The 115,343-nt window shown below is 42.1% G+C and carries 98 protein-coding genes, 2 tRNA genes, 2 pseudogenes and 1 riboswitch (1 of these 103 only partly in view); of the genes and pseudogenes, 25 read left to right on the top strand and 77 right to left on the bottom strand.

Going from position 1 to position 115,343, the window contains the following annotated elements; genetic code table 11:
• Positions 1-34: 34 nt before the first annotated feature.
• From AB4160_RS03570 to pnp, 7 genes are all read right to left on the bottom strand, one after another.
• Positions 35-862, bottom strand: a complete 828-nt coding sequence (locus AB4160_RS03570) for an outer membrane protein OmpK (protein WP_102439551.1) — start codon at positions 860-862, stop codon at positions 35-37.
• Between the two features lie 349 nt (positions 863-1,211).
• A complete protein-coding gene (locus AB4160_RS03565; protein ID WP_372003650.1) occupies positions 1,212-1,463 on the bottom strand; it encodes a hypothetical protein in 252 nt (83 codons plus the stop codon).
• A 64-nt stretch (positions 1,464-1,527) separates the two neighbouring features.
• On the bottom strand, positions 1,528-2,790 hold the full coding sequence (locus tag AB4160_RS03560) for a NupC/NupG family nucleoside CNT transporter (protein ID WP_102439553.1): 1,263 nt from the start codon (positions 2,788-2,790) through the stop codon (positions 1,528-1,530).
• A gap of 184 nt (positions 2,791-2,974) precedes the next feature.
• Positions 2,975-3,736: a TatD family hydrolase gene (locus AB4160_RS03555; protein ID WP_303445776.1), complete on the bottom strand. Its 762-nt coding sequence runs from the start codon at positions 3,734-3,736 to the stop codon at positions 2,975-2,977.
• Positions 3,737-3,908: 172 nt separating this feature from the next.
• Positions 3,909-5,492 carry a peptide chain release factor 3 gene (prfC, locus tag AB4160_RS03550; protein WP_076542871.1) on the bottom strand — a complete coding sequence of 528 codons (1,584 nt, stop codon included), beginning with the start codon at positions 5,490-5,492 and terminating at the stop codon, positions 3,909-3,911.
• A 164-nt stretch (positions 5,493-5,656) separates the two neighbouring features.
• Positions 5,657-6,562, bottom strand: coding sequence for a lipoprotein NlpI (gene nlpI, locus AB4160_RS03545; RefSeq protein ID WP_372003649.1), 906 nt, complete (start codon positions 6,560-6,562; stop codon positions 5,657-5,659).
• A gap of 163 nt (positions 6,563-6,725) precedes the next feature.
• Positions 6,726-8,828: a polyribonucleotide nucleotidyltransferase gene (gene pnp, locus AB4160_RS03540; RefSeq protein WP_102439556.1), complete on the bottom strand. Its 2,103-nt coding sequence runs from the start codon at positions 8,826-8,828 to the stop codon at positions 6,726-6,728.
• A gap of 365 nt (positions 8,829-9,193) precedes the next feature.
• On the opposite strand from pnp, the gene AB4160_RS03535 reads away from it, so the two are divergent.
• Positions 9,194-11,230, top strand: a complete 2,037-nt coding sequence (locus AB4160_RS03535; protein WP_372003647.1) for a putative bifunctional diguanylate cyclase/phosphodiesterase — start codon at positions 9,194-9,196, stop codon at positions 11,228-11,230.
• 113 nt (positions 11,231-11,343) lie between these two features.
• Here AB4160_RS03535 and rpsO read toward each other — a convergent pair whose 3' ends face one another.
• The 14 genes from rpsO to rlmE all read right to left on the bottom strand — a co-directional run bounded on the left by rpsO (position 11,344) and on the right by rlmE (position 24,697).
• A complete protein-coding gene (gene rpsO / locus AB4160_RS03530) occupies positions 11,344-11,613 on the bottom strand; it encodes a 30S ribosomal protein S15 (protein WP_076542867.1) in 270 nt (89 codons plus the stop codon).
• 177 nt (positions 11,614-11,790) lie between these two features.
• On the bottom strand, positions 11,791-12,735 hold the full coding sequence (truB, locus tag AB4160_RS03525) for a tRNA pseudouridine(55) synthase TruB (RefSeq protein WP_102520105.1): 945 nt from the start codon (positions 12,733-12,735) through the stop codon (positions 11,791-11,793).
• A complete protein-coding gene (gene rbfA, locus AB4160_RS03520; RefSeq protein ID WP_102439559.1) occupies positions 12,735-13,160 on the bottom strand; it encodes a 30S ribosome-binding factor RbfA in 426 nt (141 codons plus the stop codon). Before rbfA ends, truB begins: the two co-directional genes overlap by 1 nt.
• Before the next feature lie 59 nt (positions 13,161-13,219).
• Complete coding sequence (infB, locus tag AB4160_RS03515; protein WP_102477160.1) at positions 13,220-15,850, bottom strand: translation initiation factor IF-2; 2,631 nt, start codon at positions 15,848-15,850, stop codon at positions 13,220-13,222.
• Positions 15,851-15,875: 25 nt separating this feature from the next.
• On the bottom strand, positions 15,876-17,375 hold the full coding sequence (gene nusA / locus AB4160_RS03510; protein WP_076542863.1) for a transcription termination factor NusA: 1,500 nt from the start codon (positions 17,373-17,375) through the stop codon (positions 15,876-15,878).
• 29 nt (positions 17,376-17,404) lie between these two features.
• Complete coding sequence (gene rimP, locus AB4160_RS03505; RefSeq protein WP_076542862.1) at positions 17,405-17,860, bottom strand: ribosome maturation factor RimP; 456 nt, start codon at positions 17,858-17,860, stop codon at positions 17,405-17,407.
• 170 nt (positions 17,861-18,030) lie between these two features.
• A tRNA-Met gene (locus tag AB4160_RS03500) sits at positions 18,031-18,107 on the bottom strand.
• A gap of 74 nt (positions 18,108-18,181) precedes the next feature.
• A tRNA-Leu gene (locus tag AB4160_RS03495) sits at positions 18,182-18,267 on the bottom strand.
• Between the two features lie 124 nt (positions 18,268-18,391).
• A complete protein-coding gene (gene secG, locus AB4160_RS03490; protein ID WP_076542859.1) occupies positions 18,392-18,715 on the bottom strand; it encodes a preprotein translocase subunit SecG in 324 nt (107 codons plus the stop codon).
• A 4-nt stretch (positions 18,716-18,719) separates the two neighbouring features.
• Positions 18,720-19,502, bottom strand: a complete 783-nt coding sequence (gene tpiA / locus AB4160_RS03485) for a triose-phosphate isomerase (protein WP_076542857.1) — start codon at positions 19,500-19,502, stop codon at positions 18,720-18,722.
• 151 nt (positions 19,503-19,653) lie between these two features.
• On the bottom strand, positions 19,654-20,997 hold the full coding sequence (glmM, locus tag AB4160_RS03480; protein WP_303460041.1) for a phosphoglucosamine mutase: 1,344 nt from the start codon (positions 20,995-20,997) through the stop codon (positions 19,654-19,656).
• 79 nt (positions 20,998-21,076) lie between these two features.
• Complete coding sequence (gene folP, locus AB4160_RS03475) at positions 21,077-21,916, bottom strand: dihydropteroate synthase (protein ID WP_372003645.1); 840 nt, start codon at positions 21,914-21,916, stop codon at positions 21,077-21,079.
• A gap of 135 nt (positions 21,917-22,051) precedes the next feature.
• Positions 22,052-24,013, bottom strand: a complete 1,962-nt coding sequence (ftsH, locus tag AB4160_RS03470) for an ATP-dependent zinc metalloprotease FtsH (protein ID WP_241901040.1) — start codon at positions 24,011-24,013, stop codon at positions 22,052-22,054.
• A 54-nt stretch (positions 24,014-24,067) separates the two neighbouring features.
• Positions 24,068-24,697: a 23S rRNA (uridine(2552)-2'-O)-methyltransferase RlmE gene (gene rlmE, locus AB4160_RS03465; protein WP_055023704.1), complete on the bottom strand. Its 630-nt coding sequence runs from the start codon at positions 24,695-24,697 to the stop codon at positions 24,068-24,070.
• A 90-nt stretch (positions 24,698-24,787) separates the two neighbouring features.
• Between rlmE and yhbY the strand changes: the two genes are divergently transcribed.
• Entirely contained in the window at positions 24,788-25,087 is a 300-nt protein-coding gene (yhbY, locus tag AB4160_RS03460; protein ID WP_076542846.1) for a ribosome assembly RNA-binding protein YhbY, read from the top strand.
• A 132-nt stretch (positions 25,088-25,219) separates the two neighbouring features.
• Here the strand turns inward: yhbY and greA are convergent, their stop codons facing one another.
• The 9 genes from greA to dnaK all read right to left on the bottom strand — a co-directional run bounded on the left by greA (position 25,220) and on the right by dnaK (position 37,625).
• Positions 25,220-25,696: a transcription elongation factor GreA gene (greA, locus tag AB4160_RS03455; protein WP_076542843.1), complete on the bottom strand. Its 477-nt coding sequence runs from the start codon at positions 25,694-25,696 to the stop codon at positions 25,220-25,222.
• A 277-nt stretch (positions 25,697-25,973) separates the two neighbouring features.
• Positions 25,974-29,198, bottom strand: coding sequence for a carbamoyl-phosphate synthase large subunit (gene carB, locus AB4160_RS03450; RefSeq protein WP_102437919.1), 3,225 nt, complete (start codon positions 29,196-29,198; stop codon positions 25,974-25,976).
• 27 nt (positions 29,199-29,225) lie between these two features.
• On the bottom strand, positions 29,226-30,383 hold the full coding sequence (carA, locus tag AB4160_RS03445) for a glutamine-hydrolyzing carbamoyl-phosphate synthase small subunit (RefSeq protein ID WP_102437921.1): 1,158 nt from the start codon (positions 30,381-30,383) through the stop codon (positions 29,226-29,228).
• A gap of 182 nt (positions 30,384-30,565) precedes the next feature.
• Entirely contained in the window at positions 30,566-31,378 is an 813-nt protein-coding gene (dapB, locus tag AB4160_RS03440) for a 4-hydroxy-tetrahydrodipicolinate reductase (RefSeq protein ID WP_102477157.1), read from the bottom strand.
• A 52-nt stretch (positions 31,379-31,430) separates the two neighbouring features.
• Positions 31,431-32,045, bottom strand: coding sequence for an FKBP-type peptidyl-prolyl cis-trans isomerase (locus tag AB4160_RS03435; RefSeq protein WP_303445770.1), 615 nt, complete (start codon positions 32,043-32,045; stop codon positions 31,431-31,433).
• A gap of 107 nt (positions 32,046-32,152) precedes the next feature.
• Positions 32,153-32,944 (bottom strand): M48 family metallopeptidase, encoded by a 792-nt coding sequence (locus AB4160_RS03430; protein ID WP_372003642.1) that lies wholly within the window; start codon positions 32,942-32,944, stop codon positions 32,153-32,155.
• A 124-nt stretch (positions 32,945-33,068) separates the two neighbouring features.
• Positions 33,069-34,304, bottom strand: a complete 1,236-nt coding sequence (locus AB4160_RS03425; protein ID WP_372003640.1) for a DEAD/DEAH box helicase — start codon at positions 34,302-34,304, stop codon at positions 33,069-33,071.
• Between the two features lie 182 nt (positions 34,305-34,486).
• Positions 34,487-35,617, bottom strand: coding sequence for a molecular chaperone DnaJ (gene dnaJ / locus AB4160_RS03420; RefSeq protein ID WP_372003638.1), 1,131 nt, complete (start codon positions 35,615-35,617; stop codon positions 34,487-34,489).
• 88 nt (positions 35,618-35,705) lie between these two features.
• Positions 35,706-37,625: a molecular chaperone DnaK gene (gene dnaK, locus AB4160_RS03415; RefSeq protein ID WP_372003636.1), complete on the bottom strand. Its 1,920-nt coding sequence runs from the start codon at positions 37,623-37,625 to the stop codon at positions 35,706-35,708.
• 290 nt (positions 37,626-37,915) lie between these two features.
• Here dnaK and AB4160_RS03410 point away from each other — a divergent pair, with 290 nt between their 5' ends.
• Together AB4160_RS03410 and AB4160_RS03405 are read left to right on the top strand one after the other, a co-directional pair.
• On the top strand, positions 37,916-38,839 hold the full coding sequence (locus AB4160_RS03410) for a DMT family transporter (RefSeq protein WP_372003634.1): 924 nt from the start codon (positions 37,916-37,918) through the stop codon (positions 38,837-38,839).
• Between the two features lie 146 nt (positions 38,840-38,985).
• The gene (locus AB4160_RS03405) at positions 38,986-39,315 is read left to right on the top strand and encodes a hypothetical protein (RefSeq protein ID WP_241904024.1); all 330 of its coding nucleotides are present in this window, start codon (positions 38,986-38,988) and stop codon (positions 39,313-39,315) included.
• 183 nt (positions 39,316-39,498) lie between these two features.
• Here AB4160_RS03405 and AB4160_RS03400 read toward each other — a convergent pair whose 3' ends face one another.
• The 4 genes from AB4160_RS03400 to AB4160_RS03385 all read right to left on the bottom strand — a co-directional run bounded on the left by AB4160_RS03400 (position 39,499) and on the right by AB4160_RS03385 (position 45,802).
• Positions 39,499-40,767, bottom strand: a complete 1,269-nt coding sequence (locus AB4160_RS03400; RefSeq protein WP_102477152.1) for a glutamate-5-semialdehyde dehydrogenase — start codon at positions 40,765-40,767, stop codon at positions 39,499-39,501.
• 16 nt (positions 40,768-40,783) lie between these two features.
• Positions 40,784-41,896: a glutamate 5-kinase gene (proB, locus tag AB4160_RS03395; protein WP_372003632.1), complete on the bottom strand. Its 1,113-nt coding sequence runs from the start codon at positions 41,894-41,896 to the stop codon at positions 40,784-40,786.
• A 244-nt stretch (positions 41,897-42,140) separates the two neighbouring features.
• The gene (locus tag AB4160_RS03390; RefSeq protein ID WP_076542805.1) at positions 42,141-43,430 is read right to left on the bottom strand and encodes an NCS2 family permease; all 1,290 of its coding nucleotides are present in this window, start codon (positions 43,428-43,430) and stop codon (positions 42,141-42,143) included.
• An 830-nt stretch (positions 43,431-44,260) separates the two neighbouring features.
• Positions 44,261-45,802 (bottom strand): leucyl aminopeptidase family protein, encoded by a 1,542-nt coding sequence (locus AB4160_RS03385; protein ID WP_372003630.1) that lies wholly within the window; start codon positions 45,800-45,802, stop codon positions 44,261-44,263.
• Positions 45,803-46,049: 247 nt separating this feature from the next.
• On the opposite strand from AB4160_RS03385, the gene AB4160_RS03380 reads away from it, so the two are divergent.
• Positions 46,050-47,510, top strand: a complete 1,461-nt coding sequence (locus AB4160_RS03380) for an aminoacyl-histidine dipeptidase (protein WP_102477149.1) — start codon at positions 46,050-46,052, stop codon at positions 47,508-47,510.
• Between the two features lie 93 nt (positions 47,511-47,603).
• Here the strand turns inward: AB4160_RS03380 and dinB are convergent, their stop codons facing one another.
• The gene (gene dinB / locus AB4160_RS03375) at positions 47,604-48,680 is read right to left on the bottom strand and encodes a DNA polymerase IV (protein ID WP_102437949.1); all 1,077 of its coding nucleotides are present in this window, start codon (positions 48,678-48,680) and stop codon (positions 47,604-47,606) included.
• 282 nt (positions 48,681-48,962) lie between these two features.
• Between dinB and AB4160_RS03370 the strand changes: the two genes are divergently transcribed.
• A complete protein-coding gene (locus AB4160_RS03370) occupies positions 48,963-50,873 on the top strand; it encodes a methyl-accepting chemotaxis protein (protein WP_372003628.1) in 1,911 nt (636 codons plus the stop codon).
• An 81-nt stretch (positions 50,874-50,954) separates the two neighbouring features.
• Here AB4160_RS03370 and bfr (AB4160_RS03365) read toward each other — a convergent pair whose 3' ends face one another.
• The 15 genes and pseudogenes from bfr (AB4160_RS03365) to AB4160_RS03295 form a co-directional block, all read right to left on the bottom strand.
• Positions 50,955-51,422 carry a bacterioferritin gene (bfr, locus tag AB4160_RS03365; protein ID WP_102437953.1) on the bottom strand — a complete coding sequence of 156 codons (468 nt, stop codon included), beginning with the start codon at positions 51,420-51,422 and terminating at the stop codon, positions 50,955-50,957.
• A gap of 12 nt (positions 51,423-51,434) precedes the next feature.
• On the bottom strand, positions 51,435-51,905 hold the full coding sequence (gene bfr, locus AB4160_RS03360) for a bacterioferritin (protein WP_102520116.1): 471 nt from the start codon (positions 51,903-51,905) through the stop codon (positions 51,435-51,437).
• A gap of 324 nt (positions 51,906-52,229) precedes the next feature.
• Positions 52,230-52,451, bottom strand: a complete 222-nt coding sequence (gene nqrM, locus AB4160_RS03355; RefSeq protein WP_076542875.1) for a (Na+)-NQR maturation NqrM — start codon at positions 52,449-52,451, stop codon at positions 52,230-52,232.
• 47 nt (positions 52,452-52,498) lie between these two features.
• Positions 52,499-53,512, bottom strand: a complete 1,014-nt coding sequence (locus AB4160_RS03350) for an FAD:protein FMN transferase (RefSeq protein WP_372003626.1) — start codon at positions 53,510-53,512, stop codon at positions 52,499-52,501.
• Between the two features lie 201 nt (positions 53,513-53,713).
• Positions 53,714-54,961 carry an NADH:ubiquinone reductase (Na(+)-transporting) subunit F gene (gene nqrF, locus AB4160_RS03345; RefSeq protein ID WP_076542782.1) on the bottom strand — a complete coding sequence of 416 codons (1,248 nt, stop codon included), beginning with the start codon at positions 54,959-54,961 and terminating at the stop codon, positions 53,714-53,716.
• Between the two features lie 44 nt (positions 54,962-55,005).
• The gene (nqrE, locus tag AB4160_RS03340; protein WP_076542779.1) at positions 55,006-55,614 is read right to left on the bottom strand and encodes an NADH:ubiquinone reductase (Na(+)-transporting) subunit E; all 609 of its coding nucleotides are present in this window, start codon (positions 55,612-55,614) and stop codon (positions 55,006-55,008) included.
• A 5-nt stretch (positions 55,615-55,619) separates the two neighbouring features.
• A complete protein-coding gene (locus AB4160_RS03335) occupies positions 55,620-56,252 on the bottom strand; it encodes an NADH:ubiquinone reductase (Na(+)-transporting) subunit D (RefSeq protein ID WP_076542777.1) in 633 nt (210 codons plus the stop codon).
• Positions 56,252-57,046, bottom strand: a complete 795-nt coding sequence (locus AB4160_RS03330; RefSeq protein WP_102437960.1) for a Na(+)-translocating NADH-quinone reductase subunit C — start codon at positions 57,044-57,046, stop codon at positions 56,252-56,254. The genes AB4160_RS03335 and AB4160_RS03330 overlap by 1 nt, the downstream gene beginning before the upstream one ends.
• On the bottom strand, positions 57,036-58,235 hold the full coding sequence (locus AB4160_RS03325; protein WP_102437961.1) for an NADH:ubiquinone reductase (Na(+)-transporting) subunit B: 1,200 nt from the start codon (positions 58,233-58,235) through the stop codon (positions 57,036-57,038). The genes AB4160_RS03330 and AB4160_RS03325 overlap by 11 nt, the downstream gene beginning before the upstream one ends.
• Positions 58,235-59,569: a Na(+)-translocating NADH-quinone reductase subunit A gene (locus AB4160_RS03320; protein ID WP_102437983.1), complete on the bottom strand. Its 1,335-nt coding sequence runs from the start codon at positions 59,567-59,569 to the stop codon at positions 58,235-58,237. Before AB4160_RS03320 ends, AB4160_RS03325 begins: the two co-directional genes overlap by 1 nt.
• Before the next feature lie 427 nt (positions 59,570-59,996).
• Complete coding sequence (locus tag AB4160_RS03315) at positions 59,997-62,072, bottom strand: TonB-dependent receptor (RefSeq protein ID WP_372003624.1); 2,076 nt, start codon at positions 62,070-62,072, stop codon at positions 59,997-59,999.
• A gap of 196 nt (positions 62,073-62,268) precedes the next feature.
• Positions 62,269-62,778 (bottom strand): S-ribosylhomocysteine lyase, encoded by a 510-nt coding sequence (gene luxS, locus AB4160_RS03310; RefSeq protein WP_102437963.1) that lies wholly within the window; start codon positions 62,776-62,778, stop codon positions 62,269-62,271.
• A 265-nt stretch (positions 62,779-63,043) separates the two neighbouring features.
• Positions 63,044-63,343 carry a BolA family transcriptional regulator gene (locus AB4160_RS03305; RefSeq protein WP_102437964.1) on the bottom strand — a complete coding sequence of 100 codons (300 nt, stop codon included), beginning with the start codon at positions 63,341-63,343 and terminating at the stop codon, positions 63,044-63,046.
• Between the two features lie 148 nt (positions 63,344-63,491).
• Positions 63,492-63,842: pseudogene (locus tag AB4160_RS03300) on the bottom strand (alpha-ketoglutarate-dependent dioxygenase AlkB family protein); the annotation flags it as partial.
• 21 nt (positions 63,843-63,863) lie between these two features.
• Positions 63,864-64,148 (bottom strand): hypothetical protein, encoded by a 285-nt coding sequence (locus AB4160_RS03295; protein WP_372003622.1) that lies wholly within the window; start codon positions 64,146-64,148, stop codon positions 63,864-63,866.
• Between the two features lie 336 nt (positions 64,149-64,484).
• Between AB4160_RS03295 and AB4160_RS03290 the strand changes: the two genes are divergently transcribed.
• The gene (locus AB4160_RS03290) at positions 64,485-66,176 is read left to right on the top strand and encodes a diguanylate cyclase (RefSeq protein ID WP_372003620.1); all 1,692 of its coding nucleotides are present in this window, start codon (positions 64,485-64,487) and stop codon (positions 66,174-66,176) included.
• On the opposite strand, the gene AB4160_RS03285 is transcribed toward AB4160_RS03290, so the two are convergent.
• A complete protein-coding gene (locus tag AB4160_RS03285; protein ID WP_102437967.1) occupies positions 66,153-66,509 on the bottom strand; it encodes a winged helix-turn-helix domain-containing protein in 357 nt (118 codons plus the stop codon). The genes AB4160_RS03290 and AB4160_RS03285 overlap by 24 nt on opposite strands.
• A gap of 160 nt (positions 66,510-66,669) precedes the next feature.
• Between AB4160_RS03285 and AB4160_RS03280 the strand changes: the two genes are divergently transcribed.
• Positions 66,670-67,422 (top strand): PH domain-containing protein, encoded by a 753-nt coding sequence (locus AB4160_RS03280; RefSeq protein WP_102437968.1) that lies wholly within the window; start codon positions 66,670-66,672, stop codon positions 67,420-67,422.
• The gene (locus tag AB4160_RS03275; RefSeq protein WP_372003618.1) at positions 67,415-69,094 is read left to right on the top strand and encodes a PH domain-containing protein; all 1,680 of its coding nucleotides are present in this window, start codon (positions 67,415-67,417) and stop codon (positions 69,092-69,094) included. The genes AB4160_RS03280 and AB4160_RS03275 overlap by 8 nt, the downstream gene beginning before the upstream one ends.
• A gap of 96 nt (positions 69,095-69,190) precedes the next feature.
• Here the strand turns inward: AB4160_RS03275 and AB4160_RS03270 are convergent, their stop codons facing one another.
• On the bottom strand, positions 69,191-69,622 hold the full coding sequence (locus tag AB4160_RS03270; protein WP_102437970.1) for a universal stress protein: 432 nt from the start codon (positions 69,620-69,622) through the stop codon (positions 69,191-69,193).
• A 382-nt stretch (positions 69,623-70,004) separates the two neighbouring features.
• On the opposite strand from AB4160_RS03270, the gene AB4160_RS03265 reads away from it, so the two are divergent.
• The 3 genes from AB4160_RS03265 (at position 70,005) to AB4160_RS03255 (ending at position 72,955) form a co-directional block, all read left to right on the top strand.
• Positions 70,005-71,429, top strand: a complete 1,425-nt coding sequence (locus AB4160_RS03265; RefSeq protein ID WP_372003616.1) for a coniferyl aldehyde dehydrogenase — start codon at positions 70,005-70,007, stop codon at positions 71,427-71,429.
• Between the two features lie 153 nt (positions 71,430-71,582).
• Positions 71,583-72,194 (top strand): TetR/AcrR family transcriptional regulator, encoded by a 612-nt coding sequence (locus AB4160_RS03260; protein ID WP_102477138.1) that lies wholly within the window; start codon positions 71,583-71,585, stop codon positions 72,192-72,194.
• 275 nt (positions 72,195-72,469) lie between these two features.
• Positions 72,470-72,955, top strand: coding sequence for a VOC family protein (locus AB4160_RS03255; RefSeq protein ID WP_372003615.1), 486 nt, complete (start codon positions 72,470-72,472; stop codon positions 72,953-72,955).
• A 266-nt stretch (positions 72,956-73,221) separates the two neighbouring features.
• On the opposite strand, the gene AB4160_RS03250 is transcribed toward AB4160_RS03255, so the two are convergent.
• The 6 genes from AB4160_RS03250 to AB4160_RS03225 form a co-directional block, all read right to left on the bottom strand.
• Complete coding sequence (locus AB4160_RS03250) at positions 73,222-74,568, bottom strand: S41 family peptidase (RefSeq protein WP_102531955.1); 1,347 nt, start codon at positions 74,566-74,568, stop codon at positions 73,222-73,224.
• 915 nt (positions 74,569-75,483) lie between these two features.
• The gene (locus AB4160_RS03245) at positions 75,484-75,870 is read right to left on the bottom strand and encodes a ribosome recycling factor family protein (protein ID WP_102438627.1); all 387 of its coding nucleotides are present in this window, start codon (positions 75,868-75,870) and stop codon (positions 75,484-75,486) included.
• A gap of 240 nt (positions 75,871-76,110) precedes the next feature.
• Complete coding sequence (locus AB4160_RS03240) at positions 76,111-77,316, bottom strand: OFA family MFS transporter (protein WP_102438629.1); 1,206 nt, start codon at positions 77,314-77,316, stop codon at positions 76,111-76,113.
• 274 nt (positions 77,317-77,590) lie between these two features.
• A complete protein-coding gene (locus AB4160_RS03235; protein ID WP_372003613.1) occupies positions 77,591-78,361 on the bottom strand; it encodes a LytR/AlgR family response regulator transcription factor in 771 nt (256 codons plus the stop codon).
• A gap of 18 nt (positions 78,362-78,379) precedes the next feature.
• Positions 78,380-80,026: a LytS/YhcK type 5TM receptor domain-containing protein gene (locus AB4160_RS03230; RefSeq protein ID WP_198589937.1), complete on the bottom strand. Its 1,647-nt coding sequence runs from the start codon at positions 80,024-80,026 to the stop codon at positions 78,380-78,382.
• A 140-nt stretch (positions 80,027-80,166) separates the two neighbouring features.
• Positions 80,167-80,550 carry an MAPEG family protein gene (locus tag AB4160_RS03225; RefSeq protein WP_372003611.1) on the bottom strand — a complete coding sequence of 128 codons (384 nt, stop codon included), beginning with the start codon at positions 80,548-80,550 and terminating at the stop codon, positions 80,167-80,169.
• An 810-nt stretch (positions 80,551-81,360) separates the two neighbouring features.
• Between AB4160_RS03225 and AB4160_RS03220 the strand changes: the two genes are divergently transcribed.
• A complete protein-coding gene (locus AB4160_RS03220) occupies positions 81,361-82,794 on the top strand; it encodes a hypothetical protein (protein ID WP_303502561.1) in 1,434 nt (477 codons plus the stop codon).
• 150 nt (positions 82,795-82,944) lie between these two features.
• On the opposite strand, the gene AB4160_RS03215 is transcribed toward AB4160_RS03220, so the two are convergent.
• From AB4160_RS03215 to AB4160_RS03195, 5 genes and pseudogenes are all read right to left on the bottom strand, one after another.
• The gene (locus tag AB4160_RS03215; RefSeq protein ID WP_372003609.1) at positions 82,945-84,273 is read right to left on the bottom strand and encodes a PAS domain-containing sensor histidine kinase; all 1,329 of its coding nucleotides are present in this window, start codon (positions 84,271-84,273) and stop codon (positions 82,945-82,947) included.
• Between the two features lie 63 nt (positions 84,274-84,336).
• Positions 84,337-85,680 carry a sigma-54-dependent transcriptional regulator gene (locus tag AB4160_RS03210; RefSeq protein WP_372003607.1) on the bottom strand — a complete coding sequence of 448 codons (1,344 nt, stop codon included), beginning with the start codon at positions 85,678-85,680 and terminating at the stop codon, positions 84,337-84,339.
• Positions 85,681-85,725: 45 nt separating this feature from the next.
• Positions 85,726-86,460: pseudogene (locus AB4160_RS03205) on the bottom strand (efflux transporter periplasmic adaptor subunit); the annotation flags it as partial.
• A gap of 257 nt (positions 86,461-86,717) precedes the next feature.
• Entirely contained in the window at positions 86,718-87,566 is an 849-nt protein-coding gene (locus AB4160_RS03200) for a cobalamin-binding protein (RefSeq protein ID WP_102438638.1), read from the bottom strand.
• Between the two features lie 97 nt (positions 87,567-87,663).
• Positions 87,664-88,701, bottom strand: a complete 1,038-nt coding sequence (locus AB4160_RS03195; RefSeq protein ID WP_102438640.1) for a DUF2235 domain-containing protein — start codon at positions 88,699-88,701, stop codon at positions 87,664-87,666.
• 153 nt (positions 88,702-88,854) lie between these two features.
• On the opposite strand from AB4160_RS03195, the gene AB4160_RS03190 reads away from it, so the two are divergent.
• From AB4160_RS03190 to AB4160_RS03140, 11 genes are all read left to right on the top strand, one after another.
• The gene (locus tag AB4160_RS03190) at positions 88,855-89,397 is read left to right on the top strand and encodes a hydrolase (RefSeq protein WP_102476310.1); all 543 of its coding nucleotides are present in this window, start codon (positions 88,855-88,857) and stop codon (positions 89,395-89,397) included.
• A 376-nt stretch (positions 89,398-89,773) separates the two neighbouring features.
• The gene (locus AB4160_RS03185; RefSeq protein WP_076541642.1) at positions 89,774-90,058 is read left to right on the top strand and encodes a J domain-containing protein; all 285 of its coding nucleotides are present in this window, start codon (positions 89,774-89,776) and stop codon (positions 90,056-90,058) included.
• 7 nt (positions 90,059-90,065) lie between these two features.
• Positions 90,066-90,599 carry a hypothetical protein gene (locus AB4160_RS03180; protein ID WP_076541640.1) on the top strand — a complete coding sequence of 178 codons (534 nt, stop codon included), beginning with the start codon at positions 90,066-90,068 and terminating at the stop codon, positions 90,597-90,599.
• Positions 90,599-91,357, top strand: a complete 759-nt coding sequence (locus AB4160_RS03175) for a hypothetical protein (protein ID WP_076541638.1) — start codon at positions 90,599-90,601, stop codon at positions 91,355-91,357. Before AB4160_RS03180 ends, AB4160_RS03175 begins: the two co-directional genes overlap by 1 nt.
• A 12-nt stretch (positions 91,358-91,369) precedes the next feature.
• Positions 91,370-92,269: a hypothetical protein gene (locus AB4160_RS03170; protein ID WP_102438645.1), complete on the top strand. Its 900-nt coding sequence runs from the start codon at positions 91,370-91,372 to the stop codon at positions 92,267-92,269.
• Positions 92,270-92,409: 140 nt separating this feature from the next.
• Positions 92,410-93,753 (top strand): ABC1 kinase family protein, encoded by a 1,344-nt coding sequence (locus AB4160_RS03165; protein WP_372003605.1) that lies wholly within the window; start codon positions 92,410-92,412, stop codon positions 93,751-93,753.
• A gap of 124 nt (positions 93,754-93,877) precedes the next feature.
• Positions 93,878-94,261, top strand: a complete 384-nt coding sequence (locus AB4160_RS03160) for a VOC family protein (RefSeq protein ID WP_102438649.1) — start codon at positions 93,878-93,880, stop codon at positions 94,259-94,261.
• 356 nt (positions 94,262-94,617) lie between these two features.
• Positions 94,618-95,385 carry a subclass B1 metallo-beta-lactamase gene (bla, locus tag AB4160_RS03155; protein ID WP_102438651.1) on the top strand — a complete coding sequence of 256 codons (768 nt, stop codon included), beginning with the start codon at positions 94,618-94,620 and terminating at the stop codon, positions 95,383-95,385.
• 25 nt (positions 95,386-95,410) lie between these two features.
• Positions 95,411-97,174 carry a pseudouridine synthase gene (locus AB4160_RS03150; protein ID WP_372003603.1) on the top strand — a complete coding sequence of 588 codons (1,764 nt, stop codon included), beginning with the start codon at positions 95,411-95,413 and terminating at the stop codon, positions 97,172-97,174.
• A gap of 274 nt (positions 97,175-97,448) precedes the next feature.
• Positions 97,449-97,868, top strand: coding sequence for a DUF4339 domain-containing protein (locus AB4160_RS03145; protein WP_102438656.1), 420 nt, complete (start codon positions 97,449-97,451; stop codon positions 97,866-97,868).
• A gap of 73 nt (positions 97,869-97,941) precedes the next feature.
• Positions 97,942-98,964, top strand: a complete 1,023-nt coding sequence (locus tag AB4160_RS03140; protein WP_102476307.1) for a DUF4339 domain-containing protein — start codon at positions 97,942-97,944, stop codon at positions 98,962-98,964.
• Between the two features lie 252 nt (positions 98,965-99,216).
• Here AB4160_RS03140 and ybaK read toward each other — a convergent pair whose 3' ends face one another.
• The 12 genes from ybaK to AB4160_RS03080 all read right to left on the bottom strand — a co-directional run bounded on the left by ybaK (position 99,217) and on the right by AB4160_RS03080 (position 109,455).
• Positions 99,217-99,687: a Cys-tRNA(Pro) deacylase gene (gene ybaK / locus AB4160_RS03135; RefSeq protein WP_102520138.1), complete on the bottom strand. Its 471-nt coding sequence runs from the start codon at positions 99,685-99,687 to the stop codon at positions 99,217-99,219.
• Between the two features lie 48 nt (positions 99,688-99,735).
• Positions 99,736-100,155, bottom strand: coding sequence for a VOC family protein (locus tag AB4160_RS03130; protein ID WP_102438662.1), 420 nt, complete (start codon positions 100,153-100,155; stop codon positions 99,736-99,738).
• Between the two features lies 1 nt (position 100,156).
• Positions 100,157-100,882, bottom strand: coding sequence for a Type 1 glutamine amidotransferase-like domain-containing protein (locus AB4160_RS03125; RefSeq protein WP_303411596.1), 726 nt, complete (start codon positions 100,880-100,882; stop codon positions 100,157-100,159).
• Positions 100,883-100,945: 63 nt separating this feature from the next.
• Entirely contained in the window at positions 100,946-101,185 is a 240-nt protein-coding gene (locus AB4160_RS03120) for a hypothetical protein (RefSeq protein WP_198589317.1), read from the bottom strand.
• Positions 101,186-101,275: 90 nt separating this feature from the next.
• The gene (gene cobO, locus AB4160_RS03115) at positions 101,276-101,923 is read right to left on the bottom strand and encodes a cob(I)yrinic acid a,c-diamide adenosyltransferase (RefSeq protein ID WP_372003600.1); all 648 of its coding nucleotides are present in this window, start codon (positions 101,921-101,923) and stop codon (positions 101,276-101,278) included.
• Entirely contained in the window at positions 101,920-103,440 is a 1,521-nt protein-coding gene (locus AB4160_RS03110; RefSeq protein ID WP_372003664.1) for a cobyric acid synthase, read from the bottom strand. Before AB4160_RS03110 ends, cobO begins: the two co-directional genes overlap by 4 nt.
• A gap of 212 nt (positions 103,441-103,652) precedes the next feature.
• Positions 103,653-104,204 carry a bifunctional adenosylcobinamide kinase/adenosylcobinamide-phosphate guanylyltransferase gene (gene cobU / locus AB4160_RS03105; protein WP_102438667.1) on the bottom strand — a complete coding sequence of 184 codons (552 nt, stop codon included), beginning with the start codon at positions 104,202-104,204 and terminating at the stop codon, positions 103,653-103,655.
• A gap of 53 nt (positions 104,205-104,257) precedes the next feature.
• Positions 104,258-105,106: an adenosylcobinamide-GDP ribazoletransferase gene (locus tag AB4160_RS03100; RefSeq protein WP_102476302.1), complete on the bottom strand. Its 849-nt coding sequence runs from the start codon at positions 105,104-105,106 to the stop codon at positions 104,258-104,260.
• A 100-nt stretch (positions 105,107-105,206) separates the two neighbouring features.
• Positions 105,207-106,274, bottom strand: coding sequence for a nicotinate-nucleotide--dimethylbenzimidazole phosphoribosyltransferase (gene cobT / locus AB4160_RS03095; RefSeq protein WP_372003598.1), 1,068 nt, complete (start codon positions 106,272-106,274; stop codon positions 105,207-105,209).
• 24 nt (positions 106,275-106,298) lie between these two features.
• On the bottom strand, positions 106,299-107,441 hold the full coding sequence (locus AB4160_RS03090; RefSeq protein ID WP_102531044.1) for an iron ABC transporter permease: 1,143 nt from the start codon (positions 107,439-107,441) through the stop codon (positions 106,299-106,301).
• Entirely contained in the window at positions 107,438-108,334 is an 897-nt protein-coding gene (locus tag AB4160_RS03085) for an ABC transporter ATP-binding protein (RefSeq protein ID WP_372003595.1), read from the bottom strand. Before AB4160_RS03085 ends, AB4160_RS03090 begins: the two co-directional genes overlap by 4 nt.
• Positions 108,335-108,442: 108 nt before the next feature.
• A riboswitch (cobalamin riboswitch) is annotated at positions 108,443-108,615 on the bottom strand.
• A 138-nt stretch (positions 108,616-108,753) separates the two neighbouring features.
• A complete protein-coding gene (locus tag AB4160_RS03080; protein ID WP_372003593.1) occupies positions 108,754-109,455 on the bottom strand; it encodes a histidine phosphatase family protein in 702 nt (233 codons plus the stop codon).
• 297 nt (positions 109,456-109,752) lie between these two features.
• On the opposite strand from AB4160_RS03080, the gene metH reads away from it, so the two are divergent.
• A complete protein-coding gene (gene metH, locus AB4160_RS03075; RefSeq protein ID WP_372003591.1) occupies positions 109,753-113,469 on the top strand; it encodes a methionine synthase in 3,717 nt (1,238 codons plus the stop codon).
• Positions 113,470-113,911: 442 nt separating this feature from the next.
• Here the strand turns inward: metH and AB4160_RS03070 are convergent, their stop codons facing one another.
• Together AB4160_RS03070 and secA2 are read right to left on the bottom strand one after the other, a co-directional pair.
• Positions 113,912-114,964, bottom strand: coding sequence for a hypothetical protein (locus AB4160_RS03070; RefSeq protein ID WP_372003589.1), 1,053 nt, complete (start codon positions 114,962-114,964; stop codon positions 113,912-113,914).
• A gap of 126 nt (positions 114,965-115,090) precedes the next feature.
• Positions 115,091-115,343, bottom strand: the 3' end of a protein-coding gene (secA2, locus tag AB4160_RS03065) for an accessory Sec system translocase SecA2 (RefSeq protein ID WP_372003663.1). The gene runs 2,060 nt beyond the window's last position; the window shows 253 of its 2,313 coding nt (coding positions 2,061-2,313); its start codon lies beyond the right edge, outside the window; the stop codon is at positions 115,091-115,093.

Raw genomic sequence — 115,343 nt, 5'->3', positions numbered from 1 at the left:
CCACACAAGTGTGGCTCTATACTTTCAAGCAATCTTAGAACTTGTAAGTTGCTGTAAGGTAGTGAGCGAAACCAGTAGTTTCTAGACCTACGATACCAGCACCATCTTCAAGAAGGTATACATCTTTATATGCTTTTAGGCCGTAACCTAGAGCGTAGTTGTCTGAATGCCAATGTAAACCGAAGTATGCTGCGCCACCGTTGCTAGACATAGGTACGAACTCATTGCCGTAATCATCGTCTGCACCGAACTGGTAATCAACGTAACCTTGGAAAGATACGAAAGTACCGTTATCAAAGTTCATTACTGGCTTGAACCAGTTCATAGAGAATTGGTAACCATTCCAATCTTTACCATTCATGTCGTAGTGAGCGTATATGTTCATGCCAGTTTTACCTAACCATGGAACCATAACATCAGCACCTAAACCCCAGAAAGATGCATTCACGTCTTCTGCGATTGGTCCGCCACCCCAGTTAAATAAAGTAGAGAAGTAAACTTCTTGGATAGGACCAACTGAAAGGTCTAAACCAGTAATTGCATCAAGAGAAAAACGAGGTGCAAACTTCATGAACATACGGTTTTCACCGTAACCTTTATCACCAGAATCTTGAGTAAATAAGTTGAAAACATCAACGTAACCGTATAAATCAACAACACCAGCACGGCCGCCAAATTCCATTTCTAAGTAATCGTGACCACTTTCACCACCACTTGGTAATTCGTCAAAAGCATACATTGCATTGAACTGCATCCAACTGTAATCACCAGAACGTAAATCGGTGCGGTCAGCAGCCATAGCAGGTGCAGACATTGCAGCGATCGTAGTTGCAGCTAAAGCTAAAGTTTTAACGTTTTTCATTATCAACCCCATTGATATATTTAGTACCACCTTCGTGGGTGGCGATTTTTATAAAACGTTCGCATTGTACCTATTCTAGCTAAAAGCTCAATACAAAAAAGACAAAATACGAATACTTAATCCCAAAATGTGAACAATGTCGCTACCTTTAACTAACAACCAATAATTAAATAATCTATAAAACTATTAATAGGCCCAATATCGTTATATAAAACCTTAGCAAGCAACATACCATAAACAGCTGTAGCAAAAGTTGATTAAGTAAAATTCACGGAGAATGGCTGTTTTTAAAGACAAAAAAAGCCGTTATTACTAAATGATAACGACCTTTTTATTGGTAATGTTTAAATCATGGTAGTGATAACATCGCTAAAAATTGACCCGTAAATGTTGCACCCAAGAAGTTAACAAGCGAGCTAGCAATAACGGCACGTATATTAAGCTCAGCAAGCTCATGGTGACCACTAGGCACCATTGAACCAGCTAATCCAGCTAATCCAGCTAATCCAGCTAATAGCATAGCCATAGCCATAGCCATAGCGGATAAGTGAGCAGCGCCACATAATGCCAATGCAAGGATAACCACTATTTTTAGATACAAAAAAGGCCGTTATTAATAAATAATAACGGCCTTTTGACTAACCAAGCTTAACTCATAGCAGATATTAAATCGCTAAGAATAGGCCCGCTAGCGTTGCGCTCATTAAGTTAGCAAGTGAACCGGCAATAACAGCACGGATACCAAGCTTAGCAAGGTCATGACGACGACTAGGCGCCATTGAACCTAAACCACCTAATAGAATAGCAATAGATGATAAGTTAGCGAATCCACATAATGCGAATGAAATGATAGCTTTAGTTCTATCAGACATCATCATGCCAGTCTCAGCAACTACCTTGAAACCTTCTGCAGACGCATCAAGTAAGTAAGGAGCAAAGTTAAGATAAGCAACGAATTCGTTTACAACAATCTTTTGACCGATGAAAGAACCAGCAACAAGTGCTTCGTTCCAAGGTACACCGATTAAGAATGCTAAAGGCATGAAAATGTAACCAAGAATAAGTTCTAAAGTAATACCTTCAAGACCAAACCAACCAGTTACACCACCGATGATACCGTTGACCATTGCAATTAAACCAACGAAGGCAATTAACATTGCACCCACGTTTAGTGCTAAATGCATACCAGATGAAGCACCGCCAGCAGCAGCGTCTAATACGTTAGCTGGTTTATCAGGATCTTCAGGAAGATCTGACATGTCATTTTTAGCTTCTTCAGTTTCAGGATGCATTAGTTTAGCCATCATCAAACCACCAGGAGCCGCCATGAATGATGCAGCAACTAAGTATTCAATTGGTACACCCATTTGCGCGTAACCGGCTAATACTGAACCCGCGATTGATGCTAAACCACCAACCATGATTGCGAATAATTCAGAGTTAGTCATAGTCGCAATAAATGGACGAACAACTAGTGGCGCTTCAGTTTGACCAACGAAAATATTCGCTGTCGCTGACATAGACTCAGTACGGCTAGTACCTAATGCTTTTTGCAAGCCACCACCGATGAGACGGATGATCCACTGCATAATGCCTAAGTAGTAAAGCACTGCGATTAATGAAGAGAAGAACACGATAACGGGTAAAACATTTACCGCGAAAATAAAGCCAACTTTGAATTGAGCTAAATCGCCAAATACGAAGTTAATGCCCGATTGTGCATAACTAATTACACTAGATACGGCATCTGACATACCTTGTAAGATATCTTTCCCCACTGGTACGTATAAAACGAAACCTGCAAAGAATGCTTGAATAGCTAAAGCACCACCAACAGTACGCACATTAATTGCTTTTCTGTTATTTGATAGTGCATAACCGATTGCTAGTATGGTAACCACACCTACTAGACTCATTAGTATATCCATTAATCACGACCCTTTTTTAATTTGTTAACGATATGTATAATTGTTGTTAACTCACCTATTTTCAGTTAGTGATTATAACTGACGAGCGGATGAAAATCGTGGATTAGTTCATAGTTTTAGAGTTTAATTTCAGGATCTTATCCCACAGCAACGCCCATCAACCACGGTGTTTAAAAAAAAAGAATTACAGCTCAAACAGTTGTCGAGCATTTAACCCCAACTGTTCCATAATTAAAACAGTGGTTTTTTTTTGTAATTTTGCTATCTGTTCAACAAAACTTATTATCTGAAGCGGAGTATTTCGTTTATCTGGTGAATTATAGGGCGCCATGCTGGGAGAGTCGGTTTCTATTAGGAAGTGTTTAATATCAACTTCTGTAACCGTTTTTTGTAACTTTTTGGCGCTAGGGTTCATGATTAACCCACCTATTCCCAGTTTATAGCCCAGTTCAATATAAGATTTTGCCAACTCTGGGGCGCCATAAAAGCCATGAATAACCCCACCTTTAGGGTTAGGGTATTTTTTCAACATGGCTAATAGTTGTGGATGAGCTTTTACGGCATGTAAAATCACCGGTAATTGCCAATCAATTGCTGATGCTAATTGAGCCTCGAGTAAATCCAACTGTGATTTAGACCAATGTCGAAGCTTATCTAAACCACATTCCCCCAGGGCAACAAACCTTGGATTAGGCCTATGTTTAGCGATGAGATTATTTAACGCCGCCACTGCTTGAGAAATGTCAGCAGGTACATACCAAGGGTGGATACCTAAGGCAAAATAGCAGTCAAACTCGCTGGTAACCTCTAGCTGTTTAGCCCAAGATGACTCACTCACCCCTGGAATAATGACGTTGTCGATCCCGTTTGCGCGCATCTTTGCAAACAAAGCAGCTCTATCGTGGTCAAAATCCACAAGATCAAGGTGGGCATGGGTATCTATCATCACTTCCCTCAAACAAATAACTTTACTGCAAATCACAGCTAATGCAGCAAACCTGCTTAGCACTTTTTACGTTACTCATCTTGCCACTATAGAATAAAATTAGCCTCAAGCTTAAATCACAGCCAATAAAAAAGGCGGTTAGACCGCCTTTTAACATCAAACACCCCAGTGATTAGTTTTCGCGAGTTTTAGCGAACTCTACATCAGGGTAACGTTCCATGGATAAATTCAGATTTACCATAGTCGGTGCAATATAAGTTAGGTTATTACCACCATCTAAGGCTAAATTGCTGCTGCACTTACGACGGAACTCTTCGAGTTTACGCTCATCTTTACAGTAAACCCAGCGGGCGGTTGAAACACTAATGCCTTCATAAATCGCTTCGACGTTATATTCACTCTTAAGGCGTCCAACAACCACTTCAAACTGCAGTACGCCAACTGCACCCACAATTAAGTCGTTGGTATCTAGCGGTCTAAAGACTTGAACAGCGCCTTCTTCGGCAAGCTGTACGAGACCTTTAAGCAATTGCTTTTGCTTTAACGGATCTTTTAAGCGAATACGGCGGAACATTTCAGGGGCAAAGTTAGGAATACCAGTAAACTTAACTTTTTCACCTTGGCTGAAAGTATCACCAATTTGAATGGTGCCATGGTTATGTAAACCGATAATATCACCTGGGTAGGCTTCTTCAACTTGCTCACGATCACCAGCAACGAAGGTTAACGCATCAGAAATACGCACATCTTTACCGACACGTACATGATGCATTTTCATGCCTTTCTCGTACTTACCAGACACAATACGCATAAATGCGACGCGGTCACGATGCTTAGGATCCATGTTCGCTTGGATTTTGAAGATAAAGCCAGAGAACTTTTCTTCTTCAGCATGAATATCACGTACTTCAGTGGCGCGAGGTTGAGGCTTAGGTGCCCACTCAGTTAAACCGTCAAGTATATGATCAACACCAAAGTTACCTAATGCGGTACCAAAATAGACAGGTGAAAGTTTACCGGCTAGAAACGCCTCTAAATCGAACTCATGTGATGCACCGATCACAAGTTCTAATTCTTCACGTAATAACTCAGCAAGTTCAGCACCAATTGCTACATCAAGTTCAGGATTATCAAGGCCTTTCACTGTACGCACTTCTTGAATTTTATGCCCTAAACCTGACTGGTATAAAATTGCTTCGTCGCGATGGATATGATAAACCCCTTTAAACGACTTACCACAGCCAATCGGCCAAGTGATTGGCGCACATGCGATTTTTAGCTCAGTTTCAACTTCGTCCATCACTTCCATAGGATCGCGAATATCACGGTCACATTTATTCATGAATGTCACGATTGGTGTGTCACGTAAACGGGTAACTTCCATTAGTTTACGGGTTCGGTCTTCGACACCTTTGGCCGCGTCGATCACCATAAGACATGAGTCAACAGCGGTTAAGGTACGGTAAGTATCTTCAGAGAAGTCTTCGTGACCTGGAGTATCAAGTAGGTTTACTAGGCAATCACTGTAAGGAAATTGCATTACCGAAGTAGTAATAGAAATACCACGGTCTTTTTCCATTTCCATCCAGTCAGATTTTGCATGCTGTTTAGAGCCACGACCTTTAACGGTACCTGCAGTTTGAATTGCTTGTCCGAATAAAAGTACTTTCTCAGTAATAGTGGTCTTACCGGCATCAGGATGCGAAATAATCGCGAAGGTACGACGTTTATCGACCTCTACTGTTTGAACTGACATGGTTTACTTGCCCTAGCATAATAAAAAGGCGCAAATTATAGCGTTTCCCATCTAGGTTGGCTAGGTAAACTCACTTAAACCCAAATGGTGATGGTTTAAAAAACTCAAAAACCCAAAAGGCTAATGCCGATGCATTAGCCTTTGTGCTGAGCTAACAATTATTATTAATTAGCAACTGTAGATTGTTCAAGTATTTGCAGCGCTTGGGCTAGCTCTATTCTGGCATAACGATGTTCAACAAAATCATAAATATTTGTTGCCAAGCTTAAGCGATAATAATCCGCTGCCAGTTGATAATCTTTTTGCTCCACCGCTTTTTTAGCTAGGTAGAAATAGGCTTCACACAGACGCTCAGCATACTCCTGAGGTTGAGTCAGGTTGACTTTAGCTGCATCAAAAACTTGCTCTTTAGTCAGCTTACCAAGGTAATAATCAATGATGACTGAAGACCACGCCTGATCGTTAAGCGATTGGCGGTTAGTTAATAGCTCGGCTTGCGCTGCTTGCTGATCTGTCGGCACTTGCACTAGGTATAACCACAAAGCACGATAACCATCAGCAGGTGCTTGGGCCAAAAATGTGCGCATATCTTCAGTGGCTAACTCATAGCGTTTACCGTAATACAAAGCAATACCACGGTTGAGATAAGCATAATCGTATTGGGGGGATAACTCTAAGACCCCATCAAAAGACTCATAAGCAGGTTCAAACTCGCCTTCTTGGGTGTAATAAATCCCTAAGAAATTATATGCATCAGCAAGATTAGGTTGTAATTTTATCGCTTGGTGAAAATCAATTTTAGCTAGTAGTCGTAGGCCAACACTATCGTAGATAACACCACGGTCATAATGAAAGCGTGCTCGTTGCTCAGTGGTTAATTCCATAGAGGCTAAAATGTCATTGAGCTTAGCTAAAGTGACTTCTAACTTGTAATCAGGCACTTTGGGAGAAACCATCACTTTGCCTGACGCTGCGCTATTATCATTGCCTGAAAGTGAAGCACAACCTGACAATAACATACTGGCACCGACACATAATGCTACCACAGTGGTCCGTAATTTATGTTCCATTTAAATACCTTATCAGGTTCTATAGTTAGTTTGCATCATATCAACCAATAGCGCCAAGGGCTACGCAGTTAAAGATAAATTTATCATTGGCTAAATTTTGCCAATAAAAAAGGAGAGCCTTAGCTCTCCTTTATCGATTAGATTAACTGAGTTAATCTAACAACTATTCTGCAGCAGGTTCTGCTTTAGTAACAGCTTCTTTGATAGAAAGTCTTACACGACCTTGACGGTCAACTTCCATCACTTTAACGTCAACTTCTTGGTTCATCTCAAGGTGGTCAGAAACGTTAGCAACACGCTCTTCACTGATTTGAGAAATATGAACTAAGCCATCTTTACCAGGTAAGATGTTAACGAATGCGCCAAAATCAACGATACGGATAACTTTACCTTTGTAGATACGGCCGACTTCAACTTCAGCAGTAATCTCTTCGATGCGACGGATAGCTTCTTTAGTTGCTTCACCATTTGAAGAAGCAATTTTAACAGTACCGTTGTCATCTAATTCAATTGTTGTACCGGTTTCTTCAGTAAGTGCACGAATAGTTGCACCACCTTTACCGATAACGTCACGAATTTTTTCAGGATTAATCTTGATAGTCGTAATACGTGGAGCGTGATCAGAGATATCTTCACGTGCGCCACCAATTGCTTGGTCCATCACGTTAAGAATATGAACACGAGCGCCGTATGCTTGTTGCAGAGCGATATCCATGATCTCTTGAGTGATACCTTCAATCTTGATATCCATCTGCAGAGCAGTAATACCATCACGGGTACCAGCTACTTTAAAGTCCATGTCACCTAAGTGATCTTCATCACCTAAAATGTCAGAAAGAACAACAAAGTCGTCGCCTTCTTTAACTAGACCCATTGCGATACCAGCAACTGAACTCTTGATTGGTACACCCGCATCCATTAATGCTAATGAAGTACCACAAACAGAAGCCATAGAGCTTGAGCCGTTTGATTCAGTAATTTCTGAAACAACGCGGATGCTGTATGGGAATTCTTCAGCTGAAGGCATAACGGCATTCATACCACGCCAAGCTAGCTTACCGTGACCGATTTCGCGACGCTTAGGTGAACCTACCATGCCAGTTTCACCAACTGAGTATGGAGGGAAGTTGTAATGAAGCATGAAGCGGTTAGTACGCTCGCCCATGATGCTATCAATTTTCTGTGCATCACGTTCTGTACCTAAAGTACAAGTAACTAACGCTTGAGTTTCACCACGAGTGAATAATGAGCTACCGTGAGTACGTGGAAGTACACCAGCAAGTACATTCAATGCGCGAATCATATCTGGTTCACGACCGTCGATACGTGGCTTGCCACTGATAATACGACCACGAACAATGTTCTTCTCTAAGCTACCAAGTAAGTTATCAACTTCACGTTGATCAACATCTGCGTTTTCAGCAACTAATGCCGCTTTTGCTGCTGCTTTAACAACACCAACTTGCGCATAACGATCTTGCTTAACTTCAATTTGGTAAGCTTCAGTCATGCCAACTTCAGCTAAATCTTTAATTTTAGCAACTAAGTCTTGATCTTGAACAGGAGCAGTCCAATCCCAAGTAGGCTTGCCCGCTTCAGCTTTAAACTCAGCAATCGCATCAACCACAACTTGTTGTTGATCGTGACCGTAAGTTACCGCGCCTAGCATGATTTCTTCAGCAAGTGACTTAGCTTCAGATTCAACCATCAATACAGCGCTTTTAGTACCTGCAACAACAAGATTTAAGTCGCTTTCAGCAACTTGATCTACTGATGGGTTAAGTAAGTATTCACCGTTGATATAACCAACACGTGCAGCACCTAATGGTCCATTGAATGGAATACCAGAAATAGCCAGCGCTGCTGAAGTACCAATCATAGCCACAATGTCTGGCTCAATTTGTTGGTCTACAGAAACAACAGTAATAATGACTTGGACTTCGTTTTTAAAACCGTTAGGAAATAAAGGACGAATTGGACGGTCGATTAAACGAGCAATAAGCGTTTCGTCTTCATTTGGACGACCTTCACGCTTAAAGAAACCACCAGGGATCTTACCAGCAGCGTAAGTCTTCTCTTGGTAGTTAACTGTTAGTGGGAAGAAATCACGGCTTAAATCCGCAACTTTTTTACCAACTACAGTAACAAGGACAGTTGTATCGCCCATGCTCGCTAGTACTGCAGCATCAGCTTGACGTGCAATAACACCTGTTTCTAAGGTGACAGTATGTTGACCATACTCAAAACTCTTTACAATTGGATTCACGTGACCCATTCCTTAATTATTGACCTTTAAATTACGCGCACAAGTATACTTCAATTTTTTATAATAGTTAAAGGTCATCGCCATATCAGTCTAAAAAATAATTTATATTTTGCCTTTTAAGGTCGATATGGTTATATGAATTCTTATCTCATGGCAATATAAAATGATAATAACAATGCCCTGGCCGAAAAATAGGCTTTAATCCTTGGGCTAAACGCTATACTTAATGACTTTTTGAACAAATTTATCTACAGTGAAAGGTAGAAAATACCTAACAATAACAAGCAGGTTTTTTAGGTAATTTAAGATTTTGTTAGCCCGCCAACAAAAGTAAGCTCAACGTTATTGCAAATGGAAATAAAATAATGCCGCCACAGTTTAAGTCTTTGACATGGAAGCAAACAAATTTAGTGGTGTTCACAGCATTATTTTTTGCTATTGCTATTTTTATTGTCGAGCTTGCACTGGTTGTTATTACCACCAAACAGCAAATCCAGGCCTCCCAGCAAGAACTCGTCAATTCTGTTGAACAAACCATATCTAATGTGGTGTGGGCTTTAGATGACAAACAGACCCAGCAAAACTTAGAAGGTATTGTAAAAATTGATGATATTCGTTCTGCTATCATCACCTTAGATGACAATTCCTTGTATGTTGAAGCAAGTCATCAGGCCAAACGATATCCAACTTACTATGACAGTTTGAGTTACTTGCTCTTTGATGAGTTAAAGGAAATCTCACGACCTTTGTATCGACCGCACTATTTTGAGGGCGATAAAAAACAGCAACAAATTGGCACCTTATCTATCCATTACGATATTCAAGCAATGACCAATAATTTGTTTAACCGACTTCAGTTAAGTTTTATCGCCACCTTAGCCAGAGCCTTATTGCTCACTTTAGTGCTCACGATTGTGTTTCACCGATTCCTCACTCAGCCAATCGCGCAGATCAGCGAAGCCATTGATAACATTGATCCTGAATTACCGGATGAAAACCTCATTCCCATAACCTGTGCCCATAAAGATGACGAGCTTGGACTTGTCTCCACAAAATTAAATCAAATCTTATTGCAGTTCAGTCAGGCTCAAAACAAATTACGAAAAATGGCCACCCGAGATCCTCTCACTAATTTGCCCAATAGAACCCTATTACTTGAAACATTAAGTGTCACCATACAACGTGCGCGCGTTCACAAACGCCAATTCGCACTGTTATTTATTGACCTCGATAGATTTAAAAATGTAAATGACTCTTTAGGGCATACTATCGGTGATCAATTCCTTGTAAGAATAGCCCGAATTTTAGAATCGGGCATCGCTGATAAAGGCAGCGTGGCCCGCCTAGGAGGTGATGAGTTTGTTATCGTTGCAGATGATATAAAAACCCCGCAACACGCCGCTGATTTCGTTGAACAGCTGTTAAAGCAACTCAATATGCCAATACAGCTGAATGAGCATACGATTCACCCTGCGGCCTCGATTGGTATTGCGATATACCCTGAAGATGGCCAAGGCGCTGAGGATCTTATCCGGCACACCGATATTGCCATGTATAGCGCTAAAGCTGCGGGTTCAAACCAGTGGGCCTTTTTCAAGCAGCAAATGACCGAACATGCCGCACTTAGATTAAAAACCGAGGCCTCTTTACACAATGCGCTTAAGCGAAATGAATTTAGGCTTTATTTTCAGCCCAAATTAGATCTTAAAACTAATGAAATTGTCGGCTGTGAAGCCTTAATCCGCTGGCAAAAAGACGGCAAACTTGTGCCACCCATGGCGTTTATTCCTATCGCTGAAGAAACTGGCATTATCATTCCCATCGGCAGATGGGTTATTGAACAAAGTTGTAAGCTGCTCCGTGAGTGGGAGAAAAAATACAATCGCGTCATTCCCATTGCGGTAAATGTCGCTTCACAGCAGTTTGCTGATGCAAGCTTGGTATCCGATATCAAACAATTGGCGCTACGTTATCAAATTCGCCCCGAGTTATTGGAAATCGAAATAACCGAAACATCACTGATGAATGATATCACTCAAGCCATCGCTAAACTCGAACAACTTAAAAGTGCCGGTTTTGGTATTGCCGTGGATGATTTTGGTACCGGCTATTCATCTTTGTCTTATTTACGCCGTTTGCCTATTACCACAATGAAAATCGACCGCTGCTTTGTCTCTGACTTACCCCATGATGGCGCCATCGCCTCCACTATTCTAATGCTAGGGCAACAGCTAAATCTGGATATTGTTGCAGAAGGGATTGAAAACCAAGCGCAGCTGGCATGGCTACAACAACATCATTGCCAAGTTGGTCAGGGGTTTCTATTTAGTAAACCTTTACCACAAGACGAGTTTGAAGCGCGCTATTTTGGTGAGCAGCAGGTAAAGGTAGAGCAGGCGTAAACAAGAATGCTAGTTAAACTACATTTATTTTAGCCAATAAAAAAGGAGGCATAGCCTCCTTTTTTACGGTTTGATCTACTTACCGCAAGCAATAAGCAAATTAAACGTCGTTATTAACGACGTAAACCTAACTTCTGGATTAGAGCAGTATAACGAGCTACGTCAGTACGCTTAAGGTAAGCAGTAAGCTTACGACGTGCGCTAACCATACGTAGTAGACCACGACGTGAATGGTGATCATGGATGTGCTCTTTGAAATGACCTTGTAGATGGTTAATCTGTGCAGTCAATAAAGCTACTTGTACTTCAGTTGAACCAGTGTCGTTTTCACAACGTGCGAATTCAGCTACGATTTTAGCTTTTTGTTCATTACTTAGTGACATAAATATCTCCAGAAAAAATTAAATTATCTCAAGCCGATCACTAACTCAGCCTGAGGGCGCGATATATTAACCGAAAGCGCAGCTTACCGCAATAAAAAATCTGCATATCCGACTGCGGCAATCTTGCCACAGTAAAATATACAGATTGATATAGATTAAACTAACAAGTTAGAGCCACTACTCTTGACTGTGGTCAACCACTAATCTTTTGGGTGCGAGTAAGCCATCATCATTTTTAAAGCCAATGCCAATAAACTTTCTTGACTCACCTAAAGTGATCCGTAGAAGTTGATCATCTAGCACACCTTCAGCCTGAACAGGTTGGCCTTGTAAAATATACTGAGCACTGGTCTCAGGTAAATTTACTTCAGCAAAGTTCGCGACCGCGGTATCCATTGGTAATAGTAATGGGTCTAATACATCACTTGAAGGTATTTCAGACTTTTCAGCCTCATCTACCATCGCCATCAATTGCTCTAAGGTCACCATTTTTTCATATGGATAGTCAGCAACTTGAGTACGTCTAAGCATAATGACATGAGCCCCACAGCCTAGCATTTCCCCTAAATCATCAACGATGGTGCGAATATAAGTACCTTTAGAACAATGAATGTCTAAGGTTAACTCATCACCTTCTAAGCCGACGTATAGCAACTCAAACACATTAATTGGTCGGGCTTCACGGGGGACTTCAATGCCTTCACGTGCATATTTGTATAAAGGCTGACCTTGATACTTTAATGCCGAATACATAGAAGGAACTTGCATGGTTTTACCACGAAAGTGTTCAAGTGACACTTCAAGCTTTTCTTGGGTAAAATTGACAGGTCTTATCTGCACAACTTCACCGTCAGAATCACTGGTATCAGTTCTTTCACCTAACTTGGCCGTCACTAAATAACGCTTATCAGCATCAAGTAAATGTTGAGAAAACTTGGTTGCTTCACCTAAACAAATAGGTAGCATCCCGGTTGCCAATGGATCCAAAGCGCCAGTATGGCCGGCTTTGTTAGCTTGGTAGAGACGTTTGACACGTTGCAAAGCATGGTTAGAACTGATGCCAGTTCCTTTATCTAATAGCACTATGCCATCAATAAAACGCCCTTTGCGACGACGAGCCATTAGTCTTTTCCTTCTGTATTTTCTTCAGCGTCAGTTGATTCTTCAGAACCAAACTTTTCTTGCTTTGCCTTATCACTCGTAATCACTTGGCTTACTAAGTTAGACATACGCATACCTTCAACTAATGAACTGTCATAGACAAAACGTAGTTCAGGCATAACACGTAGCTTCATGCGGCCAGCAATTAGTGTTCTGATGTAAGGAGCTGCTGCAGCAAGTGCTTCGACTTTTTGATCGACTAATTCACGATCTTCTTCAAAGAAGGTCACAAATACTTTTGCATAGCTTAAATCTCGTGACACATCAACATCGTTTACTGTAACAAAACCGATGCGAGGGTCTTTCATATCGCGCTGTAACACCATAGCAAGCTCTTGTTGCAGCTGCTGCGCGATTCGACGAGTACGACTAAATTCTTTTGCCATAATATTGTTACCATAGCCTTATATAAATAAAAAAGGCGGCTTACGCCGCCCTTTCTGTGTTACAGCGTTCGGGCCACTTCGACCGTCTCGAAGACTTCAATCTGATCGCCCACTCGGACGTCATTGTAGTTCTTCACACCGATACCACATTCCATGCCGTTACGAACATCAGCAACGTCATCTTTAAAGCGTCGTAATGATTCTAGCTCACCTTCGTATATAACCACGTTGTCACGTAGTACACGGATAGGAGCGCTACGCTTGATGGTACCTTCGGTAACCATACAACCGGCAATTGCACCAATCTTAGGCGACTTAAATACATCACGAACTTCTGCCAGACCAATGATTTGTTGCTTGAATTCAGGAGCAAGCATGCCCGTCATCGCCGCTTTAACTTCATCAATCAAGTCGTAGATAACGCTGTAGTAGCGTAAATCAACACTTTCAGAATCGATAGTCTTACGCGCTTGTGCATCTGCACGCACGTTGAAACCAACCATGATGGCATTTGAAGCTGCAGCTAGCGTAGCATCAGTTTCAGTTAATGCACCAACGCCACGAGCGATGATATTAACTTTAACTTCATCAGTAGACAGTTTAGCTAATGATTCACAAATTGCTTCAAGTGAGCCTTGAACGTCTGCTTTAAGAACGATGTTAAGTTCTTGCACTTCGCCTTCGGTCATGTTCGCGAACATGTTTTCAAGCTTAGATTTTTGCTGACGTGCTAGTTTAACATCACGGAATTTACCTTGACGATAAAGTGCAACTTCACGTGCTTTACGCTCATCACGAACAACTGTTGCTTCATCACCAGCTGAAGGTACACCTGAAAGACCTAAGATCTCTACAGGGATTGATGGACCAGCTTCAGTAATTGCTTTACCGTTCTCGTCTTTCATTGCACGGATTTTACCGTACTCAAGACCACATAGAACGATATCGCCTTGGCGTAAAGTACCTTCTTGAACAAGTACAGTAGCAACTGGGCCACGACCTTTATCCAATTTAGATTCAATAACAACACCAGCAGCCATACCTGAACGGTCAGCTTTAAGCTCTAATACTTCAGACTGAAGTAAAATGCCTTCAAGTAATTCGTCAATACCGGTACCCGCTTTAGCCGAAACGTTTACGAACATGTGTTCGCCGCCCCAATCTTCAGACATAACACCGTGTTGAGCTAATTCACTCTTAACACGCTCTGGGTCAGCTTCTGGCTTATCCATTTTGTTCACTGCAACGATTAACGGCACGTTACCAGCTTTAGCATGTTGAATCGCTTCGATAGTTTGCGGCATAGCACCATCGTCTGCAGCCACAACCAAAATAACAATATCAGTTGCTTTAGCACCACGAGCACGCATTGACGTAAACGCCGCGTGACCAGGAGTATCTAAGAAAGTGATCATGCCATTTTCAGTTTCTACATGGTATGCACCAATATGCTGGGTAATACCACCGGCTTCACCGTCAGCAACTTTGGCACGACGAATGTAATCAAGTAATGAAGTCTTACCGTGGTCAACGTGACCCATGATGGTAACGACTGGAGCACGAGTCTCTAGTACCACATTTTCTTCATCACGATCACCAAGTACTTGATGCTCTAATTCGTTTTCACGAAGAAGAATAACCTTATGACCCATTTCTTCAGCAACCATTTGTGCTGTTTCTTGGTCTAAGATTTGGTTAATGGTAACCATAGAGCCCATTTTCATCATCTGCTTGATGATTTCAGTGGCTTTAAGAGACATACGTTGAGCAAGTTCAGCAACAGATACTGTTTCACCGATACGTACTTCGCCTTTAACCACAGCAACAGGTTTGTTGAAACCATGTGCCATAGATTCAGGAGCAGTGCTCTTGTTACGTGCAGCATTGCTACGGTTATCACGACCGCCTTTGCCACCACGTTTCTTGTTAGCATTCTTGTTACGTGCACGACGGCCACGTTTTTCATCGTTAGCATCTGAAGTATCTTCAGCAGCACGCGCCGCTTTAGAGGTAGTCACATGGTGATCACCGTTCTTTTCAGCTTCAATACGTTGACGCTCTTCTTCAGCCCAACGCTTTGAGTTTTCTTCAGCTAACTTGCGAGCAGTTTCAGCAGCTAATGCCGCTTCTTCTTCTTGCTTTTTCTTTAATGTCGCTTCTTGAACCGCTTTAAGGCGATCAGCTTCTACTTGCGCAGCAGCAGACTCAGGATCTTCAGCTTTAGCTGCTTTGGCTTTAGCCGCTTCAGCTTCTTTCTTCGCTTTAGCTTCTGCATCTTTTTTCGCTTTCGCTTCTGCGTCCGCTTTAGCCTTAGCTTCTGCAGCAGCTTTCGCCGCAGCTTCTGCTTCTTGCTGCTTTTGCGCTGCTAGTTCAGCTTCTTTCGCTGCATCGCTATCGTCACGTTTAACAAAAGTACGTTTTTTACGTACTTCAACTTTAACGTCTTTAGATTGCCCGCCACCGGCATTAACACTGAGTGTTGAAACGGTTTTGCGTTGTAATGTCATTTTTTGCGGCGCTTGATCGCCACCGTGTTGCTTTTTCAAGTGATCAAGCAATGTTTGCTTTTCAGCTTCTGAAACTGAATCAGCTTTGGTTTTCTTGATCCCTGCGTCGGCAAACTGTTCAATCAGTCTGTCTACATTTTTGCCCACTTCCGCGGCCAATTTATCTATACTTGTATCTGCCATCAATTAAATCCCCCTGTTGATCGACTTATGCTTCTTCGCCAAACCAACAGATATTACGGGCAGCCATGATGAGCTCACCTGCTTTTTCTTCTGTCAATTCTTCAATATCAATTAAATCGTCAATGCCTTGTTCCGCTAAGTCTTCTAAGGTAATTACACCCTTACTTGCAAGAACATATGCTAAATGCTTTTCTAAACCATCTAACGCTAATAAATCTGCAGCCGGTTCAGCACCATCAAGTGCTTCTTCTGACGCTAATGCTCTAGTTGAAATCGCCGCTTTTGCACGTTCGCGTAGCGCAGTTACGATGTCTTCGTCAAAACCATCAATGTCTAATAATTCTGTTTCAGGTACGTAAACAATTTCTTCTAAAGACGTAAAGCCTTCTTCTGCAAGTACTGTTGCAAAATCTTCGTCAACTTCAAGTGTTTCAACAAATAAGTTAACGATTTTAGCGCTTTCAGCCTGATGCTTCTTGTTAAGGTCTTCAACAGTCATTACGTTTAATTCCCAGCCTGTTAACTGAGTCGCTAAACGTACGTTTTGACCATTACGACCAATCGCTTGTGCTAGGCTGTCTGCTTCAACAGCAATGTCCATTGAGTGGTTGTCTTCATCAACAATAATTGAAGCAACATCAGCAGGTGCCATTGCGTTAATAACGTATTGTGCTGGATTGTCATCCCACATAACGATATCAACACGCTCACCACTTAACTCATTTGAAACAGCTTGAACACGTGCGCCACGCATACCAACACAAGCACCGATAGGATCGATACGTTTGTCATTGGTTTTCACGGCGATTTTAGCGCGAGCGCCTGGGTCACGTGCTGCACCCATGATTTCAATCACTTCATCTAAGATTTCAGGTACTTCTACTCTGAATAACTCAATGATCATTTCAGGCTTGCTACGCGTTAAAAATAACTGCGCACCGCGAGCTTCTGGGCGAACTGCATAAAGTAAAGCACGTACACGGTCACCAGGACGGAATGATTCACGGCTAATGATGTCTTCTTTGTAAATAACACCATCAGCATTATTACCTAGATCAACAACAACGCTTTCACGGGTGCTTTTCTTAACGACACCAGTAACAATCTCGCCTTCACGTTCAATGAACTGTTCAACGATTTGAGCGCGTTCAGCTTCACGTACTTTTTGTACGATAACTTGCTTCGCGGTTTGCGTCGTAATACGGTCAAACACAACTGAATCGATTTCATCTTCGATGAACTCACCAGGTTGAATTTCTGGATTTTCATATCGCGCAGCTTCAAGTGTGATTTCGCTGTAAGGGTTTTCTAAAGCTTCACCTTGATCATCGACAACCATCCAACGACGGAAAGTGTCGTAGTGGCCAGTTTTACGGTCGATAGCAACGCGAACTTCAATTTCGCCTTCATACTTTTTCTTAGTTGCAGTGGCTAGAGCAATTTCTAGCGCTTCGAATATTTTTTCACGCGGGACGGCTTTTTCATTTGATACCGCCTCTGCGACTAGCAGAATCTCTTTATTCATTATGTCTTGCCTCGTTCACCTTGAAACTATCAAAACTTCGCAATAATGTTGCCTTTGCGTACATTATCTAAAGCCACTATCAAATCTTCACCATCTACGTTTATCGTTAGCATTTGCCCTTCGATTGCCGTGATGACACCTTTTAAATTACGACTACCCGCTACTGGCATCGTCAATTGTACTTTTGCATCTTCGCCAATATATGCAGCGTATTGCGCTGCAGTAAATAAAGGTCTATCAACCCCAGGCGAAGAAACTTCTAATGTGTATTCTGTCGAGATTGGGTCTTCAACATCTAGAACAGCACTAACTTGACGGCTGGCTTCGGCACAATCTTCGATATTGACACCACTTTCACCATCAATAAATACACGTAATATTGAATGACGCCCAGCATGGACAAACTCAATACCCCAAAGTTGAAAACCAATAGCCTCAACAGGTACTGTCAGCATTTCTGTCAGTTTAGTTTCTAATGTTGCCAAAAATGACCCCCAAAAACGAAAAAAAGGGCATAAGCCCCAAAAAAGTCCGTATAATCACGGAGTTACCAAGCTCCATATAACAAAAAACCCCGTAATGACGAGGTCTTAATATAGAACCTTTTAATTGAAGAATGTTTTACGCAATTTCGTAAAATCAATCGACAATAAGCTGGTTGCGGGGGCCGGATTTGAACCGACGACCTTCGGGTTATGAGCCCGACGAGCTACCAAACTGCTCCACCCCGCGTCAACTTGCGCAATTATATTAACTTACGTCTTCTCTTGCAATGATTAATCCAATTAACTTTGATTAATCAAATTTGGTGCGGATGGTGGGACTTGAACCCACACGAGCATAGCTCACCACCCCCTCAAGATGGCGCGTCTACCAATTCCGCCACATCCGCATATGTAACTGTTACTATTTTCTATTAGCTAATCTGAGGTTAAGTTTGAGAGAGGGAAACTTAACTTAGCTAATAGAGACAAGACTTAATCGAAGCAAAAAACTATGTTGCCTCAATTTGTTGTTTAGTCTGGAATCTTTGTTTCAGTTTGAGTAGGAGCTTGTTCAACTTGCTCTACTGCAGAACCTAAATCATTCCATGCATCATCTTGCTTTGAATGGTTAGCACTTAAGTTACCTAATACTAGGCTTAAAGTGAAAAAACCAATCGCTAGCACAGCTGTGCTACGTGTCAGGAAATTACCTGAACCGCCTGAGCCAAATAGAGTTCCTGATGCACCAGCACCAAAAGAAGACCCCATATCAGCACCTTTACCTTGCTGAAGAAGGATTAGGCCAACAAGACCAATCGCAACAACCAAGTAAACTACAATTAAAACTTCATACATAATATTAAGCGCTCATCGCTATGGAACATAAACTTAAAAACTCGCTAGAGTTTAAGCTAGCACCGCCAATCAGTCCACCATCAACATCTGGCTGTGCAAAAATATCGGCTGCATTTGAAGGCGTAACACTACCACCGTACAAAATACGAATATTTTCTCCGATGAACGGCGACACTTCAGAAAGTCTTTGACGAATAAACGCATGGACTTCTTGTGCCTGCTCTGGAGTTGCACTCTTACCAGTACCTACAGCCCATAAAGGCTCGTAAGCAATAATGGCATTATCAAAAGCCATGGTGCCATTCTTTTCAATCACAATGTCTAACTCTTCGGCAATCACTTCAAAAGTACGTCTTGCTTCACGAGCTGGACCAGATTCACCAACACAAAGAATCGGCGTTAAACCATGTTTCTGTGCTGCAGCAAATTTCTCTGCAACGATATTACTTGTTTCGCCATACATACGACGGCGTTCGGAATGGCCGATAATCACATATCGACATCCTGAATCTTTTAGCATTTTACCGGAAACTTCACCAGTGTAGGCTCCAAAGTCATGCTGACTAAGGTTTTGTGCGCCCATTCTTACAAGCGCGCCATCTAAGGTTTGCTTATTTGCTTCAAGTAGTTGTCTTACACTTTCAAGGTAAATTGAAGGTGGACACAAAACTACTTCAGCAGAATCATTTTGGAGCTTTGTAGCGAACTTGCTGAATAACTCTTGGGCTAAAGCCGAACTGCCATTCATTTTCCAGTTGCCAGCTACCATAGGACGTCTGAGTGCCATTACTGTCTCCTTTCAAAGCGGCGTGAATAATAACGAACCACCAAACAAGTTACAATACCTAAGTTAGGAATAATTACTATAACGTGTCAGAGTGTTGTTTTTTTACTCGGTACGATTAAGTATTAATAAATAAACAATTAATATATAACATTTAGGATTTACTAACGCGTTGCACTGCATCAGCAATCTGTTGTGCAAAAGATGTGACCAATGCCACATCTTCACCTTCAACCATCACCCTTATTAAGGGCTCAGTGCCGGATTTTCTAAGTAAAACTCGACCGGTTTTACCTAATAGCTGCTCTACATGCTGCAGGGTAGTGATGACCGCTGACGCTGATAATGGATCAGTCTCACTATTAAAAGTGACATTAATTAATACTTGAGGCAACATTTTTAGCGGTTTAACCAACTGTGCTAACGATAATTGTTGCTGCTGCATTGCCGCTAACACTAAAATTCCCGCCACGATACCGTCCCCTGTCGTGCCGTGATCTAAATCGAGTATATGTCCAGAGCTTTCGCCGCCAATACGCCAGTGGTGTTGACGCATCAACGCCATGACATAACGGTCACCTACTTTTGAGCGCATAAAGGGGATATTCAATCTCTTAAGCGCCAACTCCAAGCCTAGATTTGACATCAAGGTGCCAACAACCCCGCCCTTCAAAGTGCCATTATTAAGCGCATTAGCGGCAAGCACATAAAGAATTTGATCGCCATCAATCACATTACCTTGATGATCCACCATCATGATCCTATCACCATCGCCATCTAAGGCAATGCCGACATCAGCCTGTTCTAGCAGCACTTGCTCGCATATTGACGCCATGGATGTCGCGCCAACATTGTCATTAATATTTAATCCATTAGGTTTATCACCAATGGTGATCACTTCTGCGCCAAGCTCTTTAAAAACACTAGGAGCAATGTGATATGTTGCGCCGTGAGCGCAATCAACCACAATTTTAAGCCCAGCTAAAGTCAGCTCAGCAGGGAAATGACCTTTACAATATTCAATGTAGCGCCCTGCTGCATCATCAATTCTTGCCGCTTTGCCCAATAAATGAGACTCAACACAAACTAAGTCTTTGGTAAGTTCATGCTCTATTTCTAATTCAAGCGCATCATCTAACTTACTGCCGTCAGCTGAAAAAAACTTAATACCATTATCGTAATAGGGATTATGGGAGGCACTAATAACAATGCCAGCTTCGGCCCTAAAAGTTCGGGTTAAATAAGCAATAGCTGGCGTCGGCATAGGCCCAACCAATAATACATTTAAGCCAGCGGCAGATAAGCCGGCTTCCAGTACGGATTCAAACAGGTAACCCGAAATCCGTGTGTCTTTACCGATAATCACTTTCTTGGTGCCACTGCGTGAAAGCACCCTTCCCGCTGCCCAGCCAAGCTTAAGAGCAAGCTCGGGGGTCATTTTACCCGCGCCGACCTTGCCCCTAATACCATCAGTTCCAAAAAATTGTCTTTGCTGCATGTGTACCTCTCAAAGTGAATTCATACCACTTGATAACGTAACCTAGGCAAAAAATGCATGTTTAAAATGACTGAAAAGGTTAGTTATGTAAACTTGCCATTGTCGCTGACATCACAGTGAGTGCATCCACGGTTTCTTCAACATCATGTACCCGTATAATTTGCGCCCCTTGCTGCGCCGCAATCATCGCCCCAGCAAGACTACCCGCTAAGCGATTATTAATATCACGCTGTAATAAATCCCCGATCATGCTTTTTCTTGATAAACCTACCAGCACGGGAAAATGCAAACTATGTAGTTCCGGTAACTTGGCTAACAGCTGATAATTATGCTCAAGAGTTTTACCAAAGCCAAAGCCTGGATCTAAAATGATATTTTCTCGAGACATACCTGCTGCTAAACAATAATCTACCCTTAGCGACAAAAAGTCATTAACTTGTTGGATAACATCGTCGTATTCTGGTGAGTCTTGCATATCTTTTGGTTGCCCTTGCATATGCATTAAACATACGGGCACATCGAGCATAGTTGCCATTGCCAGCGCGTCGGGCTCTTGTAGCGCACGAACATCATTAATAATATGGGCGCCAGCAGAAACTGCTTTTTCCATGACTTGCGGCTTACTGGTATCGATTGAAATCCACACATCATGGTTTTGGGCAGTATATTCGATGACAGGAATAACTCTAGCGAGCTCTTCTTCTAAAGTAACTGCTATAGCACCTGGTCTGGTTGACTCGCCGCCAATATCAACTATTTTAGCCCCTTGACTGATGACTTTATCAACTTGCTGACAAGCACTTTCAAACGTGGCATGTTGACCGCCATCAGAAAAAGAATCTGGGGTTACATTAATGATAGCCATAACAATCGGACTGGCTAGCGAGAGGGTTTTATCTCCCGATTTAAGTTCAAACACACAACCTCACTTATACTCAATTTAATGAGTTAGATAATATTTAACTCTATTAGCTGAATTAAAATACTTTTGTTCACAAAGCAATAAATATAAAAAAACCCCTTTCGGGGTTTTTTACGTTAATTTAACTCAGCGTTATTTAGCTGGCGCATCAGTATCTGGTGTCGATTCTGATTTATCATCTGCTTTATCTGCGTCTGCAGCTTCAGAGTCAGCTTTAGTCTCTGTCGTGTTTGCAGGCGTGCCTTTATCTTTATCATCAATTGAGTCATCAGCATCCCAATCGGCTGGCTGACGAACTTCGCGACGATTCATTAAATCATCAATTTGATCGGCATCGATGGTTTCAAATTTCATTAACGCATCTTTCATGGCATGGAGGATATCCATGTTGTCATTTAAGTAAGTATGCGCACGATCGTAATTTGAATCAATTAAGTGTTTTACTTCGGCATCGATGATACGGGCGGTATCGTCGGACATATGTTGGGTTTTACCCATACTGCGTCCTAGGAATACTTCGTTTTCATCTTCAGCATAAAGTACCGGGCCTAATTTTTCAGAGAAGCCCCACTGGGTCACCATGTTACGTGCAATTGACGTTGCATATTTAATGTCTTGTGAAGCACCTGTCGATACGCGCTCTGTACCGTAGATCATCTCTTCCGCTAAACGTCCGCCGTAGGCAACTGAAATTTGGCTTTCAAGTTTACGGCGACTTTGACTAATTGCATCAGCTTCAGGTAAGAAGAAAGTCACACCTAATGCACGGCCACGTGGAATAATAGTAACCTTATGCACAGGATCATGCTCAGGCACTAAACAACCAACAATCGCATGACCTGCTTCATGGTATGCGGTCATTTCTTTTTCATCTTCAGACATCACCATAGTGCGGCGCTCAGCACCCATCATGATTTTGTCTTTAGCACTTTCAAACTCTTCCATGCTCACTACGCGGCGATTACCCCGAGCAGCAAATAGCGCAGCTTCATTCACCAAGTTTGCTAAATCAGCACCTGAGAACCCTGGGGTACCACGAGCAATAACGCTGGCTTTGACACCATCTGCTAACGGTACTTTACGCATATGAACTTTTAAAATTTGTTCACGACCACGAACATCCGGTAAGCCAACAACCACTTGACGGTCAAAACGACCTGGACGTAGCAATGCAGCATCCAACACATCTGGTCTGTTGGTCGCAGCAATAACAATAATACCTTCGTTACCTTCAAAACCATCCATTTCAACCAGCATTTGGTTCAAGGTTTGCTCACGCTCATCGTGACCGCCACCAACACCAGCGCCACGTTGGCGACCTACAGCATCAATTTCATCGATAAAGATGATACATGGTGCAGACTTTTTAGCTTGCTCAAACATGTCACGTACACGTGATGCACCGACACCGACAAACATTTCAACAAAGTCAGAACCAGAAATAGTGAAAAACGGAACTTTAGCTTCACCAGCAATGGCTTTTGCAAGTAAGGTTTTACCCGTACCCGGTGGGCCAACTAAAAGAACACCGGTAGGAATGCGGCCACCAAGCTTTTGGAAACGGGTTGGCTCTTTTAGGTAATCAACCAATTCTTTTACGTCTTCTTTTGCTTCGTCACAACCTGCAACATCACCAAAAGTAGTTTTAATTTGGTCTTCGCTCATCAATTTGGCTTTACTCTTACCAAATGACATCGCGCCTTTACCGCCACCGCCTTGCATTTGGCGCATGAAGAATATCCACACACCAATTAATAACAGCATCGGGAACCAAGAGATAAAGATTTGGGTTAGGAAGCCTGACTCTTCAGCTTCTTGACCCTTCATTGAAATCCCTTTACGATCAAGATCATTGATTAAATCTTGGTCATACATTGGCATGATTGTAGTGAACTTCTCTCCAGAGCGTCTTACTCCTTCAATGGTACGTTGATCACTTTTAATTTCTACCGAATTGATATTGCCGTTTCGGACACTATCTAAGAATACGGAATAATCCATCTTCTGCGTTGACGAAGAAGAGGGGGAATAGCCCTGAAACACTGACATCAACACGACGGCGATGACAACCCAGAGAATTAAATTTTTTGCCATGTCACTCAAATTGTTAGACCTCTTGAAGACCCACGATAATTAATCGTTAGACTACTATAACTTGTAACCAGTCGCCACTATATAAACTTCACGTGAACGTGGTCGTGATGAATCTGGTTTGCGTGTTTTCACTGTTGTAAAAGCTTGTCGCACTGCTTTCATATATTCGTCAAAGCCTTCCCCCTGAAAAACTTTGACTGCAAAACTACCATTAGATGCCAAAACTTGATGACACATATCTAATGCTAATTCTACTAAATACATTGCCCTTGGTTGATCCACACCATCTGAACCACTCATATTAGGCGCCATATCTGATAGTACTACATCAACTTTATCTTCACCAACGCGGTCAAGTAAAGCATCAAGTACTTTTTCTTCACGGAAATCGCCCTGTAAAAAGTCGACGCCCACGATGGGGTCCATAGGTAAAATATCACATGCGACTAATTTACCTTTTTCTCCCACTAGTTTAACTGCAATTTGAGACCAACCGCCAGGCGCTGCGCCTAAGTCTACTACTGTCATACCAGGTTTAATTAATTTGTCTTTTTGTTGGATTTCTTCCAACTTGAATGCAGCTCGAGAGCGTAAACCTCGCTTTTGAGACAGTTTTACATAGTGATCATCAAAATGTTCTTGCATCCATCGGCTTGAACTTGCCGAGCGTTTCTTCGTTGCCATTTAAATTCCGTAACGATTTGGAGTTACATCATGCTTATATAAGGGTAGAATAGCCGTTTTTCAACAGTAACATTTAAAAAGTTGGTACAAATGAACTTAACAACCAAACAAAAACAGCATTTAAAAGGCCTGGCGCATAATTTAAAGCCTGTAGTGCTGCTTGGTGCTAATGGTTTGACCGAAGGTGTACTGGCTGAAATTGATAGTGCACTCACTCATCATGAACTAATTAAAGTGAAAGTAGGCTCTTCTGATAGAGAGCTTAAAAATGCTGTAGTTGACGCGATTATTCGCGAAACTCAATCTACCAAAGTACAGCTTATCGGTCACACCTTAGTTATTTTCCGTCAGTCTGCTGAAATGAAAATTGCCGTTCCAAAAGCAAAATAATTTCGTCAAACATCTGGGTTACTTAATATTAGTCGATTGTTGATTAACTGGTATTGAATATGACCTAAAAAAACCACTGCCATGCAGTGGTTTTTTTATCGCTATAGCAAACCAGTCTTAAGTCGTAACTTATTAAACGTATTCTACAGCGATAATTTCATATTCTGCGGTGCCACCAGGTGTGGTAATGGCAACTTCATCATCAAGGTTCTTACCAATTAATCCCCGCGCTATCGGTGAATTCACTGAAATAAGATTTTCTTTAATGTTTGCTTCATCATCACCGACGATACGGTAAGTTGACTCTGCATCGGTATCAACATTGACAATGGTCACTGTTGTGCCAAAAATCACTCGGCCATTGTTTGGCATTGATGTCACATCAATGATTTGTGCATTTGATAACTTGCCTTCAATATCACGAATACGTGCTTCACAAATACCTTGTTCTTCACGGGCTGCATGATATTCAGCATTTTCTTTCAAGTCGCCTAATTCACGTGCAGAAGCAATAGCTTCAGTAATGCTTGGACGACGCACAAATTTTAATTCATCTAATTCTTTACGCAGCTGTTCAGCTCCGATGATCGTCATAGGGACGGTATTCATAATGTCTTATGTCTCCTTTAAAAACAAAAGCACCCCGTGTCGACACGCATATCAACACAGTAAAATCTATATTATTAAACGTCGAGTCGTCATGCTCACATTCACTTATAGCGACATGTGGCAACAAAACAGTCTCGCGCGCTGAAGGGCTAGCAAATGATGATAGCTAAGCTTACATAAGCTTGCGAGTAGTTACTAGTGAGTGTCAAAAAATAGTAATAAAAAAGGCTGCATGACTGCAGCCTTTTTAACCGAATCGACGTTAAATTAAATATTATTAACTTTTAGCGATTCGTTCATGCAATTCTTGTACTGAATTGACGTTATTACGGTCATCTGCTGAATGCGCCATACAGGTAGCAAATGCAGCATTCAATGTTGTGGTGTAGTTCACTTTATAACGCAGTGCACCACGACGAATTTGACGAGAATCTTCAATCGCTTGACGCCCCTCAGTGGTATTAATGATGTAAGTGTATTCACCATTTTTAATACGGTCGAGAATATGTGGACGGCCTTCATGTACCTTGTTAACTAGGCGCGGATTAATACCTGCTTCACCTAGAATAACTGCAGTGCCATGAGTTGCATCAATTTGATAACCTAGCTCAATCAGTTCAGCTGCAAGTTCAGCCACACGCGCTTTATCACTGTTACGCACAGAAATTAATGCACGGCCAGACTTAGGTACTTCAGCTGTGGCACCAAGCTGGGCTTTAGCATAAGCTTCAGCAAAGGTTTCACCCACACCCATTACTTCACCTGTAGAGCGCATTTCAGGGCCAAGCATTGGGTCAACACCTGGGAACTTGTTAAACGGCAATACCACTTCTTTTACTGAGAAGTATGGTGGGATCACTTCTTTAGTGAAGTTCTGCGATGCTAAGCTTTGACCAGCCATTACACGTGCAGCAATCTTCGCTAGCGGGATACCGGTTGCTTTAGAGACAAATGGCACTGTACGCGCAGCACGAGGATTGACTTCAATCATGTAGATTTCGTCATCTTTAACCGCAAACTGAACGTTCATCAAACCAATTACGCCCAGCTCCATGGCTAATTTAGCCACTTGCTCACGCATACGGTTTTGAACATCTTCGCTTAAGCTGTATGGCGGCAACGAACAACCTGAGTCACCTGAGTGAACCCCCGCTTGTTCAATGTGCTCCATGATAGAACCCACAACCACGATTTCGCCGTCACAAACTGCATCGATATCGATTTCAATGGCATTATCGAGGAAACGGTCAAGCAATACTGGTGATGAGTTAGATACGCTTACTGCTTCATTGAAGTAGCGACGTAAGTCTTGCTCGTCATAAACGATTTCCATTGCGCGTCCACCTAATACATAAGATGGACGAACCACTAACGGGTAACCGATACGGGCAGCAGAAAGTACCGCACCTTCAACCGTTGTTACGGTATCGTTTTCAGGTTGCTTCATTTCAAGACGTTGAATCGCTTGCTGGAAACGCTCACGGTCTTCAGCGCGGTCAATGGCATCGGGGCTTGTACCAATAATCGGTACACCTGCCGCTTCTAGTTCACGTGCCAGTTTTAGCGGTGTTTGACCACCGTACTGTACGATAACGCCTTTTGGGTTCTCAATACGAACGATTTCAAGCACATCTTCAAAGGTCACTGGCTCAAAGTACAAGCGATCTGAGGTGTCATAATCGGTCGAAACAGTCTCAGGGTTACAGTTAACCATAATGGTCTCGTAACCGTCTTCACGCAATGCTAATGCCGCATGAACACAACAGTAATCAAACTCAATACCTTGACCAATACGGTTAGGGCCGCCACCAAGAATCATGATTTTTTCACGGGTTGATGGCGCGGCTTCACATTCTTCTTCGTAAGTTGAGTACATGTAAGCAGTGTCTGTGGCAAATTCTGCCGCACAGGTATCGACACGCTTATACACTGGGTGCATATCAAAGCGGTCACGAATTTTACGCACTTCGCTATCACTGACACCTAAGATGTGTGCTAAACGTGCATCAGAGAAACCTTTACGCTTAAGTTGCAGTAAGAAGGCTTCGTTAAGACCTGACATCCCCACTTCAGCCACTTTAGCTTCTTGGGCGATAAGATCTTCAATTTGGACTAAGAACCAATGATCAACATTAGTTAGCTTGAAGATATCATCACGACTTAGACCAGCGCGGAAGGCATCAGCAATGTACCAAATACGGTCACAACCAGGCTCTTTTAACTCATGACGAATTGTTTGCATTGCTTCAGGCGATGCAAGGTCAACAATCGGGTCAAAACCGTTACGGTTAACTTCAAGTCCACGTAATGCTTTTTGTAATGACTCTTGGAAAGTACGGCCAATGGCCATGACTTCACCCACTGACTTCATTTGCGTCGTCAAACGGTCATTAGCGCCAGCAAATTTTTCAAAGTTAAAGCGCGGTACTTTAGTCACAACGTAATCAATTGCAGGCTCGAATGATGCTGGGGTACGACCACCAGTAATATCATTCATTAGCTCATCTAAGGTGAAACCTACCGCTAATTTCGCGGCGATTTTAGCAATCGGGAAACCGGTTGCTTTAGAAGCTAACGCAGAAGAGCGAGAAACACGCGGGTTCATTTCAATAATGACCATACGGCCAGTGTTTGGACAAATACCAAACTGAACGTTTGAACCACCGGTTTCAACACCAATTTCACGCAGTACCGCTAAAGAAGCGTTACGCATTAATTGGTATTCTTTATCGGTCAGTGTTTGCGCTGGTGCAACAGTGATTGAATCACCGGTATGCACGCCCATGGCATCGAAGTTTTCAATGGCACACACAATGATGCAGTTATCATTGCGGTCACGAACCACTTCCATTTCGTACTCTTTCCAACCGATTAGTGACTCATCGATTAGCAGCTCGCTAGTTGGCGATAACTCAAGGCCTTGAGAACAAATGTCTTCAAACTCTTCTTTGTTATACGCAATACCACCGCCACTGCCACCCATGGTGAAAGATGGACGAATAATACACGGAAAGCCAACTTGGTCTAAAACACCGTAAGCTTCTTCCATTGTATGGGCAATACCAGCACGAGGACAGTCAAGTCCAATTGACTTCATTGCTGTATCAAAACGACTACGGTCTTCAGCTTTATCAATTGCGTCAGCTGTCGCGCCAATCATTTCAACGTTAAACTCTTCTAGTACACCTTCAGCTTCTAGCTGCAGTGCACAGTTAAGTGCGGTTTGGCCACCCATAGTTGGCAAAATCGCATCAGGTTTTTCTTTAGCGATAATGTTACGCACAACTTCCCAGTGAATTGGCTCGATGTATGTCGCATCAGCCATTTCTGGATCTGTCATAATGGTTGCAGGGTTAGAGTTAACTAAGATAACTCGATAACCTTCTTCACGCAGCGCTTTACACGCTTGTGCGCCAGAATAGTCAAATTCACAGGCTTGACCAATCACAATTGGGCCAGCGCCTAGGATCAGAATACTTTTAATATCAGTACGTTTTGGCATTGCTTATCTATTCTCCGAATGACCTAACTATTTAGCGTTTTGACGATATTGTTCAATCAACTCAATAAAGTGATCAAACAGTGGTGACGCATCGGTCGGTCCAGGGCTTGCTTCTGGGTGACCTTGGAAACTAAACGCTGGCTTATCAGTAAGGTGAATACCTTGCAAAGACCCATCAAATAACGATTTGTGAGTCACTTTGATGTTTGCAGGCAACGTCGCTTCATCAGCAGCAAAACCGTGGTTTTGGCTGGTGATCATCACATTACCTTTTTCAATATTACTTACCGGGTGGTTAGCGCCATGATGACCAAACTTCATTTTCAAAGTTTTTGCCCCAGATGCTAATGCAAGTAATTGGTGACCAAGACAAATACCAAATACTGGGATTTCAGTTTTTAAAATTTCTTGGATAGCCGTAATCGCATAATCACATGGCTCTGGGTCGCCTGGGCCATTTGATAGGAAAATCCCATCAGGATTCATTGCTAATACTTCAGCTGCCGGTGTTTGTGCAGGGACAACAGTAACATCACAACCGCGGTCAACTAGCATGCGTAAAATATTGCGCTTGATACCATAATCAAAAGCAACAATTTTAAACTTAAGCTCTGACGCTGGAGTTTCGTCCGGTAAACCACCCACTAAGCGCCAAGTGCCTTTGCGCCATTGGTAGGTCGACTCTGTGGTCACTTCTTTAGCCAAATCCATGCCTTTCAAACCAGGGAATGCTTTGGCTGCTGCTAATGCTTTAGCTTCATCGATATCGCCGACCATAATACAACCGGCTTGGGCACCCTTTTCACGTAAAATACGAGTTAATTTACGGGTATCGATATCAGCGATACCAACAACATTATTCGCTTTTAAATAATCGCTTAAGGATTGTTGATTACGGAAGTTGCTAGCTAATAGAGGGAGATCTCGGATGATTAGACCACAGGCATGAACTGAATCAGATTCGGTATCTTCATCGTTTGTTCCGGTGTTACCAATGTGCGGGTAAGTCAAAGTGACAATCTGGCGAGAATATGACGGATCCGTTAAAATCTCTTGATAACCTGTCATTGAAGTATTAAATACAACTTCACCAACAGTTAGTCCATCGGCACCAATTGCTGTGCCAGAGAATACGGTTCCATCTTCGAGTACAAGTAAGGCAGACTGTGTCAACGTGACCTCCAAAAATAAGAGTCAAACCACTGAAATTATTTATTTTTAATTTCTACAGATTTACAAAATTACGAAAATTTGGCAAATTCCGGCGATTCTATATGAATTATGCATAAGCGTCTATGCTTGATTTATGTTTTTTTGGGAACAATATTTTCCCAAAAAAAAACCACCAACGGTGGTTTTTTTAAATATTAATTGAGTCCCAATACTTGCTGCATGTCATAAAGACCAGCATCTTGATCGGATAGCCAATAGGCGGCGCGCATTGCGCCATTTGCAAAGGTCATGCGACTGGTGGCTTTATGCGTTATTTCAACTCGCTCACCAATATCGGCAAACATCACCGTATGGTCGCCAACAATATCACCGGCACGAATAGTAGAAAAACCAATGGTATTTCTATCACGTTCGCCTGTCATACCTTCACGACCATATACAGCGCACTCTTCAAGATCCCGACCTAAAGTTTCAGCGATAACTTCGCCCATCTTTAATGCCGTCCCTGAAGGGGCGTCTTTCTTAAAGCGATGATGGCCTTCGGTGATTTCGATATCGGTATAATCACCCATTACTTTTGCCGTTAACTCTAATAGCTTTAGCGTTAAGTTAACGCCTACTGACATATTCGGTGCAAACACAACTGGTGTTTGCTCAGCATAAGCACCAATCATCTCTTTTTGAGCATGATTGAAACCAGTAGTACCAATCACAATCGCCTTATGGTTTTTAGCGCACCAATCAAGGTGAACTAGCGACGACTCTGGAGAGGTAAAATCAATTAATACATCAAAATGTTCTGATGCTATATCTAATGAATCTGTAATCGCGACATCCATAGTACCAACACCAGCAAGTTCACCAGCATCAACACCTATTAGTGTAGAACCAGTTCGCTCAATAGCAGCACCCAAATATATCACCTCATGTTGCTTTGCAGCTTCAATCAGTGTGCGACCCATACGGCCACTGGCACCAACAACGGCGACTCTTACTTTTGCAGTCATCTACTTTCTCCCAGTGATACAAAAACGCCTAAGTTAACTTAGGCGTTTTTCATTAAACGATTTCTAACAATTCGACTTCAAATACCAACGCCGAGAATGGCGGGATTGAAGCGCCAGCACCACGTTCGCCGTAAGCTAAGTGTTGTGGAACGAATAATTTAAGCTTAGTGCCAACAGGCATTAACTGAAGTGCTTCAGTCCAACCAGCGATAACACCAGAAACTGGGAATTCAGCAGGCTCGCCACGAGCTACAGAACTATCGAATACTTCACCATTGATGAATGTACCGTGGTAATGAGCACGAATAGTTGATTCAAGTGTTGGCTTTTCGCCTTCGCCTTGAGTAATTACTTCGTATTGAAGACCTGACTCAGTAACAATAATGTCTTCACGTTTAGCATTTTCTGCTAAGAAATTTTCACCTTCAGCAGATGCAGCTTCAGCAGCAGCTTCTTGAACAGCTTGTAAACGACGGCTGATTTCAGTGAAAGCAACTTGTAAGTCTTCCATCGCTACAGCACTTTCTTTACCAGCGAATGCATCAGCTAGACCAGCTTGTACAGCAGGGATATCGATGCCTTCGAAAGGGTTAGCAGCTAATTGCTCACCCATTTGACGACCTACACCGTAACTTGCTTGCTGTTCCATTGTGTTGAACTCTGACATATCGTATTTACTCTTAATTCATCGGTTAAAATTTGCGGGGCAGTTTACCACACTTTCGTTGCTGATGGGTGCTAATCTACCTCGATTATGACTATTTTTCAGTAGCCTTAATGACACTTGGCAAGCGTCTTCTTTAGAGCTGCTTGATACACTGGTGTCACTTTAGCTTGAAGGGCTTTTAAATCGGCAATACGTGTCGAATGAGATGGATGGGTTGAAAATAGCTCAGGGCCTTGTTCCCCACCGGCTTTGGCCATATTTTGCCAAAGAACAACACTTTTAGCAGGATTAAAGCCCGCTTTAGCCATTAACTCCAACCCTAGCTCATCTGACTCACTTTCTTGATCACGGCCAAAGGGTAATAAAATTCCCACTTGAGCCCCTAGCCCTAAGCCCGCCATATAAAGATCTTTGTTAGCAACGCCGCTAGCACCTAACGCGATATCAGCCATTTGCATACCGGCATTGGTCATTTGTGAACGCGAAACTTGCTCATTACCATGACTTGCTAACACATGGGCTACTTCATGACCTATTACTGTCGCTAATTGGTCTTGATCGCTCGCCACCTTAAGTAATCCTGTGTACACCCCAATATGACCACCCGGCAGGGCAAAAGCATTGATCTGATCTGAGTCAAATAACACCACTTCCCAGTTTAAGCTTTGATCGGGTAATACCGCAGTGATGCGATTGGCAACGCAGTTAACATAAGCCGTTTGCTGTTTATCGGTACTGATTTTTTCCGTTTTTTTCATCGCATCGAATGATTGCGCCCCCATTTGCGACATCTGAGCTTCGTCAAATAACAGCATTTGGCTGCGACCCGTTGGGGATTTATGGATGGCGCAACCAGACATAACCATGGTGGCGAATAGCCCCACTAAAACGGCTTTCATAATAATTATCCTTTTATTATTTTGTGAGTTCTCGCTATTTAACACTCAACTAATTGATTACAAATGAATCTATCTAGCGCTATTGTAAGTCATCTTGTGCTAATCAATCACTATAAACTGCATCTCACCTTGATGTTTTTTTGCCTTGAAAGTCCTTAATGCTGCGTTTTTTCTGGCTGCGGCGATTAGCTTGCTTATCTTTTTTAGGCCGTTGACTGTTACCTGAACTCGGTTTATCCGTCACAGGAAAGTCTGCTAACGACAGTGTCGGCAGCGCTCGCTCAGTTAAGGTTCTGATAGCTTGTAGTGCATCAGATTCACCATGACACACTAACGATAGCGCCAAACCATTAGCACCCGCCCTTGCTGTGCGGCCAATGCGGTGCACATACACTGCTGCGCTTGCGGGTAAATCCACATTAATAATCACAGGTAATGCATCAATGTCTATGCCACGGGCTAATACGTCAGTTGCTACCAGAACGGTAAGCTTATGGGTTTTGAAATCACTTAAGGTTTGAGTGCGGATGGCTTGCTCTTTGTCACCATGTAGCGCTGCAGCATTAACCCCTGCCTTAACTAGCTTTTTGGTTAGTGCATCAGCGCTATCTTTAGTATTACTAAACACCAACACTTGCTGCCAACCATGTTGCTTAATCAGTGCAATTAATGCCTGAGCTTTACTACCTTTATTAACTAAATAAAGCTGCTCTTCAATGTGCTCAACCACCGAATTGACTTTATCGGCTTCAATGCGGATCAAGTCATGTTTCAAAATCGCACTAACTTGTTTCGCTACCGTGTCATCTATGGTGGCTGAAAATAATAATGTCTGCTTATTAGCCGGCGTTTGCTGCACTATGGTTTCAATATCAGCCCAAAAGCCCATATCCAATAATCGGTCCGCTTCATCAAGTACTAATAACTTCAGTGCAGATAAAGACACATGTTCCAGCTTAATAAACTGCACTAGCCTTGCTGGGGTGGCGATAATGATTTGTGGCTGCGTTTTCAAATCAGTGACTTGCGCTTCAACATCAATGCCGCCACATAAAAGCTGCATCTTAATGCCTAAAGGCTTAGCAACCTGATTAAGCGTTTGATAAACCTGATTAGCCAGCTCACGAGTCGGCGCAATCACTAGCGCTTGAACATGCTCAGCTTTATCTAGATCAATAGCTTGCAGCATAGGCAAACCAAAGGCGTATGTTTTACCGCTCCCTGTTTGTGCTAAAGCCAATACATCTTTACCTGATAACACAGCAGGAATGGCCAGCGCTTGAATTTTAGTGGCCGCTGTTAACTGCTTAGGTAAAGCTGAGATAAGGCTTGGATTGAGGTTTAACTGTAAAAAAGACATCGAAATAGTGATCCAAAGAAGCAATGAGATGCAGTCTACCGCACACTGACGTCATTGTCTTAAGCTGTGTTTGTTTAATAGCCTGCAAAGTGCTTTAAAAACTTGCCAATAAAAAAGGCTAATTACTTTGCAGTAATTAACCTTTTAATCGACTCGCTAATAGCTAAATTTAATAAATAAATTTAGCTATTTAAATCGTGAAAAAACTTTTTTACGCCATCAAAGAACCCTTCAGCTTTAGGGCTGTGCTTCTTTGATTCGCCAGTTAAGGTCGCTTCAAACTCACGCAGTAGCTCTTTTTGCTTCTCGTTAAGTTTAACTGGTGTTTCCATGACGACTTTACATAGTAAGTCACCAACGGCGTGGCTACGAACTGATTTAACACCTTTACCGCGCAAACGGAACATACGGCCAGTTTGGCTTTCTGCAGGTATTTTCAAGTTCACTTTACCATCAAGTGTAGGCACTTCAATTTCGCCACCTAATGCAGCTTTGCTGAATGAAATTGGCACTTCACAGTACAGGTTGTTACCGTCACGAACAAAAATATTATGTTCACGAACACTCACCTGTACATATAAATCACCCGGAGGCGCACCAAACTCACCCGCTTCACCTTCACCGGTTAAGCGAACGCGATCGCCAGTATCGACACCCGCAGGTATTTTAACTGATAGGGTTTTGCTCTTTTCAACACGGCCTTCACCATGACACTTCTTACAAGGATCTTTAATGATCTTGCCGCGACCATGACAGGTAGGACACGCCTGCTGAACAGCAAAGAAACCTTGACGCATTTGTACTTGGCCTTGGCCATGACAGGTGCCACAAGTGGTTGCTGACGAGCCTTTATTAGCGCCGCTACCATCACAGCTATCACACGATGCTAACGTAGGAATACGTAACTCTTTAGTAAGACCACGTACCGCTTCTTCAAGTGATAACTCTAAGTTGTAACGTAAGTCACTACCGCGAGCTGCTTGACGTTGTCCACCGCCACGACGACCGCCGCCAAAGATATCGCCAAACACGTCGCCAAAGATATCACCGAAATCACCGCCGCCACCTTGACCGCCGCCACGATTAGGATCAACGCCAGCATGACCAAATTGATCATAGGCCGCTTTCTTATTCGCGTCAGTTAGGATTTCGTAAGCTTCTTTAGCTTCTTTAAAGTTAACTTCAGCTTCTTTATCGCCAGGGTTACGATCTGGATGAAATTTCATCGCTAAACGTTTGTAGGCTTTTTTGATTTCTCGTTCACTCGCATCGCGTCCGACACTTAGAACTTCGTAATAATCTCGCTTTGACATAATCTCAGTTTTCTCAAGCAGGTATTGTGCGAACGGGCGTTAGAGATTTCTCTCAACGCCCGCCTGAAAGTTAACTAACTAAATTAGCTTACTTTTTGTCGTCTTTTACTTCTTCAAACTCAGCATCAACAACGTCATCTTCAGGCTTAGCTTCTTGCGCATCTTGTGCTGGAGCTTCACCTTGTTGCGCTTGTGCTTTCGCTTGAGCAATTTCCATTAATTTAGCAGATGCTTCCATTAATGCTTGAGTTGCTGTATCAATTGCTTCTTTGTCATTACCTTTACTCGCGGTATCAACGTCAGCCATTGCTGCTTCAATTTTCTCTTTGTCTTCAGCTGGTAATGCTTCACCCGCTTCTTCGATTTGCTTCTTAGTTGCGTGAACCATGCCATCAGCTTGGTTACGCGCAGTCACTAGCTCTTCGAATTTAGCATCTTCATCAGCGTGTGCTTCTGCATCACGAACCATTTGCTCTACTTCTTCGTCACTTAGACCAGAGTTAGCTTTAATAGTGATGTTTTGCGCTTTACCAGTTTTCTTATCAGTCGCTGATACGTTTAAGATACCATCAGCATCGATGTCGAAAGATACTTCAACTTGTGGCATGCCACGTGGAGCTGGCTCAATACCTTCTAGGTTAAATTGACCTAAAGATTTGTTGTAGCTAGCTTGCTTACGCTCACCTTGAAGTACGTGAATTGTTACTGCACTTTGGTTATCTTCAGCAGTTGAGAACGTTTGACTCGCTTTAGTCGGGATAGTGGTGTTCTTCTCGATAAGCTTAGTCATTACGCTACCCATGGTTTCGATACCAAATGATAGTGGTGTAACGTCAAGTAGCAATACGTCTTTCACGTCGCCAGAAAGTACACCAGCTTGAATTGCTGCGCCTACGGCTACGGCTTCATCTGGGTTAACGTCTTTACGTGGCTCTTTACCGAAGAAGTCAGTTACTGCAGCCTGTACTTTAGGCATACGAGTTTGACCACCAACTAAAATCACTTCGTTGATGTCTGAAACAGATAAGTCTGCATCAGCTAGCGCAACTTTTAATGGCTCTAAAGAACGTTGGATTAAGTCGTCAACTAAAGACTCTAACTTAGCACGAGTGATTTTAACCACTAAATGCTTAGGACCTGTTGCATCAGCAGTGATGTAAGGCAGGTTAACTTCAGTTTGTGTTGTGCTTGAAAGTTCAATTTTCGCTTTTTCTGCAGCTTCTTTAACACGTTGCATTGCTAGCGGGTCGTTACGTAAGTCTAGACCTTGCTCTTTTTTGAACTCATCAGCTAAATAGTTAATTAGACGGTTATCGAAATCTTCACCACCTAAATGAGTATCACCGTTAGTAGCAAGTACTTCGAAAGTTTGGTCACCATCGTTGCTATCAATTTCAATGATAGAGATATCAAAAGTACCACCACCTAAATCGTATACTGCAACAACGTTGTCGCCTTGTTTTTTGTCGATACCGTAAGCTAGTGCAGCAGCAGTTGGCTCGTTGATGATACGTTTAACATCAAGACCAGCAATACGACCAGCATCTTTAGTTGCTTGACGTTGTGAATCATTAAAGTATGCAGGAACAGTAATAACCGCTTCTGTTACTTCTTCACCCAAGAAATCTTCAGCTGTTTTCTTCATCTTTTTCAAGATTTCAGCAGATACTTGTGGTGGTGCCATTTTCTTGCCGTGAGCTTCAACCCATGCGTCACCATTGTCAGTACCAATGATTTTGAAAGGCATGATGTCAACATCACGTTGAACTTCGTCATCTTTAAAACGACGACCGATTAAACGCTTAATCGCGAAAAAAGTATTTGTTGGGTTTGTAACTGCTTGACGCTTAGCAGGTGAGCCTACTAATGTTTCGTCATCGGTATATGCGATGATAGATGCTGTTGTACGTTCGCCTTCAGCATTCTCGATTACGCGAGCAGTACCGCCATCAAGGACAGCCACACAAGAGTTAGTTGTGCCTAAGTCAATACCAATAATTTTGCCCATGAGGATCTCCGAAATATAAAATTTTAATGTAACTAATTTGATTATGTTTGTTGATATGGGGTCAGGAATTGATTTTTCAAGTCCTAATTTTTGCCTCTCATATCAGCCTTACTGCATATATTGGGACAGCTAACTAAAATACAAGGGCTGATCAAAAAAATTATTAAAAATATCTTAAGTAAATATGCCGTGACCTCATTTTGTATATTGCATACAATCTGTCCATACTTGCTTGCTTTGCTAATCCACCCCTTGGATATTATGCATAATTACTATTATTAGGAATGATTTTGTCAAACACTTCTCTTGCCTATGCCTATGGTTTAGTTGCCGTTTTACTTTGGTCGACAGTCGCGACTGCATTTAAAGTCGCGCTAAGTTTTTATACACCCTTACAATTGGTATTTGTTGCAGTGCTCACCTCTATTATTGCATTGAGTGTGATTATCCTATGGCAAAGAAAGCACACATTAATGCTGCGACAATTTAAACGTCGCCCAGGATTTTATTTGCTTAGCGGTATTCTGAATCCGTTTCTTTATTACTTTGTGCTTTTTGAAGCTTACGATTTGCTTCCAGCTCAACAAGCCTTATCCCTTAATTACACTTGGGCGATTTTATTGCCCATTTTAGCTGTCCCTTTGCTGGGTCATAAGCTCACAAAGGTTGATGTCATTGCCGCGCTGATTGCCTATAGCGGCGTTTACATTATCGCAACCGGCGGCAATATCAGCGCATTTAACTTTGATAGCCCTAAAGGGATTGCTTTTGTATTAAGCAGTACGGTGATTTGGTGCTTATATTGGGTAACCAATACCAAGGATGACGGCGATGCCACTGTAAGCTTATTACTTAGCTTTTTAATTGGTTTACCTTTAGTGACTATTGCCATGCTAATCCATCAACCCATAAGCGACTTTAGTTGGCAAGCGCTAACTGCTGGAGTGTATGTGGGGCTATTTGAAATGGGTATCACCTTTGTTTTATGGCTTATGGCACTTAAAAGCACCGAGAAAACCTCTAACATCACCACGCTTGTATTTTTAACCCCTGTGCTGTCTGTTGGGTTTATCGCGCTAATCTTAAAAGAGCAAATCGCCAGCAGTACCTATATTGGTCTATGCTTTATTTTAACGGGGTTAATATTGCAAAAGGTAATCCCACAGCTGTTGAGAAAATCCAGTTTAAAGATCAGCCATAAGCATAATAAGTAGCAGTGGTTAAAGCATTTTACGATATTTAAACGATTAAAATTTAAACTTTATTGTCAACATGGCAGTTAGTTGCTATTAATAAGGTGTGCAGTTAATACGGTGTACAAGATACAAAGGATGCTTCAAGGAGGAGATTGGCAATGGGAATGCCGAGATGGAATTTAAGTGACACCACAGAAAATAAAATTCGCAGCTATAGCTTAATGCTTACCGCGGCTATTATGCTTTATGAATATCTCAACGGTGATATCTCAACCCAATACCCCGCCATGTATATATGTATTTTTGTTTTTCCTGCGGTCTACTTCACTAATAGCATACAAGAAAAGTACTTCCCGCTTATCATGGAGTATGTTCAAGCAGCTAGGCTTGTAAGCATATTTATGACGCTGAGCAGCTTTTTGATTTGGTGTTACACCACTTATATACGTTTATCTACTCCTGCGATTTCCAGCCATGGGCTATACCTGCAATAATCCTATAACGGCAATAACCTCTGGCGACAATAACCTCTAGCGGCACATTTCAAAGCTGCTGCTATTTCAGTGCTCAAAAAAACAAAAAAAGCACCGAGGTGCTTTTTAAGTTTTAAGCGCAAATCAAGTCAGTTTGTCACTCACAGCATCGTCAGCTTCAAATCTGGCTTGGGTTAGTTTATTTTAGCTGCGAGAAGTATAATCACCAGTTGCCAACCACTTATAAGTCGTTAGTGCATCAAGAGCCATTGGTCCGCGAGCATGTAGCTTTTGGGTACTGACCGCCACTTCAGCCCCTAAACCAAATTGCGAGCCATCCGTAAAACGGGTGCTGGCATTGACATATACCGCTGCTGAGTCTACTTGATTCATAAAGTGGCAGGTCGCATTAATATCGTCAGATAAAATCGCTTCAGAGTGACCGCTAGAGTGTTGACGAATATGGGTAATCGCTTGGTCAATATCAGTCACAATCTTAACCCCAAGTGTTAATGACAACCACTCAGTACTGAAGGTTTCATCCGTTGCAGGATGAATATCAAACTGACTTGCTGCAAATAACTGCTGCGTTTTTTCACAAGTATAAAAACTCACGCCTAATGCCGACATCTGCGTAAACAAATCTGCTAAAAACTCAGCCGCAACAGCTTCGTGAACCAGTAAGGTATCTAAGGCATTACACACTGTTGGACGCTGCACTTTTGCATTAATGATCACCTCAGCACTGCGAGATAAATCCGCTGATTTATCAAGGTATAAATGACAAATACCAATGCCGCCTAAAATCACCGGAATAGTGGCTTTTTCAGCGCAAAGGCGTTGTAAGGTTTGGCCGCCGCGAGGAATAATCATATCCACATATTGGTCAAGGCGCAGTAAGCCAGTCACTAAGTCGCGATCGGTAGAGTTAATCAGCTGCACAGCATCTTCAGGTAAACCTTGTAATGTCAGCGCTGTGCGGATCACCTCACTTAAAACTTTATTTGAGGTTAAGGTTTCTTTACCGCCACGAAGGATCACTGCATTACCGGTTTTTAGTGCTAGTACGGCAATATCAACAGTGACGTTAGGGCGTGCTTCGTAAATCACCCCAACAACTCCCAGTGGCACTTTGCGTTGAGTTAAACGTAAACCGTTATCTAATAACTGGCTAGCTGATTCACTGCCCACAGGATCGGCAAGATTAATCACATTTTCAATATCAGCAATAATGCCAGCTAATCGCTCGCTATCTAGCAATAATCTATCGATCATCGCATCGGTTAAACCATTGGCTCTTGCTGCCTGCACGTCTTGGTCGTTCGCCGCTAAAATCGCTTCGGTATTTAGCGTTAGTTGCTCGCTAATACAACGAAGCAAAGCGTTTTTGTTTTGGCTCGATAAATTAGCAAGGGCAAAGCTTGCTGCTTTTGCTTGCTTACCTAGCGTGGTTAAATATTGCTGCTGTGACATGTTTTCGTCCTTTAATTTATTCACTATCTAGTACCACCATGTCATTACGATGTATTGCTGCTACGCCGTAATCATAGCCAAGTAATGTTTCAATCTCGTTGGAGTGCTTTCCTGCAATTATCGTTAATGCTTTAGCACAATAACGGCTCATGCCTTTAGCAAGCACGTGACCTGATTTATCGGCAATCAACACAGTTGCGCCACGTTCAAATTGCCCTTCTACGCTGACAATCCCTTTAGGCAATAAGCTGCGACCATTTTCAACGACCGCTTTACAGGCGCCATCATCTAATATCAGCCGCCCTTCTGTTGCAGGGCCAGCTAAAATCCATTGTTTTCGGCTTTCAAGGGGATTTTTAGTGACACTAAAATGAGTGCCGACCGATTCTTTACTGACTACTTGTGAAATCACATTAGGCAAATGACCTGAAGCAATGACCACTTCAACACCTGCTCGCCTAGCCACATCGGCCGCTTCTAACTTAGTCGCCATGCCGCCAGTGCCTAAACCTGAAACTGCGCCACCCGCTAACAAGCGTAAGTTATCATCAATATTGACCACTGAAGTAATTAACTTGGCATCGGGGTTATTGCGTGGATCGGCATCAAATAAGCCGATTTGATCAGTCAATAACACTAATAAGTCAGCATCACATAATAATGCGGCCCTAGCTGATAAATTGTCATTGTCGCCCACTTTAATTTCATTGGTGGCAACGGCATCATTTTCATTAATAATCGGAACAATATTATTATCTAACAATGCATTGAGTGTATCTCGAGCATTTAGATAGCGTTCACGATCATGTAAGTCGGCGCGGGTTAACAATAATTGCCCCACGTGCAAACCATAAATACTGAACAGTTCTGACCAAGCTAAAATAAGCTGACTTTGACCCACGGCGGCTAATAATTGTTTATTGGGCATAGTATCGGGCAATACGGGGTATTGCAGATGTTCGCGACCAGCCGCTATTGCGCCAGATGTGCACAATACAACTTCAATACCTGAACGCACAAGCACAGACATTTGTCTGGCCAGTTCCACCATATGTGCTTTATCGAGCTTGTTACTGCCCGAAGTTAAGACACTGGTACCTAATTTTACGACGACCCGCTTGTAAGTCATGACTGCCTTTTCAAACTCAAAAATATTGACTGAAATATTTTTATACCTAATTCAGCGAATAATTCATAGTAAAGCCCATAATTGAGTAAACAAATACTATATTTATTTGTTATACAGCATAAAAAAGGGCTATGCATTGCATAACCCTTAACAAAAATCACTAATCTATCATTGCTGCTTAATTACAGCTTGATAACCCACACATGAGCTTACTCAGCAGGTGTTATGGCGAGCAAAGCCAAGGTTAACCCCAAATAAACTTAGCTAAAAATAGTGCCGCAATAAACAAGATACCAAGATTTAACTCTTTAAAACGGCCAGTAAGTAGTTTAATCACCGCATAAGAGATAAAACCAAACCCTATGGCATTAGCAATTGAAAAGGTTAATGGCATCAATAAACACACAATGACCACAGGCGCCGCTTCTGTTAAGTCTTCCCACTCAACATTGACTAAGCCAGACATCATCAAAATCGCCACATAAAACAAGGCGCCACTGGTAGCATAAGCGGGTACCATGCCGGCAAGTGGGGCAAAAAATAATGCAGCAATAAACAACAAACCGACGACAACAGCGGTTAAGCCAGTACGGCCACCGGCGCTAACGCCTGCCGTGCTTTCAATATAACTAGTGGTCGTTGATGTTCCTAACGTCGCCCCTGCGATGGTGGCTAAGCTGTCTGCACTTAAGGCGCGTTTCACTCTTGGTAAACGCCCTTGTTCATCTAAAAATCCGCCACGCTGCGCGACTGCAACCAAGGTGCCTGAGGTATCAAATAAATCCACAAACAAGAAGGCAAATATCACTGAAATCATACTGATTTCAAGCACTGCGGATAAATCCATTTTCATGAATGTCGGTGCTATCGATGGTGGCATCGACATAACGCCGTTATAACTCACTTCACCAGCTAACAATGCAATGGCTGTGACAATGAAAATACTTAATATCACCGCCGCTTTGTAGCCACGCTGTACCATAGCAATGATCAAGAAAAACCCCACCGCAGCCATCACAGCTGAGAATGAAGTGATATCCCCCATAGTGACTAATGTTGCCGGACTTGCCACCACAATACCGGCGCTTTTAAGGCCAATAAAGGCCAAGAACAAACCGATACCCGCGGCAATACCTAATCGCAGACTCATTGGAATACTGTTAACTATCCATTCTCTAATTTTCACCAAAGATAAAATTAAGAAACAAATACCAGACATAAATACTGCGCCAAGTGCAGTTTCCCAGCTATAGCCCATTTCGCCGACAACGGTATAAGTGAAGAAAGCATTAAGCCCCATACCCGGCGCTAATGCGATGGGGTAATTGGCCACTAAGCCCATCACTAAACAGCCCACTGCCGCGGCTAAACAAGTGGCCACAAACACTGCACCATGATCCATGCCGGCATCAGCTAACATCATAGGGTTAACAAAAATAATGTAAGCCATGGTGAGAAAGGTAGTGAGACCCGCGACAACTTCTTGTTTTAAATTCGTTTGATTATCTTTGAGTTTAAACAGTTTCTCTAACATGAAGCCTTGTTCCTTGAAAAGGGGGTGTAATTGGCTGCTATAGCCGCTACTGGCTAATTACAGTCAAAATCAGAGGTGAATTAATTCGTTCGGATTATAGGTACTTATAAGGTTTATAGCCATGTTAGATAACTAAACACTTATATTCGTATGAAAGACAATTTAACTCAATGAAAAGCCAGTGGTTGATAAATTTCAGGCAAAAAAAATGCCTACTCAAAAGAGTAGGCAGACAAGTTAAAAGTTTTCCGTATGGGGAGAGGAAAACTGCATCACAATTAAGTGATAAAACTTAAAAAGTAAATTGGCAATAGAGAACCAATTTACTTGTTGTCTAAAACCGCCCAAAGGCGACAGAAAAAAGGGTTGATACGGTAAATCAATGAATAAGGAGGGTTAGCCCTTAAACGTCATGGCATAAATGCCAAAAGACAGAACAGCTGGATTTAACCAAGTGCCTTGTCCATAAATAGTATAGCTGTCTGTAGAAGACATAATCATACTCCAAATAAAGTTGCGAAAACCTAGTCTTGCTTGGCTCGGTTCCTTGGAACAAACTTTTCTCAATCCATTGAGACAACTCATCACTCGATTCCTTGGAGACTATATCCATCCTGGATTAACTAGAATTGGAAAGCACCGTCGCTGTCCAACGAGAGGAATAATACCAAAGTGTAATTTTATTACAAGTATTAATTTAATTATTTTATATTTCAATCAAAAAATGAAATAAAAGCACACTTGTATGACAAACTAAGAATTTAGAGTTCTCATTAGCAAACAATCAACCACTAAATAGCACAATATATAGTGGTTGAGCAAAAAACAAACTACACATTGCCGCCCAAAACGCTTTGTAATAAAGTTACCAAAGGCGAGGCTGTGGGTTTCCCATACAAACTATGGCCTTCTGTGGCACTACCGGCAATATCAAGATGCGCAAAAGGCAATGGCATGGCAGAGCCTGTGCCATGTTGGCCCAAGCCTGAAGCATTAATTAAAAATGCTGCGGGATATTGATGGCCTCTGGCAGTAATGGCAGAAGGGCCGTTATTAGATGACAATAACTCCCCTTGGCCAGAGATATTATGTACCTTGGCAAAATCATCATGACGCAAGCTAGATAACTCAAATGGTTCGCCCCATTGCTCAGCAATGCCAGCTAGGGTGTGACCCATACCAGCTTGTTGTGCCACTTTGTTCTCGACTAGTGCGGTATAGCCGCCATAACAGCGCACCACATGGCCGGTTAAGGTTGCCACAGAAAATAGTTGCGGCTTAATTGCTGTCATTGCCTGAAGTCTTAAGTGAGATAATAAGTCTGCCAGCACTAAGCGCCCTTCGGCATCAGTATTACCAATACGCACTCTAACACCGCCATGGCTGGTAATGATTTCATCAGGAACAAAGGCATCGCTGCCAATACTGTTTCGCACCAAACCTAACTCTGCTATCACTCTAATGCCTTTGGGCTTTAAGATAGATAAGGTTTTCATTAAGCCTGCCACCGCTGCAGCGCCGCCTTTATCTCGGCTCATACCCGCCATGCCACCGGCGACTTTAATATCTGCGCCGCCAGTATCGTAAATAACTCCTTTACCAGCAAACAAGTAGGTGCGATCAATGGCGCCCTCTGCCACATATTCCAGTTTAACCACGCGAGGTTGATGCCGAGGCACATTAAATGAGGCTCTCCCTACTGCGCAAAGCAGCGGGTAATCGCGCTCTAACTCTTCACGTTCTTCAATGACTCTGATTGCTAAACCACTGTCTTTTAGCGCCTCAACGCAATAATCAGCAAATGCTGGCGCCGCCATTCTTTCTGGCTCAGTGCCGCATAGATCCCTTGCCAAAATCTTACCGGCTTCGACAGCATTGAGCAGGCCACTGCAATTGTCGCTGCCAAGCAAACCAATGGCGCTAAATGCTGGGGTAATTGCTGTGGCTTCTCGCAGCTCCAGTGATTGCCATAGTTCCTGACCACAGGCAAGTGCAGCAACCTGTTTAGCAAATTGATAGCGCTTATCTTGGCTGGTTTCTACCACCAACAGCGGTTGTTTTGCTCCCGCAGCCTTAGCAATAACAACGCCTTCTCTAGCTGCTTTGGCAAACACACTCACATCACTGTATTCATTAGTGGCATTAACAACTGGGGCGACAATCAGTCTGCCACCCGCAAGTCCGGGCGCCAGTAACAATGTTGCCGACTGACCAATGCGCTGATCGATTTGTTTCGCATGCTTGGCGAGTATTTTTATTTCATCTTGGGCAATGGCGGCTAAATCGGTGGCGACTACCACTACGGCGTCCCAGCCATGGCCTTCAAAAATGGCTTGATCATTTGCTACATCAACGATATTGACTTGAAACATGGGGCATCCTTTTTAAATAGATTGTTATTATTGCTTGCTAATCAGTAATTTCAGGTGCTGAATCACAAATCATAACGACCAATGGTGGTTAAAGTATATAAGCTTAGCTTTACGATAGAGTTAAAATATATTTACAAAAATTAATTTAACCCAGCCTCTCTACTTGCTCTAGGTCACTACTTAGTAACGACAATATGGTAAACTTCAGCGCATCTATTCCCACATTCATAGCATTTAGGGAGTCTTCGTGACCGCCATTAATCAATTATATCCCCAGCCATTATGGCAATGGTTTGAACAAATTTGTGCGATTCCGCATCCATCCAAGTTTGAACAAGCACTTAGTGAACATATCCAGCAATGGGCTAAATCGAAAGGTTTGCCTGTCGTCGAAGATAAAGTCGGTAACTTGATCATTAAAAAGCCAGCGTATGCTGGAATGGAAGAACGCAAGACTGTGGTATTACAAGCCCACATTGATATGGTTCCACAAAAAAATGCCGATAAAGTGCATGATTTTGAAAAAGATCCTATTGAAGCCTATGTAGATGGCGAATGGCTAAAAGCCAAGGGCACCACCTTAGGTGCTGATAACGGTATTGGTATGGCTTCAGCGTTAGCAATTCTTGGCGCTGACGACATTAAACATGGTCCATTAGAAGTGCTGCTTACCATTGATGAAGAAGCGGGCATGACTGGCGCTTTCGGCCTTGAAGCAGGTTACCTTGATGCTGATATTTTAATTAATACTGACTCAGAGCAAGAAGGCGAAATCTACATGGGTTGCGCTGGCGGTGTTGATGCACAGCTAAGCGTTCCTATGTCATGGCAAGCACCTGAGCAAAGCAATGCCAGCTTTAGCTTAACCCTTTCAGGTTTAAAGGGCGGCCATTCAGGCGTCAACATTCATTTAGGTCGCGGCAATGCCAATAAATTATTAGCCCGTTTCTTATTTAGTTATGGTGATGATTTACAAATTGAATTAGTTAACTTCACTGGCGGCTCTTTACGTAATGCTATCCCCCGTGAAGCTAGCATCAACTTTATGCTGCCAAGCGAAAATAAAGCCAAGCTTGAGCAAGCCATTGCTCAATATCAAGCGATTGTTCGTGAAGAGCTGGCAATTGCTGACCCTGACATGTTGCTAACACTTGCAGCCATTGACGCTCCAGCAAAAGTCATGAGTGAAGATGCGCAAAATACCTTAATCGATTTACTGCACGCCTGCCCTAACGGCGTAATGCGTATGAGCGATGAAGTTGAAGGTGTGACTGAAACATCGCTTAACGTCGGAGTGATTAACACTGACAACGAATCTGTTGAAGTGCTATGTCTTATCCGCTCATTGATTGACTCAGGCCGAGTGCAAATTGAAACGCAATTAACGGCATTAGCAAACCTTTCAGGTGCTAGCATTGATCTATCAGGCGCTTACCCTGGTTGGAAGCCTGATAATAGCTCACCAGTGATGGCCATTGTCCGTGAAACGTATAATGATATTTATAAGAAAGACCCGACGATTATGGTTATCCATGCCGGTCTTGAATGTGGACTATTTAAAGAACCATACCCAACCATGGATATGGTCTCTATTGGCCCAACCATTCGTTTCCCACATAGCCCTGACGAAATGGTGAACATCACCACTGTTGGCCAATATTGGGAACTACTGCTTGCGGTACTAGAGCGTATTCCAGCAAAAGGCTGAGCTTTAACTCTCTATTAAATTACGCGCTTAATAAAAAGGCTGCTCTATTCTTGATATAAGAAAAGACAGCCTTTTTGTTTCTAGCGATAATCACTAGAACTGCAAATCTAATTGCTCGCTATTATCATCTGTAACCACTTCTGGCTGGCTATTATCAGCTAAACCAACACTGACACCGATTAATCTTATACCTCGGCCATTGGCCCGCTCTAGTGCTTGAGTTAACAATGTCTGGAATAAGTTAAGCGACATTTCATCACTGCGATGCTCAATGGTAGTTTGCTTGAAATCGTTAAATTTAAGTTTTACTACCTGTTTATGAATTTGCCGGTCTTTAGCACTGCGATGCACCCGGCTAATAAGCTCTTGGATTAACTGCGGCATGACATTGCTGCATTGCTCTATAGTAAAAATATCTTGGGCTAAGGTGGTCTCAACCCCAACCGACTTTCTGATACGATTTGGGCTTATTTGACGTGTATCGATACCTTGAGTGCGCTCAATTAACACGCGGCCAAATTTACCAAAACCGCTGATGAGCTTGTCACTCGGGTAGCGCTGCACGTCTTCACAGGTTTCAAGCCCGAGCGCTGCAAGCTTAGCCGAGGTTACTTTTCCCACCCCAGGGATTTTACTTAAGGATAATGATTTTATAAACGAAGGGATCTCAGCAGGCGTGATCACATATTGACCATTAGGCTTATTTAAGTCAGAAGCTATTTTAGCTAAAAACTTAATCGGTGCGACTCCCGCGGAAGCAGTAAGCCCGGTTACCGTAAAGATTTCAGCTCTGATCTGCTCAGCAATTAAGGTGGCGCTACCTTTACATGCATCACAATCAGTAACATCAAGATACGCCTCGTCCAATGATAACGGCTCAACTAATTCTGTATAACGATGGAATATTTCACGGATTTGCAGCGAAACCGCTTTGTAAACCTCCATCCTGCCTGGCACCAATATCAAATCTGGGCAGAGTTTTAATGCCTGATAACTCGACATAGCAGAACGAACGCCATATTTACGCGCCTCATAACTACAGGTACTGATAACACCACGGCGATCGCTGCGCCCACCTACAGCAATAGGTTTACCACGCAATTGTGGAAAATCACGCATTTCAACTGCGGCATAATAGCAATCCATATCAATGTGGATAATTTTACGCATGGCGTTTTCATAAAGAAGTCACTGAATGACATCATGATACTGTATATAAAAACAGTGTTCAAATTAAACCTTTATCACCAGTCGCGTTGAAAGCTTCAAATTACAAAATAGCGCTAATTTGCAATACAAATAAATAACAGTAAGAACACTAAACATCAGACAACACAAAAACAAAATCAACATTACATGATGCAAATCACTAACTTTTTTATGAGCTTAGGGTATATTTTGATTTATAAGCAGGTACAATCAAACAAAAATAATAATACAATTAGGTGAGTTATGAACAAGTTTGGCTTTAAAGCGAGTTTACTATTTGCGTTAACAATTCTATTAGCTTTCGCCTTGATCATTAGCGGGCTGGTCACTCACCAATTATTAAAACAACAAATAACAGACAAGCTGACAACCGACATCCACCACCAAATAAAAACCAAAGTCAGTGAAATAGAAAGCTCATTTAATCGCACCACTTCCGCGGTAACTGAACTCGCGAGTCTATACCGTCATAACAATGTGGATGCCGGCCATGTCGCCATGACTCAATACACAGCGAAATTAGGTGGCGTCTCTAAAGTCATTATGGGGTTTGATGATGGCCAATCCTTTGCCTCTATTGCTTCAGAGTCTTTTCCTGACGGCGTCGGTGTAGTCGATAAATATGATCCCCGCACTCGTCCTTGGTACCAAAACGGCAAACAAAAAAATACCTTGTCCCTCAGCGAAGTGTTTTTTACCCGTACAGACGGTATACCTATGGTCGGGGTTATGCACCCAATTGATGGCGGGATCATCATGGCGGATTTACGTTTTGACTACTTGCAACTGCAACTACAAGCATTAGCAGATATTGAAGGTGCCACTGGCTTTATTATTGATAAAAATGGCTTAGTGTTAGCCTCTAATTCAGCCTTAACTAATCAAAAAGACAATATCAGCAGCAATAGCCAACTAAGCGAGATCTATCAAAGTATTCTCGGTCAGGATAGCTCATGGGCGCTCAGTGATATAAATGACGTTAGCACGATTATTGCTAGTCAAAAAATCCCTTTAATTGATAACAACCAATGGTATGTGATTGTCACCCTCGATGAAGCAACAGCTTTCGCACCGCTTGTTAATGCCACATTAAAACTCAGCGGCATCATATTATTGGTACTTGGCTTATCTGTTGTGGCGTTATTAATACTACTGAATAAGCTCTATCAACCGATTAATGAACTACGTGACTTAGTCACTGGCTTATCTCAAGGTAATGGTGATTTAACCCGTCGTTTGGAAGTCAAAAATGATGACGATATCGGAAAAATTGCCCTCGGAATTAACGCCTTTATTTCACAACTACAAACCATGTTGTTAGCCATCAATAAATCGACAATTAAATTATCTACCGGTATTGATAAGCTGCAGCACTATAGCCAAAACAGCGAACAAATTTTGACAGCCCATACCAATGAAACAACCCAAATTGTGACCGCCATTGAAGAGCTATCAAATACCGCTGTCACTGTGGTTGAGAATACCGAAACCGCAGCCAAGCATACTAATGAGGCTAATATTACTGGCGAGCAATCACTGAAGACCATTAACTTAACCCAAGTGGGTATCCAAGGTTTAGCTGCTGAAATCCATCAAACAGCTGGTAATGTCGAGCACATGAATAATGAAACCAGCAGTATTCAAAGCATTGTTGATGTGATTGGGAGTATTGCAGAGCAAACCAACCTGTTAGCGCTTAATGCCTCGATTGAAGCTGCAAGGGCCGGAGAGCAAGGGCGTGGTTTTGCTGTGGTTGCAGATGAAGTGCGCGCCCTTGCCAGTCGCACCCAAACAAGTACCAGTGAAATTGAAATCGCGCTGGCAAAATTAAAAGCTGAAGCCACTGCGGTGGTGGCGGCCATTGGCAGTACTGAACGAGCCTGCTCAGACACGGTTACTGAGGTCAGTAATACTTCTGATAATTTACAAACCATGAGTACTATTGTTGCTCAAATCAATGCCCTCAATAGCCAGATATCCACTTCAGCAAATGAGCAAAATATTGTTATTCAGGAAATTAATCGAAGCATGCACCAAATTCACGATATGGTTGAAACCTTAAATGATGAAGGCATTATGCAGCGAAATGAAACGGATAATATTGCCACAATCAATGTGGAGCTAACCAATATGATTAATCAGTTCAAACTATAGCGTTACCAATTTATAACGCTTAAAAATCCCATAAAAAAAGCCTAACTCAGTTAGGCTTTTGTTTTGTAGCAAACTCAATGATTACATTTTGGTTTGCAGATAATTTTGTAAACCAACGCGATCAATTAATCGAATTTGTTTTTCTAACCAATACATGTGATCAGATTCAGTATCATCAAGTAGTACTTCTAAGATTTCACGGGTTTGGAAGTCGCCTTTTACTTCGCATAAAGCGATGACTTCACGTAAATGATCAGCAACTTGATATTCGTAGCTCAAGTCATTTTTAAGCATCTCTTCTACGTCTTTACCGATGTTTAATGCTTCACGACTTGCAACATCTGGCGTGCCTTCCAAGAAAAGAATGCGCTGAACTAACTTAGCAGCATGGGCTTTTTCGTCATCTGACTCATGTAAGATGCGCGTATAAAGCTCATCAAATCCCCAATCTTCGTACATGTGTGCATGTACAAAGTATTGATCCATCGCTGACAACTCACCGGTTAATAATGCATTTAAAGCTGCAATAACTTCTGGATTACCTTTCATGATAATGTCCTATTAATCTTTAATTTGTGATTGAAGATAGTTCTGAATACCGGTTTGGTTAATCAGCTCTTTTTGGGTTTCAATCCAGTCTAGATGCTCTTCTTCATCTTCAAGTAAATCTTCTAATAAATCACGAGTAACGTAATCGCGCTCTGTTTCACAAAGCTTAATCGCCTCTCGTAAAACGACCAACTGCTCGACTACCGCTTGCTGATCACAATCAAACATTTCTTCGCAATGCTCACCAATGCGTAACTTGTCTAATTGTTGAAGGTTAGGTAAACCTTCCAAAAACAATACCCGCTCAATTAACTTGTCTGCATGTTTCATATCTTGAATAGATTTTTTATATTCTTTCTCATTGAGGTTTTCGAGTCCCCAATGCTTGAACATACGCGCGTGAAGAAAATATTGATTAATGGCAGTGAGCTCACATGTCAGTACACGATTAAGCTGACTAATTACTTTTGGATGGCCTTTCATGATTTAGTCCTTAAATGCTAGATTGATCTGGATCAATTTCGACCAGCATAGTACATGTGACTTCAAAAAACAATTCCCCTTTATTATCATAAACTTAGTCATTGATAACTATTATCATTATAACTTAGGTTCTTATCTCGCTTCAGCATTTTCACGTTTGAATATTTCTTAATAGAATCACATCTCTAGCTAATTCTGCTGGTTTTTAATAGTGACAATAATCACACTAGTAAGGGTAAATGTTAGCTGTAATTAGTTTTGTAAATTTTGTAACAGTCGTAAAAAAGCCCACTTGAAAGTGGGCTTAAAGTTAATGCTGGCGCACTAGATAATCCGGTTTTGATTCAGTTTTGCTTCTCTTTCAGCTTCAGCCATGCGGCGTTTGCGTTTATCGCATGGGTCATCACAATCACAAGCTTTCTCAATACCCAAAACACCTAAACCACCACAACTGCCTTCAACCGCCTTGCGCTTCACGATATAGCCCACGGACATTAATAAAAAAAATAATAACAACACCACAAATGCTGCGATAAAAGTACTCATCATATTCTCCAAGCTAAATTGGTCATCAAATAAATCTTTAAATGCCATTAACGAATGTAAGGTGCAAACGACTCACTATAAAATACGTCATAATCATCGTCGTCTTTTTCAATCAGCATAACTGGCAGTTTCTCACGCTCAGCTAACGCTAAAGACTCTTCCGTACCTAATACCATCATTGCAGTTGCATAAGCGTCTGCAGTCATACTACTAGGGTGCAAAACGGTTACTGACGCTAACTTATGCTTTATTGGATAACCGCTTCTAGGGTCAATTAAATGCGAAAAACGCTCGCCGTTTTCTTCATAATAAATTCTGTAATCGCCAGATGTCGCTAGCGCCATATTACCAGGCTCTATCACCTGTTGAATAGCCGCCCCTTGGCTCGAAGGTTTCTCAACTGCAACACGCCATGGGCTGCCGTCATTTTTAACACCTTTAACGCTAATCTCACCACCAATTTCCACTAAGTATCCCTCTACTTGGTATTTATTTAGTAGTGCAGCAATTTTATCGACACCATAGCCTTTAGCAAGGGAAGATAAATCAATGTAGAGATCAGGGCTTAACTTGGTGACAGTTAAATCTTTGACACTAAAACCATGAATATCCGATTTAGCTTTCATCTCGGCAATCGTTTCAGCGCTTGGGATCGCTGTTGGGCGCTTATCAGGACCAAAGCCCCATAGGTTAACTAATGGCCCTAAGGTAATATCCAGCGCGCCTTGAGTCGTGTCGTAAAGGCGTAAGCCTTCATTTAAAACCTTGGCTGTATCCGCTGAAACTTTCAGGCGTTGATTAACACCTAGCTGGTTAAAACGTGATAGTTCTGACTTCGGTCTGTAAGTGGACATTTGATCATTAACTAACTCAAGAGCGATATCAATTTCAGCTTGTAGTAGTTGAGTGGTTGGCAGGCGCTCATTACGTACCACTTTTATATGATAAGTGGTCCCCATGGTATTGCCTGACAGTGACACTATCTTATCTTCAGTTCCACAGCCGACTAAAATCAACAAACCCAAAAATACTGCCAGCGTCTTCATCGAAATTTTTATCATGTAAATGTTCAAATTCTCAATTTTTATATGGTTAATGTTTAAATCATTCTTAGCTAAAGCAACAGTGGCTAAAGCAACAACGACTAAACTACAAAGTCCCTAAAATAAAAATTGCAGCTAGCTTAACAATGGTGACCACCGTGTCAGCTAGCTGCAATTTATGACGTTCAATGTCTTTTGCAAAGGGTTAGCAGTTAGTCACTAACCACCAAAGTCATCGAGTAAGATGTTTTCATCTTCAACGCCTAAGTCTTTAAGCATACCAATTACCGCAGCATTCATCATTGGAGGTCCACACATGTAGAACTCACAATCTTCTGGTGCGTCATGGTCACGTAAGTAGTTTTCGTACAATACGTTATGAATAAAGCCTGTGTAGCCATCCCAGTTATCTTCCGCTTGCGGATCAGATAACGCAACATGCCACTTAAAGTTTTCATTCTCAGCCGCTAAGCCATCGAAATCTTCTACGTAGAACATTTCACGCTTAGAACGAGCACCATACCAAAAACTCATCTTACGTTTAGACTGTAAACGCTTAAGTTGGTCAAAGATATGTGAACGCATTGGCGCCATACCTGCACCACCACCGACAAACACCATTTCAGCATCGGTATCTTTAGCAAAGAACTCACCAAATGGACCAGAAATCGTTACTTTGTCACCTTCTTTGAGGCTCCAAATAAACGATGACATCTTACCGCAAGGTAAAGTTAAGTTTCTTGGCGGCGGCGTAGCGATACGCACGTTCAACATGATGATGCCAAACTCTTCTGGGTAGTTAGCCATTGAGTATGCACGAATAGTTTCTTCATCAACCTTAGATTCTAAGTTGAAGAAACCAAAGTGTTCCCAGTCGCCACGGTATTGCTCTGGTACATCAAAGTCAGCATATTTAACGTGGTGAGCTGGGGCTTCAATTTGAATATAGCCACCCGCGCGGAACGGCACAGACTCACCATCAGGGATTTGCAGCTTAAGCTCTTTAATGAACGTCGCTTTGTTATCGTTAGAGATAACTTCACATTCCCATTTTTTGATGCCGAAAATCTCTTCATCAAGTTCGATTTCCATGTCAGTTTTAACGTTAACCTGACAGGCTAAACGACAACCTTGACGTGCTTCACCTTTGCTTATGTGATCAAGTTCAGTAGGCAGAATATCACCACCACCAGACTTAATGTTTACCCGACACTGACCACATGAGCCACCGCCACCACAAGCACTTGAAACGAAAATACCATTGTTAGCTAGTGCGCCGAGCAGCTTGCTACCAGCACCGGTTTTAATTGCTTTTTCGCTATCATCATTAATTGAGATAGTGATATCACCACTGGCTACTAGTTTAGATTTAGCAAATAAAATCACTAATACTAAAACCAGTACAATCGCGGTAAACATACTCACACCTAGATAAACATCTATCGGAGTAGCTTTAAGAATATCCATTAACTTATCCTTTAAGGTTCAAATTAATACGTCGTACGGGTGTCTTAAAGAGACACACCTGAGAACGACATGAAACCTAGCGCCATTAAGCCAGAAGTGATGAAGGTAATACCTAAACCACGTAGCCCTTTAGGCACATCAGAATACTTCATTTTCTCACGTAGACCGGCAAGCAATACAATTGCTAATGCCCAACCAACACCTGAGCCGATACCGAATACCAAGCTCTCGCCAAGATTATAATCACGCTCAACCATGAATGAAACCGCACCAAAAATTGCACAGTTAACCGTGATCAATGGTAAGAAAATACCTAATGCGTTGTACAAAGGTGGAAAGTACTTATCTAATGCCATTTCCAGAATCTGTACTAATGCAGCAATAACACCAATAAAGGTAATGAACTTCAAGAAGCTCAAATCTGCATCAGGTACACCGGCCCAAGCTAATGCGCCAGGAGCCAGTAAACCTTGATAGATGATTTGGTTAACAGGCACTGAAATTGCCAGTACCACAATTACCGCAACACCTAGACCCATAGCAGTGGTGACTTTCTTTGATACCGCCAAGAAAGTACACATACCGAGGAAGAAGGCTAACGCCATGTTCTCAATGAAAATCGAACGAATTAACAGACTAATATAATGTTCCATTGCGCCTACCCTTTTGCTTCTACTTGCTCTGGCTTATAAGTACGGATAATCCAGATCAGCATACCGATCAAGAAGAACGCACTTGGAGGAAGAAGTAACAAGCCATTAGGCTGATACCAACCACCGTCAGAGATTTTGCTGAGGATTTCAACGCCGAACAATGAACCATTACCGAGTAGTTCACGGAAGAAACCAACTGATAATAGGATGGCGCCATAGCCTAAGCCATTACCAATACCGTCCATAAAGCTCATCAGAGGCGGCGTTTTCATTGCGTATGCTTCTGCGCGACCCATTACAATACAGTTGGTGATAATCAAGCCAACAAATACTGATAATTGCTTCGCTACGTCATAGGCGTAAGCTTGCAATACTTGGTCTACAACAATTACTAATGAAGCAATAATTGTCATTTGCACAATAATACGAACGCTGCTTGGAATATGATTACGTAGTAACGAAATAAATAAGTTCGAACACGCGGTCACCGCAGTCAATGCTAATGTCATAACAATAGCCGTTTCCATTTTAGCGGTAACAGCCAGTGCACTACATACACCCAGAATTTGCAGAGCAATTGGGTTGTTATTAATGATAGGTCCAGTCAGAACCTGTTTAAGTTCTTTAACGTCAGCCATTAGCCTAGTCCTCCATTGCGTGCTTTTTCGATAAAGCGTGCAAAACCTTCTTCACCTAACCAAAACGTTAGCGAGTACTGAACACCGTTACTGGTCAACGTCGCACCAGATAAGGCATCAACACCGTGAACTGAAGATGCAATTGTCGGGATCTTAGTGACTTGAATAGCTAAGTCGCCATTGTCGTCATAAAGTTTTTTACCTTCCCACTTAGCAATCCACTGAGGGTTTTGAACTTCACCACCTAGGCCCGGTGTTTCACCAGAACCAGTGAAGTCGTAATACACTAAGCTGCGAATGGTATTCATATCCGCTTCAACCGCTAAGAATGCAAACATGGTTGACCATAAACCGTAGCCTTTAACAGGAATAATCACGGTTTGTAGTTCATTGTTGTCATCTTTAACTAGATAAACAACACCTTGATTTGCAACGCGCTTAACAGAGGCAATGTCATTTTCAGGCTTAAAAGACGTTGCAGGCGTACGTGCCGCTTTTTCAACATCAAAAGTATCAGCATCACCTTCAACAAACTCACCGGTTTTTAAATCAACAAGACGAGCTTCAACGTACTTACCATACTTTGCAATAATAACGTCTTTCTCAACTTTGCCAGCTTTAGTATCCACTAAACCTGCCGCTTCAAGAATGTACTTTTGCTTATCTAGCAATTTATTCTCTTGCTGAATTGGCTTAAGTAATACTGCTGCAGTTGATACCAACATTGAGCAGATAAAACACAGGCCGATTACAACAAATAATGTTTTGCCGATTGATTCTTTATTACTGGCCACGAGCAATCCTCCGCTTCACATTTGCTTGAACCACGAAATGGTCAAATAACGGTGCAAATAAGTTAGCAAACAGGATGGCTAACATCATTCCTTCAGGGAACGCTGGGTTAATGACGCGAATAAACACTGCCATTGCACCAATTAAGATACCGTAAGCCCATTTAGCATTGTTAGTGAAAGACGCAGAAACTGGGTCCGTCGCCATAAACATCATACCGAAGGCAAATCCACCTAAAACAAGATGCCAATACCAAGGTGTTGCAAACATTGCATTAGTGTCGCTACCGATAAAGTTAAGTAGGTAAGAAACTGCAATCATGCCCAACATCACACCTGAAATAATACGCCATGAGGCGATACGGGTATAAACGATAACTGCACCACCTAGCAAAATAGCAAAGGTAGAGACTTCACCCACGGAACCTGGAATGAAACCTAAGAAGGCATCCCACCAGTTAGCGCTAGTATATTCAAACGTGCCCTGTGCAGCTTGGCTCAATGCCGTAGCACCAGAGAAACCGTCAGCCACAACCCATGTTGTGTCACCTGACATGCTTAACGGATACGCAAAGAATAAGAATGCACGACCCGCTAACGCTGGGTTTAAGAAGTTACGACCTGTGCCGCCAAACACTTCTTTTGCAACCACAACACCAAAGGTAATACCCAGTGCAACCATCCATAATGGAATAGTTGCTGGTAAGGTCAGCGCAAATAGAATGGAAGTTACAAAGAAACCTTCGTTAACTTCATGGCCACGTACAGACGCGAATAAGACTTCCCAGAAACCACCAACGGCAAAAGTCACCGCATAAATAGGTAGGAACCAACAAGCGCCATACCACATCAGTGCAGGCACACCTGAACTTGCGGTTAATTCAGTACCAAATAGGCTGAATAGGCTGACTTGCCATACATCAGGAGTTGCAAAGCCAGCCATCAGCGCATCTTGAGCTTGCAAGCCAACGTTGTACATACCAAAGAACATTGCCGGGAAAGTACAGGCCCAAACCGTAATCATCATACGTTTTAGATCAAGGCTGTCACGCACGTGCGTGGTGCCTTTGTTTACTTTACCTGGAGTGTAAAACACAGTAGCAGCCGCTTCATAAAGGGCGTACCACTTCTCGTACTTGCCGCCTTTTTCAAATTGCGGTTCAATACGCTCGATAAAATCTTTCAAGCTCATTAGCCTTCCCTCTCGATCGTATCTAAACAATCACGCAGATATGATGCATAGTCATACTTGCCTGGACATACGAAGGTACACAATGCCAAATCTTCTTCATCTAGCTCTAGTGCGCCCAGTGCAGCAGCACCGTCATAATCACCAGAAACAAGATCGCGAAGTAACATTGTCGGTAAGATATCTAATGGAACAACACGTTCATAGTTACCAATTGGCACCATGGCACGATCTGAACCACCCGTAGTTGTGGTCATATTGAACAGACCTGTACGGTTTAAGTGACCTAAGAATGCGCGAGTGATAGAGAACTTATCAGCACCAGGCATAGCCCAACCAAATAATTCTTTTTCATTGCCTTCTTTCAACAAGCTAAGTTGTTGATGATAGCGACCTAAATAGCCATGAGGACCCGCCGCTTGGCGCCCGCTTAATACTGAACCTGAGATAACTCGAACATTGTCAGTTTCAATTTCTCCAGCAGTTAATTCAACAGTGCTAGCACCTAATACTGTACGAACTAAACGTGGGTTTTTAGCTTCAGGGCCAGTAATCGCAATAACACGTTGAGTGTTAAGTTCACCTTGAGTGAATAATTGACCAACAGCAATCACGTCTTGGTAGCCAATATGCCAAACCGTACGTGTTGCAGAAGCAGGAAGAAGATGATGAATGTGAGTGCCCACTAGGCCAGCAGGATGTATACCTGCAAACTCTTCAACTTGAGCATTGCCAGAAGGGATATCAGCACCAGGCGCTTTAGCAAGGAAAAGTTTGCCTTCTGTTAATTTCGCTAGTAGCGTCAAGCCGTTAGCAAAATCATCTTTATGCTCAGCAATCACTACAGCAGGATCTGCAGCAAGTGGTTGAGTATCAATTGCGGTGACGAAAATACCAGCAGCGACTGAATCAACAGCAGGTACTTTACTGAAAGGGCGAGTTCGTAAAGCTGTCCAAAGACCTGATTCAATCAAGTTTTCTCTGACAACGTTAGCATCTAACGTGTTAAGTTCATCAGCACTATATTGAGTAAAGCTGACTTTATCATCACCTTCAACGCCAATAACCACTGACTGAAGTACACGTTTCGCACCCCGGTTAATTTCTAATACAGTACCACTAGCTAAAGCAGTATATTTAACGCCAAGGTTCTTTTTATCTTCAAAAATCACCTGACCTTTCAAGACTTTTTCGCCAACCTTGATTTTCATCGTTGGACGTAAGCCAATATACTCTTCACCCAAAGTCGCTACGTTCTTAATGGCTGGGCCATTATGGATAACTTGCTCAGGGCCACCTGCTAGAGGTAGTTCCAATCCTTTCTTTATTGTAATCATATCCACAAGCACTACGTTTGAAGGAAAGACAATGCGCCGCGTTCCTACCCAAAAGAAAACAAAGTGTTAACAAACACTTCAGTGTTGAGCTAGCGCAGATTTATCACGGAAATGCGATCGCAATCACGCTGGTCGCGCGCATTTTACCCCAAAATGTGCGCTATCGCCACGAAAAAAACCAGTGATTGAATTTTTAGATTGTTCATTTTTAAACAATTCACTCAAATAGGGTGTGGAACAGTCTGATTTAACGTCATTGAATGCAATATTTCAGTAACACAGGCACTATAACATTAATTTTAAAAGAAATAATATAAGAAGTGATTTACGGATTTGTTAACAAAATTCGCTTTAGTACGAGCTAAAATAGCCCATACTAAAGCAGAATTAAAACAAGCACCTACAAGAGGAAGAAGAGGTGAGACAGTTAAAATCTGGCCTGATATCCAAGGTAACTCAGCATCTCGCCTTGAGAAGTAATGCCTAAATTAGACTGTTGACTGACTAAATCCTCGTCAAGTAAGTTTTCTATACGCAAATAAACTTCGTGCACATTAGAAATATGATAGTTAGCTGCTAAGTCTAGCTTCCATTGTGTATCAATTTGTTCACCGCCATTAATGGCAGTGGCATAACCCATTTCTGATTGATATAAAGCTTGGGCGATGACACTAAATTGACCCATTATTAAGCCCGCATTTAAAGCTAATTGTTGCTCAGGTACCCAAGGAAGTTGTTCGCCTTTTACATAAAGACCGATTAAGTCGTTAAAACCAGAGTCTCCAAACTCAGCTTGGCTGTATTGGTATTGAGCAGAAAGAGGGATTGAAAAGCTATCAAAGCCGACAGTGTAATCGACCGACAAGTCGATGCCGTTAACGGACGTATCGTTAAAATTGTCTTGTACATAACGCTGTGAATAATCACACGCCATACTCCACATACAAGTCACATGTTGATTATCAAAGTCTTGTACGTAAGCATTTAAACCAACATTTAGTGCATCATTGCTATAGCCAAGTGCTAATTGATACTGCAGCGACTCCTGCGCTTGTTGCAATGCATTGCCCGCTGATGCAGCTGTCCAAGCTTGCTTAGCTGAAACAGCCGCTTTCCAAGCACCTGTGGTATAGGCAATTTCGATTGCCGGGATCCAGCCATCATCAGAAAAATCAGCCGCCTCTATGCCATAGGCTTCAACGTCAATTTCGCGAGTAGTACTGACACTTTCAAAGCTCAAGCCTAAGTTTATCGACAAAGCGCCATAGTTGAGTTTGGCGTCAGCGCTGGTAATGAGTACGTTAACATCGTCGATATAAGCTAGCAGCGCATTATCAATATTGGTGCTCGCAAGACTTCTATCTTGGCTCCAGGTCCAATCTTGCTGGCCAAAACGCATTTTGGCTTTATCTGAATGAAACAGCGCACCATAGGTCACTTGATGAGCGCCATATTGACTTACACCTTCCGTTTGCAAGCCATAGCCCGAATATTGATTATCTTCAAGCATAGAGCCTAAAGCCAAACCGCCTGTTGTCGGGGCTTTATCAAAAGCTGAAATCGCTGATAATTCTGTTGTACCAATAAACACGCCAGATAACGAGTTTAATTGCGAGATTTGCTCATCATAGGATTGGTAATAAAAATCGGACATCACCACCGAGCCATCACTAAGATTAACAATATGGCTCACTTGATACTTATGGCGCTGGCCTTCACGGTTATCTTTTTCGGTAGCCGAATACGCCCTACCCGGTTTAGCCTGCCAATCTTGGCTGGTTAAACCGATATTGGAGTGATCATTTTCTGAGTTAGTGTATTGGTACATAAACTCTGTCGTTTGTGGGTTTCTAGCGCCAGCAAGACTATCAGCATTAATTTTGAACATGATATCGGTTTGGCTGTGGTCGCTATCAAGGTTGGTCACAAAACCTGTTTCTTCGGCGGTATTTTGGTAATCCACCGCAAACAGCATGCCGTATTCTTTATTTAAGCCACTGGCAATGGCGCCCACGCGGCCACCACCATTATCATTAATTTCGATGTTAGCCTGAGCATCTAATTTTGTTGGGCTGATCTGCGCCGTGGTGTAATCCACACTACCAAAAGCCCCTTTACCGCCTTTTGTCACTCCAGTCATGCTGGCTGTAGTCACTTGGGTTTGTAAGGCTAAATTCGGTTGTAACACTAAATGAGGCGCTGAATAAGGAGACGGTGAAAAGGATACTCTATCTTGAGAAATCGCAATGCCATTGACCGCGCCGCGATGACTGATGTCAGTGGTTTGCCCCATGGCAGCAGGCATGATTGTCATTCCTGACAATGCTAGGGGTATTGTACTGCTGCGATAATGAAATGGAGCTGTCTGAGGCTGGTCGAGTACAACAGTATTATTTGATTCATCCAAGGATGCCGTCACAGAGCTTGCAGCAAAACTTGAAGAATGACACACAAACAGCACAGCAGAAGCAATTACAGACAAGCTGAATTGGCCTTTAGACATGGTTAACTCCCAAAATACATCATCGGCATCGCAATCCGCTACGCCTTTATTATTATAAATAACATCCTATTACTAACTTTTAACAATAACGTTTTCATGCAAATAAAAACAGTATTTTAATAAAATTAACCACAAAAAAAACAAAGCGGCCGAAGCCGCTTTGGTGTCAAACTAAAACCTAGGATTAACAGCTAGCCTATAGCGTACCTAAAATGTCGTCACTCAATTTAAGGTCATCATTACGATTGACACTTACACCAGCGGCAATGATTGCACGAGCAATATCTTGGGCTTGATCAAGTGAGTGCATGTCATAAGTGCCACACTGATACTCATTTAATTCAGGGATCTCACTTTGTTCAACCACTTTAAGTACATCACCCATTGCTGCAAGCCACGCATCGGCAACAACCCGCTCTGTCGGCTGACCAATTAAGCTCATGTAAAAACCGGTGCGACAACCCATTGGCGATATATCAATAATTTCTACCGAGTCACCATTCAAATGATCACGCATAAAACCGGCAAATAAGTGCTCAAGGGTATGAATACCACGTTCACTTAAAATATCTTTATTTGGCGTACAAAAACGCAAGTCAAATACCGTAATGGTGTCACCTTTAGGTGTACTCATATGCTTTGCGACACGCACAGCAGGAGCTTCCATTCGTGTATGATCAACAGTGAAACTATCAAGTAAAGGCATGACTCATTCCTTAAGGCTAAGTAAAAGATGTTTGGCATCATAGCATCAAAATTGAAACCAGACAGCTATGTAAACATGGGATAAACCGGAGTTATCTTCATGTAATAACCTGTCTGTGTGACAAACTGATGACCGATACTTATTACTTTTATTAAAACACTAAAGACTAAAAAGCAAAAAACCTCATCTAAAGACGAGGTTTTGATTTTTAAGCTAATTTGGCTAGTTTGCCTTAATCTACAATGACCATAAGTGGCCTTATGGATTAACCTTTACAATTTGGCGTTTTAGGCACTGCATCTAATGCTTGCCACTCAGCCTGAGTATATGCATTAATGGAAAGTGCATGCACGCCGTTGGCTAACTCATCCGCTAACACAGCATTTATTGCTCGGTGGCGGGCAATTAATCGCTGCGCTTCAAACTGCTCACTCACCACCACCACTTTGAAGTGTGTTTCTGAGTTAGGCGGCACATGGTGGCGATTGCTTTCATTAAGCACATCTAAATGTATCGGACTAAAAGACTGGTTCAGTTTATCGCTAATGATTTGTTCAACTGACATAACAAACTCTTTATAACTACATTTTAAAGTTTGAAGACTACTGCTTAACTCCCCATAAATCAAACTAGCCAGTCCGCAATCTGATTTAAGTGGCAATTTTAGTTAACAATGCAAGCTAACCTAGTAAGTTAAAGATTACGCTGATGAATTATCCCTTCAATTGATGATAGCCGACAATTAACTGCCTAAAGGTTAGATTTAACCGACAGTTCTTAACCTTTAAACGCTTTGGTACTGCATGCTGCCACTGTGATTGCATCCCTTGATGCATAATGAGTAAATCACCGCTTTCAAGCTCAACGTTTTGTTTTATATTGAGGCTTTTATGCCGTAAGGCAAAAGTTCGACTGGCGCCAATACTGACTGACACAATTGCGCTATTGGCTACTATTTCAGGCTCATCATCACTATGCCAGCCCATAGAATCTAAACCGTTTTGATAACGATTAACCAATACCCCGTTGCAATTAAACTGCAGTTCATCCCGCAGCCGCTGCCTTAAATCTGCTAATAAGTGTGGTCAAGGCTGCGGTGAAATTAATAAAGAAGAATATTGATATTCACAACCAGGATCAGCAAACCATACTTGAGCGCGAGGGATAGGATGCTGTTTACCAAAAAGCGTAATTATCGGTTTTTCAAAGAGGTAGCTATCGGCATCGGCTAGCAACTGTTGCTGCTCCCCGCGTGATAAAAAGCCCTTTATATACGTTATTGGCGCGCCATGGCTCTTGGATTTAGCGCAGGGGCTATTTTGATTGTCACTGCTGTGCTGATCAGATAATTTAAACTCGATTTGTTTCACCCCCGCCCTCCTTTTGCCTCTTAAAGAGAGGCTAACGTTGACAACCGACACTTTGTGACTAATCCTTTAGTATATCAATACATTATTTTACACTTTTCTAACATTAACTCACTAAACTTTATGAGAGCCTAAAATTACAACGTAAGCTGTTTTATTAAGCTAGGTGAACCGCCTTAATGTTTATCCCAACACCGTCATTGCAGCAGCGCCGCCACTATCTTATCGGCGGTTTTAGCACTGTTAGTCTATAAAAGATAAAGGTAGTTTATTGCACTTATGAAATGGATATTGGATCTGCTTGTCAATCTAAGCATTATGTTCTGCTTAAGCATTGCCATGTTCAACATCAGCAATGCCCATGCTGAAAAGCTCAACTTAACTGAGACTTACACCGCGCCAATAGGCCAATCTATAGGGTATTACACCGAAACAGATCGTATTAACGCATCGCAAGCTTATCAATTATTCCGTAATGGCCACTTCCAGTCAGGCAGCGAGGAAATTAGCAACTACGGCATCGGCTCTAACCCTGTATGGATTAGTCTATCCATTAATAATCCAACTCAAACTCTGATAAACCGCATCATCCACTTTGATAATTACTGGCTCGATGAAGTCAGTGCTTATTGGCTAAGCTCAGATAGAATTGCTCATTTTGAGCACCAAGGTGATCTATCGCTATTTTATAAACAACCGACTTTTCAACCCAGCTATAATTTTCAATATAGCTATCCACCAGGTATAACCACGGTATTAATTAGGCTTCAAACCTTAGATGCCATGGTCATTCCGGTATATTTATTTGATGAAAGCCAAAGCGCTCAAAACAGTATATTTAACTCCTATAGTTACGGTTTTTTATACGGCGCGATTATTGCGCTGCTGATTTATAACTTTATTTTATTTTTAGGCTTACGTCTGAGAAGCTACTTTTACTACTGCCTATACCTGCTTAACTTTCTAATATTAAATATGGCATATAGCGGTCATGGTTCGTTATGGCTTTGGCCAAATTCGCCTTATTGGCAACAATGGGCTGTGCCAATCCTTATGGTCACCTTCTGCTCCAGTGGCATTGTATTCGCGTGCCACTTTTTACGTCTGCGATATCAACTGCCGCTATTACATAAGATCTTAAAAAGCTTATGCGTACTTTTTCCAATATTGATGCTGTTGGCAGTGATACTGCAAGACCGAGTATTAGGGTTGATTTTTGCTTTTGATTTGATGCTGTTATTCAGTGGCTTGATGATTGTATTAGGGGTGCTGTCATTAAATTTCGGCAATATTTCCGCACGGTTATTTTTACTGGCTTCAATATCATCAATGATAGGTATTGCCATAACCGCGCTTGCGGTGTGGTCATATATTCCATTTAATGACTTTACTTATCGCGCTGCTGAAATAGGGGTAGGTATTGATATACTTTTACTGGCATTAGCATTAACTGAGCGATTTAGACGAATCGAAAATGAAAAACTGATCGCAGAAAAGATGGCTCAAATGGATCCGTTAACCCTGCTTAATAATCGCCGCGCTTTTTACCAATTAGTGGAGCCGCAATTTAATCAAGCCAATGGCACTATGGAATCGCCGAGTAATACCCCTTCTATCGTAATGATTGATATCGATAAGTTTAAAGATATTAATGATAAATATGGGCATATTTTTGGTGATTTAGTCTTGGTTAAAGTCGCATCTATCATTAGAGATACCCTACGAAAAAATGATATTGTGGCGCGCTGGGGTGGCGAAGAGTTTATTGTTTTTTTACCGCAAACGGCTGCAAAAGAGGCCGATAGTTTAGCAATGCGGATTTGTGAAAATATTGCCAAACTCAATTTGCAGCACCAACACGTTAAAGTGCAGGTTACAGCCAGTATTGGCATAGTGACCAGTAATGCTGAAATCTATCAATTACCAGCCTTAATTGAACAAGCCGATAAACACCTATATCAAGCTAAACGAGCCGGCAGAAACAGAATATGTAATAGTGAACAGGCATTAACCCATAGCGTCGCCAGTTAAAGATAGCTCAAGTGCTAATGTAATTTTATCAAAATGACTGTTTACCCAAGCTCCATTAATCGGCCCCCAATCCAGCAGCTGATAAAAACCCGCATTGTGTCTTTGCCCCTGCTGTACAAATTGCACATCAATGCCTATGTCAGTGAAAGCTGCTATGTTGTCTTGCAAGGTGCGTCTTGGCATTTGGGTCTGCTTTTGTAATGACAACAAATTATGCTGTTGCTGCTCAATGAGTCCCGCCAGATAGATTTTACGTAAAAATGCTTTTTGCGCTTTAGAGACAGGTCGCACTAAAAATCCATTATTAGCCGCTGCAGCAGTTACTTTTTCCATATTACTCAATCCCATATACTATATAAGCTTAAAGTAATGGATTATGAGTGGTTAAGAAAGACTAATCGACACTTATTATTCATCAATCTCTACCAATCAAGCTTTTAGTAAACAAGCTTTTAGCAAACAGTTGCGACTAACTTAGCAAAAGGATTTATATATGTCGGCCACACCAGAATCAGATGTGACAGTAGCTAGCACCTCAGAAAAACTGCTCATAGCTGAGGCAAAGTGGCAGAGCTATACAGAAGTGACATTAACCAAGGTAGATAAAAACTACCCGAAGCAAATATTCAGCCAAAGCATTGGGCTGTTACTGTTAATATTAGCCGCGTTAGTTGTCGTCATGACATTAAACCAAGCCTTAGGGCGTAATGAATACCTCATCATTAGTGGAGTATTGATTGCCGGAGTCGTGCTGACATTGATCCGCTTTTTGGCGGCTAAAAAGTTGCGCTACGGCGTACTTGAACATGAAATATTAATACGCCAAGGCTTATGGTGGATAAAGACCACAGCTTTACCTTATAGCCGCTTGCAGCATGTGAGTTTGTCGCAAAACCCATTGCAAAGGCGCTTCAACTTAGCCACCATAAAGTGCTTCAGTGCTGGCAGTGGCGCGGCAGAGATTTTCCTCCCGGGACTGAGCTTTACCTTGGCAGAAAAGTTAAGGCAGCACTTACTGAATAAAGCCTCTTATCATCAACAACCGCTCTCCTCAGATATAAGCTCTGACATAAGCTCTAATATAGGCTCTGGCATAAGCTCAGATACAAGCTCTAATATAAGCTCTAATTTAGGCTCCGACATAAGCTCTAATATAGGCTCTGACATAAGTTCAGATACAAGCTCAAATATAAGCCCTGCAATAAACACTGAAAAGCCGCTAACAAAAGAGGCCGCTGATGAGTAACCAGCCAAATGAGCCTCAAAAAGATAACAAGATTTCAGTAGCGCATTCTTCACTGCAAACCTCTGAGAATCCTTCATCACAAGCAAAAAAAGCGACTTCAACGTCAAGCTCAAAATCCACTACAGCTGACAAAAATGTCAATGCCTTAACCCAGTGGCAATCGCTGTCTCCTTGGTCAATGCTAAGCTTTATTTTTGGCAGCGCAAAAGCCATTTTATCTAATGGTTACGCCATCATTCCTGTGGTGTATGCCGGTTGGCAGAGTGGTTTTGATTTACAAATGGGCCTGCTCGGCTTTGTTGCGGCAATACTTTTACTGACTATATTTTCATTCATTCAATGGCGAACCTACCGCTTTAAGCTTTCAGGGCAACAACTCAATATTAAACGTGGGCTGTTTTTTACCCGCAAAGATGAAATCCCACTCAACAAAATTCAAAATATTCGTTACAGCCAGCCATTTTATTTCAAGCCATTTAAGCTCGGCACCTTAATCGTTGAAACTGCAGGCTCAAAAGATGACGAAGCGCATTTATCGGCGCTTGACTCAACCCAAGCCAGCAAGCTTAAGCAGCAATTACTGCAACTCGCCCCCGAGCATCAGCTTGCAACTAATGACGCTGTCGATGAAATCAGCACTGAAAACACTGCCGATAGTGTTAACACACCTAGCAATAAAACCCACAAAACGATTGTGGTGCGTAATTTAAAGCAGCTAATCCAATTTGGTTTTTATCAAAATAATTTGATTTGGTTTGCGGTGATAGCAGGCCCCATTATGGGACAAATTAAATGGGAGCAGATCGTGGAGCTTCCTATTATTCAACAGTTTTGGGGCGTTATTGTCAGCTATAGCGGCCCAAGTATTGCTCTGCAAGCCATTGCCATTATGATGACATTGTTGTTGGTATATTGCCTGTTTTCAATAATTTCTATTGTGGCGGCAGTACTTAAATATCATCCTTATACATTAGAAAAACAGCAACAAACCCTGCAGCGCAGCGGCGGGGTGATCTCCCATCAGCAAGACGCATTAGCTATTCGCCGAGTGCAGCTAGTGCACTTTAGTCAGCCATTTTTAGCTAAATTATTAGGCTTATGGACACTGTATTTTAAGCAGGTTAAAGGCCAAGAGGTTGAGCAAAAAACTACTGAGCATATGTTACTGCCCAGCGTTAAAACTGCAGAGATTGCTGCAATATTGGCGCAAATACCGCAATTAGCAGGCGGGACAACTAATATCCCAGCGCGATACCAAGCTATTGCTTTGGCATGGTTTTTAAGACGCGGCTTGTTAATGTACATTCCAGCGCTATTAATTTTAATCTTTACCGGCTTAAATCCGATCTCTGAAGTGGCTTTATTGATTGCTACTGCGGTTATGGGACTAACATTTTTGCGGTACAAGCAGTGGGGCTATGTGATTGAAGATGAAGTGTTATGGCAACATAGCGGCTTATTTGGCCATCATTGGAAACGGATCCCTTATGAAAAAATACAGCACGTATCTATCACCCAAACAAAAGGGCAACAACGCAGCGGTCATGCCTATATCGAAATTGGCCTAGCTAGCGGCAGCTTAACTCTGCCCTATATCGCTGAAAAAGACGCCTTATTCATTGCCGAAAAAGCCATGCAAACCATTAAGCAAGATTACCGTAATTGGATATAAACGCTTATCTTAATGGCATATTGGCTAATGGTGAATAACTGGCTCTAAATAATCAACCAATGCGAGTTAGCGCTAGTTAGCACTTGTTAACTAGCGCTACTTAACCACAAGCACAGGACAACTGGCCTGATTAGCCACCTCTTCAGCAACATTACTGTGCAGAAAATGCGCTAGACCACTGCGTCCATGGCTGGCAATCACCACCATACCAATGTCGCCTTTGTTGGCCTCATCGACAATTTCTTCAATGGCATCACCACGCCTAATTACGGTTTCGACCTTCAAGTCAGTATTTAAATCAGCAAGTAAATTTTGCATTTTGGTGGCCGCAGCCTCTTCCATGCTTTTAGCGAGTTCCTCAGGAGTAATAGCCAAAATCATGTAGTTCTCGTCACCAAGGGGCTGAGAAACCACATGTAAAATACGAATACCCACTTCATATAAATTGGCCATTTCAATGGCATATCGCAGCGCATGGGATGCCGTTTCAGAAAAATCTGTTGGCCATAATATTGAACGTGAACGCATGTGAGTTCCTCCTGTAGATAAAATAAGTGAGCTTTAGCATTAAACAAACTTATCCCACTTATTTAAGTAAATATAGCTAGCGGTATAAAGTAAACTAAAAGTATGAACAATTTCAGTCACTTTTCCATAAGCATCATCACTGTAATCATGACCATAGTTATAAAAAATAACCATCGTTAACATGATAGTTTCAGATACAAACTACTTAAATATCCTCCTAATTAAAGTGTAGTGCAAATAGTAAAAAACCACCTTGACCCAGCTCAAGAATCCAAAGGCTTGCAATTAGACCTAACTCAGCACATACTAAACCGACTAATCAGTCGGTTTTTTTTAATTTATTGAAATGATGTCAGTATCAATATCACTCTAGGAGCGCTTTATGAATATGGCCGCTAACAATGTTCAGCAAAGTCCATTACAACAATTACTTCAGCAGCAACGCCAAGCCTATCAGTCAATGCCTGCGCCTAGTTACCAATCCAGAGTTGATAAACTCAATAAACTCAAAGCCGGGTTGCTCAGTTATAGTGAGCAATTTGTTAGTGCATTAGCCACAGATTATGGCCATCGCTCAGCCAATGACACCATGATTTCAGACATCATGCCTTGTGTGAATAACATCAACTACAGTCTGAAACATCTAAAATCATGGATGAAACCCAATAAACGCCATGCCGGGTTATTACTGTCCCCTTCTTCGGTCACAGTGCATTACCAACCCCTTGGCGTTGTTGGCATAATCGTGCCGTGGAATTTCCCAGTCATGCTGGCTGTTGGCCCGTTAATTACCGCCATTGCGGCAGGTAATCGCGCCATGCTTAAAATGTCAGAATTTACCCCAGCCACCAACCAAGTATTGATTCGCTTATTAGCAGAGATATTTAGCCAAGATGAAGTGGTCGTAGTGGAAGGCGAAGCCGATGTTGCCGCGCAATTCTCAGCCCTACCCTTTGACCACCTATTATTTACAGGTTCTACAACAGTGGGTCGCCATGTCATGCGCGCAGCTGCTGATAACCTCACCCCAGTGACTCTTGAGCTAGGCGGTAAGTCACCAGTCATTGTAGCGCCTGATATTGATATCGATACTGCTGTTGAGCGCCTTATTTACGGTAAGTGTTTAAATGCAGGCCAAATCTGCGTCGCACCCGATTATATTTTATGTCCAGAAGACAAAATCGATGCGCTAATCAGTGCCTACAAAACTCGTTTTAATAACATGTACCCAGATTTTGCCAGTAATGAAGACTATGGCAATGTGATTAACCAGCGCCAATACAGTCGCTTACTCGCGGTACTTGATGACGCCAAACAAAAAGGCGCGACCATTCACCCCGCAACTGAGTTCAACATTGATAGCGAAATACGTAAATTACCAACACAGCTAGTGACCAATGTCAGTGCAGATATGGCCATTATGCAACAAGAAATCTTCGGGCCATTACTGCCGATAATCGGGTATAAAGACCTTGATGAAGCCATTGAATATATCAATAACAATGAACGCCCATTAGCGCTTTATATCATGAGTTTTAACAGTCAAACCCAGCAAAATATTATCCAACAAACTCACTCTGGCGGCGTATGTATTAACGAAACTATCTTCCATGTGGCAGCCGATGACGCGCCGTTTGGCGGCATTGGCCCATCAGGTATGGGCCATTATCACGGTAAAGAAGGCTTTTGGACTTTTAGCCATGCGAAAACGGTGTTAAAAAGCGGCAAGTTCAATTCAGGTTTACTGGTGCACCCGCCTTATGGCACTAAAATCCAAGCCTTGTTGATGAAGTTTTTCTTACGCTAATGCGCTAGATAAATGCCAATAATTGAGTGTGCGATTATCGCCTTGGTGATAAACTCGCACGCTCAAAATCCCGATTAATAAATCGCTCATTCATCAACACTCCTTTAATAAAGAGCCCATTAATAAATAGCTCATTGAAAATACGAACAGCATATGACCCAAACTGTAGCCAACAAAAAACCTAAAGTAGACAAGAAACAAGCGATACTCGATAGCGCTTTACAGCTATTTGTTGAGCAAGGGTTTCATGGCACATCCACCGCATCCATCGCTAAAAAAGCCGCTGTCGCCACTGGGACATTATTTCATCACTTTCCCAGTAAAGATGATTTACTCAATCATTTATTTGTTTCAATTAAACAAGAATTTGCTGATGACATTACTCAAGCATTGTCCACCTTTGACAATGCTGGCGAAGATTTAAAAACCGATGCCGAATACCTTTGGCAACAAGCGATTGATTGGGCCTTAAAGCACCCTATTAAGCAGCGCTTCTTTTTGCAATTTTCTATGTCCAGCGACATTGATGCGGCAATTCGCGGTCAAGCCATGAACGGTATTTTGCATTTTGTAGTGCAGCTTATTAGTAAAGGCCAGCAACAAAAGATTATTGCTGATTTTCCAGTTGCGCTAATGCTTGAAAACTGTCACGGCCAATACCTTGCCGCTATTCGCTATTTTACTGACAACCCGCAATGGGGCAATGACCCAAGTCAGCGCCAAGCAAGCTTTGAATTATTTTGGCGCTCAATGAAAGCTCAGTAATCTACTTTTATATTCAAAACCTCCTTTAAAGCCAGTTAGCTGATGACTGGCGAAAGGTGCTAAGCCTTAACCACGAACCGCTTCAGCAAATCTCTTTCGGCTCCAACCATACAATTGACCCAAGCATGCACTAGATCCAACTATACATTTAACAACAAAATATTATTATCTTTATAAAATTTGATAATTTTATTAAATCATTACTTCGCCCTATACTTCTTCCATCAAAACGAACAAGCAACAACTTAGCAATTAACGTATAAAGCGAGATTATTATGAAAATGAGTCATGTAGGTATTATGGTTGGTGACATGGATAAAGCCGTCGAGTTTTATACCCAAGCATTAGGTCTTGAAATTGTCATGGGCAATTCAACAGTCATCGAAGAAAAACAAACTGCCATTGGTAGAATGTGTATTGCGGTATTTGGTGAGGGTTTTAAAGGTTTTAACATCGCCCACCTCGTCACTTCTGATGGCATCGGCTTTGAGTTATTTGAAATGAAAGACCGCGAAGAAAGACATCATGTCGACTTCACTAAAATCGGTATCTTCCATTACTCGTTAGAAACAGATGACTTTGAAGGCGTTATCGAGCGAGTTGAAAAATTCGGCGGTAAAGTCAGAATGGACATCATGCGCTATCATCCAGAAGATGATAATAAGCCTTACAAAATGGTCTATCTAGAAGACCCATTTGGAAACCTATTTGAACTGTATTCTCATACTTATTCAGAAACTTATTCTTCTGAATACACATAAGAATTAAAGAATTTTAAAAAGCAGCTAACCGTGGTTAGCTGCTTTTTTTGTATTAGAGAAGTTTGTAGGCAAGTATTATTTAAGCGCCTAAATCACTTTTGGACAGAAGCTTGTTGGATTTAAAGTTCTTAAAGTAATGAGTCCTATTAGGAAATGTATGGCAAGTGGATATATGGTAACGCCCAAATAACAGGCTTAAAATTGTTGGCTAGAATAAGCGACGAAGGAGCTAAAGCCAACTGTTTTAAGTCCTTGTTTAATTCTTGTTAGATTTTTTCTTTCAGCTTTTTAATCGCACTAGAAAGCACAATATCTTTTTCTGACCTCAGATGTTCAGGCATACGATTAATAGTAACTTGTGGAGTAATTCCATACCCTACAAACTCTTTCCCATCAGGGTAGCTATCACGCTTAGTACAAATTCTTAAAGAACCGCCACCGGGTAAATCAAAGAAAATAGGTTGTCCGGTACTGCCATAAGTTTTTTCGCCAATAGTTGTAAAGTGCTTCAATTTATCTGCATAAATTAAAAAGTCCTCTGCCGCAGAGGCGGTATGTCTTCCAATAAGCACGTACGTAGGCACTATGTGATTATTACTTTCCTTTGCTTTAAGTAACTCCATAGAGCCAGATTCCCACGCGTTATCTTGGGCATAGTCCTTATACTTTTCACTGTAATTCCCCCATGCCTTGTATGCAGCAATATGCTTTTTAGTTTTCCAAATTGAGCCTTCTAAGTCTTTATTGGTAAAATGAGACAATATTTCAGCAGCAATGCTTGAGTTGCCACCTCCATTAAATCTAAGATCAATAATTAGAGCTTTAGACTTTTTAATATTTCCGTAAGCAGAATTAAAGTGTTGCAAAATTTTTTCATCATGAAACCCGTTCAAAGCTATATAAGCCACTTCATTATCTAACCACTTAAACTCAAATAGTTCTCCATTGGAACTTGGTTGCTTTAAAGATACTTTATCTGCTTTTTGGCGTCGTGAGTTTCTGGTAAGTGTTACATCTTTGAGCACTCCCGATGGAGTCTTTATAGTAAAGTTAACTTTGGTGTTAGGTGCTCCATCTAACATATCTCTTACTGCATTATTCCATAAAATGTGTTCGGTTGAACTAGCAATGTAAGGCATAACATTAGTTTTCAAATGAGTTTTTAAATCAACTCCATCAACAGAGATAATACTAGAGCCTAAGGGAATCTCCGCTTGTAGTTCCCTTTTTACTTTAGTCACTACAGCTTGGTGATTAGCCTCAGTTAAACTTAAAGCTGGCCAGTCTACGTACTTCGAAGAAAGCCCTTTGGGTAAGTAAATATTAGTATGCCCATCTTGTAATAAAGCATTAAATTTCATTAGCTCGCGGTAATACTCGTAAGTTGTTTCAGTAGCTAATACCTTGGAAATATATTCTCTATATGCACTATCAAAATCTAAGTCAGGTACTTGATCAAAAAATGCAAAGTTGTAGCTTGCTTCTTTCCAAAATAATGATAAACCATACAGCTTATCTTCATTTGATAAGTTATCAGGTGAATTTCCAGCCTCTTTGGCTGAAACAGAAATTGATACAATTAACAAAGAAGCTAATAATACTTTTTTAATCATTTAAACTATCCTTAGTAGCTTGGAATGCTGATGTAGGCATAAAAATCTAACAGTATATTAGGCTGAATTCCGAATAAGAACGGTCTTAATAAGAACAGGTCGCCAGTACTTTAATCACTCAAGACTAACAGTAAACCAGTGTATCAACAATGAGTTAGAACATAGAAAGAACTGATTCCCAGTTTCTCCGCCTGAGTGAAACAAAGAACTGTCATCATTGCATAAAGTGCAATGTTCACGCAGGTCTTATATCTTGCGTCCCGCATTAGCTTTTATAAGGCTGAAGCTTTAATTGCGCTACTAACAACTTCTACCAGTGAAAATCATTTTGGGGCATAAATGCGTTACAGCCACCAACTTTATACTTCGTTTATATTGGCTCTTTTTCAGTAGTCCATTACTTCAGTTTAATCTATTGCCTGCCGCAGGTGCTATATAGGATATACGAATGTCGCGATCACATAGTCAATGATGTTCCCTACATCATAATGACATCTAACCCATATCCCTATGAGTTAGATGTGAAACAGCGACCTTATGTGCAGATACAACTGCGAGACGCTGCACTCTTTATATAAGTCAAAAGGCCCATAAACTTTGCCACAACAAATGCCTGTTTTGGTCATATTTGTTCCCGACAAATAATGACTGTTCCCGCCATCCTTGGCAGTCAGAAGCTCGCTGCTGCATCTACACAGGGGTTATTATCTCTTCGATTTGACTGCATTCGTGGCAATAAAAGAGCTAACGTTAGAAATCTATAACATTAAAAGTCTAAAAGACTCAATTTGAATTGAGGTCATCGAGACTCTTTATTCCGAGAACTCGTGAGCTTGGCATGGAAGCCAATTCAAATTGTAATACTTCATCTAAACAGCAACATTGCCCTGCTTATAACACCTTAAAGCATCATCACTAAGAGTCAGCCTCAAAACGAGCCACTCTGGCTTCAGCCTCTGTGCAGCCGGTGCTTTGTATCAACTCAGCTAAGGTGGTACTCGGGCGTTCAGTGAGCAGGCGCACCAGTTTTACGGCTAATGGTTCTAACTTGTCACTATGTTCAAGCAGTGCGATGTTTAGCTTTTTAATCAGGTAGGCAAACTCATTATTAGTTTGCCCTGATAACTGTGCGGCAAAAGACTGAATATTAATGGCATCTCCCACGAGTTGCCAATTGCGAGAACGACGCACTCGCTTAAGCTCACAACCATATTGCGTAGCCATATCTTTAGCCTGCTTGGCGGCGCTGCCACCGATGCGATGAATAAGCGAAGGCAGTGCAATGGTGATATCTTCATTCATAGGAGGATTGGTTAATACTCATTGAGGGCCTTTGATTAATAATGAATCATACCCCAATAACACCAATCTAAACATGAGAAAGCAGCTTGGCGAGTTAAAGTGCACTACTTTTTCAAAGACTTAAGCTGACCTGTTTAAGTTCAGATAAAAAAACGCCGCATTGCTGCGGCGTAAAGGAGGTTGGAACGAAAAAAGCTTAACGCTATATTCAGACCTCTTGGCCCAATAGCGTAATTAAAACTAGCTAGCCATGGCTAAAGAAGGCTTGTTTTCTGGTAACTTCACCATGAAAGAGATGACGGTTGATAATACGATAAGTCCTAGCATTAAGTAGAAAGTCGGAACAAAGCCACCAAATAACGAAGCGACAATAGAGCCAATGATGCTGCCGATACCAAAGCCAAGATAAATAAAGCCATAAATTTTGGTTAAGTTGTTAAGGCCAAAGAAGTCACTCACTAGCGATGGGAACACAGTAATGGTGCCACCAAAACTAAAGGCGATACAGGCAACGGCTAAGTAAAAGCTCCACGCATTTAAGTGAACAAATAACAGTGAACCGACACCCGCTAAACATACAATAAGCGCAATGCTGATGACTTTCATGCGATCCATTTTGTCAGATAACACACCAAGAACTAAACGACCTGAAAGGTTAGCCACCGCAATCACTGCCACTGCAGATGCTGCTGTTGCCATACTTAAATGTACATAACCTTCGCCAATGTCTTTTGCCACACCAATCACGTATAAGCCACTCATACAGATGGTTAAAAAGATTAATGCTAGTACCCAAAACTGTGATGATTTCATTGCTTGCGCCAGTGTAAAGTCTCTGTTTGCAACGCTGTTTTCTGCGGTTGAGACTTCTTGAAGGGGGGCATCTTTCATCATTAATCCACCCGCAATGACTAGCACCATGGCAATCACAGCCCATGTATCAAATGTCATCGCCAAACCTGAATGGGTCAGCATATACATGTTGATGTATTTAAAGCCTAAACTGCCAAGGCCATAAGCACCAATAGCACAAGCAGACACTAAACCTTTACGTTCAGGGAATAATTTAACGCAGTTAGATAGGCTCATTAGGTAACCGGTACCATCAGCAAAACCCACTAACAGGCCGCCACATACATATAGCATTAATAGGCTATCTGCATGCGCAGTAAGAAATAAGCTCGCGCCGATTAATAGCCCAGCACCAATGGTGACATTACGAACCCCAAAGCGCTCTTGTAACTTGCCTGACACTGACGAAGCCACGGCTAGTGATAAACTTAAAATACCGAAAGTAAACGCCACATTACTCACTGGAAGCGACAGTTTCTCAGCTAACGGGGCATTGAATAAGCTCCATGTGTATACCGAACCCAAGGCGAACTGCGCCAAAATGGTACCAATAAGCGTCATAATACGCGCTCGGTTTGATATTTGTGCTGACATAGTGTCACTCTCCACAGCAATAATTAATGATTAATTTAACAATATGGTGGTCAAAATACGGCTTTTTGAGAGGAAGACAAGAGTCTGAATTAACTAAAACATGAGCTGTAAAATAGCGGCATCAAATGCAATATATCGGCATGAAATGCATTTATGGGGGTTAAATGCTGAGTGAGCTTATCTGCAGTAGCAAGGGTGGTTGTATCGTTTTTTGAGTCGTCTTTATGGGTAGGCGGTGTTGAATAGTTCGTTAGCTAGCCAATGACAGCAGCGGTTATAAGTTCATCAGTGCTCGAAAGGTTTTTATGTTACTGCGACTCACCAGCACTTCACCGTCAATATCGCGCAGTTTTAACAGATAGGTGCTATTGGTCCAAGGGATGATCTCACGAATTTTATCGATATTAATGCAATAGGATCGATGGCAGCGAAAAAACGATTCGCTCGGTAAACGTTCCATCAAATCAGTAATGGTATAAGGCACATGAAACACCCCTTCGCGAGTATATACCTCAGTGATTTTTTCGTTGGCAACAGCATAATAAATATCATTAATATAGCTGACCACAATGCGGTTATTTTGGGTTAAATTAATGGTCCGATTAAGGCTGCTGGCCTTAGGCTTGGGCTTGTCGGTATTCACTGGCAAAGACTCGACATTGATATCTGCCGCTGGTAGGTGTTTTTGAGCTTGCTCAAGTTTTTGCAACACCCCAATAGCCCGCTGCTCATTAAAAGGCTTGAGCAAATAATCAAATGCTTCTAACTCAAAGGCATCTGCGGCGTGCTCTTTATAGGCAGTCACAAACACGATATGCGGCTTTTCAGAAAATTGATGAATGTTTCTCGCCAATAACATACCGTCAATGGATGGAATATTAATATCAAGAAATATCACATCCACTTTATTGCTTTGCAGGTATTTAAAAGCTTCAAGACCATCATCGAAGGTCGCTACCACTTCAATCTGACTATGGGTTGCGATCAAATAAATCAGCTCTTCTCGTGCTAGGTATTCATCTTCTACAATCAAGGCTTTTAACATAGTCCCCCCTATAGTCTTCTAATGAATGAAAAAAGACATCTCAGTGCCTTTTGTCAATGCAGTAATCTCTAAGCCAGCACCATAGAGTAGCTTTAACCTTTGGTGTACATTCATCAAGCCGATGCTCGTGCTGTCTATGGTTCCTTGGTGCAACTTATCAATCAAAGCCGGATCGATGCCAACCCCAGTATCACGAATGGTAATTTTCACCCGATCATCTTGCTGCTTTTTAACCGTAATCAGCACCTCACCAGGATAAGACGCAGGCTGAATGCCATGTAAAATGGCATTTTCCACCAGCGGCTGTATCAGTAAGCTTGGCACACAAGTGTGTACATCATCAATATCAAAGCTGACGGTTAATTTAGGCCCAAATCTCGCCTGCTCAATCGCGGCATAATCCCGCACCTGTTGCAGCTCTTCTTGGATATCTATCAGCTCATCAGTGTGATCTAAATTAAAGCGCAAAAAATCCGCTAGTTTGGCGATCAATTCTCGAGCTTGCTGAGGCCGAATACGTATTAACGTAGAGATAGCATTGAGGGCGTTAAATAAAAAATGCGGATTAATTTTACTTTGCAGCGCCGAAAACTCTGCTTTTGAGGCCATGGTTTTTAACTGTTCGATGCGCGACACTTCCATTTGGGTAGAAATCAGCTGCGATAATCCCACCGCCATTTCCCGCAGTGAAGACTTAATTTGATAAGGCTCACGGTAAAATATTTTTAAGGTACCAGTAACGACATTGTTCTCCATTAATGGAATGATTAACAATGAATGAAAGTCATGGGCATCAAGGTTATTGCTAATAATTTGTTTGCCTGTGGCAACGGCTTGCTCGGTCATCTCGTTAATTTTATTGTGGGGCTCTAGGTAGTTTTCTTGACCTATACCCACATAAGCCAGTACTGAGGTGGTATCAGTTATCGCCACCACATCCGCTTGTGTATCAAGGCGGATGATCTGGCAAACCGCAATTAACGACTGACGATCATTTTGACGAAAATAAGGTAAGGTTTTATTGGCAATATCTAAGGCCAATTTTGCCTGCTGCGCAGCAATCCAATCTTTTTCATCGTCAATATCTTGCACTAACTTGATAATCAGCCCGATGGACACAGTGCCCAATATCATCGGCAAACCAATGTGACGCACAATCACCATTGCCTGCTCATAATCATCTGAAAACACCACAATCAGCACCATGGTCAGCACCTCGCAGATAACCCCCGCTAAAATGCCATACCAGGTATAGTGTTTTTTATCGACACCGACATGTATCCAACTTGCCAGAAAGCCTGCAAAAATACTCGATATTAAACAGGCGGTTGAAGTCGCGCCATCAAGATCAATTAAGTAACGATGCAGCCCTGAGATGATACCTGCTGGGATCCCCACCCAAGGGCCAAAAAGGATACCGCCAGATAACACTGCAATAATACGCACATTAACCAAGGAGCCATCGACCTCAATGCCGGTGTAGGTGCTCATAACCGCAAATAAAGTAAATAACAGCGACATCATCGCCATCTCAATCGGTTTTCGATTTGGTTTGGTGATGATTTTTTGAAAGCTGCGGGTGCGAGTGAGCAAAAACAGCAGCATCAGCATTAAGGCTGCCCGTTCAAATACGGCGATTAACATCATTAATTGCTCGGTATACATAGCAGCGCCTCTAATAAACCTAATTGATAACAATAGGTATAAGAATTATATGATGAAATTTTTACAATGCCAGTATTTGACCTTAAAGGTAAATTGTAGAAAGGTTTATATCGATTAAAGAAGTTTAAAATTTTCCAAGCTTAAAAAGCTTGCCAAAAAATGCCAAATGAACAGAAAATTGCCACAAACCAAGCCAGTGAGCGCATAGTTGATAAGCCCTTTAAGTACAGCAAGTGATAGATCACTCTAGCAACCACATGCACCATAGCTAACGTCGAAACAGTAGCATTAACATTATCAGTTGCGATCGCGGTTAAACTGCATAAACCAAAAACGATCAAAGATTCAAAGGCGTTTTGATGCCCTGCTAGTGCTCTTGCGCCAAAACCGGTTAACTTGGCTTGCTGTGCCCGCGGATGTGCATTGTCATAACCGCCGAGTTTTGCCATTGCCACAGCAACTGGCCCCTTGGCTAAATAGGGTAATAAGATTGTGATAAACAGACAAATCAGTAACGTTTGCATAAAAGCAGCCCGAGTAAGTTAAGGTCATTAATTACTAGTAAATCATTAATTACTTTTTAAGCCCAATGTTTTATTCAGCTAATGTTTTATAAATAATTGATTACCCATGGACCATTCCACCCTGTAAAACCGTTACTACTAACTTATGCACAGTCATCAGAATTTATTTTAAACAAAGTGATTCATTATTAAGCCTTTAAAATCAGAAACACACCTTGGTTAAATTAGCTGTCAGTCATAACAGCCTAGTAACAGCTTCACCAATGCAACTGATACAGCGCCCTGATTGAGGTTACTAAAGGTAATCCTCCAGCAATGAACCCCAGCCTACTGACAGCATAAATCTAACCATTTTATGCACAATATCGATTAAGTTATACTTTAGCTAAATTCTTTAGCTCAAAGCTTTAGATCAAAGCTTTAGCTGAGTGCTCTGTTCACTGCAATTTGAGCCACTGTCACGATCGCAACCCTTCACGCGTTCAGGGTTTGTCAGTCATTGCTAATAAATAGATAAACCATTGGCAGATTATGACTCTAATACTCGCCACCCTAGCTGTATCATTATCAAACAACAACAGTTGTTTTTATGCACATTTTTTAACTACTTATTCCTAAAAATCTTTTGACACCTTTGTTAATGAATTGTTAAGTTAGAGCTTGTGCTCCAGCTGATAATGAATTGGAGTGACAAAAATAACCTCATGAAAAAGAAGGCTAATTGATTAGTTACTTTTAACCATCGTGTATGTAATGACGTTTATTTCGTGATGGATAATAATAAAAACACCCACAAGGAAGCGCTAAATTATGAACAGATTACTGGTTCTCATTTTACTCTTTGTCAGTTTACAAGTTTCAGCTAAATCGTTACCACCGATACTCGATCATCTGCCTGTGTGCACGCCAACAGTGATCGATGGCATCTATGTGGAAAATACCCTTAAAAATAGCTCAAATGATAAATTAATAGAAACCAGCTTTCGCCTGATCCAGAAAAAAGCCAAACAAAAGCGGGTCGATGCCGTCATTATTACTAATTTAATTGAAGCCAATAAAATTATTATCACTGCTGACTTAATTGATTTTTGCGACGAAGATGACCGGTTATCTTCGGTGAAAACTGCTTATAATCAACTTAGTCGTAAACCCATTAGCTTTAAAAAACCGGCGCCAGCCACTAAGGTTTCAACAGCAGCAACGACCAATCGCATTACAGCTAAACCCAAAACGACCACTGCGCCACAAGTCACTTTAGCGCAGTCACAAATTAGCCCTGCGATTACAATACTGTCAGAAAAAGAATTATCTAGCCTTGCAAGAGAAGCAAGCTTTCCTTCAACTAATGTGACTCTATCTAGCGCCTACGGGGTTAGCATTGATGACTCAACCCAACGTCTGATTGAATTACTAGGTCCTGCCAGCGCTTTATTTACCCTAAAAGATCAATCCCAAGCATGGCTATATGGCCGCGAGCTGTGGTTTATTATCGACAACAATAAAATTCAGCAAATATCCTATAAAGATCGCTCTTTACTTAACTACAATGGCAAAAATTTAATTAGCTACAACGAAAGGTTTGATAATAACTGGCTGATTGATGATAAAGCCGGATACCGTGATGAAGTACTGCAAGTGCGCAATAAGCTTGATTATTTAAAGCAAACCAGTACTGAAGAATATATCGTCTCCAATCATAAAAACTTACTGACGTTAGAGTTTGATGAGTTTTCTTCTATCACCAGCGATGAGCCTGAATTACTGCTCACAGGTTTCACCTTTAAATCAAGAAAATACAGCCGTGATAATGATGAGATATTATTTTCGGAGCTCAATAGCCAAAAGTTAACTGAAGTACTTTTACCTACTGAGAACAATCAACCCAGCACGCTCGATGCGCTAGTTAACCGTTTTGTGCCTAATGTTATTCAATTTTCAAACAACGGCGTTTGGAGTTTACTGTCAAAAAATGTGCAGGTTAAGCATTACAATAATGTCATTCAAAAAGTAAAACTCTCTGAGAGTATTAACTACCCTATTGAGTCTGATGAGCAGTTTATGGCTTATTTAAAATCCATTAATATCCCAGCCACCCGTGAAGCTATGTTGGCACACTTTAGCGATCAAGCCAGTGCATGGTATGAGATCATTAATGTCGAAAGTGATGACTTTGTATTAAAAGCCGAGTTCACCTCTGAAGATGATGATGCGATGTTGATTTCATTGGAAGTTGAGTATTTATAAACAGCTCTTATACGTAGCACTTATCAATAACAATCATCACTCGCTTAAACAGTGATATTGTTATTAATACTATGATTAACACTTCAAAAAAGCCCAATAGAGACTATCTATTGGGCTTTCTTTATTCTTACCGTTATTAACTAAGTACGACTACTCATTTGGCAGCCACAATTTAACGCTTAAGCCTTTCTCTTTACGATTTTGCATGGTGATATGGCCACCATGAGCTTCAACTATTTCGCGGCATAAGGGCAAACCAATGCCTGTGCCCGATTGTTTAGTTGAATAAAACGGTAATAAGGCTTGAGATAACACCTCGCTAGACATACCTAAACCGTTATCTTCAATGGTGATCACCACCCCAGTAAGCGGATGACTGACCTCTAGAAACGCCACCGTGACCCCATCTTTATCAGCCCCAGATTCTTGGGCATTTTTAAGCAGATTGATTAACACTTGCTCTAATTGCACACAGTCTAAGGCAATGGCTTGTTGCGGCAATGCTGAAGTTAAACTGAACCGATACTGCTGGGCTAGCTGCTCGATTAAGTTTTCCCAATTAACTGGCGATCTTTTAGGTAAAGGCAGCTTAGCGAATTGGGCATAATGGGAAATAAACTGGCTTAAATGGGCGGTGCGATTTTCGATGGTATCGAATATCAGCGCTAATCTTTCGTTATCAAAATCTTTAGTGAGTACTCTGCCAGAATTGACCATTGAAGCAATAGGCGCCACAGAGTTATTCAACTCATGACTGATAATGCGGATGACTTTTTTCCACACCGCTACTTCTTGGCGATTAAGTTCTTTGGTTAATTGTTTAAGTAAAATTAAATGGTGACGTTGATTATTTTGATTAAATTGCCCACGGGAGATATGCCATGTTTCGATTTCACCCGCGCTATCATCGCTTAACCCTTCGCCATTGGCATCAATGGAAAACAAGCCTTCATGTTCACTCTCTAATGCCTGCTTTAACGCGCTTGGTAACACTGCAATCAGCTCTGAAAGCAACACGCCTTCAATTCTAATCCCCTGATTAAATAAGTGTCTGGCAGCATCGTTAGCATAAATAATTCGCTGATTATCATCCACCAGCAACATGATGTTAGGCGAGTTTTGTATCACTTTATCGAGCATTAATTCACGCTGATAAATAAACTGCCGCTCTTTTCGCAGCTTGGCCGAGGCTTGATTGTATAAACCAGCCAGTTCATTCAGTTGCGGCTCAGCATATTCAGGTAATGACACACTAAATTCATTATCTTTAAAGTTGAGTAAGCCGACTTCTAATGCTTGTAAGCTTTCGCCCAGTTGACGAGTCAGGTACATACTGATGAGAAAACACAGACCCAAGCTCACAACCACCGCGGCCCATACTGACTCATCCCCAAGCCATTGCCACAGACCGTAAGCCAGCAACAACGACACTAGGGTGCAGACTAAATTTGACAGTACCAGTTTGTTACGTAGGCTCATTTAAGGTTTGTTCTCTAAGTTGATTTTCATACTGGTTTTCCATAACCACGTTGCTGAGCAAAATTACTTATTCACTGACAAGCCATACTTTTCCATCCGCCTGTACAGTGCTTGACGGCTTAACCCCAGTGCTTTAGCGACTCTAGAAATCACCCCATTATGAGCCGTTAACGCCTGTTCAATCTGCTGTTTATCCGGCTCGGCTGTGGTTTTAGTTATGGTTTTAGTTGTGGTGTTATTGGTAACGCTATTGGCTGAAATAGCGTTGCTCGTTTCAGGTGCTGTATCTGCACTTAGATCCACACGCCTTGAGTTTGCAAGGTGTTGATTTTGATCTACTTCAGCAAGCGTGTGTTGTTGAGATAAACCTAAATCAGCAATGCTTAGTTGTGATGATTTAGCCAATAACACCGCTCTTTTACAAACATTCTCAAGCTCGCGCACATTACCCGACCAAGCATGGGTTAATAGCGCTTGCTGCGCCTGTTTATCAAAACAAAATGATTCACCGACAAAGAAGTTGGCTAATGGCAATATGTCATCAATGCGTTGATTAAGCGGCGCTAACGCTAGTTCAATAACATTTAAACGATAAAATAAATCTTCTCTAAACTGACCATTGGCAATGTCTTGGCCTAAGTCGGCATTGGTGGCGCTGATGACACGTACATTCACTTTTCGAGTTTGATGACTGCCTAAGCGCTCAAACTCACCGGTTTGTAAAACCCGCAATAACTTCACTTGCCCAGATAAAGGCAAGTTACCAATTTCATCTAAAAATAAAGTGCCGCCATCCGCCGCTTCAAAACGGCCAATACGTGCTTTATTTGCGCCAGTAAAAGCCCCCGCTTCAGCGCCAAACAGCTCAGCCTCCAACAAGTCCATTGGCAGTGCGCCAATGTTCACTTTTATAAACGGTTTACTTTTTAACAATGAATTTGCTTGGACGATATCAGCTATTTTATCTTTACCTGCGCCATTGGGCCCGGTGATCATCACCGACACATCAGAGCGCGCCACTTGCAGTGCTAAGTCAATGCAACGTTGCATGGCGCCGCTGCCAAACACCATACCGCATAAATCAGCGTCTTTGATGGCGCTCATGCGTTCTGAATCCAGCCGTGACAATTGGTTATTTTGCTTGGATAAGTGATATATCGATAATAAATTACTGATGCTATTTAGCAGTTTGGCATCATCCCAAGGTTTACCCATGTAATCAGCAGCCCCAGCTTTAACCAGCTCAACCGCGGTTTCTAGCTGAGTCCAGGCGGTCATTAAGATGATAGGTAAATTGGGTTGTTGTTCCCGTAAGGTATAAAACAACTGGCGGCCTTCTTCACCAGAGGTGGTGTCCTGGGTGAAGTTCATATCCTGAATAACCAAGCTGATATCTTGCTCTGCCACAATCTGTAAAGCTTGCTCTGGGGTTTAGCAGCTTAATGATTTATAGCCATGAATATCCAACATTAATGTCAGAGCGCTACAAATGGCATGATTATCATCAACGACTAATTGTCTAGACACTTCTTCGGCACGATTTTTAAGCTCAAATGCTAAGGTATCGCCCATTAAGTCAACTTCGGCAATGGCATGTTGATGCAGCAATTTTGCTTTGTGCAGATCATCCTTACCCTTTTCAAAATCGATTCGACTTATCAAACGGCTTTCAATCAGTTGATCGCCGCGGCGACTTTCACGATCTGCCGCCTCTAAGTCCACTTTGGCCATGTCTAACACTTGGCTAACTCTGAGTTGTTCTCGGCGAGCATCTAACTTGGCCCGTTCTAAATTACTTTCCATTGCCCCATACAATGATTGCTGCTGCTCATAAGAATTTTGTAACTTAGGGCTTTCTATTTGAGCAACCACTTGACCAAGTTCAACGATATCGCCAGGTTGGCTCAGCATAGTCACCACACCTTGTTCAGTGCTATATAAAACAGGTGCATTAGCAGCTACGATTTTCCCGGTGGTGGCAATATCACGAACCAAAGTGCCGCGAGTCAGTGTTGCTAGCCTTAAGTCAGTTGCATCAATTGAGCGAATATTATTGTCATGTCCTAAGCTTGCCCACACCAACGCACTCATCAACAAGCCAAGGGTACCAATCACTAATGGCATTTTTAGCTTATTGGTTAGCTTTGGCTGAATAACCTTATCTTGTCCGCTGGTATCTTTAATCATCATTAATCCTAGAATGCGCTCAATGCTGCTGCATTTATCAATCATATTGCATTGGATATAGCACAGGCTGTGCCATAAATTAAATAATGATATTAATTAGATACTTAAGACATTTTAATTATACGACCAACAATCGAAAGTGTCCGCGGACACCTTGTAAAGTGTCCGCATTAAAATGAGAAGTGTCCGAAAACAAAAAAAGTGTCCGCGCGGACACTTTTGGGCAATCTATATTGAACTGCTTAATTCAAGCCGCTTTAGGGCTGACGCACTTTATCCAATGCACCACACAAGGCTTCAACACCTAAAATAGCCCGTGGGGAGGCGCGATGCAGTACATCAGCATTGAGTTGATAGATATGCTGATTTTTAACTGCGGGTAATTCTGGCCACTGTGACCAATCAACACCAATAACGTTGCCCTCATCTTGGCTTTGTAAAATCACTTCTGCCATGGTGAGCAATACATTCTCAACGCTTACTTGCGGGTATTCACTGGCTGCATCGATAAAAACATTTTCACCATGACAAGCTTCGATAATATGCTCTATCCAACTGCCTTTAGATACTGTCATTAACGGCGTTGACCACAACTGGTAAAACACTTTTACTGGCGACTTTAATTGATTTTCAGCGCGGATATCCGTTAGCTGCTGACGATAGTTTGCTGCTACTTTCGCCGCTTTATCTTGATTACCCGTAAGCTCACCCAATTGTTCTAATTCATTGGCTACATCATCAAGGCTTTTAGGATCGCTATTAAACACCTTAAAGCCTAGCTGAGTTAGCTGGGTGATATCGTCCATTTTATTGCCGCTATTCCACACCACGATTAAGTCAGGGTTTAGCTCTAACACTCGCTCAATTTGAATACCGTAGTAACCACCGATACTGGGAATAGACTTTGCTGCCTCTGGAAAATCAGTATGATCAGTAGTGGCAACAATAGACTCGCCAGCACCGATGGCATAGAGCATTTCAACCGCGTGGGGCGAAAGCGCTATGATACGTTTAGCGGGTTCGGCTTCTTTTGTCTTAGCGTCTAAAAAAGGACTTACCACAGTGGTGATGATAAAAAAGATACTGATGGAAATTCGTGACAACATGCTTTTCCTTTGAAAAATTACACTGGGGTTATTGGGTCAATGCTATCCCAGACTCTATCTGCAACCGACTATTACTTCAAACAACTCAGTCAATGAGCTACTCAATGAGTGTATCAGGCCAACCGTGAGTATCGATGTAAGCTTGTAAGTTTTTAGGTCTATATTTCATGTCAGCATCCCATCTTTGTTTCACTGATTGATGTATCCAAATAGGTTTCTCGCAGTCAGTTAGCGGGCGATGATATTCACCACGAATACGATACACATGCTTTTTAGACTTATGCTTGGTCGCCATAGGATTAGGGCGCAAACTGTCATGCAAATGGGTCTCAAATGCTAAGTCAAATTCACTGGCTTGTTGCATCATCCATTTAAGCGCGATATCCGATAAACAGCTCTGATCATCATCAGGCTTATAACTGCCGCCTATATTACTGTGCACCCCTGCAAACCACACTTGTTGAATATTCATGTTGCTGCGAGGCTGCCAAATGGTGGGTCTAAAGTCGTCACGCACTTCATCAATGGCTAGCGCATGGCGCGCTACGCTAACATTACGCCCAAGCTTAGTGTCGTAAAACTCATCTTTATCTTCAAATAAGCCTAAAAATGAGAATGGAATTCCCATGGCGCCGACGGTATCCCACACCCCAACAAATTTGACCTGCCTTGATGGGTAACTGTATTGCTCACGAAAAGCGATGGATTTTGCGCCATCAGGCTTATAAGGTTTTGATTTGGATTTATAGTGCTCAAACGCCGCTTGAATTTGATTGGCATCGGGGCGCTTTAGAATGCCGCAGTTATTAATTAAGCCGCATAAACTGCGCACGGTATAAGCGCCGCGGCTAAAACCAAACAGATATATTTCATCGCCTTCGTGGTAGTTTTGTACGATATAGCGATAACAATCCATAATGTTCTTTTGAACACCACTGCCGGTTATGCCACCAGATACTGAGTCATAATATGAGCCGACGCCCCAATCGTAAAACACCTGTTGCGCCACTCCATCATCGGCAATGGGCTTAATGCCTCTGGCAATACGTAGCACATTGGTGGGAAAGTCTTTTTTAAGGTCTTTCTCTGGGCGGTTCCAGGTGCCATCGGCACAAATAACAATACGTTTTTTCATTATATCTTCCTTGAATTACAGCAATAAGTGCTAAGTAATAAAATAGTATCAATCCTTGCTAGCAGATAAAGCTTCGACCTTTAGAGTATAGTCAGCCCGCCCTAACAGGGTTTACTCTAACTCAGCTATTGAGCCATAAACAAAGGAGTTTTTATGTTAACTGCGGATCAATCTGTACTGGTGATTGTGGATGTGCAAGGTAAACTTGCACAGGTAATGCAGCAATCTTCGGCGCTGCATCATCAGCTCGCTATCTTGATCCAAGGGGCGCAATTATTTGATATTCCAATTTTATGGCTAGAACAACTGCCCGATAAATTAGGTCCGACCTCAGCGCAATTGAGCGAGCATTTATCTAAAACTACCCAAGTGATTGCTAAATCTCACTTTAGCGCATGGCAGTGCCAGGAGTTTCAGCAGCAGTTAACGCGCTTAAATCGCAATCAGATTATTCTCGCGGGCATTGAAACCCATGTATGTGTTTATCAAACCTGTCAGGATTTGTTGGCTAATCGCTACCATGTGCATTTAGTTGCCGATGCGGTGTCATCGCGCATTGAGGCCAATAGAGCCTTAGGCATTGAAATGATGCAAGCCCTAGGCGCTAAACTCACTAACACTGAATCTTGTTTATTTGAATTGCAACATCAAGCGACAGGCGAGCGCTTTAAATCATTACTTAAGTTGATCAAATAGCAATTCTAAATTAAAGCCTTATGGATGATTGTTAGCGCTTAGCAAATAAGCGCTATTACGGCGCTTTGAATACCAAGCAAATGGCTTTTTAGATGTCATATTTAATCCCATGTAACCTTTATCATTGGGCATGATTTGGGCTTAAATAATCGCATTTCTTGCGCTAAACACTGCTGCATGCAAACTTAGTTTCTCGATTTATCCTCCCAAGATTGTCAATAAATTGCTGTAAATCTAACCTGTGTATTTTGTATTAAGCTAAACTTACTGATAGTTTTATGGGAAACACAGTATTTCTGTTATTATTTGCAACCAAATAATCATAATTTAATGGATTAGTACTCGCTATCCAAGTTCATTCGCCACAGGTAAAAATATGATTAACCACTTCACCGTCCTCGGTGTTAAAGCCAGTGCCAAAGAAGACGAAATAAAAAAAGCCTATAAACGTTTATCAAATAAGCTGCACCCCGATAAACTGCTTAACGCATCTGAAGAAGAAAAGCATCAAGCTGCAGAGCAGCTACAAAGGGTTAAAAATGCCTATGATGTTTTATCTGATAAAAAATTAAGAACTGCATTTATTAAAGATTTTAATAATGTCATCGTGACCAATCCTACAGCGGCAATGACCGAGCTGTGGGACCAATTTTATTCTTGAGAAACCCATGAGCCAAACACTTAATATCTCACGCATCAATGAGTTAAAAAATAATGCCTATGACAATATCGAATCGTACAACGACCCCGATACCCCTGATGCATTAGCAAAATTCACCAACTCAATGAAAGAGATTTTATTAGCCGATCCGTCGATGCTAGCTGCGGTACCCGAGTATTTACCGGTTGCCTTATTTAATCGCATTCGTTTTTCTGACGAAGCCAAAATGAAATGGGCAGGCTGGATTGATAATGCGGTATTGCCAACATGGGACGAGTTTAAAGTCACGGTGCAGTTCAACAATGCCGATGTGCCATTAGTCCTTGCAGTACGTAAATATTCTGAAGAACTGTTAATTGAAAGCTGCGCCGTGGTTTATCTGCTTAATACTCAAGATAACGTGGTTGCACCAAGTAAGTCTTTTGCTTCATCTGAAGGTGGCAATAGCGACGATGGTTATGACCCATATAATAATGATGACGACAGCCAAAGCGAAGATGAAGAAGGCTATTACGACCAATATGATGAAGAGGAGCGTTAATGAACAATCTTATTGAAATCACTGCTGCTGAGATTAAAGATCTCGCTGATGTTGAGCCACAACAAGCCAGTAAGCGCTTCGAAATCATTGCTAACACAATGAATGATGAGCAGCTTGTTGATGTCATTGAGCATATGGATATCGTTACCTTAACTCAAATCAACAGTCATCATGATATTTCTTGTCCGTCGATCATGTCTGAGCTGATGACCCCAGAGCAAATCCGCGACATAGTGTGTCAGCAACCTTTGTATTGGGAAGAGCAAATTAAAACCAATGTTGATGAATTAATGCATCATACCTTTGAGTTTTTAACCTACCTTATTCGTATTCAGGGCACTGAAGAAAAACAAGCCGCCATTTTAGAGTGTATTGCAGAAGATCCTGCTGGGCTGTTTTATTTATCAATTCCGTTTATTGAGTTGATTTTGGCGCCATCAGCCGAGCAAGACCACAACACCATTTTTGATTCTTACGATGACGAAGATGATGGTGAAACAGTGGGTTATAGCAACTGGCAAGCAGATGAAGAAGCCCATAGCCTAGCGATGGATGATCCCCGCAGCCTATTGGCATTAATTCAACAAATTGCGCCTGAAGTGGCCAAGTCGATTAAAAATCTGCTGCGTAATGAAAGTTCTGGTTGGGAACAAATCATCGGTAAATTCGTTAATGAGCTGGTGTTACAAGCAAAAGATAAAAACCAAGTGGCTGATGAGTACGCTGAAGTCGATGATATGTTTACTTTTCTTGATTAAGGAAACCAGTTAATGCAGTTAGCATTACGTGATAACAATCAAGGCCCATACTTTAGTCGGGTACTTGAGTATGGCCGCCGTGAAGCACTATTAACCGATGAGCATGTCACCCAAATAAAATCGAAAGCGATTTTAATGAGTCTTAAACTTGCTGATAAGTTTTATAACAAGCACAAAATGCATTTGCTGGAGCAAGCAGCCCATGATGTCATTGGCGTGGTTAGCCTAGGGCTTATTGCACTAACCGGTCACGAACCCGTTGGCTCAATCAACTTGCTGAAAACCCCTGATGGCATAATGAAATGCTTTCAAAAAGGCTGGAGCATGTTGACCACTGTGAGTAAGCATATGCATGGCAGTGAAAAATCACTCTATGGTGATATCAATCCAATACTCATGGAAAAAATCTCGACCCCGCCAGATACAGATGAGTGGCTAGGTTGGCAAGATTATCAAAAAGCGCTTACTGACCACAGAAGTCAAGAAGCCACGAAAGTATTGCTTGAAACCTTTTACGCTAAAACTGAACTCGATCCATTATTTAGTCTTGGGCTTGAAAGCGTGCTGGCTGAAGCCGTGCTTTATCGCATGATGTTTGATGATGCTCGTGTACGTGAAGACATGAAAAAGCGCCTGCGTAAAATTGCGTTAGACGATAAGTGGTTTAGTGTTGAAGTGATTCAAATTCATACCGACCGCGCGTTGAAACTGTTACCAGATTCATTAGCAGAGGCCATTCGCCAAGACTTAGGTAAACATTTTTACCAAGAGTTATTGCGAACGCTTAAGTTTGCCAAGAAATACCGAGAACTTGCCCTTGGTGATGCCAGTCCTGAAAAGCTTGAGCGTTACGAGCAAAAACATGGCCTACAAAGTGTGTTACTCGGTTGGCAAGACACCTTTGAGTTTTAGTGACACCAAAGACACTAAATAGCGCAATATTAAAGGGTAATAACATTACCCTTTTTTTATGCTTTAAACTTCTGATCTGAATATAAATTTCCAACGTATTATCTAACTCAGTATAACGCGAGCAAGTACCGGAGTTGCCCATGAATAGAGATGTTACTGACAGAAATAGCGCGAGCAGTGTAGCCAAGATCCCCAGTAGTCGTTTATCTCGTTTAGGTAAAATGGGCTCATTAGCATCAAGGGTTGCTGGCAACGTACTGTTTGAAGGCGCCAAACAGCTCAGTAAAGGTCAATCACCTCAGTTGCAACAGCTGGTACTTACTCCCAAGAATATGACTCAAGTGGCTGAAAAGCTCGCTCAACTTCGTGGCGCGGCCATGAAAGTGGGTCAGATGATCTCTATGGATAGTGGTGATTTACTGCCTCCAGAAATCAGTGACATCTTAGCGAAACTCCGCGATGATGCTAAAGCCATGCCCCATAAACAACTGGTTGCGATCCTCAAACAACAATGGGGACAAGATTGGTTAGCTCCTTTTGCCCAATTTGAATTACGCCCTTTTGCAGCCGCCTCTATTGGTCAGGTACATTTAGCCTATCTGGACAGTGGTGAAAAACTAGCAGTTAAAATTCAATATCCCGGTATTAAAGACAGTATCGACAGCGATATTGATAATGTCGCGAGCCTGCTAAAAATGGCGCAGTTAGTGCCCGACCATGTGCAATTTGATAAGTTACTCACTGAAGCTAAAGCACAATTACACCACGAAGCTGATTATCACTACGAAGCTAATTTACTGCAGCAATACTACACTTGGGTCGCTGATACGCCACACTTTGTGGTACCAAGAGTTTATTCGCAGCTTAGCACCGACAGTATTTTAGTGATGCAGTTTATCGAAGGCGTGCCAATAGAATCTGTGCTCAATATGGCGCAAAGCATTCGCGATAAGGTCGCCACCCGGTTACTCAGTCTTTTTTTAGATGAGCTGTTTACCTTTAAGTTGGTACAAACAGATCCCAACTTTGCCAACTTTATGTACCAAGCAGATCCTGACAAAATTGTGCTGTTAGATTTTGGTGCTACCCGCAGCATTTCTGATGATTTATCCAGCGGCTATAACATGTTAATGCAAGGCGCTATGACCAGTGATAGTGCACTCATGACCCAGGCTGCAGCGCAAATTGGTTTTTTTCAAAAACACATTACCCCAGAGCAGCAACAAGTCATTGTCGATATTTTCCATCAAGCCTGTGAGCCATTACGATGTGAAGGGGAATATGATTTTGCCAATAGTAATCTCGCTAAACGCATTACCGACTCAGCCAAGGCCATGAGCACCAAACAAGATGAATGGCACGCACCGCCAACCGATGCGATTTTTATCCATCGCAAGTTAGCCGGTATCTACTTACTTGCCTCTCGCATAAAAGCAAAAATTGATGTCAGGCAGCTGTATTTAAGCCATCAAAACAACATCTAGCATTCGCACTTAACGCTGACGTTTATTGCCAAAAGGCTTGTTTAATAATAAAACAGTCCCATATAAGAAAGTGACGTTTATTAAAAAATTTATAAACGCCTTATAATTCAACAAGGAGAGTGACATGTTCAGCCACATCATGATCGGCAGTAACGATATACAAAAATCAAAAGCATTTTACGATGCCACCTTCGCCGTTTTAGGTTACGAACCTGGGGTCATCGATGATAAAGGTCGTTGTTTTTACTTCACTGAAAGCGGTATTTTTGCCATCACTAAACCCATCGATGGCGAACCTGCAACCCACGGCAACGGCACCACTATCGGTTTTAGTGTTAAAGATGCTGCTCAGGGCGATAAATGGCATGAAGTCGGCGCCGCTCATGGCGGCACACCTTGTGAAGAACCGCCTGGAGTACGTTCAAACCCTGCGATGAATTTGTACCTTGCCTATTTACGCGACCCTGATGGCAATAAAATTTGTGTACTGCATCGACTTCCAAAATAATCGCAGTCGTAAATACAAAATAGTAACGACTGAAGTTATTTCTACCGCACGATAAACACTGAAAAATGACTTAAAGTCCAACAATCACATAGCCTTGATACTCGCTATGTGATTGTTAAATTGTCCAAGGCTGACATCAGCAACTCAAATAGCGTCTCTCACTCAAAATAGCTCATAATGCCGCTCAACAAAGGCCCTCATACTGAAGCCTATCAACCTCAAGCGCTACCTGTGTAAAATTAGCCACAATAGTAAGCGGCTACACTATCTTAATAGACTGCACTATCTTAATAGACTGCACCATCTTAATAGCAATAGGGTAAACTCTAGCCTGTAACCACTTGGACAGAGACTGCATGATGAAATTGGCCATAGCATTATTCCTCGCTTATATTTTACTGTTAGTGCCCAGCACCCACGCTAGCCAAGAACAGTTTAAAAGCGCCACTAATCAGCTTGAACCAACAAAAGGCCAATTATCAGTCAAGCCGTTAATCGACAATGTATTTCAGTTTACCTCTTACTTCCAAACTCAAGATTACGGCTTTGTATCAGCTAATGGCTTAGTGGTTATCGATGGCTCAGAGGCCTATTTGATTGATACCCCATGGACAGAAAAAGATACCATTCAACTGGTGCGATGGATTAAGCAACAAGGCTTTACGCTACGGGCGAGTATTTCAACTCATTCCCATGATGATCGCGCAGCCGGAATTGGCTACTTAAATACCATAGGGGTTGATACTAACGCCTCTGAATTAACCAATTCATACTTAAAAGCCAATAATAAGCCTTTAGCAAAACAGGCTTTTACAGGCGACAAGTTGCAATTAGCCCACAAGCAGATTGAAGTAAAATATCTCGGTGCAGGCCATACAGAAGATAACCTCGTGGTGTGGCTGCCTGAGTCGAAATTACTATTCGGCGGATGCCTAATAAAAAGTCAAGCTAGCAAAACTATGGGCTATATTGCACAAGCGTCACTTTCTGAGTGGCCAAATACCCTAGATAAAGCCAAAAGCCGTTATAATGATGCAATCATTGTGGTACCAGGTCATGGCAACAATGGCGGATTAGAACTACTCAAGCACACCCAAGAGCTGATTAGTAACCATTTAAAGTAATTTATTGAAAAAGAAGCTGTAGAAGATGCCAACTGATAATAACGCAAGCCATTCCACTACAAACCAGCACTGCTTTGTGCCATTTAACACCAATGTAGATGGATATACATTGCCGGAAAAATTTACTTTCCCCTTTTATTATCAGCCACACCCATTAGCGATTATCGCCGCCGAGCAGCTACAAGAGCATTTACAACAGCAAACAGATTGGCTGCATAATTTTGGCATTACCGATAAAGAACATGATCAGTCAGCACCAACTGAAGCATTGCTTAGAAGAGAAGCATCAAAACACCTTCCTGCCATAGGTAAAATGTTTGGGGTATTAGTGGTCAAAAATACTCAGGGACAACTGGGTTTTTTAGCTGCTTTTTCAGGTAAATTAGCTGATAAAAACCTATGGCCACAATTCGTGCCGCCAGTATTTGATATGCTCAGTAAAGATAGTTTTTTCAAACAAGAAAATATCGAAATCAATCAACTCAATGCCCAGCTGGTTGAGTTAGAAAACGATCCATTATTACAGCAGTTGACCACTAAACTAGCGTTAACGCAGCAGCAAGCTGAAAATGCCATCGCGGCGCAGCGATCGCAAATGATCGAAAACAGAAAGTATCGCAAAGTTCAGCGAGCTCAAGCGCAAAGTCTCAATGAAACTGACTTTAAAACCTTATCAATTGAAATGAGCAGACAAAGCGTTAATGATAAATATTGCTTAGCAGAGCTTAAAGAGCATTGGGAGCGGCAAACTAAACTGGTTGCTGAGCCATTAGCTGAATTAGAACAAGCTATTAGTGCTATTAAACAACAAAGAAAGCAGCTATCTAATGGGCTACAGCATAAGTTATTTAGCCACTATCAGTTTTTAAATGCCCTAGGTGAGAGTAGTGATCTTAATAAGATTTTTAATGATGCGCCCAATCATTTACCACCTGCTGGAGCTGGTGAGTGCGCCGCGCCTAAACTGCTACAATATGCCTTTAAACATAATTTCACTCCTATCACTATGGCTGAGTTTTGGTGGGGCATGTCGCCCAAATCTGAAATTAAACAGCATAAAAACTATTACCCTGCATGCCATGGAAAATGCCGCCCAATTTTAGGGCATATGCTTAAAGGCCTACTGGTTGATGAAAATCCACTACTTAGCAACCCTGCTGAAGGGGTCGAGCTTCCCATCGTTTACCAAGACGATCATATTGTGATCGTGAATAAACCAGCGGAGTTTTTATCTGTGCCTGGTAAAAATATCACCGACTCAGTATATAGCAGAATGAAGCAAGCTTTTCCCCACGCCACTGGGCCACTCATAGTACATCGCCTAGATATGTCGACCTCAGGATTAATGGTTATTGCGCTGTCTAAAGAAGCCAATAAGCATTTAGTGCAGCAATTTATCAGTCGTACTGTCACCAAGCGTTATATCGCTAAGATCGATGGGGTCCCACAGCTTGATCGCGGCGATATTACACTGCCATTAAGAGTAGATTTAGACGATAGACCAAAGCAACTTGTCTGTTATTCACACGGAAAAAATGCACAAACCCATTGGCAAAAAGTACAGGAATTAAACAACTCTTGCTTAATTCACTTATTCCCCAAGACAGGCAGAACTCATCAATTAAGAGTCCATTGCGCCCACGCCAAAGGCTTGAACATGCCAATTTTAGGCGATGATTTATATGGAAAAAATGCACAAAGACTGCATTTACATGCTCAATTGCTGTCGATTATTCACCCTAATACAAATCACAGAATAACCTTTGAAGTTAATGCTGACTTCGAATAATCACAATATAAAACAATAGTTTTAAACAACTGAATGAATTAGTGTCAATTTTCTGTCTATTTGGCACTGATAAAAACTCTTAAAAATCCCCATTTCCAAGTGGAAATGTTAATCAATATCAGTTAATGTAATAAGTTCGTACGATATGCGATTTAATTGATAACAACCCAATAAGCTAACGTTTTCTACGTTATAAATTTTAGCCTTCCTACAAGCTGTTGATTAAATTAATAAAACTTTGGCTTACTGCACTATTTAAGGAAAAAAGTGGACTATGAAAGAGTGGTATTTCTCAAATAATGGTGAGATCAGCGGACCATTAAGGCTGGCAGAATCAAATAAGTTTATTGCGTCAAATCCAAATGTTTATGCTTGGCATCCTTCTTATGCGCAGTGGGTTCCTGTAAGTGATATAGAAGAGTTCGATGTTATTGGCTCTCCACCACCTGCACCGGCGGAAATCCCGCAACAACTGATAGAGCATTTCACAGCTAAAGAGCGTGAGCTAAATGCTGCGCTAGGCCGAATAGATAATACGATTCAAACTATCAGTAGTTCAATGGCAGATATTGATCGCGACACCAATCGCTTTAAACAAACCACCAAAGATTTAAACGATAAAGTAGAAGCAACGTTAAAAAGCGTTAATGAGCAATATGCTGCATTACAGAAGACTCTTGCTGGTGTTAACTGATTGAGTAAAGAAACCTTATTACTCTGATTTGCATATAACATTTGTTTATAACTAAAACATTAAGAATACGATTATGAAAAAATGGTTTTTTTCCAAAAATGGCAAAATAACTGGGCCATTTACAGAAGTTGAAGCAAAAGAATTTTTACTCAGTGATGGTAACTGTTATGGATGGCACCCATCATTCACTCAATGGAAACCTGCAAGCAGCATTCCCGAATTTGCCGCCTTTGTTCCAGCAGTGACACCACCAGCTGAAATACCTCAAGCATTAATCGCCGAATTTGCAGCTAAAGATAAAGCATTACAAGCAAAAATACTTAGCATGGAAGAAAGCGTTATTTCTACCAAGGCCTACCTGCTTGAGTTTGAGCAAGAAATTACTAATTATAAAAAATTAACGAATAATCTAAATGATGAAGTTAAAAATAATATTAGTCCTTTTGAAAACAAATATAATTCGCTACAAAACTCATTTGACGAATTAGTTAGTGCGTTATCAATTGCTAAAACTGAAGTTAATGAAGCTGTTACTGAATTTAATCAACGAGTCAACAAACGGCTTGCTGAAAGCGGCACCGATACTAAAGCCGTTACCGCAGCTCCTGTAGCTAAAGATGCTGCAGTAAGTTCGGCAGCTTTATCTGTTGATAATGTCTCTGCAATCAGTGATCAAATTCAAAAAGCACTTGCTGAAAGCATGATGTCAGCAGTAGAAGACGTCAACAACTCAGAACTGACAGCGAAGAAATCGTTAGATCCTGTTGCCGTAGCACCTAAAAAAGCTAAAGCAAAAATTGATAAAATAGAATTCTCTGAAGACATCGCTGAAGATACTCAATCTGAAGCTGAAGAAAAAGCGGCTGGTCTATCTGGCGTGAGTAATATCTTCAAATCTGTCTTCAAGGGGGATCCTAAGACACCGCCAAAAAAGTCAGAAACGCCGGATGATGCAGATCAGCTGGTGAAATCAACGAATGCTAACAGCAATGATAAGAAAGCTACTGATAAAAAAGAAGAAGTTGTAGAAACTGAAGATGAAAAAGAAGCCAGAATGAGACGTCGTAGAAGACGTACACATTACATTGCTTCTTAACATTTACAGCTACTGAGGTAATGATACTTAACTGCTGATAGTTGCACCGAATTGAATATCAAAACGGCCTATTTATTAAATAGGCCGTTTTTTATTGAATCGAGTTCGTTGGAATAGTCTTAACAGAGGTGACTCAATGCAGTATTCAGCGACTCAACTTTCCGAGTTGAACATTTGCAATGATTACCACTGTAATCGAATACAAAAATGTCCGCTCACTGCTGCAATCACCTTGTAAATGTCGCTTGGATATTACTCACTGCATATGTTGGCAAAGGTTGCTTGAGTTAGCGTTTGCAAATCTGCTGGCGCCAATGAGATTTCTAAGCCCCTGCGACCCGCGCTCACGTACATGGTATTAAGCTCCTTGGCAGAGCTATTTATCACGGTTTTTAAACGCCGTTTTTGTCCTAATGGGCTCACTCCACCAAATACATAACCGGTGGTTTTTTCCGCTAGCCCTTTATCCGCCATGACCGCTTTTTTACCACCAAGAGCTTTAGCAAGTAATTTAAGGCTCAACATTGATGTCATGGGCACAACCGCAACGGCCAATTCCTTGCTGTCTATTGTAACCACTAAAGTCTTAAACACTTGGCTCGCTGACACGCCAAGTTTTTCTACCGCTTCATCACCATAGGACTGGGCATTACTATCATGCTCATATTCATAGATAGTGTGAGGAGTTTTATGTTTTTTGAGGGTGTTAATCGCTGGGGTCATAGTGTCTGTAATAAATCCGTAAATAAGACCACCTAATGCTGTGATCTTTTAGCTGTTAGTATCTGTGATTTGTTGATATTCAAAACTGGTAATTTCAAAAGGATTGCCATCGGGATCTGCAAAGTAAATTGACCAGGTAATTTCATGATCGCTTTCAGTATATTTTATCTTATTCTCAGCAAGTTTTTGTTTCCACATCTGGTAATTATTAGCATCCACCCCAAAAGCGACTGTGGTAAATTTAGGCTTAATACTTTCAAAAAGCGCTAAATGAATATCACCATGCTCGATAGTTAGCGGGCCGTCGCCTTGACTCCAAAAGGCTAACGCTTCGACCAGCCTAAAACCCAGCACTTGTTGATACCAAGCGAATGCCTTTGCCCTATCCCTGACATAAATATGAATATGGTCAACCCGAGTCAGTTTAGGGCCAGTTTGACTGAGTTTTGGCTCATTAGAAACAGACATATTAACTCCGATTAATCCACGTTGGTGCACCAAACTCAGTCAATTGCTTATCGACTAGCACAATTGCATCATCATCTGAACAACACAGCAATGGTTGCTGTTTAGCTAATGGCAGCGACTTAAACAGTGATTGCGTTTGTGCGTCATTAATCTCTGTGGCCGATAGGTGCGGCACAAATAAAAATGGCACTAAGGCTAAAGCGCTGGTATCAATTAATCCCACTTGATTACTATCACCACATAAAGGCGCTGTATCAATTGATGGCGTCATTATCATCGCCCCAGCACTGATCCCAATAATCGCAGTACTAGTTCCTGCACTGTGTTTTACAGGACGATCAATTCTAAGGCGATCAATTTCCGGGCTATCTTGACTTATATCACCCAGTGCCAGTTGATAGAGTAACTTATCTAGCCCACGCTGCTTTAACCAGTATAGGAAACGATAAGTATCGCCACCGGATAAATATATTAGCCCTGCTTGGCGTAAAATACGTTCCGACTCGGTGGTATAGCCATCTTCAAGATCAATATAGTTAACCTTGTCAAAGCCAAGGCCCTTAAACATGGCAGCTACTGGCGCAAAATAGCTTCGCTGAGCATCTGGCTCAGATGCTATATAAACTACGCCAGCTTGCTTTTCAGCAATCGACAATGTCGCCACCATAGCTGCTATCGCTTGCTGGGATGCTATTGATGTTGCATCACTTAATAATGCTAATTTCATTGATCTTGTAAGTCCGTTTACTGTTTTGCATTTATGTCACATTTTGCCGAATAGCTAGACTGCTTAGTCGTCTGCTAAAGCATCAAACTGCTGTCTTTTCTCGTCCATAAACTGCTGCATCGCTGCAGGATCTTGCATCAAATGCGCCATTTGCGACATCACTAACATGTGTGGGGCATCTTGCTGCTGAAACATCGCCATAGCGTGCATTTTACTTTGCGCGACCATTTGCTCGAATGTCTCTGCGCGAAATACTTCATCACAAGCGCCACCAAGCTGTTTACAGGTCATTGTTTTCATCATTATCTCTCTTTTTAAATTATTAAAATTCTGTTGTATTAAGCACTTTGGCTTGCATAATGTTACCAAGGGTAAAGCAACAAATAAATTTGATTAATAATCAAACCCTAGCTGCGCTTTAATGCCATCATTAAAAGCGTGTTTTATCGGTTGAACTTCGGACACTGTATCGGCAAGTTCAATGATTTCACGATGGCAGGCACGGCCGGTAATGATCACATGTTGCATGGCTGGGCGATTTTTTAACGCATTCAGTACCCGCTCAACCTCTATGTAGTGATAGCTCACCATATAAGTTAACTCATCTAATAGCACTAAATTAACTGACTCATCTTGTAAGAGTTTTTCAGCTTCAAGCCAGGCTTCCATCGCCGCTTGAGTGTCTTTTTCTTTATCTTGGGTTTCCCAGGTAAAGCCTGTGCCCATGACATGAAACTCAACCCCTGCGCCTTCTAACAGATTGCGCTCGCCACAGGCCCAAGTGCCTTTGATAAATTGCACCACTGCGGCTTTGTGTCCATGGCCGACGGCGCGAGCAACAGAGCCAAAACCTGAAGTCGATTTACCTTTACCGTTGCCCGTCAGTACCAGCAAAATGCCTTTTTCATCTTGGGCGGCAGCAATTTTTGCATCAACCCCTTGTTTTACTTTTTGCTGACGCGCTTTATGACGCTGGGCTTTATTGGCATCGATATTACTAATTTGACTCTGGCTTTCGTTTTGGTTTTCATTATCACTCATGAGAGACTTCCTGTTAATTTATCCATATCTAAATGCGCTTCAAGCACATCAGCTAATCGTTCTAATTGTTGTTCACGTATTTGGTTTATATCAATGCTTTTGGCTTGAGCAAGCCCTGCCCACTGCAATATAAGCTCACAGGCATCTGGGCTATCAAATAAACCATGAACATAGGTTGCCAAAATTTGGTTATCATCACTGAGTAGGCCTTCTGCGTACTGCGTATCACTCTGCTGTGATGTGAGACTGATAGGCGCTAGCAAATCTGCAGAAGTTAGCTTTTGAGTCACCCCGCAGTGAATTTCATAACCTTCAATGCTTGCTTTAGCTTCATTAAGCGCTAAGTGACCACTTACTTTACATAGGGTTTTATCTGCCGTCAGTGTGGTTTCAATGGGCAGTAAGCTTAAGCCTTTACTGCTACCTGCCACATCTTCAATGGCATCGGGGTCATGAATATATTGGCCTAACATTTGATAACCACCACAAATGCCTATGACTTTACCGCCATAACGTAAGTGCTTATTAACCTCAAGACCCCAGCCTTGTTGACGCATAAATTCTAAATCTGCTCTGACATTTTTACTGCCTGGTAATATGATTAAATCCACTTTGGGGAAATCTGGATTACTGGATTGGGTTTGCAGGCTAAGATAATGAAACTCAATGTAAGGATTCAACCGTAAAGGGTCAAAGTCGGTATGATTACTGATCCTTGGAAAAACTAACACCAGCACTTTGAGCTTATGATTGATAATGGCTAAGTCCTTTTCCGAACCTGTGACTTTCCCATGGGAGTCAATCAGCGCATCTTCAGCATCTAAATGTAGGTCATGTAAGTAAGGCAAAACCCCAAATACCGTTTTTTGGGTGTAGCTTTCAAGCCAGTCGATGCCAGATTGTAATAAACTAATGTCGCCTCGAAAGCGATTAATCACAAAGCCTTTAACTCTTTGTTGCTCAGATCCACTGAGCAGTGCCAAGGTGCCCACAAGGTGGGCAAATACGCCGCCTTTATCAATATCAGCAATAATAATGACAGGGCAATCGACCGCTTCAGCAAAGCCCATATTGGCGATATCCCCTTCGCGCAAATTGATTTCTGCAGGGCTACCTGCCCCTTCAACTACCACCAGCTGATATTGCTGGGTCAAGCGCTCAAAAGACTGTAATACCGCATCCATAGCGAGGATTTTATAGTTACGGCTTTCCGGGCCAAAAAAAGCTTTTGCCTCTAATGTGGTCAAGGCTTTACCGTGAATAATCACTTGGGAGCCAGTATCACTACTTGGCTTTAATAATACTGGATTAAAATCCGTATGCAGCGCAAGCTTACACGCCACGGCTTGCAATGCTTGGGCGCGGCCAATTTCGCCGCCATCTGCGGTAACTGCGCTATTTAATGCCATATTTTGTGGTTTAAATGGCGCCACCTTAGTACCTTGGCGAGCAAATACCCGACAAAGACCCGCAACTAGGGTGCTTTTACCCGCATCTGATGTGGTGCCTTGCACCATTAAGGTTTTAGCCGCTCCAGCTTGATAGCTATGGCCAGAACTGCCCGTATTGCTTGTGCTAGTTTTAGTTTGGTTTTTAATTTGCATCATGGTTGATTTTTATCTGTCATTTAAGCTGCTATGGCGTGACATTAGAGAAAGTGAATGAGGTATTGGCAGTGTTAACCATGCTTATACAATCGCTGTTGTAAGAATATAGCTTAGCCATAGGTTTAGCGTTTAAGCTCAACGGGTAAGCCTGCAACCACTAAGGTGACCTTGTCAGCGATTTTAGCAATAGCTTGGTTTAACCAACCGGCTTCATCAGCAAAACGACGGCTTAATTCTCCAAGTGGCACAATGCCTGAGCCCACTTCATTGCTGATTAATATCACCTGCGCTTCAAGAGTGGGTAAACATGCCAATAACGCCTGCTTTTGCTGTTGCCATAATTCATCAACACCATCACGGTGGGTCTCTTCACTGGCCACAAGATGATTAGTTAAATACAGCGTGAGGCAATCGACAAACAATACCGTATTCGGGGAGTCATATTTAACTAAGGTATGAGCAATGGCTAGCGGCGTTTCAACCAGCTGCCAATCAATATTTGAGTTATCTCTGTCTTGTTGGTGACGTAAAATTCGCTGCTTCATCTCATCATCAAGTGCGGTGGCGGTGGCGATATAGACGCAACGATGCCCTTGCAAAGCGAAAGGCTCAGCAAGGGATTCACCATAACGGCTTTTACCTGAACGGGCACCACCAAGCACCAGATGGATCATGCAGTTTTTCCTTTATTAACATTCATCTAAGCTAAAATTTTTACTTCAAAAATTTAATTTAGCCCTATGACTAAAATTGCGCCATAACACAGTAGTTCAGCAATCTGTTGTGCAGCGCCTAACGTGTCACCGGTATAGCCGCCAATTTGACGATTACCGCCCCATATCAAGGCTTGTCGTAATAGCACTAATAGCAATAACAACCCAAAGGCGACTACGCCGTTTAAGCAGGCTAGTACCACAAAGCCACTTAAGCATAAAATCAATAAATCATTGATGTGCTGATGCTGCGCCAGAGGTTTTGATTTGCTGCCATCATCTTCAGTAACATATTGGCCTGAAAAGATAATGCTCCCTGCTAACACGCGGCTTAAACCATGGGCAACAACAATGGCGACGACCGCATTAATCGGGCTATAAAGGGCAATTTCGACTAACAATTGCCACTTTAATAATAGGCAAAGCACTAAGGCTAAGGTGCCATAAGTGCCTATTCTTGAATCTTTCATGATGCGCAGCTTGTCAGCAACTTTCCAGCCACCACCAAAACCATCAGCGGTATCAGCAAGGCCATCTTCATGAAAGCCTCCTGTGACTAATACGCCGGTTATCATCGCCAAGATCACCGCAACCCCATTAGGCAACACAAACTGACTCACCCAAAACACCGCTGCGCTTATGCTGCCAACAAATAACCCTATTACGCCAAAATAACGGCTAGCTTGATTAAGCTTTTCACTGTCAAACTCAACCCAAGCTGGCACCGGAATTCGAGTAAAAAAGCTTAACGCAATAAGCAATAAATTCAGTTGTTTTTTTAGTGTACTTCCACTTTTAGGCGCTTGATAATCAGTTTCATCAGACTGATTTTTTGCCCCCTCAGATGACGACTGTTGCTCCATGACGTTTCCTTTAATTGCCTATCACAGCTAATTGGCTATCACAGCGTTAATATTTACTGCGTTATTTACTTCTCGATTTACTTCTCGATTCGCAGCGCAATTACACCACTGACTTTACGCCGGCATTTTCAAAACTAGCCATATCATTGTAGAAGTTCACCGCCGCTTCAATGATTGGCAGTGATAGCGCAGCGCCTGTACCTTCACCTAGTCTAAACCCTAATTGCAATAATGGTTTAGCATCCATTGCGGCTAGCATTTTAATATGGCCTTGCTCATCTGATTGGTGAGCAAAAATTAAGTAATCTTTTACATCAGGGTGTAATTTAACTGCGGCTAATGCGGCTGCGGTTGCAATAAAGCCATCAATAACCACCAGCATCTTTTTCTCAGCGGCCGCTAAAATAGCGCCTGTCATTTGCACAATTTCAAAGCCGCCAACACAGGCAAGTACATTAACCGGATCGGTAAATTTACTTCTATGCAGGTTAAGCGCTACACCCAATAACTCGGTTTTAAGAGCAAAGGCTCTATCATCAATCCCCGTACCTCGGCCGACACACTCTTTAATATCTAAGCCTAATAATGCGGCCATAATCGCCGCAGCTGACGAGGTATTGCCAATGCCCATTTCACCAAGCGCAATCAGGTTACAACCTGAATCATAGTGACGATTAACCACTTCACTTGCATAGCTAAAGCCATCTTTAACCGCTAATAAACTCATGGCCGCTTTTTGATGAATGGCTTGAGTGCCATTGCCTAAACGATGCTGAGTAATACGAGGGTCATCAACTGGCTGCAACATGCCGCAATCAATCACTTCAAGGTTTAAACCCATTTGACGGCAAAAGACATTAATCGCAGCGCCGCCATTAGCAAAGTTAGCCACCATTTGTTGAGTAACTTCACTGGGGGCAATCGATACCCCATGAGCAGCAATACCATGATCGCCAGCAAACACCAACATAGCAGGCTTATTAATACTCAACTTATGCCTAATATTGTACTTTGGTTTCATATTAGCTTGTGGCGTTAGTTGCACTTGCGCAATCTGCATTGCTAGCGTTTCGAGTAACCCTAGCGCCCCTAGCGGCTTAGTTTTCTGATTAATTTTATGCTGTATTTGATCATCAAATTTATGACTAACTGGATCTACCGCAAACATCCCTTACTCTCCAAAACTGCAATCTCATCGACGATGACGTAATACAAAAAGAAAAAATACACTACCAATTGCGGCAGTGATAATACCTACCGGCAACTCTTGGTTGCCTAATAAACAACGGGCTAATACATCAATCCATACCATAAATATGCCGCCGACTAATGCCGTCATCATAATAGGTTGTTGCCCAGGATAGAGCAGCCGCACGGTATGAGGGATCATCAAGCCAACAAAGCCAATGCCGCCGCAACTTGCCACCAGCGTGGCGGTAATTAATGAACACAAAATAAGCATTGCTAAGCGAATTTTGGCGACGTTAACCCCTAAGGAGTGCGCCGTTTCATCCCCCGCTTGAATGGCTAATACCTGACGCTTAAAAGCTAAAATAATTAATATGCTGCAAACTACCACCACAGATGGGATAACCAGGCCTGCCCAGCTAGCTTTAGCAAAGCTGCCCAAACTCCAAAATAATACTGAAGCCGCCGCTTGAGGGCTTGAAAAATACAGTACCAAACTGGTTAGCGCGCCGAACATGAAAGAGGTGGCCACCCCAGACAATAGCATCCGCTCAACTTGGCTAGCACGACCAAAACCAGATAAACCTAATACCAACAGCACAGATAAACTCGAACCAATAAAAGCGCCAATTGGTAAACTAATGGATGACCAAGACCACCAGGCATCATTACTGAATAAGCCTGAACGTAAAATGGCATTGGCAAGATGACCAGAAGACTCTGCTAACCATTGCAGCACTAAGCCTTGGCTGCCAAAAAAGCTCAGCACTAATACCGCCCCAAATGACGCCCCAGAGCTAATACCAAATAAATAGGGATCCGCCAACGGGTTACGTGTCACCGTTTGCAATACACTGCCCGCAAGCGCCAAACCTGCGCCTGCCACAAAGGCTAAAATAATTCTTGGAAAACGCAGCTCAAACACAATCCGCTGCGTTAGTGAATCTGTTTCACCTGTACCTAATGCCAAATTAGCAAACAAGCTAACGACCTGTTCAAAACTGATATTAGCAGCGCCGAAACTTGCCGCGGCGATTGGAGTAACTAAGGTCACTATGGCAGTAACAAACAGCAGTAGCTTATGCTTAAAACTTAAACTCATCTGCTTTGCTAGCTTCACTGATTGTGTGGCATCAATGGCTGTCATTTATCGCCCTGCCCGTGGTTTGATTGGCCATGTTTTTGTTCAAAGCTTGGATATGCGTTTTGCTGCGAGCTTTGACAAGTGTTTTGATTAGCATTGTCATAATGACTTTGATAACCATAAAAGTAGGTAATTAACGGTTTACCGTGCTGTGGGTGACTTGATATTTGGCAGCAAACATCAAACACGTTCCCCAAAATGGTTTCTGTTAATACTTCATCAGGTAAACCTTGAGCGATGCACTTTCCTTGATCAAGTAACAGCAATCTATCGCACATTGCGCTGGCTAAATTAAGATCGTGAATAGAGGCAATCACGCTAATGCCAAGTTGCCTAACCAACTCAAGAATTTGGATTTGATAGCGAATATCTAAATGATTAGTCGGCTCATCAAGGATCAATAACTGCGGCTTTTGCACGATAGCCCGTGCAATTAATGCCCGCTGTTTTTCACCGCCAGATAACTGCTCATATTGCTGCAAGGCTTTGTGCTCAAGACCCACTTTAGCCAGTGCCTTGGCAATATCATCTGCATCTGCTTGGGTATTGGTTTCAAAAAGGCCTTTATGGGGCGTTAAGCCCATAGAAACCAGTTGATGGGTGGTCATATCAAAATAATGGGGTGACTCTTGCTGCACAACGGCAACCTTAGTGGCCAATTGTTTTTGAGAGAAACCATGAATATTGTCGCCAAATAAGGTGATCATGCCAGCATCAGGGGTGATATAGCGATACAAGCAGCGCAGTAAGCTGGATTTACCCGCACCGTTAGGGCCAATAAGCCCTAGCATTTCACCCCGTTGCAAGGCAAAACTGACTTGAGAAAGGATCTCATTGTCTGCAACTGACCAGCTTAGCTGATCAACTGTTAATGCCGCAGTTGTCAAGGTACTCACCCTGCGGTTATCCAAGAGGCATGTTTAGCCACATCTGGGGTTTTAATACTGATCACGATACAAACTCCGCCTGAGTTACCCGCTCAAGTTGTTGTTAGGTGCTGCTAATTCAGCAAGAAAAACTAAGCTAGGTATCTGACTTAATGGCATTCATTAATCACTTATCTTACAAGTGATGAGATGCTATTTTACAGTTGCGGGTACAGTTCGAGCTAAACAGCATTTAGGCTAGTTCTCGATTCCCTACTCATTTAGCGAACCGCTTGATACTGGTGTTGCTTAAAGCATTTCACACAAGCACTCAACTGCAGCTAAATTGACTTAATTTGAAATTTTATTGCACTTAATAAATGCGGCTTATATTGTACGGTATATCTGCCTAAGTGAAGTTAGTTTTTTCTGCTAATTTTAGGCTAAAACTAATTATTCCAGTTTAAACGATAGACGGGTTTAGTCGATTTATCATCAGCTTCAGGCCAAAACACATCAATGGTTACCGTCGCGGCATAATCTATATTCAGTTGTCCATATAGCCCTTTACAGCGCTCAAGCCCTAACACCAAAGCGATAATATGACGGATAACTCCACCGTGAGTCACTACCAGAGCAGTGGCTGATGCTGTTGCCTTAGCACTATTAGCCTCAGCAGTATGAGCTTCAGCCAAGTTGTAAGCTTGCAAGGTTATTTGCGCAAAAGCCTGCGCCACCCTTTGTTCAAATTCAGCCATGGGCTCAGCTTGGGGCGCGCCATGCTCCCAAGGGTTATCCCAATAGGCATCTAACGCTTTAGCGCTATGCTGATAAAGCTCTGCAAAGCTTTTTCCGTCCCACAAGCCAAAATCAATTTCCTGTAATTGAGACATTATCTCAACCTGTAAAGCTAAATCAGCACTCACTTGGTTTAACTGCTGCGCTAATTCAGCGGCAAACGCATGGCAGCGCACCAAAGGCGAACTGTATAGCTGCAGTGATGGCAAACAACCTAGTAGCCCTAGCTTAGCCGCACTCTGGTGCATGTTCGTTAGCCCCAAATCAGTTAGCGCCACATCGGTTTTACCCCGCAAAATACTGTCGCCTTCACATTGGCCATGGCGTAACAATAATATCTTAGCTTGCTTCATCTAAGGGGACTCCATCGGCCGTTTCAATTGGCTTATGTTTTTAGTGTGAGCAATGGGCTTGCTCTTACAATCTATTTAAACGTATTATGGACGTCTATACGTTTAAATGTCCAAACAAAATATTTTAAGATGAATTTTATTACAGGGGATTTCGCATTATTCTGCCCTATAAAAGCATAAATAAAGGTATGCTTATTTCATCTAAAACCGTTAACACAATCCACTAACTACTTAAGTTAGCGTGTTATTTAACGCTCGATTAAGTGATTAGCATAAAAGCAATTAAGGTAATACGTTATGGCGAAGTCGACTTCCTACAGTCAGGTACTTGAACAACTTACAAATACGCTAAAACAGCGCATAGTTATCCTCGATGGTGCCATGGGCACAATGATTCAAGACTACAAACTGGAAGAAGAAGACTACCGTGGTGAGCGTTTTAAAGACTGGCACTGTGACGTAAAAGGCAACAACGACATGTTGGTGCTAAGCCAACGCCAAATCATTAAAGATATCCACACTGAATACCTGTTAGCGGGTGCTGACATTATTGAAACCAATACCTTTAATGCCACCACGATTGCTATGGCCGATTACGACATGCAGTCGTTGTCAGCAGAAATTAACCTTGAAGGCGCCAAAGTTGCCCGTGAAGCCGCTGATGACGTTACTGCGCAAACGGGTATTAAACGCTATGTTGCAGGAGTGCTTGGGCCAACCAACCGCACTTGCTCTATCAGCCCAGATGTGAACGACCCCAGTTTTCGTAATATCAGCTTTGATGAGTTAGTCGAAGCCTATGTTGAATCAACCCGTGCATTAATTGATGGCGGCGCAGATATCATCATGGTCGAAACCATCTTTGATACCCTCAACGCCAAAGCCGCATTATTTGCCATCGAATTAGTGTTTGATCAAATTGGTGATCGTCTACCTGTGATGATTTCAGGCACCATTACTGATGCTTCAGGTCGTACCCTAACTGGGCAAACCACCGAAGGCTTTTACAACTCACTGCGCCATATCAAACCATTATCCATTGGCCTTAACTGCGCCCTTGGCCCAAAAGAGTTGCGTCCCTACGTTGAAGAGTTATCACGGATTGCAGAATGTTATGTTTCTGCCCACCCTAACGCTGGCTTACCTAATGAGTTTGGTGGTTACGATGAAACCCCAGAAGAAATGGCCGAAGTGATCAGTGATTGGGCACGGGAAGGCATGCTCAATATTGTGGGTGGCTGTTGTGGTAGTACACCCGCGCACATTAGTGTTATTCGCGATGCCGTTATCAGCCATGAGCCACGTGTCATACCTGATATTCCCGTTGCCTGTCGCTTATCAGGGCTTGAGCCATTAACCATTGATGGCAACTCATTATTTGTTAACGTCGGCGAGCGTGCCAACGTTACAGGTTCAGCCAAGTTCCTGCGCTTAATCAAAGAAGAAAAGTTTGAAGAGGCCCTAGATGTCGTGCGTGAGCAAGTTGAAAACGGCGCACAAATCATCGATGTCAACATGGATGAAGGTATGCTTGATGGCGTCGAGTCGATGAAAAAGTTCTTGAACTTAATCGCCTCAGAGCCTGATATTTCTCGGGTGCCTATTATGATTGACTCATCAAAATGGGACGTGATTGAAGCAGGCCTTAAGTGCGTGCAGGGTAAGTCGATTGTTAACTCCATTTCGATGAAAGAAGGTGAACAAGCCTTTATTCAGCAAGCCACCTTAGTGAAACGCTATGGCGCAGCCGCCATTGTGATGGCATTTGATGAAGATGGCCAAGCCGATACCCGCGCCCGTAAAACCGAAATCTGTACCCGCGCCTATCGCATACTGGTTGATGTGGTTAGCTTTGCCCCAGAAGACATCATTTTCGACCCGAATATATTTGCCATTGCCACCGGCATTGACGAGCACGATAACTACGCCGTCGATTTTATTGAGTCCATTAAAGACATTAAAGCCACTCTACCCCATGCGATGATTTCTGGCGGTGTGTCGAATGTCTCGTTTTCATTTCGTGGTAACAACCCAGTCCGCGAAGCCATTCATGCGGTGTTTTTATACCACGCGATTCAAGCGGGCATGGACATGGGTATCGTTAACGCAGGTCAGTTAGCCATATTTGATGACATCGACAAAGACTTAAAAGAAAAAGTCGAAAATGTGGTACTGAATTTACCTTGCCCCGTTGCCGACTCAAGCAATACTGAGCAACTACTAGATGTTGCTGAGCGTTTTCGTGGTGACGGCAAACAAGTGGCTAAAAAGGAAGACTTAGCTTGGCGTAGTCTGCCCGTTAATGAGCGCTTATCCCACGCCTTAGTGAAAGGCATTACTGAGTTTATCGACCAAGACACCGAAGAAGCGCGCGCCGCTGCCACCCGCCCACTTGATGTGATTGAAGGGCCATTAATGGATGGGATGAATGTGGTCGGTGACTTATTTGGCTCAGGCAAAATGTTTCTGCCGCAAGTCGTTAAATCGGCTAGGGTAATGAAAAAAGCCGTGGCTTATTTAAACCCATACATTGAAGCGGAAAAAGTTGAAGGTCAATCAAACGGTAAAATTTTAATGGTTACCGTAAAAGGTGACGTGCACGATATCGGTAAAAACATTGTCGGCGTGGTGCTAGCCTGTAACGGCTTTGAAGTGTTCGACCTAGGCGTCATGGTGTCAGTTGAAAAAATCCTCGAAGCCGTAAAAGAGCACAATATTGATATTATTGGTATGTCAGGGCTTATTACCCCAAGCCTTGATGAAATGGTACATAACGTCAAAACCTTCCACCGAGAAGGGTTAACCATTCCGGCGATTATTGGTGGTGCAACCTGCTCGAAAATTCATACCGCAGTAAAAATTGCCCCACATTATCCACATGGTGCAATTTACATTGCCGATGCCTCGCGCGCAGTGCCTATGGTGTCAAAACTGGTAAATAACGACACTCGCCAGCCCACCATTGATGCAACCTATGCTGAATACGACATCATGCGTGAAAAGCGGTTATCACAAACCAAACGCAAAACCATAGTGTCAATTGACGCTGCCCGTGAAAACCGCTGTAAACACGATTGGGATAACTACACCCCATTTAAACCGAACAAATTGGGCCGCCAAGTATTTGATGATTACCCACTAGAAGATCTAGTGGATCGCATCGATTGGACGCCGTTTTTCAGAAGCTGGGAGCTGCATGGTCACTTCCCTGAAATTTTAGATGATAAAATTGTCGGTGAAGAAGCCCGTAAGCTCTATGCCGATGGTAAAGCCATGCTTGCAACCATCATCAGTGAAAAATGGCTTACTGCCAAAGCGGTCATTGGCTTATTCCCTGCCAATACCGTTAACCATGACGACATTGAGCTATACACAGATGAAACACGCACCACGGTTGAAATGACCACCCATCACTTGCGGATGCAGCTTGAACGTGTGGGCAATGACAACTTCTGCCTAGCTGATTTTGTAGCGCCAAAAGACTCAGGCGTCGCCGACTACATGGGCGGCTTTGCAGTAACCACAGGTCACGGCATTGACGAACATATCGCCCGCTTTGAAGCCAACCACGATGACTACAACTCCATTATGGTTAAGTGCCTAGCTGACCGTTTAGCCGAAGCGTTCGCAGAGCGCATGCATGAACGGGTACGTAAAGAATTTTGGGGATATGCTGCTGATGAAGTGCTTGATAACGAGTCACTCATTCGCGAAAAGTACAGAGGTATTCGCCCAGCCCCTGGTTACCCAGCGTGTCCAGATCATACTGAAAAAGGCTTGTTGTGGGATTTACTTAAGCCCGATGAAACTATCGACCTTAATATCACTGAAAGCTTTGCCATGTTCCCAACTGCCGCAGTATCAGGCTGGTACTTTGCTCATCCGAAATCACGTTACTTTGGGGTGACCAATATTGGAAAAGATCAAGTTGAGAATTATGCTGAACGTAAGGGAATGACATTGGCAGAAGCAGAGAAATGGTTGTCACCAGTGTTGGACTATGACCCTGAATAGAGAGTGATGTTGAGTAATCACTGGTTACTCTTTATTAGGATTCCAAACTTCGTTTGGATGTAGATCGCAGGGTTCCACCCTGCACTGGCCAAGATGGGGATCAACAGCAATCCCCCTCTTGAATCACCCCTGCCGCCCCAACCAAGTTGTGCTTTCAAAGCGAATAAGCCTCATACTCCAATCCTCATGTTAAAAATAAGACCTAACGGCTCAGACGGGACATCCATGTCCCCCTGAGCCTTAGCCATCATCTGATAGGCAGGATGCCTGAATGTCTTGAAGTGCATGGATGCACGAGAAAGACCATGATGGCTATACGGTATTTTTATCTAAGCATTTCAGCAACTTGGAATGGGGGGGGGTAGTTGGAGACTGCGGCGGTGTTTGGATTAGTTTATTCTGACCCACCATTAACTATTGGTGTCTATGTACTTACATCTCGTTACACAACGAACGGCTTATAGAAACTATCATGGTCGGAATCGTCAACACTTTCACCCCACTTATCTTTCAATGCCTTATTGAGCGATCTCTGCGTTAGATTGTAATCAGCATGATTCTTAAATGTGCATTTTTTAAGTAATGAAAAGTCAAACAGAGGAGTTAAGTCAAAGTCTTCAACCAAGGTATTGCCAAAGCCAAACCATTGTAGTTGTTGCATATGCCTAAATGCTGATAAGCTTCTAATTGGCCTACACTTAATCAGTTCAAGTGAAAAGATAGCATGACAGTTTTGGAGTGCGTTGTAAGACTCTATTGCTTTGGTACTGATGAATTCAAGACATCGAAGTTCTTTAGCGTCTAGCAATGCATTAATACAGGTTAATTTAGGGGATCTATCAATCATCAGCCACTGTAAATTTTGACACTGTAACCCATTAAGCGTCGTTAACTTTAGAGCATCGACTAGTCTTACTTTTTCAAGCTTTGATAGATTAGATAGCAGACTGAAGTCCACTTCTGACCAATTATTGATTCTTAACTGCTTCAAACTATATAGCTGACTGATTGAACTTTTAAAGCAGTTACCTTGAAACTGTAAAACCTCCAGCTTTTTAAAACAGCTAATGTCGAAATCAAGGTTTTTGTCACCACTTACTCTTAACACCTTCAAATTTTTAAGGGCAGCAAGAGACTTCCAGTCAACATTCTGCGCTGAAACCCTCAATTTTTGAATGCTATCGCTAAAGGAATGAATAAAACTCAGCGAGCCAAAATCACCAACATCTAATGTTAATGCTGTTATATTTCTATCTTTAATATCTGCCAGCAGCGCTTCAGTGACTGAGCCTTTTATATATAGATTAACTCCTTCTTTGTTATGATTATCTACATATAAGTCATGGACATTGGGAATTCTTGTTTTCATATTCATCACTTTCAAAAGTCTAATGTACTTTCTTACACTATCAAGTTGCGCACCGCTTGGCACGGTATTGAAGAAGAACCTCAGCTGATCTGAAACATTAGCATCTTCTGCAGTAATACTTAACATGCCACCCATTATTAAAAAGTATTGGAGACTGCGGCGGTGTTTGAGTTTGTATACTCTGACGCAAAATATTCATTTTCCCCAACATGTTCCTACAATCGAAGTTAGTTTCTCTACCTCCAATAAATTTTATTCTAACTTCAACTTCTTCCATATACTGGCTATAAACTGTCTGTCTACAGCGTCAAATGGATTATCAGCGACCACATATGATGAGGTCGATTTTGTCATTGCAAATAATTCACTGTTGGGATTAATCCCGTTTTCGTCTATGGCAAGGTTATTGAACAAATCAACCACCGCAGTTTTTAATTCTGCCAATAATTGTTCAAAAACTTGCTGCACCTGATGGATAAACACATGGTAAGGCTCGTTACCACTT

The organism is Shewanella sp. 10N.286.51.B8 (genome assembly GCF_041469325.1).
GTDB lineage: Bacteria > Pseudomonadota > Gammaproteobacteria > Enterobacterales > Shewanellaceae > Shewanella.
Note: the sequence above shows the minus strand (reverse complement) of the source record. Positions and strands in the feature narration are given on the sequence as shown.

Coding starts and splice junctions, on each gene's coding strand:
- AB4160_RS03270 (WP_102437970.1), bottom strand. CDS start 69,622: ATGCGTTCACGTTCAATATTATGGCCAACAGATTTTTCTGAAACGGCA.
- AB4160_RS03325 (WP_102437961.1), bottom strand. CDS start 58,235: ATGAGCTTGAAAGATTTTATCGAGCGTATTGAACCGCAATTTGAAAAA.
- cobT (WP_372003598.1), bottom strand. CDS start 106,274: ATGTTTGCGGTAGATCCAGTTAGTCATAAATTTGATGATCAAATACAG.
- cobU (WP_102438667.1), bottom strand. CDS start 104,204: ATGATCCATCTGGTGCTTGGTGGTGCCCGTTCAGGTAAAAGCCGTTAT.
- bla (WP_102438651.1), top strand. CDS start 94,618: ATGATGAAATTGGCCATAGCATTATTCCTCGCTTATATTTTACTGTTA.
- AB4160_RS03240 (WP_102438629.1), bottom strand. CDS start 77,316: ATGTCAGCACAAATATCAAACCGAGCGCGTATTATGACGCTTATTGGT.
- AB4160_RS03335 (WP_076542777.1), bottom strand. CDS start 56,252: ATGGCTGACGTTAAAGAACTTAAACAGGTTCTGACTGGACCTATCATT.
- AB4160_RS03245 (WP_102438627.1), bottom strand. CDS start 75,870: ATGAATGAAGATATCACCATTGCACTGCCTTCGCTTATTCATCGCATC.
- luxS (WP_102437963.1), bottom strand. CDS start 62,778: ATGCCTTTACTTGATAGTTTCACTGTTGATCATACACGAATGGAAGCT.
- ybaK (WP_102520138.1), bottom strand. CDS start 99,687: ATGACCCCAGCGATTAACACCCTCAAAAAACATAAAACTCCTCACACT.
- AB4160_RS03320 (WP_102437983.1), bottom strand. CDS start 59,569: ATGATTACAATAAAGAAAGGATTGGAACTACCTCTAGCAGGTGGCCCT.
- AB4160_RS03230 (WP_198589937.1), bottom strand. CDS start 80,026: ATGTATACCGAGCAATTAATGATGTTAATCGCCGTATTTGAACGGGCA.
- nusA (WP_076542863.1), bottom strand. CDS start 17,375: ATGAATAAAGAGATTCTGCTAGTCGCAGAGGCGGTATCAAATGAAAAA.
- AB4160_RS03100 (WP_102476302.1), bottom strand. CDS start 105,106: ATGGAGCAACAGTCGTCATCTGAGGGGGCAAAAAATCAGTCTGATGAA.
- AB4160_RS03555 (WP_303445776.1), bottom strand. CDS start 3,736: ATGATAGATACCCATGCCCACCTTGATCTTGTGGATTTTGACCACGAT.
- AB4160_RS03190 (WP_102476310.1), top strand. CDS start 88,855: ATGTTAACTGCGGATCAATCTGTACTGGTGATTGTGGATGTGCAAGGT.
- AB4160_RS03305 (WP_102437964.1), bottom strand. CDS start 63,343: ATGTCAGTTGAACAAATCATTAGCGATAAACTGAACCAGTCTTTTAGT.
- truB (WP_102520105.1), bottom strand. CDS start 12,735: ATGGCTCGTCGTCGCAAAGGGCGTTTTATTGATGGCATAGTGCTATTA.
- AB4160_RS03235 (WP_372003613.1), bottom strand. CDS start 78,361: ATGTTAAAAGCCTTGATTGTAGAAGATGAATACCTAGCACGAGAAGAG.
- dnaJ (WP_372003638.1), bottom strand. CDS start 35,617: ATGTCAAAGCGAGATTATTACGAAGTTCTAAGTGTCGGACGCGATGCG.
- AB4160_RS03390 (WP_076542805.1), bottom strand. CDS start 43,430: ATGTTAGAGAAACTGTTTAAACTCAAAGATAATCAAACGAATTTAAAA.
- AB4160_RS03275 (WP_372003618.1), top strand. CDS start 67,415: ATGAGTAACCAGCCAAATGAGCCTCAAAAAGATAACAAGATTTCAGTA.
- nqrM (WP_076542875.1), bottom strand. CDS start 52,451: ATGAGTACTTTTATCGCAGCATTTGTGGTGTTGTTATTATTTTTTTTA.
- metH (WP_372003591.1), top strand. CDS start 109,753: ATGGCGAAGTCGACTTCCTACAGTCAGGTACTTGAACAACTTACAAAT.
- AB4160_RS03535 (WP_372003647.1), top strand. CDS start 9,194: ATGCCGCCACAGTTTAAGTCTTTGACATGGAAGCAAACAAATTTAGTG.
- dapB (WP_102477157.1), bottom strand. CDS start 31,378: ATGACTGCAAAAGTAAGAGTCGCCGTTGTTGGTGCCAGTGGCCGTATG.
- AB4160_RS03160 (WP_102438649.1), top strand. CDS start 93,878: ATGTTCAGCCACATCATGATCGGCAGTAACGATATACAAAAATCAAAA.
- AB4160_RS03150 (WP_372003603.1), top strand. CDS start 95,411: ATGCCAACTGATAATAACGCAAGCCATTCCACTACAAACCAGCACTGC.
- AB4160_RS03250 (WP_102531955.1), bottom strand. CDS start 74,568: ATGATTAAAAAAGTATTATTAGCTTCTTTGTTAATTGTATCAATTTCT.
- AB4160_RS03145 (WP_102438656.1), top strand. CDS start 97,449: ATGAAAGAGTGGTATTTCTCAAATAATGGTGAGATCAGCGGACCATTA.
- AB4160_RS03110 (WP_372003664.1), bottom strand. CDS start 103,440: ATGGTGCAAGGCACCACATCAGATGCGGGTAAAAGCACCCTAGTTGCG.
- rpsO (WP_076542867.1), bottom strand. CDS start 11,613: ATGTCACTAAGTAATGAACAAAAAGCTAAAATCGTAGCTGAATTCGCA.
- AB4160_RS03405 (WP_241904024.1), top strand. CDS start 38,986: ATGCCGAGATGGAATTTAAGTGACACCACAGAAAATAAAATTCGCAGC.
- AB4160_RS03425 (WP_372003640.1), bottom strand. CDS start 34,304: ATGTCTTTTTTACAGTTAAACCTCAATCCAAGCCTTATCTCAGCTTTA.
- bfr (WP_102520116.1), bottom strand. CDS start 51,905: ATGAAAGGCCATCCAAAAGTAATTAGTCAGCTTAATCGTGTACTGACA.
- AB4160_RS03080 (WP_372003593.1), bottom strand. CDS start 109,455: ATGAAGCAAGCTAAGATATTATTGTTACGCCATGGCCAATGTGAAGGC.
- greA (WP_076542843.1), bottom strand. CDS start 25,696: ATGAATACCGTCCCTATGACGATCATCGGAGCTGAACAGCTGCGTAAA.
- infB (WP_102477160.1), bottom strand. CDS start 15,850: ATGGCAGATACAAGTATAGATAAATTGGCCGCGGAAGTGGGCAAAAAT.
- ftsH (WP_241901040.1), bottom strand. CDS start 24,013: ATGGCAAAAAATTTAATTCTCTGGGTTGTCATCGCCGTCGTGTTGATG.
- AB4160_RS03185 (WP_076541642.1), top strand. CDS start 89,774: ATGATTAACCACTTCACCGTCCTCGGTGTTAAAGCCAGTGCCAAAGAA.
- rbfA (WP_102439559.1), bottom strand. CDS start 13,160: ATGGCAAAAGAATTTAGTCGTACTCGTCGAATCGCGCAGCAGCTGCAA.
- AB4160_RS03130 (WP_102438662.1), bottom strand. CDS start 100,155: ATGTCTGTTTCTAATGAGCCAAAACTCAGTCAAACTGGCCCTAAACTG.
- AB4160_RS03200 (WP_102438638.1), bottom strand. CDS start 87,566: ATGTTGTCACGAATTTCCATCAGTATCTTTTTTATCATCACCACTGTG.
- AB4160_RS03165 (WP_372003605.1), top strand. CDS start 92,410: ATGAATAGAGATGTTACTGACAGAAATAGCGCGAGCAGTGTAGCCAAG.
- prfC (WP_076542871.1), bottom strand. CDS start 5,492: ATGTCAGTTCAAACAGTAGAGGTCGATAAACGTCGTACCTTCGCGATT.
- AB4160_RS03255 (WP_372003615.1), top strand. CDS start 72,470: ATGAAAATGAGTCATGTAGGTATTATGGTTGGTGACATGGATAAAGCC.
- cobO (WP_372003600.1), bottom strand. CDS start 101,923: ATGAGTGATAATGAAAACCAAAACGAAAGCCAGAGTCAAATTAGTAAT.
- AB4160_RS03400 (WP_102477152.1), bottom strand. CDS start 40,767: ATGTCACAGCAGCAATATTTAACCACGCTAGGTAAGCAAGCAAAAGCA.
- AB4160_RS03140 (WP_102476307.1), top strand. CDS start 97,942: ATGAAAAAATGGTTTTTTTCCAAAAATGGCAAAATAACTGGGCCATTT.
- carB (WP_102437919.1), bottom strand. CDS start 29,198: ATGCCAAAACGTACTGATATTAAAAGTATTCTGATCCTAGGCGCTGGC.
- proB (WP_372003632.1), bottom strand. CDS start 41,896: ATGACTTACAAGCGGGTCGTCGTAAAATTAGGTACCAGTGTCTTAACT.
- AB4160_RS03265 (WP_372003616.1), top strand. CDS start 70,005: ATGAATATGGCCGCTAACAATGTTCAGCAAAGTCCATTACAACAATTA.
- AB4160_RS03180 (WP_076541640.1), top strand. CDS start 90,066: ATGAGCCAAACACTTAATATCTCACGCATCAATGAGTTAAAAAATAAT.
- AB4160_RS03215 (WP_372003609.1), bottom strand. CDS start 84,273: ATGAGCCTACGTAACAAACTGGTACTGTCAAATTTAGTCTGCACCCTA.
- AB4160_RS03170 (WP_102438645.1), top strand. CDS start 91,370: ATGCAGTTAGCATTACGTGATAACAATCAAGGCCCATACTTTAGTCGG.
- AB4160_RS03280 (WP_102437968.1), top strand. CDS start 66,670: ATGTCGGCCACACCAGAATCAGATGTGACAGTAGCTAGCACCTCAGAA.
- AB4160_RS03560 (WP_102439553.1), bottom strand. CDS start 2,790: ATGGATATACTAATGAGTCTAGTAGGTGTGGTTACCATACTAGCAATC.
- rlmE (WP_055023704.1), bottom strand. CDS start 24,697: ATGGCAACGAAGAAACGCTCGGCAAGTTCAAGCCGATGGATGCAAGAA.
- AB4160_RS03350 (WP_372003626.1), bottom strand. CDS start 53,512: ATGATAAAAATTTCGATGAAGACGCTGGCAGTATTTTTGGGTTTGTTG.
- AB4160_RS03285 (WP_102437967.1), bottom strand. CDS start 66,509: ATGGAAAAAGTAACTGCTGCAGCGGCTAATAATGGATTTTTAGTGCGA.
- AB4160_RS03570 (WP_102439551.1), bottom strand. CDS start 862: ATGAAAAACGTTAAAACTTTAGCTTTAGCTGCAACTACGATCGCTGCA.
- AB4160_RS03260 (WP_102477138.1), top strand. CDS start 71,583: ATGACCCAAACTGTAGCCAACAAAAAACCTAAAGTAGACAAGAAACAA.
- AB4160_RS03315 (WP_372003624.1), bottom strand. CDS start 62,072: ATGTCTAAAGGCCAATTCAGCTTGTCTGTAATTGCTTCTGCTGTGCTG.
- AB4160_RS03120 (WP_198589317.1), bottom strand. CDS start 101,185: ATGATGAAAACAATGACCTGTAAACAGCTTGGTGGCGCTTGTGATGAA.
- AB4160_RS03370 (WP_372003628.1), top strand. CDS start 48,963: ATGAACAAGTTTGGCTTTAAAGCGAGTTTACTATTTGCGTTAACAATT.
- tpiA (WP_076542857.1), bottom strand. CDS start 19,502: ATGGCACTCAGACGTCCTATGGTAGCTGGCAACTGGAAAATGAATGGC.
- AB4160_RS03225 (WP_372003611.1), bottom strand. CDS start 80,550: ATGCAAACGTTACTGATTTGTCTGTTTATCACAATCTTATTACCCTAT.
- AB4160_RS03435 (WP_303445770.1), bottom strand. CDS start 32,045: ATGTCAGAGTTCAACACAATGGAACAGCAAGCAAGTTACGGTGTAGGT.
- bfr (WP_102437953.1), bottom strand. CDS start 51,422: ATGAAAGGTAATCCAGAAGTTATTGCAGCTTTAAATGCATTATTAACC.
- AB4160_RS03385 (WP_372003630.1), bottom strand. CDS start 45,802: ATGTTTCAAGTCAATATCGTTGATGTAGCAAATGATCAAGCCATTTTT.
- AB4160_RS03125 (WP_303411596.1), bottom strand. CDS start 100,882: ATGAAATTAGCATTATTAAGTGATGCAACATCAATAGCATCCCAGCAA.
- nqrF (WP_076542782.1), bottom strand. CDS start 54,961: ATGGATATTCTTAAAGCTACTCCGATAGATGTTTATCTAGGTGTGAGT.
- AB4160_RS03175 (WP_076541638.1), top strand. CDS start 90,599: ATGAACAATCTTATTGAAATCACTGCTGCTGAGATTAAAGATCTCGCT.
- dnaK (WP_372003636.1), bottom strand. CDS start 37,625: ATGGGCAAAATTATTGGTATTGACTTAGGCACAACTAACTCTTGTGTG.
- AB4160_RS03430 (WP_372003642.1), bottom strand. CDS start 32,944: ATGAAAGCCGTTTTAGTGGGGCTATTCGCCACCATGGTTATGTCTGGT.
- glmM (WP_303460041.1), bottom strand. CDS start 20,997: ATGCAGCAAAGACAATTTTTTGGAACTGATGGTATTAGGGGCAAGGTC.
- yhbY (WP_076542846.1), top strand. CDS start 24,788: ATGAACTTAACAACCAAACAAAAACAGCATTTAAAAGGCCTGGCGCAT.
- secG (WP_076542859.1), bottom strand. CDS start 18,715: ATGTATGAAGTTTTAATTGTAGTTTACTTGGTTGTTGCGATTGGTCTT.
- AB4160_RS03220 (WP_303502561.1), top strand. CDS start 81,361: ATGAACAGATTACTGGTTCTCATTTTACTCTTTGTCAGTTTACAAGTT.
- AB4160_RS03195 (WP_102438640.1), bottom strand. CDS start 88,701: ATGAAAAAACGTATTGTTATTTGTGCCGATGGCACCTGGAACCGCCCA.
- AB4160_RS03070 (WP_372003589.1), bottom strand. CDS start 114,964: ATGTTAAGTATTACTGCAGAAGATGCTAATGTTTCAGATCAGCTGAGG.
- AB4160_RS03090 (WP_102531044.1), bottom strand. CDS start 107,441: ATGACAGCCATTGATGCCACACAATCAGTGAAGCTAGCAAAGCAGATG.
- nqrE (WP_076542779.1), bottom strand. CDS start 55,614: ATGGAACATTATATTAGTCTGTTAATTCGTTCGATTTTCATTGAGAAC.
- AB4160_RS03290 (WP_372003620.1), top strand. CDS start 64,485: ATGTTCAACATCAGCAATGCCCATGCTGAAAAGCTCAACTTAACTGAG.
- nlpI (WP_372003649.1), bottom strand. CDS start 6,562: ATGGAACATAAATTACGGACCACTGTGGTAGCATTATGTGTCGGTGCC.
- dinB (WP_102437949.1), bottom strand. CDS start 48,680: ATGCGTAAAATTATCCACATTGATATGGATTGCTATTATGCCGCAGTT.